The organism is Vibrio sp. M260112, assembly GCF_036533775.1.
GTDB lineage: Bacteria > Pseudomonadota > Gammaproteobacteria > Enterobacterales > Vibrionaceae > Vibrio.
On the sequence record NZ_JATABH010000007.1, the window covers coordinates 1 to 115,343 of the forward strand.

Annotated in this window: 112 protein-coding genes and 4 pseudogenes (1 of these 116 running past the window's edge); 62 read left to right on the plus strand and 54 right to left on the minus strand. The window is 44.0% G+C overall.

The features are described 5' to 3' along the window. Together QTN95_RS04845 and QTN95_RS04850 are read left to right on the plus strand one after the other, a co-directional pair. Positions 1-134, plus strand: a pseudogene (locus QTN95_RS04845) (IS630 family transposase); the annotation flags it as partial. A gap of 1 nt (position 135) precedes the next feature. Next, positions 136-399: pseudogene (locus QTN95_RS04850) on the plus strand (GDP-mannose 4,6-dehydratase); the annotation flags it as partial. On the opposite strand, the gene hipB reads toward QTN95_RS04850, so the two are convergent. The 3 genes from hipB to QTN95_RS04865 all read right to left on the minus strand — a co-directional run bounded on the left by hipB (position 369) and on the right by QTN95_RS04865 (position 2,869). Next, positions 369-557 carry a type II toxin-antitoxin system antitoxin HipB gene (gene hipB / locus QTN95_RS04855; RefSeq protein WP_443088850.1) on the minus strand — a complete coding sequence of 63 codons (189 nt, stop codon included), beginning with the start codon at positions 555-557 and terminating at the stop codon, positions 369-371. The pseudogene QTN95_RS04850 and the gene hipB sit on opposite strands and share 31 nt — an antisense overlap. Positions 558-966: 409 nt before the next feature. Next, positions 967-2,670: an FAD-dependent oxidoreductase gene (locus QTN95_RS04860; protein ID WP_331416551.1), complete on the minus strand. Its 1,704-nt coding sequence runs from the start codon at positions 2,668-2,670 to the stop codon at positions 967-969. A 13-nt stretch (positions 2,671-2,683) separates the two neighbouring features. Beyond that, complete coding sequence (locus QTN95_RS04865) at positions 2,684-2,869, minus strand: YgaP family membrane protein (protein WP_138970963.1); 186 nt, start codon at positions 2,867-2,869, stop codon at positions 2,684-2,686. Positions 2,870-3,034: 165 nt separating this feature from the next. On the opposite strand from QTN95_RS04865, the gene QTN95_RS04870 reads away from it, so the two are divergent. From QTN95_RS04870 to QTN95_RS04890, 5 genes are read left to right on the plus strand one after another with little or no spacing between them, the layout of a single operon-like run. Further along, on the plus strand, positions 3,035-3,343 hold the full coding sequence (locus QTN95_RS04870) for an ArsR/SmtB family transcription factor (RefSeq protein WP_269374852.1): 309 nt from the start codon (positions 3,035-3,037) through the stop codon (positions 3,341-3,343). Positions 3,344-3,359: 16 nt separating this feature from the next. Further along, positions 3,360-3,782 carry a YeeE/YedE family protein gene (locus QTN95_RS04875; RefSeq protein ID WP_138970965.1) on the plus strand — a complete coding sequence of 141 codons (423 nt, stop codon included), beginning with the start codon at positions 3,360-3,362 and terminating at the stop codon, positions 3,780-3,782. 10 nt (positions 3,783-3,792) lie between these two features. After that, positions 3,793-4,251, plus strand: coding sequence for a YeeE/YedE family protein (locus QTN95_RS04880; protein WP_331416552.1), 459 nt, complete (start codon positions 3,793-3,795; stop codon positions 4,249-4,251). Between the two features lie 17 nt (positions 4,252-4,268). After that, positions 4,269-7,577 (plus strand): efflux RND transporter permease subunit, encoded by a 3,309-nt coding sequence (locus tag QTN95_RS04885; protein WP_331416553.1) that lies wholly within the window; start codon positions 4,269-4,271, stop codon positions 7,575-7,577. Further along, positions 7,574-8,620, plus strand: a complete 1,047-nt coding sequence (locus tag QTN95_RS04890) for an efflux RND transporter periplasmic adaptor subunit (RefSeq protein WP_331416554.1) — start codon at positions 7,574-7,576, stop codon at positions 8,618-8,620. The genes QTN95_RS04885 and QTN95_RS04890 overlap by 4 nt, the downstream gene beginning before the upstream one ends. Here the strand turns inward: QTN95_RS04890 and QTN95_RS04895 are convergent, their stop codons facing one another. After that, positions 8,621-9,433, minus strand: a complete 813-nt coding sequence (locus QTN95_RS04895) for an endonuclease/exonuclease/phosphatase family protein (RefSeq protein WP_443088851.1) — start codon at positions 9,431-9,433, stop codon at positions 8,621-8,623. 371 nt (positions 9,434-9,804) lie between these two features. Between QTN95_RS04895 and nrdD the strand changes: the two genes are divergently transcribed. The 5 genes from nrdD to QTN95_RS04920 all read left to right on the plus strand — a co-directional run bounded on the left by nrdD (position 9,805) and on the right by QTN95_RS04920 (position 15,134). Beyond that, positions 9,805-11,925 (plus strand): anaerobic ribonucleoside-triphosphate reductase, encoded by a 2,121-nt coding sequence (nrdD, locus tag QTN95_RS04900; protein WP_331416556.1) that lies wholly within the window; start codon positions 9,805-9,807, stop codon positions 11,923-11,925. 77 nt (positions 11,926-12,002) lie between these two features. Further along, entirely contained in the window at positions 12,003-12,473 is a 471-nt protein-coding gene (gene nrdG / locus QTN95_RS04905) for an anaerobic ribonucleoside-triphosphate reductase-activating protein (RefSeq protein ID WP_138970972.1), read from the plus strand. Positions 12,474-12,630: 157 nt separating this feature from the next. Next, a complete protein-coding gene (locus tag QTN95_RS04910) occupies positions 12,631-13,812 on the plus strand; it encodes an amino acid aminotransferase (RefSeq protein WP_269374844.1) in 1,182 nt (393 codons plus the stop codon). A 61-nt stretch (positions 13,813-13,873) separates the two neighbouring features. Continuing rightward, positions 13,874-14,524 carry a putative ATP-dependent zinc protease gene (locus QTN95_RS04915; protein WP_331416557.1) on the plus strand — a complete coding sequence of 217 codons (651 nt, stop codon included), beginning with the start codon at positions 13,874-13,876 and terminating at the stop codon, positions 14,522-14,524. Between the two features lie 223 nt (positions 14,525-14,747). After that, the gene (locus QTN95_RS04920; RefSeq protein ID WP_138970975.1) at positions 14,748-15,134 is read left to right on the plus strand and encodes an NUDIX hydrolase; all 387 of its coding nucleotides are present in this window, start codon (positions 14,748-14,750) and stop codon (positions 15,132-15,134) included. An 81-nt stretch (positions 15,135-15,215) separates the two neighbouring features. Here the strand turns inward: QTN95_RS04920 and QTN95_RS04925 are convergent, their stop codons facing one another. Continuing rightward, entirely contained in the window at positions 15,216-15,689 is a 474-nt protein-coding gene (locus QTN95_RS04925) for an FKBP-type peptidyl-prolyl cis-trans isomerase (protein ID WP_331416558.1), read from the minus strand. Positions 15,690-15,706: 17 nt separating this feature from the next. After that, the gene (locus QTN95_RS04930; RefSeq protein ID WP_331416559.1) at positions 15,707-16,327 is read right to left on the minus strand and encodes a thiol:disulfide interchange protein DsbA/DsbL; all 621 of its coding nucleotides are present in this window, start codon (positions 16,325-16,327) and stop codon (positions 15,707-15,709) included. A gap of 285 nt (positions 16,328-16,612) precedes the next feature. Here QTN95_RS04930 and QTN95_RS04935 point away from each other — a divergent pair, with 285 nt between their 5' ends. Further along, positions 16,613-17,230: an OmpA family protein gene (locus tag QTN95_RS04935; RefSeq protein WP_331416560.1), complete on the plus strand. Its 618-nt coding sequence runs from the start codon at positions 16,613-16,615 to the stop codon at positions 17,228-17,230. A gap of 238 nt (positions 17,231-17,468) precedes the next feature. Then, positions 17,469-18,620, plus strand: coding sequence for an HD-GYP domain-containing protein (locus QTN95_RS04940; protein WP_331416561.1), 1,152 nt, complete (start codon positions 17,469-17,471; stop codon positions 18,618-18,620). A gap of 93 nt (positions 18,621-18,713) precedes the next feature. On the opposite strand, the gene QTN95_RS04945 is transcribed toward QTN95_RS04940, so the two are convergent. Next, positions 18,714-18,959: a YgjV family protein gene (locus tag QTN95_RS04945; protein ID WP_138970979.1), complete on the minus strand. Its 246-nt coding sequence runs from the start codon at positions 18,957-18,959 to the stop codon at positions 18,714-18,716. Between the two features lie 302 nt (positions 18,960-19,261). Beyond that, positions 19,262-19,579 carry a DUF496 family protein gene (locus QTN95_RS04950; protein WP_138970980.1) on the minus strand — a complete coding sequence of 106 codons (318 nt, stop codon included), beginning with the start codon at positions 19,577-19,579 and terminating at the stop codon, positions 19,262-19,264. 187 nt (positions 19,580-19,766) lie between these two features. On the opposite strand from QTN95_RS04950, the gene QTN95_RS04955 reads away from it, so the two are divergent. The 6 genes from QTN95_RS04955 to luxQ all read left to right on the plus strand — a co-directional run bounded on the left by QTN95_RS04955 (position 19,767) and on the right by luxQ (position 25,991). Beyond that, on the plus strand, positions 19,767-19,961 hold the full coding sequence (locus tag QTN95_RS04955; protein ID WP_138970981.1) for a hypothetical protein: 195 nt from the start codon (positions 19,767-19,769) through the stop codon (positions 19,959-19,961). Between the two features lie 34 nt (positions 19,962-19,995). Then, a complete protein-coding gene (locus QTN95_RS04960; protein ID WP_331416562.1) occupies positions 19,996-20,646 on the plus strand; it encodes a YceH family protein in 651 nt (216 codons plus the stop codon). Beyond that, positions 20,646-20,960, plus strand: coding sequence for a GIY-YIG nuclease family protein (locus tag QTN95_RS04965; RefSeq protein ID WP_138970983.1), 315 nt, complete (start codon positions 20,646-20,648; stop codon positions 20,958-20,960). The genes QTN95_RS04960 and QTN95_RS04965 overlap by 1 nt, the downstream gene beginning before the upstream one ends. Before the next feature lie 75 nt (positions 20,961-21,035). Beyond that, a complete protein-coding gene (locus QTN95_RS04970) occupies positions 21,036-22,193 on the plus strand; it encodes a conjugal transfer protein TraF (RefSeq protein ID WP_331416645.1) in 1,158 nt (385 codons plus the stop codon). A gap of 148 nt (positions 22,194-22,341) precedes the next feature. Continuing rightward, positions 22,342-23,439, plus strand: coding sequence for an autoinducer 2-binding periplasmic protein LuxP (locus QTN95_RS04975; RefSeq protein WP_331416563.1), 1,098 nt, complete (start codon positions 22,342-22,344; stop codon positions 23,437-23,439). Beyond that, positions 23,439-25,991, plus strand: coding sequence for a quorum-sensing autoinducer 2 sensor kinase/phosphatase LuxQ (gene luxQ / locus QTN95_RS04980; protein WP_331416564.1), 2,553 nt, complete (start codon positions 23,439-23,441; stop codon positions 25,989-25,991). The genes QTN95_RS04975 and luxQ overlap by 1 nt, the downstream gene beginning before the upstream one ends. 33 nt (positions 25,992-26,024) lie before the next feature. Here the strand turns inward: luxQ and QTN95_RS04985 are convergent, their stop codons facing one another. The 3 genes from QTN95_RS04985 to yccS form a co-directional block, all read right to left on the minus strand. Next, entirely contained in the window at positions 26,025-27,284 is a 1,260-nt protein-coding gene (locus QTN95_RS04985) for a hydroxymethylglutaryl-CoA reductase (RefSeq protein ID WP_331416565.1), read from the minus strand. Between the two features lie 94 nt (positions 27,285-27,378). Further along, entirely contained in the window at positions 27,379-27,654 is a 276-nt protein-coding gene (locus QTN95_RS04990) for a hypothetical protein (protein ID WP_331416566.1), read from the minus strand. A gap of 205 nt (positions 27,655-27,859) precedes the next feature. Further along, positions 27,860-30,031 (minus strand): YccS family putative transporter, encoded by a 2,172-nt coding sequence (gene yccS / locus QTN95_RS04995; RefSeq protein WP_331416567.1) that lies wholly within the window; start codon positions 30,029-30,031, stop codon positions 27,860-27,862. A 256-nt stretch (positions 30,032-30,287) separates the two neighbouring features. Between yccS and helD the strand changes: the two genes are divergently transcribed. The 12 genes and pseudogenes from helD to QTN95_RS05055 all read left to right on the plus strand — a co-directional run bounded on the left by helD (position 30,288) and on the right by QTN95_RS05055 (position 40,322). After that, a complete protein-coding gene (helD, locus tag QTN95_RS05000) occupies positions 30,288-32,354 on the plus strand; it encodes a DNA helicase IV (protein ID WP_331416568.1) in 2,067 nt (688 codons plus the stop codon). A gap of 11 nt (positions 32,355-32,365) precedes the next feature. Next, positions 32,366-32,593 (plus strand): annotated as a pseudogene (gene cutA / locus QTN95_RS05005) (divalent cation tolerance protein CutA). Positions 32,594-33,196: 603 nt separating this feature from the next. Next, positions 33,197-33,409, plus strand: a complete 213-nt coding sequence (locus QTN95_RS05010; protein ID WP_331416569.1) for an integrase core domain-containing protein — start codon at positions 33,197-33,199, stop codon at positions 33,407-33,409. Between the two features lie 223 nt (positions 33,410-33,632). Beyond that, positions 33,633-34,043, plus strand: a complete 411-nt coding sequence (locus tag QTN95_RS05015; protein ID WP_331416570.1) for a DUF350 domain-containing protein — start codon at positions 33,633-33,635, stop codon at positions 34,041-34,043. An 11-nt stretch (positions 34,044-34,054) separates the two neighbouring features. Then, entirely contained in the window at positions 34,055-34,993 is a 939-nt protein-coding gene (locus tag QTN95_RS05020) for a DUF1190 domain-containing protein (RefSeq protein ID WP_331416571.1), read from the plus strand. Positions 34,994-35,010: 17 nt separating this feature from the next. Next, positions 35,011-36,177 (plus strand): glutathionylspermidine synthase family protein, encoded by a 1,167-nt coding sequence (locus QTN95_RS05025; RefSeq protein ID WP_331416572.1) that lies wholly within the window; start codon positions 35,011-35,013, stop codon positions 36,175-36,177. Between the two features lie 13 nt (positions 36,178-36,190). Then, positions 36,191-36,586: a DUF2170 family protein gene (locus QTN95_RS05030; RefSeq protein ID WP_331416573.1), complete on the plus strand. Its 396-nt coding sequence runs from the start codon at positions 36,191-36,193 to the stop codon at positions 36,584-36,586. Between the two features lie 18 nt (positions 36,587-36,604). Next, the gene (locus QTN95_RS05035) at positions 36,605-37,294 is read left to right on the plus strand and encodes a PspA/IM30 family protein (protein WP_331416574.1); all 690 of its coding nucleotides are present in this window, start codon (positions 36,605-36,607) and stop codon (positions 37,292-37,294) included. A 61-nt stretch (positions 37,295-37,355) separates the two neighbouring features. Continuing rightward, positions 37,356-38,009, plus strand: a complete 654-nt coding sequence (locus tag QTN95_RS05040) for a DUF2491 family protein (protein ID WP_331416575.1) — start codon at positions 37,356-37,358, stop codon at positions 38,007-38,009. 1 nt (position 38,010) lies between these two features. Continuing rightward, complete coding sequence (locus tag QTN95_RS05045) at positions 38,011-39,060, plus strand: ion channel (RefSeq protein WP_331416576.1); 1,050 nt, start codon at positions 38,011-38,013, stop codon at positions 39,058-39,060. Positions 39,061-39,341: 281 nt separating this feature from the next. Beyond that, a pseudogene (locus QTN95_RS05050) lies at positions 39,342-39,572 on the plus strand (isopenicillin N synthase family oxygenase); the annotation flags it as partial. A gap of 132 nt (positions 39,573-39,704) precedes the next feature. Then, on the plus strand, positions 39,705-40,322 hold the full coding sequence (locus QTN95_RS05055) for a DNA-J related domain-containing protein (protein WP_331416577.1): 618 nt from the start codon (positions 39,705-39,707) through the stop codon (positions 40,320-40,322). 5 nt (positions 40,323-40,327) lie between these two features. On the opposite strand, the gene QTN95_RS05060 is transcribed toward QTN95_RS05055, so the two are convergent. The 5 genes from QTN95_RS05060 to tesA all read right to left on the minus strand — a co-directional run bounded on the left by QTN95_RS05060 (position 40,328) and on the right by tesA (position 46,664). Further along, complete coding sequence (locus QTN95_RS05060) at positions 40,328-40,867, minus strand: GNAT family N-acetyltransferase (protein WP_331416578.1); 540 nt, start codon at positions 40,865-40,867, stop codon at positions 40,328-40,330. Positions 40,868-40,926: 59 nt separating this feature from the next. Then, entirely contained in the window at positions 40,927-42,582 is a 1,656-nt protein-coding gene (locus QTN95_RS05065) for an ABC-ATPase domain-containing protein (protein ID WP_331416579.1), read from the minus strand. Between the two features lie 67 nt (positions 42,583-42,649). Further along, entirely contained in the window at positions 42,650-44,572 is a 1,923-nt protein-coding gene (locus QTN95_RS05070) for a sensor domain-containing phosphodiesterase (RefSeq protein WP_331416580.1), read from the minus strand. Between the two features lie 228 nt (positions 44,573-44,800). Next, a complete protein-coding gene (gene fabV, locus QTN95_RS05075; protein WP_331416581.1) occupies positions 44,801-45,988 on the minus strand; it encodes an enoyl-ACP reductase FabV in 1,188 nt (395 codons plus the stop codon). Between the two features lie 76 nt (positions 45,989-46,064). Beyond that, positions 46,065-46,664, minus strand: coding sequence for a multifunctional acyl-CoA thioesterase I/protease I/lysophospholipase L1 (gene tesA, locus QTN95_RS05080; protein WP_331416582.1), 600 nt, complete (start codon positions 46,662-46,664; stop codon positions 46,065-46,067). Between tesA and QTN95_RS05085 the strand changes: the two genes are divergently transcribed. The 3 genes from QTN95_RS05085 (at position 46,663) to QTN95_RS05095 (ending at position 51,503) form a co-directional block, all read left to right on the plus strand. After that, complete coding sequence (locus tag QTN95_RS05085) at positions 46,663-47,334, plus strand: ABC transporter ATP-binding protein (protein ID WP_331416583.1); 672 nt, start codon at positions 46,663-46,665, stop codon at positions 47,332-47,334. The two genes, tesA and QTN95_RS05085, sit on opposite strands and share 2 nt — an antisense overlap. 2 nt (positions 47,335-47,336) lie before the next feature. After that, positions 47,337-49,778, plus strand: coding sequence for an ABC transporter permease (locus QTN95_RS05090; RefSeq protein ID WP_331416584.1), 2,442 nt, complete (start codon positions 47,337-47,339; stop codon positions 49,776-49,778). A gap of 285 nt (positions 49,779-50,063) precedes the next feature. After that, entirely contained in the window at positions 50,064-51,503 is a 1,440-nt protein-coding gene (locus tag QTN95_RS05095) for an FAD-dependent oxidoreductase (protein WP_331416646.1), read from the plus strand. Between the two features lie 22 nt (positions 51,504-51,525). Here QTN95_RS05095 and QTN95_RS05100 read toward each other — a convergent pair whose 3' ends face one another. Genes QTN95_RS05100 through QTN95_RS05110 form a run of 3 tightly spaced genes read right to left on the minus strand, consistent with a single transcriptional unit; the run spans position 51,526 to position 53,914 of the window. After that, positions 51,526-52,458: a biotin-dependent carboxyltransferase family protein gene (locus QTN95_RS05100; protein WP_331416585.1), complete on the minus strand. Its 933-nt coding sequence runs from the start codon at positions 52,456-52,458 to the stop codon at positions 51,526-51,528. Further along, positions 52,455-53,162: a 5-oxoprolinase subunit B family protein gene (locus QTN95_RS05105; RefSeq protein WP_331416586.1), complete on the minus strand. Its 708-nt coding sequence runs from the start codon at positions 53,160-53,162 to the stop codon at positions 52,455-52,457. Before QTN95_RS05105 ends, QTN95_RS05100 begins: the two co-directional genes overlap by 4 nt. Then, a complete protein-coding gene (locus QTN95_RS05110) occupies positions 53,162-53,914 on the minus strand; it encodes a 5-oxoprolinase subunit PxpA (protein WP_138971210.1) in 753 nt (250 codons plus the stop codon). The genes QTN95_RS05105 and QTN95_RS05110 overlap by 1 nt, the downstream gene beginning before the upstream one ends. Positions 53,915-54,086: 172 nt before the next feature. On the opposite strand from QTN95_RS05110, the gene QTN95_RS05115 reads away from it, so the two are divergent. From QTN95_RS05115 to galE, 4 genes are all read left to right on the plus strand, one after another. Then, on the plus strand, positions 54,087-56,120 hold the full coding sequence (locus tag QTN95_RS05115; protein WP_331416587.1) for a TonB-dependent receptor plug domain-containing protein: 2,034 nt from the start codon (positions 54,087-54,089) through the stop codon (positions 56,118-56,120). Then, positions 56,110-56,607 carry a YfiR family protein gene (locus tag QTN95_RS05120; RefSeq protein ID WP_331416588.1) on the plus strand — a complete coding sequence of 166 codons (498 nt, stop codon included), beginning with the start codon at positions 56,110-56,112 and terminating at the stop codon, positions 56,605-56,607. The genes QTN95_RS05115 and QTN95_RS05120 overlap by 11 nt, the downstream gene beginning before the upstream one ends. Next, positions 56,607-58,574: a sensor domain-containing diguanylate cyclase gene (locus QTN95_RS05125; protein ID WP_331416647.1), complete on the plus strand. Its 1,968-nt coding sequence runs from the start codon at positions 56,607-56,609 to the stop codon at positions 58,572-58,574. The genes QTN95_RS05120 and QTN95_RS05125 overlap by 1 nt, the downstream gene beginning before the upstream one ends. Positions 58,575-58,658: 84 nt before the next feature. Then, complete coding sequence (gene galE / locus QTN95_RS05130) at positions 58,659-59,675, plus strand: UDP-glucose 4-epimerase GalE (protein ID WP_331416589.1); 1,017 nt, start codon at positions 58,659-58,661, stop codon at positions 59,673-59,675. 83 nt (positions 59,676-59,758) lie between these two features. Here the strand turns inward: galE and QTN95_RS05135 are convergent, their stop codons facing one another. The 6 genes from QTN95_RS05135 to napF form a co-directional block, all read right to left on the minus strand. Further along, positions 59,759-59,896 carry a TIGR02808 family protein gene (locus QTN95_RS05135; protein ID WP_138971215.1) on the minus strand — a complete coding sequence of 46 codons (138 nt, stop codon included), beginning with the start codon at positions 59,894-59,896 and terminating at the stop codon, positions 59,759-59,761. Between the two features lie 12 nt (positions 59,897-59,908). Then, positions 59,909-60,487 carry a NapC/NirT family cytochrome c gene (locus QTN95_RS05140; RefSeq protein WP_331416590.1) on the minus strand — a complete coding sequence of 193 codons (579 nt, stop codon included), beginning with the start codon at positions 60,485-60,487 and terminating at the stop codon, positions 59,909-59,911. Positions 60,488-60,516: 29 nt separating this feature from the next. Beyond that, the gene (locus QTN95_RS05145) at positions 60,517-60,972 is read right to left on the minus strand and encodes a nitrate reductase cytochrome c-type subunit (protein WP_331416591.1); all 456 of its coding nucleotides are present in this window, start codon (positions 60,970-60,972) and stop codon (positions 60,517-60,519) included. 66 nt (positions 60,973-61,038) lie between these two features. Further along, a complete protein-coding gene (napA, locus tag QTN95_RS05150; protein WP_331416592.1) occupies positions 61,039-63,528 on the minus strand; it encodes a periplasmic nitrate reductase subunit alpha in 2,490 nt (829 codons plus the stop codon). Then, positions 63,525-63,839 (minus strand): chaperone NapD, encoded by a 315-nt coding sequence (locus tag QTN95_RS05155; RefSeq protein ID WP_269374805.1) that lies wholly within the window; start codon positions 63,837-63,839, stop codon positions 63,525-63,527. Before QTN95_RS05155 ends, napA begins: the two co-directional genes overlap by 4 nt. A gap of 12 nt (positions 63,840-63,851) precedes the next feature. Then, entirely contained in the window at positions 63,852-64,334 is a 483-nt protein-coding gene (gene napF, locus QTN95_RS05160; protein WP_331416593.1) for a ferredoxin-type protein NapF, read from the minus strand. 244 nt (positions 64,335-64,578) lie between these two features. Between napF and narQ the strand changes: the two genes are divergently transcribed. Then, a complete protein-coding gene (narQ, locus tag QTN95_RS05165) occupies positions 64,579-66,312 on the plus strand; it encodes a nitrate/nitrite two-component system sensor histidine kinase NarQ (RefSeq protein ID WP_331416594.1) in 1,734 nt (577 codons plus the stop codon). Next, complete coding sequence (locus QTN95_RS05170; protein WP_331416595.1) at positions 66,299-66,931, plus strand: response regulator; 633 nt, start codon at positions 66,299-66,301, stop codon at positions 66,929-66,931. The genes narQ and QTN95_RS05170 overlap by 14 nt, the downstream gene beginning before the upstream one ends. 58 nt (positions 66,932-66,989) lie before the next feature. Here QTN95_RS05170 and dcuC read toward each other — a convergent pair whose 3' ends face one another. The 3 genes from dcuC to QTN95_RS05185 all read right to left on the minus strand — a co-directional run bounded on the left by dcuC (position 66,990) and on the right by QTN95_RS05185 (position 70,458). Next, positions 66,990-68,357, minus strand: coding sequence for an anaerobic C4-dicarboxylate transporter DcuC (gene dcuC / locus QTN95_RS05175; protein ID WP_331416596.1), 1,368 nt, complete (start codon positions 68,355-68,357; stop codon positions 66,990-66,992). A 281-nt stretch (positions 68,358-68,638) separates the two neighbouring features. Continuing rightward, positions 68,639-69,454: an EAL domain-containing protein gene (locus QTN95_RS05180; protein ID WP_331416597.1), complete on the minus strand. Its 816-nt coding sequence runs from the start codon at positions 69,452-69,454 to the stop codon at positions 68,639-68,641. A gap of 368 nt (positions 69,455-69,822) precedes the next feature. Further along, a complete protein-coding gene (locus tag QTN95_RS05185) occupies positions 69,823-70,458 on the minus strand; it encodes a hypothetical protein (RefSeq protein ID WP_331416648.1) in 636 nt (211 codons plus the stop codon). A 103-nt stretch (positions 70,459-70,561) separates the two neighbouring features. On the opposite strand from QTN95_RS05185, the gene QTN95_RS05190 reads away from it, so the two are divergent. The 3 genes from QTN95_RS05190 (at position 70,562) to QTN95_RS05200 (ending at position 72,052) form a co-directional block, all read left to right on the plus strand. Continuing rightward, the gene (locus QTN95_RS05190; RefSeq protein WP_331416598.1) at positions 70,562-70,810 is read left to right on the plus strand and encodes a DUF2164 domain-containing protein; all 249 of its coding nucleotides are present in this window, start codon (positions 70,562-70,564) and stop codon (positions 70,808-70,810) included. A 136-nt stretch (positions 70,811-70,946) separates the two neighbouring features. After that, entirely contained in the window at positions 70,947-71,486 is a 540-nt protein-coding gene (locus tag QTN95_RS05195; RefSeq protein WP_331416599.1) for a cytochrome b, read from the plus strand. After that, the gene (locus QTN95_RS05200) at positions 71,483-72,052 is read left to right on the plus strand and encodes a YceI family protein (protein ID WP_331416600.1); all 570 of its coding nucleotides are present in this window, start codon (positions 71,483-71,485) and stop codon (positions 72,050-72,052) included. The genes QTN95_RS05195 and QTN95_RS05200 overlap by 4 nt, the downstream gene beginning before the upstream one ends. Positions 72,053-72,166: 114 nt before the next feature. Here QTN95_RS05200 and focA read toward each other — a convergent pair whose 3' ends face one another. Then, positions 72,167-73,612 carry a formate transporter FocA gene (focA, locus tag QTN95_RS05205; RefSeq protein ID WP_331416601.1) on the minus strand — a complete coding sequence of 482 codons (1,446 nt, stop codon included), beginning with the start codon at positions 73,610-73,612 and terminating at the stop codon, positions 72,167-72,169. A 253-nt stretch (positions 73,613-73,865) separates the two neighbouring features. Between focA and QTN95_RS05210 the strand changes: the two genes are divergently transcribed. Both QTN95_RS05210 and QTN95_RS05215 read left to right on the plus strand, forming a co-directional pair. Continuing rightward, on the plus strand, positions 73,866-74,771 hold the full coding sequence (locus tag QTN95_RS05210) for a LysR substrate-binding domain-containing protein (RefSeq protein ID WP_331416602.1): 906 nt from the start codon (positions 73,866-73,868) through the stop codon (positions 74,769-74,771). Positions 74,772-74,953: 182 nt separating this feature from the next. After that, on the plus strand, positions 74,954-75,439 hold the full coding sequence (locus QTN95_RS05215) for a DUF1097 domain-containing protein (RefSeq protein ID WP_331416603.1): 486 nt from the start codon (positions 74,954-74,956) through the stop codon (positions 75,437-75,439). 106 nt (positions 75,440-75,545) lie between these two features. Here the strand turns inward: QTN95_RS05215 and QTN95_RS05220 are convergent, their stop codons facing one another. Next, complete coding sequence (locus QTN95_RS05220) at positions 75,546-77,177, minus strand: ATP-dependent endonuclease (RefSeq protein ID WP_331416604.1); 1,632 nt, start codon at positions 77,175-77,177, stop codon at positions 75,546-75,548. 229 nt (positions 77,178-77,406) lie between these two features. On the opposite strand from QTN95_RS05220, the gene QTN95_RS05225 reads away from it, so the two are divergent. The 3 genes from QTN95_RS05225 to QTN95_RS05235 all read left to right on the plus strand — a co-directional run bounded on the left by QTN95_RS05225 (position 77,407) and on the right by QTN95_RS05235 (position 81,066). Next, positions 77,407-79,158, plus strand: coding sequence for a bifunctional metallophosphatase/5'-nucleotidase (locus QTN95_RS05225; protein ID WP_331416605.1), 1,752 nt, complete (start codon positions 77,407-77,409; stop codon positions 79,156-79,158). 470 nt (positions 79,159-79,628) lie between these two features. Next, positions 79,629-80,588: a TerC/Alx family metal homeostasis membrane protein gene (locus QTN95_RS05230; RefSeq protein ID WP_331416606.1), complete on the plus strand. Its 960-nt coding sequence runs from the start codon at positions 79,629-79,631 to the stop codon at positions 80,586-80,588. A gap of 286 nt (positions 80,589-80,874) precedes the next feature. Next, on the plus strand, positions 80,875-81,066 hold the full coding sequence (locus QTN95_RS05235) for a hypothetical protein (RefSeq protein WP_138973567.1): 192 nt from the start codon (positions 80,875-80,877) through the stop codon (positions 81,064-81,066). A gap of 105 nt (positions 81,067-81,171) precedes the next feature. On the opposite strand, the gene QTN95_RS05240 is transcribed toward QTN95_RS05235, so the two are convergent. After that, positions 81,172-81,729: a PhnA domain-containing protein gene (locus QTN95_RS05240; RefSeq protein WP_138973568.1), complete on the minus strand. Its 558-nt coding sequence runs from the start codon at positions 81,727-81,729 to the stop codon at positions 81,172-81,174. A gap of 264 nt (positions 81,730-81,993) precedes the next feature. Between QTN95_RS05240 and QTN95_RS05245 the strand changes: the two genes are divergently transcribed. Then, positions 81,994-83,076: a site-2 protease family protein gene (locus QTN95_RS05245; RefSeq protein WP_331416607.1), complete on the plus strand. Its 1,083-nt coding sequence runs from the start codon at positions 81,994-81,996 to the stop codon at positions 83,074-83,076. Positions 83,077-83,108: 32 nt separating this feature from the next. Here QTN95_RS05245 and QTN95_RS05250 read toward each other — a convergent pair whose 3' ends face one another. Beyond that, positions 83,109-83,897: a M48 family metallopeptidase gene (locus QTN95_RS05250; protein WP_331416608.1), complete on the minus strand. Its 789-nt coding sequence runs from the start codon at positions 83,895-83,897 to the stop codon at positions 83,109-83,111. A 92-nt stretch (positions 83,898-83,989) separates the two neighbouring features. On the opposite strand from QTN95_RS05250, the gene QTN95_RS05255 reads away from it, so the two are divergent. The 6 genes from QTN95_RS05255 to QTN95_RS05280 all read left to right on the plus strand — a co-directional run bounded on the left by QTN95_RS05255 (position 83,990) and on the right by QTN95_RS05280 (position 90,284). Continuing rightward, positions 83,990-84,445, plus strand: a complete 456-nt coding sequence (locus tag QTN95_RS05255) for a hotdog fold thioesterase (RefSeq protein ID WP_138971483.1) — start codon at positions 83,990-83,992, stop codon at positions 84,443-84,445. Beyond that, positions 84,442-84,675 carry a DUF3389 domain-containing protein gene (locus QTN95_RS05260; RefSeq protein WP_138971484.1) on the plus strand — a complete coding sequence of 78 codons (234 nt, stop codon included), beginning with the start codon at positions 84,442-84,444 and terminating at the stop codon, positions 84,673-84,675. The genes QTN95_RS05255 and QTN95_RS05260 overlap by 4 nt, the downstream gene beginning before the upstream one ends. Positions 84,676-84,751: 76 nt before the next feature. Then, positions 84,752-86,464: an SgrR family transcriptional regulator gene (locus tag QTN95_RS05265; RefSeq protein WP_138971485.1), complete on the plus strand. Its 1,713-nt coding sequence runs from the start codon at positions 84,752-84,754 to the stop codon at positions 86,462-86,464. Positions 86,465-86,469: 5 nt separating this feature from the next. Further along, positions 86,470-86,721 carry a hypothetical protein gene (locus QTN95_RS05270; protein ID WP_331416609.1) on the plus strand — a complete coding sequence of 84 codons (252 nt, stop codon included), beginning with the start codon at positions 86,470-86,472 and terminating at the stop codon, positions 86,719-86,721. 502 nt (positions 86,722-87,223) lie between these two features. Continuing rightward, positions 87,224-89,257 (plus strand): TonB-dependent hemoglobin/transferrin/lactoferrin family receptor, encoded by a 2,034-nt coding sequence (locus QTN95_RS05275; protein WP_331416610.1) that lies wholly within the window; start codon positions 87,224-87,226, stop codon positions 89,255-89,257. A gap of 130 nt (positions 89,258-89,387) precedes the next feature. After that, positions 89,388-90,284, plus strand: coding sequence for a LysR family transcriptional regulator (locus QTN95_RS05280; protein WP_331416611.1), 897 nt, complete (start codon positions 89,388-89,390; stop codon positions 90,282-90,284). Between the two features lie 30 nt (positions 90,285-90,314). Here the strand turns inward: QTN95_RS05280 and QTN95_RS05285 are convergent, their stop codons facing one another. Continuing rightward, positions 90,315-92,999, minus strand: coding sequence for a bifunctional acetate--CoA ligase family protein/GNAT family N-acetyltransferase (locus QTN95_RS05285; RefSeq protein ID WP_138971489.1), 2,685 nt, complete (start codon positions 92,997-92,999; stop codon positions 90,315-90,317). A 219-nt stretch (positions 93,000-93,218) separates the two neighbouring features. Here QTN95_RS05285 and QTN95_RS05290 point away from each other — a divergent pair, with 219 nt between their 5' ends. Next, a complete protein-coding gene (locus QTN95_RS05290; RefSeq protein WP_138971490.1) occupies positions 93,219-93,770 on the plus strand; it encodes an SPOR domain-containing protein in 552 nt (183 codons plus the stop codon). A gap of 155 nt (positions 93,771-93,925) precedes the next feature. Then, on the plus strand, positions 93,926-94,918 hold the full coding sequence (locus QTN95_RS05295; protein WP_331416612.1) for a D-alanine--D-alanine ligase: 993 nt from the start codon (positions 93,926-93,928) through the stop codon (positions 94,916-94,918). Here QTN95_RS05295 and QTN95_RS05300 read toward each other — a convergent pair. Beyond that, on the minus strand, positions 94,915-95,871 hold the full coding sequence (locus QTN95_RS05300) for a tyrosine-type recombinase/integrase (protein WP_331416613.1): 957 nt from the start codon (positions 95,869-95,871) through the stop codon (positions 94,915-94,917). The genes QTN95_RS05295 and QTN95_RS05300 overlap by 4 nt on opposite strands. A 99-nt stretch (positions 95,872-95,970) precedes the next feature. Between QTN95_RS05300 and QTN95_RS05305 the strand changes: the two genes are divergently transcribed. Next, entirely contained in the window at positions 95,971-96,348 is a 378-nt protein-coding gene (locus QTN95_RS05305; protein ID WP_331416649.1) for a DUF3319 domain-containing protein, read from the plus strand. A gap of 1 nt (position 96,349) precedes the next feature. Then, positions 96,350-96,661, plus strand: a complete 312-nt coding sequence (gene yciH, locus QTN95_RS05310) for a stress response translation initiation inhibitor YciH (protein WP_331416614.1) — start codon at positions 96,350-96,352, stop codon at positions 96,659-96,661. Between the two features lie 458 nt (positions 96,662-97,119). Here yciH and QTN95_RS05315 read toward each other — a convergent pair whose 3' ends face one another. The 5 genes from QTN95_RS05315 to QTN95_RS05335 form a co-directional block, all read right to left on the minus strand. Further along, positions 97,120-97,389, minus strand: a complete 270-nt coding sequence (locus QTN95_RS05315; protein WP_331416615.1) for a Txe/YoeB family addiction module toxin — start codon at positions 97,387-97,389, stop codon at positions 97,120-97,122. After that, positions 97,382-97,636, minus strand: coding sequence for a type II toxin-antitoxin system Phd/YefM family antitoxin (locus QTN95_RS05320; protein ID WP_138971495.1), 255 nt, complete (start codon positions 97,634-97,636; stop codon positions 97,382-97,384). The genes QTN95_RS05315 and QTN95_RS05320 overlap by 8 nt, the downstream gene beginning before the upstream one ends. Before the next feature lie 215 nt (positions 97,637-97,851). Further along, positions 97,852-98,385, minus strand: a complete 534-nt coding sequence (locus QTN95_RS05325) for a hypothetical protein (protein WP_331416616.1) — start codon at positions 98,383-98,385, stop codon at positions 97,852-97,854. Next, positions 98,351-98,680: a hypothetical protein gene (locus tag QTN95_RS05330; RefSeq protein WP_331416617.1), complete on the minus strand. Its 330-nt coding sequence runs from the start codon at positions 98,678-98,680 to the stop codon at positions 98,351-98,353. Before QTN95_RS05330 ends, QTN95_RS05325 begins: the two co-directional genes overlap by 35 nt. Positions 98,681-98,682: 2 nt before the next feature. Further along, complete coding sequence (locus QTN95_RS05335; protein WP_331416618.1) at positions 98,683-99,201, minus strand: Hcp family type VI secretion system effector; 519 nt, start codon at positions 99,199-99,201, stop codon at positions 98,683-98,685. A gap of 503 nt (positions 99,202-99,704) precedes the next feature. On the opposite strand from QTN95_RS05335, the gene QTN95_RS05340 reads away from it, so the two are divergent. Then, positions 99,705-100,046 (plus strand): hypothetical protein, encoded by a 342-nt coding sequence (locus tag QTN95_RS05340; RefSeq protein ID WP_331416619.1) that lies wholly within the window; start codon positions 99,705-99,707, stop codon positions 100,044-100,046. A gap of 271 nt (positions 100,047-100,317) precedes the next feature. Here QTN95_RS05340 and QTN95_RS05345 read toward each other — a convergent pair whose 3' ends face one another. The 13 genes from QTN95_RS05345 to QTN95_RS05405 form a co-directional block, all read right to left on the minus strand. After that, on the minus strand, positions 100,318-101,205 hold the full coding sequence (locus tag QTN95_RS05345) for a hypothetical protein (RefSeq protein ID WP_331416620.1): 888 nt from the start codon (positions 101,203-101,205) through the stop codon (positions 100,318-100,320). A 350-nt stretch (positions 101,206-101,555) separates the two neighbouring features. Continuing rightward, positions 101,556-101,951, minus strand: coding sequence for a regulator (locus QTN95_RS05350; protein WP_331416621.1), 396 nt, complete (start codon positions 101,949-101,951; stop codon positions 101,556-101,558). Positions 101,952-102,093: 142 nt separating this feature from the next. Further along, a complete protein-coding gene (locus QTN95_RS05355; protein ID WP_331416622.1) occupies positions 102,094-102,558 on the minus strand; it encodes a hypothetical protein in 465 nt (154 codons plus the stop codon). A gap of 97 nt (positions 102,559-102,655) precedes the next feature. Further along, positions 102,656-103,066, minus strand: coding sequence for a hypothetical protein (locus QTN95_RS05360; RefSeq protein WP_331416623.1), 411 nt, complete (start codon positions 103,064-103,066; stop codon positions 102,656-102,658). A 523-nt stretch (positions 103,067-103,589) separates the two neighbouring features. Beyond that, positions 103,590-103,736, minus strand: coding sequence for a YoaH family protein (locus QTN95_RS05365; protein ID WP_006880120.1), 147 nt, complete (start codon positions 103,734-103,736; stop codon positions 103,590-103,592). 81 nt (positions 103,737-103,817) lie between these two features. Next, the gene (locus tag QTN95_RS05370) at positions 103,818-105,026 is read right to left on the minus strand and encodes a conjugal transfer protein TraF (RefSeq protein ID WP_331416624.1); all 1,209 of its coding nucleotides are present in this window, start codon (positions 105,024-105,026) and stop codon (positions 103,818-103,820) included. Between the two features lie 58 nt (positions 105,027-105,084). Further along, the gene (locus QTN95_RS05375) at positions 105,085-105,966 is read right to left on the minus strand and encodes a DUF2861 family protein (protein WP_331416625.1); all 882 of its coding nucleotides are present in this window, start codon (positions 105,964-105,966) and stop codon (positions 105,085-105,087) included. After that, a complete protein-coding gene (gene vxrB / locus QTN95_RS05380) occupies positions 105,966-106,625 on the minus strand; it encodes a response regulator transcription factor VxrB (RefSeq protein WP_138970607.1) in 660 nt (219 codons plus the stop codon). The genes QTN95_RS05375 and vxrB overlap by 1 nt, the downstream gene beginning before the upstream one ends. After that, the gene (gene vxrA / locus QTN95_RS05385) at positions 106,600-108,063 is read right to left on the minus strand and encodes a sensor histidine kinase VxrA (protein ID WP_443088776.1); all 1,464 of its coding nucleotides are present in this window, start codon (positions 108,061-108,063) and stop codon (positions 106,600-106,602) included. Before vxrA ends, vxrB begins: the two co-directional genes overlap by 26 nt. A 126-nt stretch (positions 108,064-108,189) precedes the next feature. Beyond that, the gene (gene pntB, locus QTN95_RS05390) at positions 108,190-109,566 is read right to left on the minus strand and encodes a Re/Si-specific NAD(P)(+) transhydrogenase subunit beta (protein WP_138970609.1); all 1,377 of its coding nucleotides are present in this window, start codon (positions 109,564-109,566) and stop codon (positions 108,190-108,192) included. Between the two features lie 13 nt (positions 109,567-109,579). After that, on the minus strand, positions 109,580-111,130 hold the full coding sequence (locus QTN95_RS05395; RefSeq protein WP_138970610.1) for a Re/Si-specific NAD(P)(+) transhydrogenase subunit alpha: 1,551 nt from the start codon (positions 111,128-111,130) through the stop codon (positions 109,580-109,582). A 301-nt stretch (positions 111,131-111,431) separates the two neighbouring features. Continuing rightward, positions 111,432-111,710, minus strand: a complete 279-nt coding sequence (locus tag QTN95_RS05400; RefSeq protein ID WP_138970611.1) for an HlyU family transcriptional regulator — start codon at positions 111,708-111,710, stop codon at positions 111,432-111,434. 18 nt (positions 111,711-111,728) lie between these two features. Beyond that, positions 111,729-112,094, minus strand: a complete 366-nt coding sequence (locus QTN95_RS05405) for a late competence development ComFB family protein (protein WP_331416627.1) — start codon at positions 112,092-112,094, stop codon at positions 111,729-111,731. Positions 112,095-112,316: 222 nt separating this feature from the next. On the opposite strand from QTN95_RS05405, the gene QTN95_RS05410 reads away from it, so the two are divergent. Beyond that, positions 112,317-113,552, plus strand: a complete 1,236-nt coding sequence (locus tag QTN95_RS05410; protein ID WP_331416628.1) for a GGDEF domain-containing protein — start codon at positions 112,317-112,319, stop codon at positions 113,550-113,552. A gap of 8 nt (positions 113,553-113,560) precedes the next feature. On the opposite strand, the gene QTN95_RS05415 is transcribed toward QTN95_RS05410, so the two are convergent. Then, complete coding sequence (locus QTN95_RS05415; RefSeq protein WP_331416629.1) at positions 113,561-114,550, minus strand: Solitary outer membrane autotransporter beta-barrel domain; 990 nt, start codon at positions 114,548-114,550, stop codon at positions 113,561-113,563. Positions 114,551-114,627: 77 nt separating this feature from the next. Beyond that, a protein-coding gene (locus tag QTN95_RS05420; protein ID WP_331416630.1) for a GGDEF domain-containing response regulator crosses the window boundary here: on the minus strand, positions 114,628-115,343 show its 3' portion. It continues 238 nt past the right edge of the window; the window shows 716 of its 954 coding nt (coding positions 239-954); the start codon falls outside the window, past its right edge; its stop codon occupies positions 114,628-114,630.

Here is a 115,343-nt window from a genome sequence, read left to right on the forward strand (position 1 = left end):
TACATGAAACAGTAACTCGGAATCATCAATGCAAAGCAATGTGGCAACTATTAAAACGGGTTCGAAACTTTATGGATAACATTTCATCGTTTCCCAGCGGTGGTCATGGAGTACAAAAAGTGAAGCATAATTAGGATCAGCTATTTAGTCACAGGTGGGATTGGATATATTGGTAGTCATACCTGCGTTCAAATGATTAATGCTGGAATGCAACCCATCATTATCGATAATTTATGTAACGCTAAGATTGAAGTGTTGACTCGCATTAAATCGATAACAGGTCAGTTACCATATTTTTATCAAGGTGATATTCGTGATGAAGTGTTTCTGGATAACATTTTTAGAAAATATGACATTCAGGCTGTGATTCATTTTGCGGGATTAAAAGCAGTAGGTGAATAGTTACTTTTAAGTTGTGTTGTGTCTGGATGATTTTCAAAATTCGATAGTGTTGATTGCTTTATACCCACTCGTTTAGCCAGTTCAGCTTGAGTGATGCTGTCTCTTGTTCTAATGAGCTTTAACTGATTTGCGAGTTGTGCAGGATTGTAAATCATAGATGACTCCAAAAAACGCTTTTACATCTATCCCTTGGCAGGGATAGATAGCTTATAGTTCCCATTAATAGCAGTTACTGCAAAACTTGAGATGAATTAAGAACCGATGATGCAGAGTCATACATAGGCATAAAACTATGTAGGTGACACAGTAGGTTGAGTAGGAAAATGCATTGATTGAAGGTGTCTACGTCTTGCGTTTAACCATACATACCGTTCCATCTTGCAAATTGATAGCAATACGACTAAATCAGAACGTACGTTACATATTGCAATGCATGAAATTATGTATAGAAACCTGAATATTTTTACACATTTAGTACGTTTGAATGACAGCCAATTAGTGTAAGTTGCTTATAAAAATAGTGCCGAGTGATCAGTGTCTACTGAACACTCGGCGAACCAATTGCTATAATTGTGAGGTAATGTAGGTTTTATAGCCGCCAATTAGATTCTTCGCTTTAAATCCCGCATTAACCAATTGACGGTACGCAACGTTACCTCGTAAACCTACCTGACAGTAAATCACGATCTCTTTATCTTTTGGTAGTTCATCCATACGTTGACGGAGTTGGTCTACTGGAATGTTAATCGCGCCTTCAATAAACCCTACAGACTCCAATTCACCAGGATTACGTACATCAAGCAACACCTGACTTTCCGACAGTTTGTCAATTTCATCAAAATGGATCGGTGTAGCATCGCCTTTGATGATGTTGGTGGCAACGAAAGCCGCTTGGTTAATTACGTCTTTTGCAGAACCATACGGTGGTGCATAAGTCAGCTCAAGGTGTTGAAGCTGTTCAACCGTCATACCTGCACGTTGCGCTACAGCCATTACATCAATGCGTTTGTCGACACCATCTTTGCCTACCGCTTGCGCACCAAAGATCTTGCCTGTTTTTGGATCGAACAACATCTTGAATGAGACAATCTCAGCACCTGGGTAGTAACTTGCATGGCTAGCGGTATGAACGTAGACCTTTTCGTACTCAACACCATCACGTTTAAGTTGTTTCTCGTTTTTGCCCGTTGAAGCAACCGCGAGGTCAAAAATCTTACAGATAGCCGTGCCTTGTGTGCCTTGGTAAGTTTCACTGCGTCCGAGCATGTTGTCGGCAGCCATACGACCTTGACGGTTAGCAGGGCCAGCAAGTGGAACTAGAGTTTGTGCACCCGTGACAAAGTCTTTTTCTTCGACTGCATCACCTACAGCGTAGATGCTAGGATCGCTTGTCTGCATCATTTCATTGGTGTAGATACCACCTAATTGACCAATTTGAAGTCCTGCTTCTTTTGCTAACTTAGTCTCAGGACGCACACCGATAGCCATAATCAAGATATCAGTGGTTAACGAATCACCGTTATTAAGGGTCAGGTTGAGTTCACCTTCGACATGTTGGTGCTCAGTGTCTTCGCCAGAGCTAAAGCTAGCAATATGTTGATTTGGTATATACTCAACCGCTTGAAGCGCAACGCCCAGTTTTAAATCGATGCCTTTTTGACGAATTTCAGCGTGTGCAAAGCCCGCCATTTCACGGTCGACAGGTGTCATCACCTGATCTGCCATCTCAATCAGGGTGGTTTTAATTCCCAATTGGTGGAAGGCTTCCATCATTTCTAGACCGATGAATCCACCACCAACAACGGTTGCGTGCTCTGGCTTGTTCATCTGGATGGTTTGCATGATGCGATCCATATCAGGAATGTTACGCAGCGAGTGCGTCAGCGGGTTATCAATACCAGGGATTGGCGGAACGATAGGGCCTGCGCCTGGGCTAAGGAGCAAGAAGTCGTAGCTTTCCGTATACTCACTACCATCCAGTAGGTTCTTAACCGTAACCTGCTTGTTGTGTCGGTCGATAGATATGACTTCGTTCATAACACGAACATCAACGTTAAATCGAGCTAAAAAGCTTTCTGGAGTTTGCAAGAGAAGCTTACTGCGCTCTTTAATATCGCCGCCAATATGGTAGGGAAGACCACAATTTGCAAATGAAACAAACGGGCCGCGTTCAAACATGATGATTTCGGCCTCTTCACTCAAGCGACGAGCACGAGCTGCCGCAGATGCGCCGCCAGCCACACCGCCGACAATTAAAATCTTAGTCATTAATAAACCTCAGTTAACGAAAGCCAAACTTTTTCAAAATGAAAACCGCTGGGCAGATACCAGTAAAGGCACTTTGAATCAAATTTACGCCGACAAAAACGGTTAACCATACAAAGTGACTACTGACTGTGAAAGTAAGTAGCACCGACAATAAAACCATACTTCCTGCTAGTACGCGAATCGCATTTTCCATTGTCATAATCGAGTTTCCTTGTTACCGATTAAATCGAATTAGGTTCAATATAGATTGTTCAATTAGAAAAGTCTAATGTTAATTTATCTAATTTTATTACTGCTAAATTAGAATTGACTAATTTTAATATTTGCGTAATATCTAGAGATGTAATCAATAAAGAGGCAAATCATGGCTACACAAGCAATGAACATCGCAGACATGCAGGACAACGCAACTCAGGCTGCTGATCTACTTAAAGTGATGGCGCATCCTGAGCGTTTAATGGTGCTTTGCCAATTGATTCAAGGTGAGGTGGGTGTAGGACAGTTGCAGCAAAGTTCTGCTCTAAGTCAATCCGCGTTTTCTCAGCACCTGACTGTGTTACGCAAGCATGACCTGATTCAGGCACGCAAATCCTCACAACAGGTTTTTTATTCACTTGCGGATCCACGTGTGGAACCGTTAATCCTGAGCTTACATAGCGTTTTTTGTAAATAAGAAGGTAATCATTTCGATGTTAGAAGTTGTTCCTTGGCACTCGTTATTTGGTGGAATGTTGCTCGGAGTCTCTGCGACTCTGTTGATGCTTTTTAACGGCAAAGTGGCCGGAATTAGTGGTGTGATAAATGGTTTGATCAGCCCACGAAGCGGTGAATTTTCATGGCGTCTGCTGTTTTTCACCGGCATGGTGTTAGGCGGACTACTGAGTGTAGTTCTGCTTGGCGTTGAAGTCCCAGTAACCGAAGGCATTTCTCTCTCTCTACTGATTTCTGCGGGTTTATTAGTGGGGTTAGGTACACGTATGGCGAATGGCTGTACTAGTGGACACGGTATCTGTGGCATTGGACGCTTATCGAAGCGCTCAATCATTGCCACCTGTGTTTTTATGTTGGTTGCTGGTGTAACCGTGTATTTCCGTTTACATGTTTTCCAATAAAGGCGGTTTGATGAACACTTTGTTATTTCGTTTATCTGCATTGATTAGTGGTCTATTGTTTGGCGTTGGTATGGCGCTGTCGGGAATGATTGAACCGCAAAAGGTGATTGGTTTTCTGGATGTTGCAGGACAATGGGACCCAAGTTTGGCATTTGTGATGGGCGGAGCATTGCTTATTTTTATGCCGTGCTATTTTCTAGTGATCAAACCTCGTAAAGCATCTGTTACCGGATGCGAATATAGTTTGCCTAGAGCAAAAAACGTTGATTCAAAATTGATTTCTGGTTCGGCACTGTTTGGCCTTGGCTGGGGAATCGCGGGCATCTGTCCAGGTCCTGCGGTTGCAAGTCTCGGTCTAGGAAATCTATCTATTGTGATTTTCTTCTGTGCTATGGTCGTTGGCTCGCTGCTGGCGAAAGTCATATTCGACAAGAGCAATAACCAGTCACGTATTGTGAGATCCAGCTAGGATCCATTGGAGGAGACATGGAACGTGCGGCAACCAAGGATGGTGTGATTCATTCTGTAATGAATAGCTTCTTCCCAGCAATATTGATTTTTATGTTATTGGTAGTTGGAGCGGCTGCATTATGGCTGACGCCAAAAGAGGAAGACCCGCAAATTGTTGTTCCGATGGCGGACGTATTGATTTCTGCACCTGGACTCAGCGCCCAGCAGGTTGAAAATCAAGTCACTGAGCCCTTGGAAAAACTCCTAAGTCAGATTGACGGTGTCGAATATGTTTACTCTGCATCAATGGAGGGGGCGGCACAGGTCATCGTTAGGTTTTACGTCGGTGAGCCACGTGAAGCGGCGCTAGTCAAACTGTATAATAAGCTCTATTCAAACCAAGATCGTATTCCCCCTTCGGTAAGCCGCTGGTTAGTCAAGCCGATTGAAATTGATGATGTGCCTATCGTCGTTGCTGCGATCTATTCGACTGATGCAGACAAGGTTGACCGCTATCAACTGCGTCGAATTGCTGACCAAGCGACTCTGGGTATTAAAGCCCTGCCTTTGACCAACAGCGTTGCCGTTATTGGTGGTGAGTCGAGAAAGATTCACATCGAGCTTGATTCACTTGCCATGGCTAACTTTGGTGTCACAGTGAGCGATTTGAACTATGCACTGAGCGTAAGTCATACCAAATCCCAAGCAGGCGCGGTGCAAATAGCAGGGCAGCAGTTCCAACTCGAGTCCGGTCAGTTGTTTAAATCTGCGCAAGATATCCAGGATCTTGTCATTGCAGTCGTCAACAATAAACCTGTCTACTTGCGCGATATTGCCTCTGTCGTTGATGGGGCTTCTGAAGCGGCAACCGACACTTGGTATATCTCTTCAGAAACCGCAACTGAGTATCCAGCGGTGTTTATCTCTGTCGCGAAGCAAAAAGGATCGAATGCGGTCGATGTGGCTCAATCAATAGTTGATAGATTTGACTTGCTTCAAGACGAGCAATTTCCCAGCGAAGTTAAGGTCGATATTATTAGGAACTATGGTCAGACCGCTGACGATAAGGTGTCTAACCTGGTCTCTAGCTTAGGAGTTTCAATCGTTACCGTGGTGGTATTTGTCGGTCTGTTCCTTAACTGGCGTAGTGCACTTGTGGTGGGTATTGCTATCCCTATTAGCTATGGGGCGGCGTTGGGAATGGATTTGCTGTTTGGCTACTCAATTAACCGCGTTACCCTGTTTGCACTGATTTTGGCGTTGGGTTTGATTGTCGACGACCCGATCGCGAGCATTGACAATATTGAACGTTTTTTAAAACGAAAAGACTTGTCTCGTTCCAAGGCCATTGTGGCAGCGATGGCAGAGATTCGCAGTGCACTTTTAATGTCCACGGTCGCGATTGTGATTGTCTTTACCCCGATGTTTTTTATAACCGGAATGATGGGGCCTTACATGGCACCGTTGGCATTCAATGTTCCTATCAGTGTTATATTCAGTACTATCGTCGCGTTCTTTATTACCCCTTGGTTAGCCAAAAAACTTCTTAAAGCGACCAAACAACAAGACCATTACCACATAGAAAATTCCTCGCTATACAAACTTTACGCGAGAGTTTTGACGCCTCTGCTTGCCAGTCGTCAGAAGGCGTGGTTGTTCTTAGGCTTAGTAGCGATCTTGTTTTTTGCCGCGGCAACCTTACCTGCTTTGCGTCTCGTTCCGCTTAAACTTTTGCCTTATGACAATAAGAATGAGTTTCAACTGGTGTTGAACATGCCGGAGTCCGCCAGTTTTGCTGACACTTCAAATGCATTGCGCGTATTCGCAGATTATTTGTTACAAGTACCAGAAGTCGAGTCAGTCTCGGGGTTTGCGGGATTAGCGTCTCCGATGGACTTTAATGGCATGGTTCGTCATTACTTTATGCGTAGTGAACCGTATCAAGGTGAGTTGAGAGTGGTACTGGTAGAAAAACATAGCCGCTCAATGCAATCACACCAAATTGTTACGCGACTCAGGGAGGATTTGGAGTCCATTGCACGAAAACAAGACGCAGAGATACAGTTAGCCGAAGTACCGCCAGGCCCTCCGGTGATAGCGACCATCACGGCGGAAGTGTATGGAAATGAGCAGACAAGCTACCAAGAATTGATTACGCAGGCAGACATTGTTGCGCAGAGACTCAGAAGCGAAGCCTTTGTATCAGAGGTCGACACCAGTGTTCAGAAGCAACTGGAGACTTGGCAGTTTATTGTTGATCAGGAGAAAGCAGCGCTTTCAGGCATTTCAGTCCAAGATATCAACGCCACCATAACGGCGGCCAATAAAGGGCAAATACTCGGTTATCTGGCAAGTGCACAGGAAGTAGCGGCTCTGCCGATAGAAATTCGTCTACCAAGAGGTGAGCGTGATTCTTTAGACAGCTTGTTGCAACTCTATGTTCGTGGGCAAGCAGGGGTGGTGAAAGTGTCCATTCAAGGTACGTTCAGTGATGCACCACAGCCTTTAGTTCAGTTATCGGAGCTGGGTGAGTTTGTAAAAAGAGCGGTGGATAGTCCTATTTATCACAAGAACCTCAAACCTGTGGTGTATGTCTATGCAGAGTCAGTTGGCCGTGTTCCTGGAGAGATCGTTGCTGACGTTATTGCAGATCAAAATAGGCATAGTGAACGTGAGTTTACCGACTGGAGCAATCGTACTTATTTTAGTAACGGTTCAGGCCAAAATTGGCAGTTGGACGATAATATCCATGTGGTCTGGAGCGGAGAAGGGGAATGGAAAATCACGGTTGATGTTTTTCGTGACCTCGGAATCGCATATGGTGCGGCTTTGCTAGGCGTGTTTGTTGTGATGCTAATTCAGACGGGGCTGCCTGCTGTCTCTGGCATTATTATGCTTGCTATACCGTTAACCGTGATTGGTATCATGCCGGGATTTTGGCTATTAAATAGCTTGTCGAGCGGCATAAATGGTTATCCAGACCCGGCACTATTTACGGCAACCGCGATGATCGGAATGATTGCATTGGCGGGTATTGTGGTGCGTAACTCTCTTGTTCTCATTGAGTTTATTCAGCAATCCTTGGCTCGCGGCGAATCGTTAAACAATGCTCTACTTCAATCGGGTGCAGTTAGGATGAGACCGATATTACTAACAGCGGGTACTACGTTACTGGGTAACATCGTTATTACTCTCGATCCAATATTCAATGGATTAGCATGGGCAATTATTTTTGGTATTACCGCTTCAACGATATTTACGCTACTGGTTATTCCAGTGGTCTATAACCTCGCTTATCAGAATAAACAGGGCCATGGACTTCCTGTATTGGAGGATGAACAATGATCAATCGTAAACTTTTATTAGGAACCGTTCTCTTCGCCGGACTTGCATTGGTCTTCCTCTACATGGCAGGCGTGTTCACACCTAAAGTCTCTACTCAAATGCAAACACGCGATGCAGTCAATCAAACACAGCCAGTTGTCACTTTGGTTGCTACCGAAGAACGTGTAATGCGACAGTTTCCGGGAACCGTCGTCGCGGATCAAAAAGCGACGATAGCCGCGAGATTAACGGCAACGGTTGTCGAAGTGCTGGTTGAAGTGGGTCAGCCAGTGCGTAAAGGAGACGTGTTGCTGAGATTAGAAAGTGATGACCTTAATGCGCGAGTCAGGCAGACAGAGCAAAGCTTGTCATCTTCACAAGCGCAGTTAAATGCAGCGCGTAAAGAATATGCGCGAATCAAAGAGCTTCTGAACAAGAAATTGGTACCGCAAGCGCAATTCGATCAGGCTGAGAGTACGTTAAAGACGGCAATAGCGAATTTGGAGCAGGCGCGAGCGGCTGTTTCAGAAGCAGAAACAACGTTTGGTTTCAGCGTAATTACGGCACCTTTTGATGGTGTCATTACCCACAAACCGATTAACTTGGGTGACACAGCAACACCAGGTATGGCGTTGCTGTCGATGTATAATCCAGACTCACTCATCGTTGAAGCGGATGTTGCCGAATCAGTCATGCCTGTTTTGTCGATAGGCGCGACGTTAGCGGTTGAGATCCCGACTTACCAGTTGGTGCTAGATGCAAACATCAATGAAATTGCGCCAGCGGCGGATAGCGGGTCGCGCAGTTACCTAATCAGATTGGGTTTCGACACCGAACATACACTCTATCCAGGCAATTTTGCCCGAGTATCTGTTGTTCTAGGCAGTGAAAAAGTACTTAAAGTCCCGGCTGCTGCTATCTATCAAGTCGGTCAACTAGACTACGTTAAAGTGGTCGAAGAGGGGATAGTTCACACTCGACTTGTCCAATTGGGGGATGACTTCCGAGTGCGAAAAGGGCTTGTTGAAGGGGATGTTGTACTACTTAATCCCCGTGATTTGTAGCTAATGAATTTCAGTGCTCAGAGGGCAATGGTCGCTGAGTTGATGGTTGATCACATCGCTGATCGCAAACACATTTTGCTTGGGTGTCGATGCGGCTAGCGTGTCACTCACAATGATATGATCGATGAGTGAGCGAAATTGGTGGGTCTTATTCGGGTTGTTGCGTGACTTCACTTTACAATCCGCCCGACTGGCTTTTGATGCCAGTGATGCGCGAGTCTGGTCTGAGATACCTTTCCATAACCAATCATTTTGATAACCCATGTTGTGGTTAAAATCCCCAAGGATGATATAGGCTTCTTGTTTGGACTCACGAAGCCTTATCCAGTCATTGAGAGCTTGCCCTTGTCCCTTGAGTGTTTGGCACGCTTGGCTGTTATTAAATCGACCTGAACACCCTGCTTTCAGATGAACGGAAAGCGCATGAAGCGGTTGATTGCTTGTTGGCTCAATGATGATGTAACTAGCGAAACGCAGTTTACTGTTGTTAGCGTTATCAAGACGAAGGTCTTTGGCGTTAGCCACTTTAATTCCTTTTCTAACCGCAAAGCCAGTGTATTGATTGATGCTATCGAATTGGTGACGCTGGTTGCTGTGTTCACTTCGCTCAGAAAAGAACGTTTGATATTTTGAGCCAATGACCTTGGTCAATACTTGCGCATCGCTCACTTCCTGAAACGCGACGACATCACTATTGATGTAGATAAAGTGACGGTTTAGTAGCTGATAGTCCGCGTTGCTTCTCTGCGATGCGGAAAACTCTGGTGATGGCTGGCTGCTTAGCCATTCAAAATTCCATGTTGAAAACGTCATCTGTGGTGCTGACACAGCAGGAAGTGAAAAGACCAACAGGAGTGACGCAAAATTTGACCACGTTTTAGGGGCTATCATAGGATTTAATTCATGAACAGAGTTGCAGCCTTTATCCTATAAGAGGTCATAAAATTGCAAGTAGATTTAGTAGCATTTTTGCAATTTTCATCATTTTATTCGTATCTGAGATCAACCCCACTAAGATCGATTTGATCTTGAGCGAGGCTCTTCTTTTATTGATCAAGATCAATACTTTTGCCTCCCTCATCTCGTTAAATACACCACAATATATAGTGTTAGTCGAACAAGAAATCGCCCTATATAGTGTATTTGTGGATAAGTCTGTGGGTATGCTGGGGTAAGGAGAAAAGGTGAAACCAATCGTAATCAAGCGTGATGGCTCAAGAGCTCCGTTTAGCAGGGATCGCATTCAAGCTGCAGTGGAATCAGCAGCCGAGCACGTAGACCAAGAAATCGCATTATACGCACTGAATGTTGCGTTAGCGGTAGAGCTTCAGCTAAAAGATCACGATGAAGTCCACATCCACGAAATCCAGACCCGAGTAGAAAATGAGTTGATGCAAGGGCCTTATAAGTCTTTGGCACGTTCATACATCGAGTATCGTCATGATCGTGATATCGCACGTGAGAAGCAGAGCACGTTGACGCGTGAAATTGAAGGTCTTATCGAAGAGAGTAACGTTGATCTAATCAACGAAAACGCCAACAAAGACGGTAAGGTCATTCCAACTCAGCGCGACCTATTAGCGGGTATTGTTGCGAAGCATTATGCCAAGACGCACATTTTACCACGTGATATTGTTCAGGCTCATGAGATGGGCGATATTCACTACCATGACTTAGATTACGCGCCGTTTTTCCCGATGTTTAACTGCATGCTGATTGATTTACAAGGCATGCTGACACACGGTTTCAAAATGGGTAATGCTGAGATAGACACACCGAAATCCATTTCGACTGCAACTGCGGTAACGGCGCAGATCATTGCTCAGGTCGCCAGTCATATCTATGGCGGAACAACCATCAACCGCATTGATGAAGTTCTAGAGCCTTATGTGATGACCAGTTATCACAAGCATTTGGAGATCGCCAAAGAGTGGGATATTCCCAATCCTGAAGCGTTTGCCTCCGCTCGTACAGAGAAAGAGTGTTATGACGCGTTCCAATCACTAGAGTATGAAGTTAACACACTCCATACAGCAAACGGCCAAACGCCATTTGTGACCTTTGGCTTCGGTCTGGGTACAAGTTGGGCGTCACGATTAATTCAGCAGTCAATTTTGAAAAATCGTATTGCGGGTCTAGGTAAAAATCGTAAAACGGCTGTGTTTCCAAAGCTAGTGTTTGGCATTAAAGATGGGTTAAACCACAAGTCTGAAGATCCAAACTACGATATCAAGCAGTTGGCGCTGGAGTGTGCTTCGAAACGCATGTATCCAGATATTCTCAACTACGACAAAGTGGTAGAGATTACGGGGTCATTTAAGACGCCTATGGGTTGTCGTAGCTTCTTGGGTACCTACCAAGAGAATGGCGAGTTAGTCCATGAAGGACGCAACAACTTAGGCGTGGTAAGCCTTAACTTGCCGCGAATTGCGATTGCTGCCAACCGTGATGAGCGCCAGTTCTACAAGCTATTGGATGAAAGACTGGATCTGGCTCGTCGCGCGCTAGAGACTCGAATTTCACGTCTAGAAAATGTCAAAGCACGGGTAGCACCGATTCTTTATATGGAAGGGGCTTGTGGTGTGCGACTAAAAGCTGACGAACCGATTGCCAACATCTTCAAAAACGGCCGTGCATCGATTTCTCTCGGTTACATCGGTATTCACGAAACGATCAATGCCTTGTTTGGTGATGAAACACACGTCTATGACGATGCTGAACTGCGTCAGAAAGCGGTGGATATCGTCAAGTATCTAAAAGACAAAGTGAATCAGTGGGCAGAAGAGTCTGGTTATGGCTACAGCCTATACGGTACACCAAGTGAGAACCTGTGCAGCCGTTTCTGTCGTATTGATACTAAAGAGTTTGGTGTTATCAAAGGTGTGACAGATAAAGGTTACTACACCAATAGTTTCCACCTCGATGTGGAGAAAAAGGTTAACCCTTACGACAAGATTGATTTTGAAATGCCTTACCCACAAATCTCGAGTGGTGGTTTCATTTGTTATGGCGAATTCCCGAACATGCAACGCAATATTGAAGCGTTAGAAAACGTCTGGGATTACAGTTACAGCCGCGTACCTTATTACGGAACAAATACGCCAATCGATGAGTGTTATGAGTGTGGCTACAATGGTGAGTTCGACTGTACCAGTAAAGGCTTCACTTGCCCGAGCTGTGGGAACCATGACTCGACTAAGGTATCTGTGACACGTCGTGTGTGCGGCTATCTAGGTAGCCCAGATGCACGTCCGTTTAACTTCGGTAAACAAGAAGAAGTTAAACGTCGCGTCAAGCACCTATAAATCGGGTAGTTGAATTGCAACACTAACAAGTAACATTGAGCCCAAAACTGGGCTCAATTTGTTTGAATGAGTAAAGTATGAATTACCACCAATATTACCCCATAGACGTTGTAAATGGTCCAGGCACGCGTTGTACGCTGTTTGTCTCTGGTTGTGTGCATCAGTGTCGCGGTTGTTACAATCAGTCTACTCAACGTTTGGATTCGGGTATCCTGTTTACTCAGCAGGCAGAAGATCAAATCATTGCTGATCTCAACGATACGCGTATCAAACGCCGTGGGTTATCGTTGTCGGGGGGAGATCCACTTCATCCGGCCAATGTACCTCATATACTCAAACTGGTTAAACGAGTACGAGAGGAGTGTCCAAATAAAGATATCTGGGTATGGACTGGTTACACATTGGCAGAGCTTGATGATGCGCAACGTGAAGTGGTCCAATATATCGACACTCTGATTGATGGTAAGTTTGAACAGGACAAACGCGATCTTAACCTTGAGTGGCGGGGGAGTTCGAATCAGATTATTCACCGCTTTAAAATCGACTAGTAGAATTTGCTGCAAAAAGGGCGAAAGTTAAATAAATGTTAAATGATTCGGATTTTTATCCTGTTTTGCACTTTAGCGCTGAAATTTTATTTCTAGATTTATAAATTAGATGTTAACTTGAAGGCCGTTACTTGAATTTCAAAGGGTTGTGACTTTCATGTTCTCTCATTTACCGACTCCTACATTGGATCCTATTCTTTCTTTATCCGTTGCTTACCGCAACGATCCACGCGCCGAAAAAGTTGATCTTGGCATTGGCGTGTATAAAAACAGTGCTGGTGAAACGCCAGTAATGAAAGCGATTTCTCAGGCACAAGACATTGTTGTCGCCACACAAAAAACGAAATCTTACGTTGGTTTGGCGGGGTGTGAAGAGTTTAACCAGTCAATGATTGACTTGTTACTTAAAGGCACTTCAGCGATGGATCGTGTTGCTGCAATCCAGACTCCGGGTGCAAGCGGTGCACTACGTATGTTGGGTGACCTGATGAGGGTAGCCCAGCCAAATACGACGGTTTGGATTTCCAATCCTAGTTATGTCAACCACCGACCAGTAATGGAAGCGGCAGGTCTTAAAGTTAAGCACTACAGCTATTTTAGTCCTGAAACTAAGCAAGTTGATGTTGCTCGTATGATGGATGATCTTGCACAAGCGGGTCCAGAAGATGTGGTTTTACTTCATGGTTGTTGCCATAACCCAACAGGTGCCGACATCAATTTCGATGCTTGGAAAGCGATTACAGAGTTGTCACAGAAAAATGGATTTATTCCCTTTGTTGATATTGCTTACCAAGGATTTGGTGATGGTCTAGAGCAAGACGCACAAGGTCTTCGCCACATGGCTAACAACGTGGAAGAAATGCTGATTACCACCTCATGTTCGAAGAATTTTGGTCTTTACCGTGAACGTACCGGTGCTGCAATCGTGGTTGGTAAGTCGGTCGAAGATGTCAGTAATGCGAAAGGTAAGCTTCTCACTCTGGCTCGTGCAACTTATACCATGCCACCCGATCACGGTGCAGCATTAGTCAAAACTATCTTGCAAAATCAGGAGCTAACCGCAGTTTGGAAGCAAGAGTTAAGTGAAATGCAGCAACGATTGTTAAACCTTCGTCAGACTTTGTGTCATGAATTGAGAAATAGCCACAATACTTCACAATTCGATTTTATTGAGAGCCACAAAGGCATGTTTACTGTGCTAGGCTTTAGCCAAGACCAAATGATGCAACTCCGTGAACAATATGGAATTTATGGAGTAGGCGATGGTCGGATCAACATCGCAGGTTTAACTGAGAAGGACATTCCTTACGTAGCCGAAGCGATTGTGAACGTTTCATAAGTGTTTTGGGGCGAGTTTGCGCCCCTTTTAACACAGCAGTTTGTCAAAATTAGGTGACCGAATGAATAATACGTGGAAAGCACTAATTCCATTTATGCTAAGTGGCGGTTTAATCGCTTGTTCGACAACGGGACAACCTCCTGTAGAACCCGAGCAAAAACCACAGATTGAAGAACCCAAGGTTGAAAAACCGCAAATCGAAGAGCCGAAGCAAGAAATTGAAAAGCCAGTTGCGCCAGTCGTAAAACCTCAACAACCTGTCGTTGAATTAAAACCGAAAAAAACCTCTGATGGTAAATTGTTGCTGGGCGAAGAAGAGTGGGTCTATGTTCCGGGCTTAGATGCCAATTTCAAAGCGCGCGTAGATACCGGAGCGACAACCTCTTCTATCAGTGCAATCGATATTGTTCCTTTTGAGCGCGATGGTAAAGATTGGGTCAAATTCAAGATCGAGCATGAAGGTATCAAGAGCAAAGAAATTGCTCTGCCTGTTCAACGCTGGGTTAAGATCCGCCAATCAAGTGCCGATGGTAGCCACGAGCGCGCGGTTGTGGAAGCATGGATTCAAGTGGGCGAGTTGAAAGAGAAAACAGAATTTACTCTGGCCGATCGCACCCACTTAACGTTCCCACTATTACTCGGACGTAGCTTTTTTAAAGATGTTGCCGTTGTCGATGTCAGCAAAAAATACATTCAAGATAAGCACAAATAATTTATCTAATGGACCAATATTAAGACCAGCACTAGGATTATGTGCTGGTTTTTTTATCTCTCTAGATCATGTTTTTGTTTAATGAATCAGCATCATAATTAACATTGAGTTAATATCTGGCCGAAAAGTCAGCAGTGTGCTCGCTACTATTGAACCCTTAAAAGAACAACATCTCTGTACGATAGAGCGAAGCATTAAACAAACATTTGAAAGGAGTTGTCATATGAAGCACTTGTCTATGGCTATCGTTATGAAAAATGGCAAAGTGTTGGTTCAGGAAAGATTTAGAACATCAAAAGGCATGGTTTTCGAGTTTCCAGGTGGTGCAGTCAATAAAAATGAATCAGGCACTGACGCTGCAGCTCGTGAACTTTACGAAGAGACAAAAATTGATGGTGTGACTCACACGGCAACTTTCAGTGGCATAAATGATTTTGGTGGACGTATTTACTACGCCATTTTTAGTGCCACGGATGAGCATGAGCCGACGGCTGTCGGCAGCGAGCGTCAACAGACTTTTCACTGGTTATCGCCAAGTGAATTGCCTCTCTCTGATTTCTATTCTGCTGATGTTGACTTTATTCAGCGTCATCTGGTTAATTACGCTTAATTCGGTTGCATTAATAGACGAATTTTGTGCGGATAGCAAAAAGCCAACGGATGTCCGTTGGCTTTGCGTATTTTGACGATTCTATTGAATTTCTAGCAGCTCGACATCGAAAATCAAACTCGCCGCAGGCGGGATAGGACCAGTGCCATTTTTGCCGTAAGCAAGTGGGCTAGGGATGTATAAGCGGAACTTATCGCCTACCGTCATGTAAGTTAGACCTTCCTGCCAGCCTTTGATCACTTGATTCAATTTAAAGCTGATTGGTTCACCGCGGTCAACTGAGCTGTCAAACACCGTACCATCGATAAGCGTGCCATGGTAATGAACTTTCACTGTGTTAGTTACTGTTGGATGTTCAGTGCCTTCGCCTTTATGCAAAACCTCGTATTGCAAACCACTTTCAGTCATGATGATATTATCGCGCTTCGCGTTCTCGAGGAGAAATGCTTGTCCAGCAGCAAAGTTTTCTTCACTCGCTTTGTGGTTTGTCCAAGTGCGGTAGATGAAAAATGCCGCAAGAATGAAAACAACGATAGGGAAGATGATTTTAGACATAGTTTCTTTCCGTAGAATTAAGGTTGTTGAAGCAAGAAGTTAATGGTTTCAGCAATGCTTGCCACATCTTGGTGACCGCTGGTTATAACTTGATATTTACCATTAACAATGAAAGTAGGGACGGCGTTGATCTGACCTTGGGTTGTGATGTCATCAGCGACTTGCATTGCAGCAAACAATTGTTTTTGTTGCTGTTCATCAAAGTCATAAGGACTGGTTAACCCACGGCTATGGAAGACTTGGTCGAGGGCGTTCTTCTTATCTGTAAGTGTTGCACCATCTCCCATTTGAGTTGCAGCAAACATCTCGTTCATCATCTCATGATCGGGTTTTTTGCCTAATTGCATTTCAGCCGCGTAGTAGATCATTGCACCAATTTGTGCGCTCTCATTAAACGTTACGTGAACTTTACCGACCGACTGACCAGTGAGTTTCTCAATGGTTGGCATCTCATTTTCCATCTGGCGGCAATGACCGCAGTTGAGTGAAAATACCTCGGTAACTGGTGGCAAACGAAATGTCGCTAAGTTGACTGGAAGTTGTTCATACTGCTTTCCTTCCACGGGACCAGAATTTTCGCTGCAGCCGACTAGAAGTGCAGAAAGAGCAATAAAAGCAAAGGTTGCGAGTTTTTTCATGATGATATCTCGAATCGTGACGGTGTCGAAATTGATGAGTGACACCAGCGCGATATCTATGTGAGTTAAAAAGTAGGATGATTTTACTGATTCAAATTGAGAAGCGAAACCATTCGATGACAGAATTGGGTGAATAAAGTATTTCTAACGATGAATAATGCGCTCCCTGCATTCAGCTGTTTATATAATTGTAAATATCGAGATAAAAATTGTCTGAAAAGGGCTAAAGATTATTCATTTTTGCCGATACAGATTATGTAGCGTAACGGAACTCACGGTGGACTCATGAAGCAAATTATATTACCCCTTATTCTCCTAGTGTCAGGCTGTAGCAGCATGACGGACGAGATGGCATTTTGGGATGATAACTTGTTGGACAGCGCGCCAAAGTCGGATTTTGATGTTCGCTACCCTGAGTGGGGCTCACAGCCTGTTATGTCAACTTCTGGAGTTCGCGGTCCAATGGGGCAACAACGCACTCAGAGCTATAGTGATTTACAGAACTTCCTGGTCAGCAATGGTATCGATTACGAAATATTGACGGGTAATCATGTTATGGTGCGTCTTAAAGACACGATAAAATTCAATACAGGCTCGTCTCGAGTCGCTTCTGATTCAAAATATTGGCTGGATATGATGGGAAGCTACTTGGCAACACAACCGAGTATCGACATTGTTATTGACGGGCATGCTGATAGCACAGGTGCGCCAAGCTTTAATGAAAGCTTGTCAATGAAGCGAGCAAATGCAGTCAAACAGCAGCTTGTTAGTAACAGGGTCGCGATGGATTCAATTTACACTCGTGGCTATGGTGAATATGTGCCCGCATGTAGTAACAGAACTAAAGAAGGTAAAGCGTGTAATCGCCGTGTTGAAGTGCTGTTTATTGTTTCAACTAACTGATTAAACTTGTTAATTTATCAATGACTTGAAGCGCGTTTTCTACGTGCTTGATAGATATGGGTGTTGTTCTGTATCAACTATTTTGCAATGTAACGGTGTAATAACCATAAACTTTATGATGAATTTCTAACTTTGAGTAGTTTTAGGTTAGCGTAGTGTTAAATGTCTGATAGGTTGACTCTCTAATATGAGATGTTGTTCCAAGAATTTATCAGAAAAATAAAGGCTACTTTGCTGTATGTTCAACTATTCGCTTTTAAATCACATTGCTGCTCAAGATCTTTCCCTCATCCCCAAGCTTGACAGCATCTATGAACACGTACTCGATTCATACTCGCAAATGTCCCGCTTTTCCGTTGCGTTAATGGGTGAAAACAGCGTCTCGAACTACTATGTTAAAGATACTATGGCCGATGTGGGGCGTTATGACTTTGAGCAGCATGAGCTCCGTGATAACTCCTCCTTAACCAGCATTTCTTACACTGCAAATGTAAGAATAATCAGTGATTTACGTAAAATGCTTCAGACGGATCGTATTCGCGAACTGATCCGTTTGGGTCATAGAAGCAGCTACACTTACCCCATTTCGTATCAAGGGAAAACGATCGGTTTTATCTTTTTTAATGCCAAGGAGACGGGATTCTTTGCCCAATGTGATGTCGAACGAGATTTTGCCTACCTTGCTCAAGTAGTGGCAAACCAATTTATACAATTATTCGAAAGCCAGCGACACTTTCAAGCTTCGTTGGAAATTGCGCTGAAAATGGGCCATGCCAGAGATCCCGAAACCAAAGAGCATTTAACCCGTATGGGTATGTATAGTGAGTTACTTGCGCGCTTTTTATCAAAAAGCTTGAGTGAAATTAGCCACCAATTTATTCACCGTATTCGTCTCTACGCGCCTTTTCATGATATTGGCAAATATATGATTCCAGACGATATTCTATACAGCGATAGACGCTTCACACCGGAAGAGCGGGCGGTCATGAATAATCACACTATCTACGGCGAAGAAATCATTGATGAAGTGGTTCAGTTGTCAGGAACTAAGACAGTTTCTGAAGGTGAAATTCAATTCATCAAAAACATCGTCAGACATCACCATGAGTGCTTTAACGGCAAAGGTCTACCTGACGCGTTGAGATCTGACAGCATACCGCTTGAAGCACGTATTGTTACTTTGGCGGATGTGTTTGATGCACTTCTGAGTAAACGAGCTTACAAGCCGGCGTGGGAACTCAGCGAAGTCATTGAATACATTAAGTTTCAAAAAGGGAAGATGTTTGATCCGATGTGCGTCGATGTATTGCTTGCCAATTTGGATCAGTTTATGGAAATCCGTTCTAAGTATTTGGATAAAATTGAGAGTCGAGAGCTGATTGCAAGCTGATGCTAATAGGCACTTATAGCGGCGAAACCTAAGTAAATAAAAAGCCCTTGATGATAAAACATCAAGGGCTTTTTCAAATCTTTCTACAGTCGGCTAGGCTGCGCTTTTAACAGCGTCGCTTTTTTTTTCGCTTTGCATCTTAGCTAGGAAGTAGACGTTAACGCAGGCAATGAAACCGTTTGTTACTACTACTGGCCATGCATCAATCATCAAACCGTATGCAGTGAACAGCGCACAGCCGATGAAATTAAGGACACGAAGGCGCACGATGTCTTTCATTGTTAGTGAAATAGCAACCATGATAGACGCTGCGTAACCTAAAATTTCAACCATATCCATAATTTGACCCTCTTAATTTTTGCCGAACGTTGTCGGTACCAATTCTTCTCTTCTTGAGATAAGTGAGGAAGCTCCATGCCTCGAATGGTCTAAATGATTAACTGAGATGAAATATAACAGGGCTAAATGTGTGATGGAAGCCCCAAAAAAGGGAACGGAGAAGGTTAGCGATTACGCAAACGTTTTACGCATTTTCGTCAAAAGTGATAACCAAAGTTGTTGGTTGATAATGGGAAATACCTTACAAAGAAAAAGCCTGCACAGGGTGTGCAGGCTTGGCTAATTTGGCGACTAGCCGTTGGCTACTTTTTCTTACCTTGAATGATTTTGTCTTCTTCAGTCAGTTCGCGGATACGGCGGCTAATGTCACGACGCTCTTTCGAGATTTCAGCGCTTTTGATGATATGGTCATCAACGCGATCTTCGTAGTCCGCTTTCATGTTCTTAATGATACCAACGATTTCTTCGTTGCTCATATCTGCCTTGATGTAGTCAAGTAGGTTTTCTAGAAGATCGACACGCTTACGGTTGTCACGAACTTTCTTTTCGTTATCAATAAGCTCGCGTTTTAGCTTATTTTTTCGACGTGCTTGAGCTACGATTTCAAATACACCACTCATAGGTCCCTTTCCTAATATTTTGAAAAACTGTCAATGATTAAATCATAACATCTAGTGGGTTAACAGTCCTAAGATCAATCATTACAGTGTGCTGACGGTTTTATCGCCAATCTATCGGCAGACGATTGAGCCTGCTTGTGGTTCGATATATGATTTCCATATTCTGTGGCAAGGTACGATGTAATAAATGCGCACGTCCGAAATTATTATGCCTAGTGAGACAATAGAGCCATCGCCAGGGCGGGCTAGTCGATTAGTCAAAGCATATAAGCATGAACGCACTCGGCAAGAGGTGACAGAGATCGAGCTCAACCGAAGTAAAATAGTGATGATCGATGAGAACGGAAAAATAAGAAAAGTTCCTATCCTCGCTGAGCACTAGAAGAGCGTTTGCAACAACATTGTAAGGAAAAGGTATGAATATAGAGCTATCCCCAGTAGAAACTCGTGTGATCGGATGCCTGATCGAAAAAGAGGTCACAACACCGGACTACTACCCATTGACATTGAACAGCCTGACGACTGCTTGTAACCAAAAAAGCAATCGCGAGCCTGTTATGTCACTGACTGATGTTGAAGTTCAACAAGCTGTGGATGGCCTTATCGCACGCCGTTTAGTCAGTGATGAAAGTGGCTTCAATAGCCGTGCGAGTAAGTTTCAACACCGTTTTTGCAATACAGAATTTGGTGACCTTAAACTGACCAAACAGGAAAAAGGGATTGTATGCTGTATGCTTCTACGCGGTGCACAAACGCCAGGTGAGATCAGAACCCGTACCAACCGTCTTGCAGACTTTGCTGATGTTAAAGAGGTAGAGGCCGTTTTGGATAGTATGGCTGCGCGCGAAGATGGAGCGTTAGTGGTTAAGCTTCCGCGTGAGGCAGGCAAGCGTGAATCACGCTATATGCACCTATTTAGTGGTGAAGTTGACGTTGAGTCATTAGCCGCAACCGCTCAGTCACCAGCCGTGAATAATGATCGAATCAGCCAGCTAGAGTTAGAAGTTCAAGAACTGAGATCAGAAGTCGCAGAGTTGAAGGCTCTGGTTGAACAGCTTTGTGCCTAATGAGCTCATTGCTCACCCCCTCTTTAAAATTACATTCGGATTGGTATGTTTACTTAATCCGAATGTCTAACAATGCCCTTTATTGTGGTATCACAACCGACCTTGAGCGTAGGTTTCGGCAACATTGCAATGGAACCGGAGCAAAAGCACTTAAAGGTAAAGGTCCTCTCAAGCTCGAATGGCACCAATACATAGGCACTTCGAGAAGCGAAGCGTCAAAAATAGAATACCGAATCAAGCAGTTATCTAAAGCGAAAAAAGAACAAATTGTTTCAGGTGAATATGTGATAGAACGATGTATTGATAACGCATAAATTATTCGTTATTCCTACAAAATTCCCCAGATGTATTAATCTTGTTTATGACTAATGAAAAAGGTTGATATGGATATGAATCAATTAGGTAAAATATCTTTGGCAGTGGGCTCAATCATTTGGGCTTGTACCGCTCAAGCGGCAACGGTCTCTCCTGATGGCAGAGGCAATGGTATGGGGAATACAGGGGTGACCAGTGCTGATTATGTGTTGGCTCCGTTCTATAACCCGGCTTTAGCCGCCGTTTACCGCGATAGTGATGACTTTGGTTTACTGGTGCCCGCAATAGGGGCGACAGTGAGAGACACTGAGGAATCATTAGATACGATAGATAGCCTTCAAGATACGATTAAAGCGTTTGAAGCATCGGGGAGTCCAGATGCGACAACATCAGCAAAGTTAAATAGCTATCTTACACAGCTAGCGGATGATAAACCACTTGCGGTAAGCGTGGGGGTGGGTATCGCCGTCGCACTCCCTATCAGCACGCTTTCAGCTAACATCTTTACGCGCGGCTATGCGGAGATCGTCGCGACACCCGAAATCGCGGCCAATAGTGGTGATACCCCAGCAGCAGTAGAAGCGCGTTACAATAACTCCAACGTCGATATGATTGCCTTTGGTTATACTGAGTTTGGTGTTGCTCTGGCGAAACGTATGGCCATCCAAGGTCAGGATGTTGCTTTGGGTATCACGCCAAAGTACCAACAACTGCGTACCTACAAGCAAAGTCTTTCTGTTGAGAGTTTCGATATCAGTGACTATGACAAAAGTGAAACCAACGAGAACTATTTCAACTTAGATCTTGGTGGGGTTTGGTTTTATGACCAATACCGATTTGGTGTGGCGGTGAAAGACCTGTTTTCTAAAGAGATCAATACGTTAGATGTTAGCGGTGTCAGTACTTATAAGCTCAACACACAGGTGACGGTTTCTGGGTCTTATAGCATGGACTATTTTGTTGCGACGGTAGACTGGGATCTAACCAAACAGAAACGTTTCACCGATCTTAACGACGACACCCAATTTTTACGTTTTGGTGTTGAAGGAAATGCATTTGGCTGGGCGCAGCTCCGTGCGGGTTACCAGGTGGATATTCAAGATACTTTGGATAACTCCTTCACTGCGGGGATTGGTTTCAGTCCAGGAGATCTTGTCAGTCTCGACTTTGCTGGTAGCTATGCAGGAGACAACCAATTTGGTCTGTCGGGCAATTTGTCTTTTACGTTCTAGACACTATACGGCATAATGAAAAACCGAGTAAAATTAATGGCTTGAAGGCTAATAATTGAGCTCGGTTTCATTGATAATAATGAATTATAATTGAAATATAACGATTCAAATTATTATGCTCAGCTAGCTAGTCAAAAGAGAAAATGGCATGTGTAAGTATAAACTTCTTTCTTTATTCGCTTTGTATTCAGCAACTTCAATGGCTCACACTACGCAGGTTCTAAACGGCTATTGGCAATACGATGAATATCTCGATTCGCATCCTCTGCAACGACAATTGACGGACGCATTGAGCGAAGAAGTTCGCCGTTATCCCGTTCCTCTCGCAGTCAAGCAAGTAAAGCCAATTTCAATTTCTGTGGTTTATCCCGGGCAGCAGATTTCAGATTACTGGATTCGAAACATCAAAGCGTTTGAAATGCGATTAGAAAACCTGGGCATCAGATACAGTATTAATCAAGTATTTACTCGTCCAAATATCGATGTTAGACAACAGAGCTTGTCGCTGCTTGAAGCAATCCAAAATAAATCCGACTACCTGATTTTTACTCTCGATACCACACGCCATAGAAAGTTTATTGAGCATGTGCTGAGTTCAACAGATACGAAATTGATTCTACAAAATATTACTACTCCGGTAAGAGCTTGGGATCAACAGCAGCCCTTCATGTATGTGGGATTTGACCATATAAAAGGGACTCGCGTGATACAAGAATACTACAAGTCAGTCATCCCGAAAGAGAGTCGTTATTCCGTGCTCTATTTCTCGGAAGGTTACGTGAGTGATGCGCGCGGAGATACTTTCATCGAAGAGATGAGCCATCATGACAGTTACCAATTATCCTCTTCTTTTTATACCAAAGCGACACGAGAGTCTGGGTACCTTGCTGCGAAATCAGCATTAGAGAAAGATAAAAATCTAGATTTCATCTATGCATGTTCGACAGATGTCGCTTTGGGAGCCGCTGATGCGCTTAAAGACTTAAACCGCAATGATATCATGCTGAATGGTTGGGGTGGGGGAACCGCTGAATTGGAAGCCATTGCCAACGGTCAACTTCAAGTGACGGCGATGCGCATGAATGATGATACCGGAGTCGCGATGGCAGAAGCGATTAAGTGGGATCTCGAGGGAAGAAGTGTGCCACATACATATTCCGGTGATTTTGAGCTTGTGACGAGCAATGATAGCCCAAGCAAGATCGAGAAGCTCAAGCAGCGAGCATTTAGGTATTCTGATCAATAATGGCAAGATTATTCGGACAGGCTGGTAAGAGCCGATTAGCCACGTTATTAACCAACTCGATCTTTCTTGTTATTGGTGGGCTAATTGTGGTTATGGTTTTGCAAAACTACCAGGTTAACCGAGATGTTGTATCGCAAGAGGTTGCTCGTACTAAGCAGCAAACGCAGAGCTTGGTTCAGGAAATTTTTAACTTTCGAGTCAAGTCGATTGAGATACAACAAGATAGCTATAGCCGAAATCCGGTCTTGCTAGAAGGTTTGGTAAGTAAAGATGCTCAATCCCTCGATCTATTCTTCAATAGTATGGATCAGCTTTCTCCAGACATTACACCTGACTTTCGCTACATTATGAGTCATGACCAACTTATTTGGGATGACGCGAATTTTGAGTTCTATGGAATTTCAACGCAGCAGTTGCTGCATATTACACAAGATGTGACTACGGGTTTTGATTGGCATATTTCGCAGACCCCTTCAGTGATGGGAATGAGATACCTTATGTTAAGGCGTTCCTCTATTGTCGATTTAGAGTCTGGGGAAGTGGTCGGGAATCTTTTCGTTGGTATTGTTCTTAACAACAATTTCTCGATTGTTTATGCACTTGCTCAAGGCAGTAATGCGGATCAGGTGCTGTTAGCGGTAGGTTCTGAGGTGATTTCGGCGAGTGACAAGGATGGCGACGATAAACAAACTCAATGGTTAGCGCAATCGCCTGACGAGCTTGATTCGAGCGGTTTTACTGTTTCTAGAACGGATCTCACCATTAATAACGTGCCGACTTTTCTCTCAATTTATACGGTTCAGGATAACGAACACATTGTCCATTTTGTTCGGAGTTATTATGTTTGGTTGGCGATCACGGCTGGATTGATCATCTGTATCGCCATCTACACTCGAATCTGGCTCGGTAAAAGAGTCTCAAAAGAGTTACGTTCTTTGATGACCTATACAGATGCTTCGATTCAGGAACAAAAGCTTATCGAATTTGAAGGGTCGTCTATTCAAGAGTTTCATCAAATAGGCCAGTCATTTCAACGTTCATTTAAACGACTTAATGATCAAGAAAAGCAGTTTGCTGATTTGTTTAACTTCTCTTTGTCACCTGTGACGTTATGGAACGTTGAAGGTGAGTTAGAGCGCTTTAACCCGTCGGCTGAAAGGTGTTTTCGTACCCATGGCGCGCAAGATCAACTGATTTCCAGCTTGAAGCCGCACATTATGATGTGTGCTCAAGGTGCAACCCTGACAGGCATCAACACCGCTATTGCCAACAAAACCTTTCGTTGGAACTTATCTCCTATTATGAGAGACAACAGCGTCTCGCAGATCATGGCGCAAGGTCAGGATATCACCAGCTTCATTGAAGCAGAAAAGCAGAGTCAAGCTGCACGTGAAGAAGCAGAAGAGTCAGCGCGCATGAGGGCGGACTTCCTCGCTAAAATGAGCCATGAGTTACGGACACCGCTCAACGGTATTCTTGGTGTATCCCAGTTACTCAAAGATAAAATGGTTGACCAAAGAGACATAGAGCACATTGAAGTTCTATGCAACAGTGGTGAGCACCTATTGGCGGTATTGAACGACATACTCGATTTTTCAAAGATAGAGCAGGGGCAGTTCCATATCGAAAGCGCGCCTTTCCGCTTGGCTGAGCTGACAACAACGGTAGAAAGAATCTTCAAGCCGTTACTGGATAAAAAAGAGGTCGCCTTCGACGTTGTAAATAAGATCCCTCAAGACCGATGGGCACACAGTGATCAGGTACGTCTCAATCAGATTATTTTTAATCTGGTTAGCAACGCAGTCAAGTTTACTCATTATGGCAGTGTCCGAGTCGAGTTAGACTGTGAACAGACTGACTCTGGGTGTTTACTCAAATTAGAGGTATCGGATACTGGGATCGGGATTGATCAACTGCGCATAGCGCATATATTCGAACCTTTTGTACAAGCAGAATCAAACACGACGCGTGAGTATGGTGGCAGCGGCCTAGGTTTGGCGATTGTGCAAAGTCTTGTCACCATTATGGACGGAGATATTCAGCTAGAGAGTGAAGTCGATGTTGGGACGAAGCTTATCGTTAAAATACCGCTAAAAGTCGGTAGCAATGAGTTGATCAATGTAGAGAAAAGCGCCCTTGCTGAAGAACCCTCAACCTTGTTCCCTGAGTCACTGCATGTTTTGCTGGTGGAAGACAACAACACCAACGCTTTTATCGCGAAAGCATTTTGTGAAAAATATGGAATGACGGTTTCATGGGTTAAAGATGGTGTTCATGCAATTGAATTTTTGCGCTCAGATCCCAGTGTGGCTATGGTCCTAATGGACAATCAGCTCCCCAATCTTGGCGGTATCGAAGCGACGGAGATCATTCGTAAGGACTTAAAGCTTACTGTGCCTATTTACGCATGTACGGCCGATGGCATGCAGGAAACCAAGCAAGCCTTTCTAGCGGTTGGGGCAAACTACGTGATAGTTAAACCGATTAAAGAAATCGCGCTAAACAAAGCATTCATTCACTTCAAAGAGAACTACTACGCGAAAGTGAAATAGTATTGGGCAGCGGATAAAACGCTGCCCAGCTGTTTATCGCGCCAGTTTTTGGTGCGCACGAGAAAAATGATCGGCACAAAAAGCGCCAACGATCGAGAGTTCTCCCGCTAAGCAAAGACAGGCCGCGACCTCCGCCAAGGACTTTGCTTTCCCAGCACCATATAGCCCCATTATATCGAGGCACGCTTTCTGTGTTGGTAAGCCAGTACCACCGCCAACAGTACCTACCATCAGATTAGGTAGCGTAACGCTAGCGTGAAGTACTCCATCCTTATTGAGCAACATGCGCGTAATGCCAATCGCCGATTCAGCGACGCACGCGGCGTCCTGCCCGCAAGCAATATAGAGTGCGGCGAGGGCATTTGCATAGTGAGCATTGACGCCAATACCACCACTTAGTGCTGCACCTGTGGTGGTGACTTGTCCGAAGCGGACCATTTTTTCTGGGGTAGTATGAAGGTACTTTTCTACCAACGCTTTATCTAAATGAACCTCAGCGGTCACCTTTTTACCACGAACATGGCGTAGCGTATTGGCGTTAGGCTTCTTGTCTCCAGAGAGATTACCATCCAGAAATGCTTCCGTTGGCGGGACTGGGGAGTGAGTCAAAATGTAGTGATACACTTCGTTCGTTGCAATCGTGACCATGTTTTGGCCAGAAGCATCGCCAGTATGAAACTCAAAAACCAGATAGACTTGGCTTGCTTCGATATTGACATTGATATCGTGAAGCTTACCGTGCGAGGTTGTGGACTCCGCGACGCGTTTGAATTGATCGTATTGTGTCACAACCCATGCGACAAACTGGCCGGCATTGGCAAGTGAATCAAAACAAAATACAGGCGTGCGAGTGACCCCTTCATTGAGTAACATTGCACTTGCACCGCCAGCTGCTGTGATCAATTGAGCGCCTCTATTGTAGGACGCAACTAAAGCCGCTTCCGTGGTCGCAAGTGGGATCAGGAAATCGTCATTCGCATAAAGGCCGTTAACACGAAGTGGCCCAGCAATGCCCACCGGTACTTTAACGGTGCCAATAAAGTGCTCAATGTTTTTATTGTATAGCTCAGCATTAGCTTGGGTCTGCTCGTCAAGTAACACTGATTGTTCAGTAAGGCTAGCGAGTTTGCTCCATCTTTTTTCGAGCGTTTTATCCGAAATATACGGACTGGGTGTCAGTCTTGTTTTTGGACGTTCAAAATGGGGGCTGAGTTTTTGTTCTAATGTGAGGTTATGTTGCTCTGGCTGGAGGAAGTGGTGGTCTTTTAGTCGAGATAAATTCAGTTTGGGCATTGCAAATTAAAACGGGAAATTTGTCTGCATTCTACCCGATAGACTCGGGAACTCAATGGTTGCTTAATGTATTGCTACAATTTACTTCATTTCGTCAGACGTGAATATCAAGCAGAGTACCAATCATCTCTTGGTCACGCTGCAATACGTTGGTGCCTATTCTGCTGTATTGTTCGGCACTAGTGAGTTTGGTGAGAGGTTCAAAATCAGAAGCTGGCGCTTTGAATTCGACTTTGTTGAACTCGTAGCCGTCTTTGTTTGAGATGGATTGTAATTGCTGGTTTTGTTGGATTTCAAGCGTAGCGTCTTCGGCCATCTTCGACGACATATCAATGATTTGATAACCGGCTTGTACAGAAGATACTGGCATAAACACCTCCGCTTAATTAAAGCTTAAGGGATGATTGAAATTACAGCAAGTTGTGCTAAGAAAAAAGGCTCGAAATCAGTGACAGTTCTTCGTCAGTGACTAAGGTTTCGTCACATGAATCCAGTTTGCTATTGATCTCACCTCGCAATGTACGTAATTGCTGAGGTGACAGTGAAGAGCAAGGGCTCTTCATTAAGATGAGGTTTTATGCAGAATGGGCAGGTTGTGCCACACGGACTGCAAATTTACTCGCGAGTGAATGAAGCTCCGGCAACATTCGGTAAATGAGATGGAGTTGTTGCAGAACCATGCGTACTGAACCATCGTCTTCTTCGCGCCATTCGGATAAGCGTTGTTCTAAGGCAGGGTCATCGATATCGCTGGTATCACAGTTATCACAATGCTGATTAAGCTGGGTGAACAGCACCTCCAAATGCTGGTGAATGACTCTATGAGCATCAAGGATCAGTTTATGCGTTTGATCATCGGCAATTTGGGTTCGGTGCGCACCTAATGCAGAGATATAGCTGAGTAGGGCGTGGTTTAGAGTCAAGAAGCGATAGCTCTCATCCACCGCAGCAAGATAGCGACCGGGCTCTGCTAACATAGTGCTGATAGCGGTGGTTAACGTCGCATCTTGATTGTGTGCGTGACGGCGAGAAATGCGATAGTTGAGACTGTCTTTTTTACCAATCCTATATTGGCCGATAATTTGCGCCAGATAATTTTTATTAGCCGCTATCGCCTCTGCCATCACTTTGTGCAGACGTTTCGATTGCCAGTCGGGTAAGATTAATGCCACAGCAGCAACGGCGAGAGCACATCCGATTAACGTATCGGCAAGTCGTGGCAATACTACCGCGTATCCTTCTCCAAGTTGATTAAAGCAGAATAAGACAAGCACAGTGATAAAGCCGGTTGCGTAGCCGTAGTTAGCCAGACGAAATGCGAAGAATGCCACGCCGGATATCACTACGAAGACCAACTGACTTTCTTGTGAAGGGAAGAAGGTCAGCAGCGGTACACCGATGAATAGACCTGCAAACGTACCTAAAACCCTTGCGACAAGCTTTTGTCGTGTTGCGCTGTAGTTTGGCTGACAAACGAATAGGGTAGTCAACAAAATCCAATAACCCCGTTCAATATCGAATAATTGAATGATGCCATAACCAATAGTCAATGAAAGCGACATTCGCACCGCATGGCGAAATAGCATTGAGTCCTGAGTAAAATTGGCACTGATCCGCTGCCACATTGCTTTGAGTGTATGTGCTTCTGTGTCATCAAGAGCATCTTCTTCAAGTCTGTTCGCATCAGGGTTGTTCACATTACTAAGCTGTTTCTCTACCGTGGCAAGGTTATTAAATAGGTAGCCAAGCTGTGAGAGTAAAGAACGCCATTGTGGGTTTTGATGAGACTGCAAATAGCTAAGGGAGTTTTGCAACTCATCAAGTGCCATGACGGACTGGTTATCATGTTGATATTCCTTGCCTAAACGTATTGCGTTGGCAATTTCTCGACATGATTTAGCTTGGGTCTCTAACAAATGTTTAAACCGGAATAAAACGTCAGAACGTTCAAAATGGACAGCCAATTCTTGATAACGGTAGTGTGTTGAACTGATCCGTTCATGGATGTCTTGGGCTAGGAAGTAAATGTTGAGAAATCTATCACTGGTTGCATCCACGTGACCGCGCTTTGAACGGCTTAAAAAAGTCGCTTTGCAAGAGTTGAGCGCATTGACCGTGGCGGCATTCAAACGCGCTTCTTCCAATCGATAAGGTTGTGGCGTTAGATTTGATACCGGATGAAAGAGCTGACTTTTCGAATCAAGGTAATTGGCGAGCTGAATAAACACATTGGCCAAGCTTTGTTGAACGGGCTGAAGTGGCCATAGGGCGTGCCAAATCATAGACATCAGATAGTACCAAGCCGCACCTGAGAGCAGCATAAGTGGCTGGAACCAAATATTCGTACTTTGATGAGCACCTAGCATGGCGTAAATAGCAATCAGTAAAGAGCCAAACGCGATACTGGCGTAACGTGGGCCGATAGCCCCCAAAATAATAAAGCCAAAGGTTGAGGTAAATAGACCAATGGCAAACAACCACGGTGTATTAAACAACAACTCTATAGAAAACGCGGCGACGGCAAAACAAACCAGTGTCAAACTCTGTGATTTGAGACGTCCGGTGAAACTGTCGTCACTTTCGGCTAACGCTGCGGCAATCACACCCAGTATCAATGGGATGATCTGTTCATTGAGCTGCAAGTACCAGGCAGGTACGACCACGCCAAGAAGGGTGACGAGAATGAGCAGGCTATAATTGATGGTTTTATTTGCCCAATAGTGGCGTAGCTGACTAAATAAATTCACTTGCAGAAATCTGTAGGTCATAAGTGCGTTGAGAATAACAAGATCTATATGGTAACGAGCTGATCCAAATAAAGATACTAGATACTTTGGCTAACTTTTGTCCATTATCGATCTTGACTAACTCTGGTTGTTCGAAAACGAACGCTGTACTAGGGTAAAACCAGTGCTGTCACTCACTATTTTTAGCGTAAATCTGTCAAAAGAGAAATCAATTCAGTTATGATGATTGCAATGGAATCAGAAGGCCTACATCGAAATGCAGCTAACCGCTAACAAGACTGCACAGTTTTTTATCCAACGCGAATACTATCAAGTTGAATTAGAATCCGATGCGTTGATCCTCAGTTCAGAAACCAGCGAAGAACACATTCCGTTTAATGTATGGAGTGGTCAGGTTCAAGTCAAAAATGGCCTGTTTTGGGGAGGGCTACTTTTCTTTGCATATAGCAATGAAGGCGAAAGGCAAGCTTGGCTAGTACAGGGTCTACCGCTTGATAAGTGCCGAGACTTCGCGCGCCTTGCCATCGCACGCTACCAAAAATGGCACCAAAATCAGTGCCAACAGCTATTTATACACTTACCCAAATGGGAACAGGCCATTGAGCAGTTTCATCGTCAACCTGCTTTTCTTACCCATTCGTCAGTAAAACAATGGCAGGACTCCGTTAGTGCGGATTTCGCTCAGATGAATATGAATCTTGAAGATGCATTACTGAGAATGCCCGAACGCATGCGTAAGATTGAGCCTTGGATTAGTGATTCCGATCAGAAGCTAAAACACCGTAACGAGCTTTGGATGGAGAATGAGCTAGAAAATTGGCAAGTGCTCTTTTCGCAAATTGAGTCCTCACCATTGAATCTGAGTCAAAAGCGTGCGGTTTTGCTTAACGATAACAATAACCTCATTCTCGCAGGGGCGGGTTCAGGTAAAACCAGCGTACTGACAGCACGTGTTGCCTATCTGTTGCAAAGTCACATTGCTCGTCCTGAAGAAATTCTCTTGCTCGCGTTTGGGGGTGATGCCGCTGATGAAATGAGCCAACGCCTCAATGATAAAGTTGGATTAAGTGCAGAACGTGTCAAGGTCAGTACTTTCCATCAGTTAGGGCTGCATATACTCAATCAAGTCGAGAGCGAGCTTGTCACGATTTCTCCGTTGGCGATCGATGACAATCAACGTAAGAGCTGGTGTATTGATTGGCTCAAAAAACACTGGATGACACCAACCAACTTTAAACGTTGGCAAAAACATCTTTCGAAGTGGCCAATCGCATACTTAGCTGGTGACGATGAACTGGGAAGCCATGTTGAGAATCCGAAGCTTATCGCATGGCTAGAACAGCAGTTGTCTCAGCTCGCATTGATGGAATGTGGAAAGAAAGAACTTCAACAGTTATTGGTTGAGCACCCTGAATACACACGTTTAAACAGTGAGTTATCTTTGGTATGGCCGTGCTACCAAGCCTGGAATCAACAGCTTAAAGAGCAGGGACATATCGACTTTAACCTTATGATCTCCAAAGCGACCCAACATGTCGTCAAAGGCAAGTTTCGATCGCCGTGGCGTTACATTATGATTGATGAGTATCAGGATATTTCTCCTCAGCGTTTAGCACTGATTGAGGCGCTTTGCCAACAAGAAGAGCATAGTGACTGCATACTGTTTGCTGTCGGCGACGACTGGCAATCCATTTATCAATTTGCAGGTTCAGATGTTGATCTTACTACTGGGTTCGCCAAGCGCTTTCCAAACTCAACGATTCATCATCTTGATACTACTTATCGCTTTAATGACAAGATCGGCGAAGTGGCGAATCGATTTGTGCAGCAAAACCCTACCCAGATTCCTAAGGTGCTCAATAGTCATAAAGAGCAAAAATCGAAAGCGGTGACGCTGATTCCTGCCGGAAATGTGGAAAAAGTGCTCGATCAATTGAACAGGAATGCGAAATCGATTCAGAGTGTATTGATATTGGGCCGTAACCATTACCACAAACCTGAGCTATTACGTGATTGGCAGAGAAATTTTGGATTACTCTCAATTGAGTTTATGACTTGTCATGCCAGTAAGGGCAAAGAGGCGGACTTTGTTATAGTTGTGGGGGTCGATGAAGGGCAGTTCCCTGCCCGTGTCAAAGCACTGCACATTAATGGAGCCTTGACCCAGTCTGAAGATAGCTTCCCTTATGCCGAAGAGCGACGTCTGTTTTATGTCGCCTTAACTCGAGCGAAAAAGAAAGTCTGGGTAGCACATACAGGTTCAGGTTCTTGTTTTGTCAAAGAACTCTGTGAGCAAGATTATCCAGTCATCGTACAGAAGTAAGGAAATCACCAGTGAGCGGTCAGTATTGCATTACGTTAACCACAACAGATAGCGATGAAAGCGCGCAATTGATCATTAATTCAGTGTTGAATAAGGGATTGGCAGCGTGCATTCAGACGATGCCAATCCACAGTCATTATGTTTGGAAAGGGGAAGTCTGTTCCGCAAATCGTCCAAATCCCATTTGTAGAGGGCTATAACCCTTATTTGGCTTGGTAGAAGAGAACACACGCTGTTGAAGTAAGGCACTATCCCCTTGAGAGCCTAAGAATGCGATGCCTTCGTCTCCTCCAGCGAAGGCTGATGCGCTAGCAGCTTTTGAAGTACTGGGTCATATTGCAGAGTTTGAAACCCGGATGCTAAGCAAGTCGACATAACTCACTGATAGTTTGACGGAAATTGTGTGCGTTGAGTCATAATCATATCGGAAGCGATATAAATTTCTGAGCTAAAATATCTTTTTATGATATAATTTTGCCCAATTTTTAAACATCGGTATATGTGTTGTTGCAGTGCAATTCTGCCTACCTTATCGTTTCCAGTTCCCCCTCTGGCAGGATTGTTGTCACTGTTAAAATTTAACCAGTTTGGGTGGTAATGAGTGAGTTTTGAATCGCATTCCAACAGAAAGAAAAAAAGCCATATTGAAGAAGCTACTACCTCCTTATTCAATGTCTGTAAGCCAAGTAGCAAAAAGGTATTAGCACAGCAACCTTGTATCATTGGAGGCAGCAACTTAGACACTCTTATCCACGATGCCAAGCAAAGTGGCTGCCGTCTAGAGTACGCTTGCCATGAAGTTCAAATTGATTTGAGAGCGTATAGACGCTGGTATCAGCAAGGTGAAATACAGGCTGACCAAAGACCGACCTGCGTCAGGCCAGAGCCTGCAAGCAAAAGGCTTTAAACAACTGGTTGCTAGTCGCAGTCGGGTTGAGGCGTTCGTACGCTGGTATAACACCGAGCATAAACACAGTAAGTTAAATTACGTCACGCCATCAGAGCGTCACAATGGAAAAGATAGCGAGATTTTAAGACGTCGTTCTGATGTGTAGTCGATAGCAAGAGAACGACACCCTGCGCGTTGGTCAGGCAAAATTAGGAACTGTGAACCCGTTGGTGAGGTTCATCTAAATCCAGAAAGAGAAGCCGCTTAATAAGTAAGCGAATGATGACAACTATCTTGAAAAACGCCGATTATTTGAAAATTAATTTTTTTGCCCCAAGACTATTGTTCTTGGTTCATTCCACACGTCTAAAACAAGAGGAAATGACTACATGGAATATATCAATCTGCCGGCACTAGGTAACTTTGCGGCGTATTTTAGCACAGGACTAGCTTTCTTACTTATCTTTAAGTACATCGTTCTTGCCATCACTCCCTATGACGAGTGGAAACTAATCAAAGAAGAGAAGAATGTCGCAGCTGCGGTTGCATTAGGTGGCTCTTTAATCGGTTTTTGTATCGCTCTGTTCGGTGTGCTGCAAAACGCTGTGAACTACTATGATTTCGCTATCTGGGCTGTGGTAGCTCTTACAACACAAGTTATCTCTATCAAAATTGTCAGATTCGTTTTTATGCCTAAGTTTGTTCAGCGTATCGAAGATAACCAGGTAGGTGCAGCTGTCGTAGCAGCATCAATGTACATTGCTGTTGGTCTTCTAAACGCCGGCGCCATGACATACTAAGAGGTATAGCTGTGAAAAAAACTCAAGGTAAAGTAAATATTCATAGGCACTTGATTGGTGATCGCAAGTCTATCGTCATGTTCCTTGGATTGGGGGCTGTTGCTACGCTAACAGGCTGTGATACTAAAGAAGATCCTTACTACGCTTTTACAAACATGGATACATGCGAAAAGCAACTGCCGGGCCAGTGTGAAGCAGCGTACAAACTTGCTGAAAAAGAAGCAAAGCGTACTGCACTAAAGTTCATGGTTGAGTCGGAATGTAGTCGAGACTTCGGTCGCAATATCTGTCTTCAAGACGATCAGGGCGCTTGGTATCCAAAAATGGCTGGTTTCATCACTCACAAAGATGAAAACGTCGATTTCACGCACCCATTCTTCACAACGTTTAACCATACGCAAAGTTTATATGGGAAAGCATTCATGGCCAACGGTCGAGAAATAACCGACTTACGTGATATGAATGGTCTGAACCTGTCTCTTGAAGGTTCCTACGCAAAACCATTACCAGATTCCAAGCTGGATGTGGCATCTATCTCAGTTGCTCCAACGTCAGGTTCATCAACCGACGTTACTGATGAAACAAAAGGTGGTTCTAATGGTTCAGGTGCTTCAGTAGCTAATAGCCTGATTGCGGGATACTTGTTGTCAGAAGCATTAGATGAAACTGGCGACTATTTGTCCGAGCGTGAGCGAACTAAGCGATATCAGCAATGCTTAAAGTCAGGACGTAACGACTGTAACAGTTACACAGTTACATCGGGTACTGGGCGAATTGGAAATGTGAATAGTAATGCTGCTTACAAGACAAACACCAAACCATCACTACTAAGCACAACCGCCAAAACCAATAACCCTAGTACTACCTACAAGAGTAGCCCAACCAAAACATCAAAGTCATCTGGTGGCTTTGGTAGCTCGGGTCGTTCTTTTGGTGGTTTCGGCGGTTAAATAATTCAGGAATGCTCATGCTGCAACAAGACATTGAACCTCGCGAGGGTTGGGAAAATCGCTTACTTGAGCTCGGTTTTGACTTCTATGAGGTTTCATCAAAGCATCCTTACTGGTGCGAAAATCGATACTTTCAACTAAACCGCGCCCAAATTGATCATATTGATAAGGTTACTGAAGAACTACATGAGTTAGCTATCAAAGCGGTGGCTCACGTTTTTGATAATGACTTATTACATTTGTTCGGGTTACCAGAAAAGCACTATGATTTGCTTCGAAAATCTTGGGCTACTGATAAATCCTATTTGTATGGTCGATTTGACTTCGCTTGGGATGGTAAAGGTGAGCCGAAGATGTTGGAGTACAATGGGCAGACACCAACATCCTTGTTTGAACTGTCTGTTGCGGCATGGGACTGGATGAAGCAATCAGTAGAAGCAGGGAAAATTCCTCGCCATGCTGATCAATTTAACCTACTGGACGAACGTATCATCACTCAGTTTGCTTACCTGCGTGAAGCAAAAGGCGTTGAGTCGATGATCTTACATTTTGCCTGTGATGAGACATCATCAGAAGATAGAAGAACTGTCACCTATTTAGCTCAGTGTGCTCAAGAGGTGGGTTTTGAAACTGTAATTGTTGATATAAATGAGATTCAGTTGTCAGTTGATAACCAATTCTTAGACCAAAACTCAAAACAGATTTTCAATTTATTTTCACTGTACCCATACGAATTTGCACTTCTAGATCCGTATGGGGATTATATAGAAGAAAGTGGCTGTAAGTTTATCGAACCACTTTGGAAAGTGTTACTTAGTTCTAAAGCTTTGCTTCCTATCATGTGGAAACTCAACCCAGGGCATCCTAATTTGTTGGAGTGTTACTTCTCAAATGAAAAGGAAGTTGCATTAATCGAGAACAAAGTAACCAAGCCAATCTACTCTCGAGAAGGAGCGAACATCGAAATTGAGCTCCAAGGTGAGACTGTAGAAGGTACGACAGGGAACTACGGTGCAGAAGGCTTTATTACTCAAGAATTTGCTCCGTTAGCTGAATTTAAGAACGGTCGGGTCGTAATTGGATCTTGGGTAATCGGTAAAACAGGGTGCGGTATTTCTTTCCGTGAATCAGATAAACTAATCACAAACGACGTGGCACGATTTGTACCACATATCATTGTTTAACAAGGATATAGACATGTCTTTACAAAACATCAAAGCGCATTTAGAAGCTTCAGATCATAACTGGACTATTGGTGAAATTGAAGGAGGCTTGACCATTACCAATGGCGACGGTATTCCGGCTCATCTTGTTCTTACAGAAAACCAGATGATCATTGAAACCATTCTTTTTAAAGAGTCAGAAATCAAAGATGTGGCTCAATTCGACGACTTGATGATGCAAGCACAGAAGGGCTTACCACTAACATCGGTTGGTAAGTCAGAGATCGAAGGCACAAAATACTATGTTGCGTTTGGAGCGTTGTCATCTAGCTCAATCCTTGATAATGTAGAACTTGAGCTCGTTATGCTATTCCAGAACGTTACTGAAATTCTCCATTCTTCTAGCGATTTTCTACGAGAAACTAAGTAACCAAAAGGAAGGTAAATAATGAGTATTTTTTCACGATTAGTAGCTGGTTTTGTCGGTAAAGCAGAAGCGAAAGCTGAAGCAGTAGCAGATAAAAATGCAATTCCCGAGCTTGAGCACTATATCCGCCAAGCAGAAGGTGAAATTCAGAAGTTTGACCAAAATATCAATGAAGTGCGCGGACAACGCAAACAACATGAAAAGACGGTCCATGATCTGGAAGCCAAAATTACCGGTTACAAAGCAGATGCGCAGCAATTTGCCAACAATGACAACCAAGAACTTGCTTTGGAAGTGGCTCAAGAAATCCTTAAGCTTCAACCTCAGCTAGAAACTGCTAAGTCACGCGTTGAACAGACTAAGAAGACAGAAGATAACCTGATTTCGACTGTTCAAGGTCTGAAAGAGCGTATTGTTGCAATGAAAGAAGAAATCGATTCGATCCGTTCAACAGAGCAGCTCCAAAAGGCTCAAGCTGCAACGTTGAATGCGACAACTGGCCTTGATTCAAAATCTAAGACAGCTTTAGATGCCTTTGAGCGTATCAAAGCTCGTCAAGAGAAGAATGGTCACATGCTTGATGCAGCACAAGAGCGCGCAGCGGAAGCTAGTGCACCATCAGGTTTGGACGCTCGAATCGCAGCAGAAAAAGCAGGCCCATCTCAAGATGCTCAAGCACTTTTAGATAGCCTGACAAAGAAAGACAGTTAACATAACGTCTACAAGGGCGACTCTTTGGAGTCGCCTTTTTTCTCTGCTACAAGGATTTCATATGTTAAATAGAATAAAAAAACTTTTCGGTGGCGAGCCAACTCCGGTGCCATCGCAACCAGAAAAACCTCAATTGCCTCAAGTCCTAGGCTTACACCTTGGCGGCACATTTACTTTGGATGCACTCAAACTTCGTTCCCTTGAAAGTTCATTGATCATTGAAGGTGCTGCACCAGAGCAAAGGATTGAAGCAATAGGGGTTGTTGATTTGGATGAACGCCGAAAAATCGTTCGCTACTACACTGATGATGATGGGTTCCTTCAGATTCAGTTGGAAGACAATGAAATAATCGAGATTATCCTTTGGTACTTTCACGATACAAAGGGAATTCTTGATGCTGATTGGCAACCACTTCTTCGCGATAAAATAGCAATTGGTCAATACGAACTTGAAGGTCACCAGTTCACTCAGTCGTTTGAAGGTAACAAACCTGAAGTAATCACAGAGAAAACGTACTTCAAGAACGGAACGGAGTCTGAAACTGACCAATTCTTTATGCCATATATTCGTGAGATTGATAGTCATCATGCAAGTGTAGAATTGTTGCTTGTTTGTGCCGAAGAGAAGTACAACAAGGTTTCTGGCAACCTAGAGCATGAGTTAGTAATTTCAACAGGCGTACATCTGAACCCTATCGATATTAAGAACAACTAAAATGCAGAAAAATATCTCAAAGAAGTTAATTGAGCTTTGGGATGAGTACTTCTCAGTAGTTGCAGATGGCCTAGGTAAATTGCATTTAGGCCTGCTAACACTGAGTTTTGTTCTCATTGTCTATTTTGGTTACCTGCTATTAGGCGAAGGTCACTTGATCGAATCACCAATTAGGATGACCTATTATTTAGTAACTGTAGGCTCCACGGTGGGCTTTGGGGATTTGCACCCGCTAACTGAGGTAGGACAGGCATTCACGGCACTTGTTGTGATACCTGGCGCTCTAGGGTTATTCGCATTGGTTGCTGGTAAATTATTGGCAAAAGGAATGTCTCTTTGGTACAGGAAACAAAAAGGTATGCATACAGTTAGAAACAAGTCTGATCATATAGTGTTAGTCGGATATAACCAAAATCGGACCCCCTCACTGGTAAAACAGATTGCTCGAGAAGATAAAAGGGATATTGTGCTCATTTCAGTAGAGCAACATGAAAACCCGTTGCCGGATTTGGTTTCTTTTATCAACGTCCCTTCGTTTACCAATGAAGATGAGTTAGAAAGATCAGCTTTAAGCCGAGCTAGCTGCATCATCATCGATACCGACGCAGATGAAAATACGCTGACGATCGCTCTTTTTGCGAGTTCTCTAAATGGAACTGCTCATTTAGTCGCTCATTTTAATGATCCTGTTAAAGCAAAAATTCTTAAGTTACAATGTCCAAATGCCGAAGCTATCTCCAATCTCAGCACAGAGCTTCTGGCCAAAAGTGTCATAGATATTGGGTCAAGCCTCTTACATAGTGAAATGGTTAGTGCTGAACGCGGTCAGACTCAATATGGGATTGAAGTTAAGTCTGAATGTTCATTTAAAGTATTGGATATTTTCATAGATTTTAAGCAGAAAACTGAATCTACAATTATTGGTATGAGGCGTCGAAATGAGGAAGTTGTCATACTTAACCCTGACCTCGAGATGATTATTCATCCAGGAGATACTCTCTACTACATAAGTGATGAAAGAGTTGATTTTGATGAATGGCCAACTCCATAAAGTGAAGGCGAACCAAGTGTTCGCCTTTGTTGTTTTTAGGCGGATTACAACATAATTTCTAGTTGCTTTTTGTACAGCGATTTAGGATTCTGTTACAATTTATTCTTTCTAGCAAATATCTGATCATTACCTATAAGGTGATTATTCAGTTTTCAGATGGCTAGACTAGGGTAAATGTCAACGAATGAGGTTCTAGTCAGTTAATGAATGCAGAGGTATTTTCAAGTGGTTACAAATCGAGAAGTGTTAATAAGGGAACTGGTGTAAGCGTTTATCGGAACCTGAATACCCCATGTGGCTTCGGTAACTTGATCATCAACATTGGCGATATGCTACAAGAAGCATCGGGTGGATATTTCCCATCGACCACACACCGCGTGATCAACCCTGATGGCTCACGTCAAGAACATTCACGGCTGTTCCTTCATCCAAAACCAGAAGTCGTCTTATCTGAACGCCATACCGCAGATAGTTACTTGATGGAACGCCTAAGAGAGCTTGGTGTCATTTAGTCTGTATTCATTCACCAATTAAGAGTCAGCAAAGGTGGCTCTTTTTTTATGGCTCAGGCGACAAATGTAACAAGCAAGACTCGACAAATAAGTGATTATGTCATTTATTGAATAAAAAAAAGAGAAAGGCTTATGGACGATAAACAACAACTCACTGCCCAGTTTCAGCAGTATATGGAAAACCCGTTGCTTTGGCCGGTATTAGAGGTTCTAAGAAAACACCCAAGTGGCTGGAAAGTCCACACTTTGGCTTCTCATTTGGGCGATCTTGGTTTTATCCCCGTACTAGACCCTTCTCCAGAAAAAGATCTATTTAAGCGTAACTTTCTTATCATGAATGCGCTCTACCAACTTCAGGAAACGCTCTATCCAGAGAAATGGCTGCAAGTTGAAGCGATGAATATTGTTCTGATGCCTGCACATCAAGTCGCAGGTCATAAAGTCGACGTAAACGACCCACTGCGTGATTATTACATCCACTGGAAGAACTATGAAGCGGAAGAGGGCGAAGTGAAACGTTTACTCAATGAGTTCTGGACGCGCTACCGTCATTCTGTTGGAAGCACCAATGGAAAAAACATGGACAGAGCGAAGGCGTTGAGTCTATTTGAACTTCATCATGATGTGAGCCAAACAGAAATTAGAAGAAGATGGCGAAAACTGGCGCTCAAATGGCACCCAGATCGTGAGAAAGGAGACAGTGAACGTTTTCGAGTTCTCTGCGAAGCATGGAACGTACTACGCCATTAACGCGCTCATAAGCGGTTAAATTCTTTTTTGAGTATTGTAAGGATCGTCGTGTTCCACCAGCGTTGTTTAAAATAGCGATTTTCAACCAGAGTCGCTTCAACCCGCATTCCAAGTCGTGAGCATAGTCTGATTGCTGCTCGGTTTTCAGAGATGGTTTCCGCATAGGCTCGATGAATAGACAATTGGTCAAAGCCGTATTGCAATAGGGCTCTCATTGCTTCTTCACTGGCTCCTTTTCCTTGTGTTCCACGCACCAAACCACAGCCGATGGACGCTTGTTGTTCGTTTTCGACGCGCAGAGCGGCAATGCCTAAGTAGCTACCGGTCATCTTATCGGTAATCGCCAAATGGAACTGTTGGCGCGGTTGTTGTTCAGCTTGTGTAATGAACATCTTAACCAGTTGCTCACTCTTGGTTTGTGAGCAATCTTGTTCATTGTAAAAACGTTGATACTTGGGATCTTGGCACTGTTTAACGTAGTGCTGAATGTCCTCTTGAGTAAAATCTCGTAAAATAAGATGTTCGGTTTCCAGTATAAAACTCATGATTCATGATCTAAAAAGCGCCAGTTAAGGCGCTTTATACATCAGTTACGGTTAAAACATCATTTCGATGGTTTAAATTGAGAGCTACGCATTCTATTTAGTGCTGCCATCACATCTAACGGGCGTGGTTTCGCTAGATCGCCTTGGTTTGGCATGAGCGCAGACCAATCACCATACAGCATTTCTTTGATTTCTTTCGCAGGATTATTTACCCAGCCAGGGCGCTGAGCAAGTTGGAACCATAGCCAGCCAATGGCATTGACTTCAGCGCTAGACTCTAGTTGTTCGAGCGCAGTCAGATCGGTGAACTCTTTGCCAAAGCGCAGTGAATCGATGCCTTTGGCTGCGACTCGAAATTTTCCATCGACTAAGATTTTTTGTAGAGCTGAACAGTTCAGTGCTCGTGGACGAAAGGTTTCTAACTCCGCTTCGCTTTCATTGTGACGCTCGGTTGGATGCTGAAGCACAACTTGTTTAGCTTTCGCGGTCACATCGACAGGCTGATAGTTATGCATCTGAATAACGGTATCGGCTACGTCTAGATAATCACCTGAACCACCCATAACGATAATCGTCGATACATCCATTTGATCCCTTAGCTGACCGATGCGATCAACGAGCGGAGTAATAGGTTCATCGCCTTTACTTACCAACGCCTGCATTCGTTCATCACGAATCATAAAGTTGGTCGCTGAGGTGTCTTCATCGATGAGTAAACCACATGCGCCCGCTTCAATAGACTCTTGAAGCCATGCGGCTTGAGACGTTGAACCAGAGGCATCTTGAGTCGAGAAATCTCGAGTATCTTTGCCCATTGGCAGATGGTTAATGTAGTTAGACAGATTGAGATTGTGGACACAACGACCATCTTCAGCTCGGATCTTCATCGCTCCGTCGTTAGTGACTATGGTTTCACGACCGTCGCCAGGAATGTGGTTGTAGATAGAGCGCTCAATTGCTGTTAGCAGCGTCGACTTACCGTGGAATCCACCACCGACGATCAGAGTAATGCCTTTCTTGATACCTAGGCCTGTGATCGCGCCTTGGTTTGGGGTCTCTATTGTCACCTCAAGTGATTGCGGAGCAACAAATGGGATGGCATCTTTCATTGGTAAGTCGCAGTTGCCAGCAACTCGAGGCAGTATCGAACCGTTCCCAACAAACGCGATAAGCCCTAATTTATCAAGTTGGCTACGCAAAGCATATTGGTCTTCAATGACCTCACAATGATGTTTCAAGGCTTCTAAGTCTAGTTCACGCTCAAGAGTGGCTCGACGTATGTACTTAGGCAAATGAAAAGTCAAAAGGTTATCCGCTTTTTTGCCTAACACTGAGCGTCCCTCTGCTGGCAGATTGACGCGAAAACGCAATTCTATGCCTTCATCGGTGAATAGAACTGCCGTGCTGTCGAGTACCGCTTGTCCTGTTAAACTGATACTGAGTAAAGAGTCTTGTTTGGCAAGTTGTGCGAAACTACGCGCAATAAAATCGCGCGCTGCAATCTGGTAGTGTGCAGATTTCTTCAGTAGCCAAGCGAGTCCTGTTAATGACCAAGGGCGAACGGCACGCACACGTGATGCTGAAGCGTATGGGTCACCCTGTACGTATTCAATATGGAATGTGTAGTCACCGAAGTCGTAATCGCCTTTGATTTGCTGGTACGCACGGTAGTTCTGTTTTTCAATTTTCTTTAGCTTTGCAGTTAACTGATCCATCTTGATATCGTCGGTTAGGAACACGAAAGGCGAGGATTATAGGAATCGCTCGCCTAAGAGTAAAGGACTAGTGTGGTTGTGATGAGTAACTATATTTCATCGACGAAGATATCTGATTGTAAAGATTGTTTTCGAATTCATCATAGGGCATTGGTTTACCATAAAGGTAGCCCTGACCGATATCACATCCTTCGGTGATGATAAACGCCTCGTGCTGTTCGTTTTCTATCCCCTCAACGGTAACTTGTAAGCTCAGCTTCTGTGCAATACTGATAATCGAGCGCATGATCTCTTTGTCTTGTTCACTTTCATCAAGTTGATGGACAAAGCTCTTATCGATTTTAATGGCGTCAAACGGAAATTTTTTCAGGTAATTGAATGATGCGTAGCCCGTACCAAAATCATCTAGTGACAGCGTCACTCCCAGCTTGTTTAGCGACTGCAGCGTGTTACGTGCAACGACTTCATCCGCAATCAGACCACTTTCAGTAATCTCAAGCTCTAAGTAGCGTGCAGGTAGTTCGTAGGCAGTGAGCAGATCTTCAATCTGATTGACAAATTGTGGACTTTGCAACTGCACTGCAGAAACATTGACACTGACGCGAAAGTCATCCACCTTGGCAGACCATTCTGCGGCTTTTTGAATCGCAGAACGAAGCACAAAGCTTCCCACTTCAAAGATGAGGCCGTTTTGTTCCGCTAAGTGGATTAGTGTTTCATTGGAAATATCACCGAGAATAGGGTGTCGCCAACGAAGAAGTGCTTCTGCTCCTACCCAACGATGGGTTTCCGGTGACACTTTAGGCTGGAAATAGAGAAGCAGGTCATCGTTACGAACAGCCTGAAGCAGGTAACTTTCAAGTTGGCTGATGTTTTTCTGTGTATCGGAGATGTCCTGAGAGTAAAAGCTGAATTTATGACCGGAATCTTTACAAGATTGCATCGCTTCAGAGGCGCATTTAAGTAGACTTTTAGCACACTGGCTTTCGTCTGAACTGGCGACACCAATATAGCTATGTAGGTGTAGGCTTTCCCCTTCGACAGTAAACTTTGATTGGCTGACATCGACCAACTCCTGACATAGCAGATAAATATCGCTGTCGTAGCTGTTGGTTTCAAAAATAAACACCAAGTCAGTGGAGCTTGGACGTGCGGTTATCACATTCAATGCTGAGTGTTGATGGAGTCGCTGACGAAATTCAATAAGGATGTGTTCCCAAGTTGAGTAGCCATACTTAGATTGAATACGTCGTCCGTTGGTAAAGCCGACGTGCAGTACACCGACTTTTCGGAATTGATTATCCGAGACATTTTGGATCAAACGACTTGCCTCTGACTCGAGTGCTGAACGATTCAAAAAACCAGTCCCCAAATCATGCAACTGCTGATAGCGTACTTGACGCTCGGCGGCGCGGCGCTTGTCGATCTCTTGGTTTAGAGAAAAGTTGAGTTTGACCAGATCTTGTGTTCGAGTTTGAACGCGCGATTCCAACTCGCTGTTGAGTTGTTGAAGGTGGTAGTTTTGAAAAACGGTTTTTAGTTGTGCCTCAATGGAGTCACGAAATGACATCAACAATTGTTGATAGGTTTGATTAAACGGGTTTTCAATATTATCGAGCGCGCAGATGGTTCCGAACATTTTACCGTTAGGCCAACGTAAGGGTAAGCCGCAATACGCTAGCATGCCGAATTTCATGTCAGGATTGTTTTGCCACTGGCTATCCTTGGACGCGTTAGGCACCAAAAGCAGCCGACTTTCGTTGATCACCGTTTCACAGTAAAGACCTTGGCCTAAACCCTCTTTGTCCCCAATGTGATAGGGATGGGCATTGTTATTGTTCACGCTAAACACTTCAATATGCTCTTTGTGCACGCGCATGATTAAAGCGGCTGGTACGGAAATAATCTCAGCTAAAAGGTTAACGATAACTTGCCATCCCGAGCTCATTTCATCAGGAATTACCATGTTGTCTGTATTTAACTTAGACATACAAACTCCCTGTCGTTAATTTTTTATAAGGGCAGTCCTTGCTCTCTGTTTTAAGGATAGTCGTTACGATGCACATACGGGTAAAGAAATGTTTAATAATTAAACGGTGGATGGCACAGGAGTTCAAGGATGCATGATGAAATAGACAAAAAAAAGCCCCAAGGCTCAGCTTTGGGGCAATCAATACACTTTGTCTTATTAATGAGACGTGGTTTTAAAACAATAACTTCATTTTATAAACTTATCAATATTGATGTCGGTTGAATAATCTACACCTTGCAAATCGAATCCGTTTAAATTGAGGAACTCATGCTTGAAGCCAGAGTAATCACCTAACTGCATGAAGTTGCCGCAATCCATTTCACTGATTAACTGCTTAACTTGTGATTGTGTATCCGCATCAAGTTCCCAGTCATCCATTCTAATCAGCCTTTCACCATCAACAGGGACAGGCTCAGAGCCGTAAAGTTTGCAACTAAACAGACGTAGCATTTGTTCGATACATCCCTCATGGGTGCCTTTCTCTTTCATCACTTTATACAGAGCGATAATGTATGGGCTTAGACCTGGTATAAAGACACTCGCTTTGGTCACCAACGCTTTACAGACGGTTGCGTATGCGCCGCCTTCGAAGTTCGCCATTTTCAGATTCAAGGCATGGCTGGTTTGATGCAGGTCTATTTTCGCTCGGCCTAATGTGCCATCAAGGTAGATTGGGTGAGTCAGTTCTGGGCCAATATAAGAAAAGGCGATCGTTTTACAACCATGAGCAAGCGACTCTGAATTGATCAGAGCATCGATCCATGCTTCCCAGTCTTCGCCACCCATGACCTTGCGTGTCGCTTCTGCCTCTTCTTCGCTCGCAGCTTCTAACTTTGAGTTGTACCACTTATCATTTTCAAGCAGTAGCGTAGTCCCTGACACAGGTTGACCAATAGGTTTAATAGCAGAGCGCCAGAACTGTCCTGGTTGTTCTTTTGGTCTCACGCCTGACGCAACACTGTAAATAATCAGGTCAACTTCACCTTCAAAATAGGTTTCGATCGCTTCAATGACGTCATCTTTTATCTGTTTAGAAAAAGCATCGCCATGGATATTTACAGCGATTCGTCCCGCGCGTTTGGCGTGGCGTTTAAAATAGTAATTGTTGTAGAAACCCGCAGACCCTGTCCCTTGTTCAGAAGGTGCTTTTTCAAACGATACGCTAATGGTGTCAGCCTGAGCACCGAATGTCAGAGCAATTCGGGAGGCTAGGCCAAAGCCAGATGAACCACCGATGATTAAGACGCGTTGGGGCCCGTTGGTTATGAGTTGAGAAGACTTTACATATTCAATTTGGTTAAGCACGGCTTGCTCACAGCCTAATGGATGTGCGCTGCGTGCAACAACGCCATCTATTACAGGTTTTATAATCATTTTTTGTCCTTCACCTACTGAGGGTATTCGGAGAAAATTAACGTAAAGCTATGTAAACTTCATTGAGCTAGGGCAACTAGAAGTGATTAATTAACTGATTGGCAACAAAACTTGAAATCCAAGCTTGTGCCTCCGGCTTAGGGTGAAGGCCATCGTCCATCATCCACTCAGGTTTGATAATCACACCTTCAAGGAAAAAGGGCAGTAAGGGGACATCGAGCTTTGCGGCTAATGAAGGATAAACGGCTGAAAAGGCTTCAGTGTAACGCTTGCCATAGTTTGGCAGTACATGGATCTGCATAATAAGTGGTTTGGCATTTGTTTGCCTAATTAATGCCACCATTTGTGATAAGTTGTTTCCAATCAGACCCGGTGGAAAGCCACGCAGTCCATCATTGGCTCCAAGTTCTATTAGGACGTAGTCAGGTTTGTGCTGCTCTAACAGTTTAGGAAGACGTGCTAAACCATTGCCCGTTGTGTCGCCAGAAATGCTAGCATTGATTACGGTAACATGTTGATCCTTATTGGCGAGATCTTGCGTAAGAAGAGATGGCCATGCTTGCTCGATCGGCATTTGGTAGCCAGCGCTAAGGCTATCACCGAGAATCATCAGGGTTTTGCTATACGCAGGATTAATAAAAGTCAGTAAAAGTACAAAGGAAAGTAGTCGAAACATGCAAACATCCGTAATTAAAGCACACTCATTGTCTAAGATAGTCTCTACTAAACAAGAGCAATTAACAATCCTTGAAGACGTCAATCTCGACATCAAGGAAGGAGAAAGTGTCGCTATTGTAGGGACATCTGGTGCTGGAAAATCGACACTGATGACATTGCTGGCAGGTTTGGACATCCCCACCAGTGGTGAAGTGAACCTTCTAGGACAATCGTTACACACGCTTGATGATGAAGCGAGAGCGGCTATTCGCAGTGAATCGGTTGGCTTTGTGTTTCAAAGTTTTTTACTCATCCCGAGCCTTAGCGCGTTAGACAACGTCACTCTCCCTTGTTTGCTGAAAGGTGAAAGCGAAGATAAGCAAAGGGCGACGACGTTACTTGAATCTGTAGGGCTTGGAAATCGTATCCATCACTCTCCAACGCAGTTATCCGGTGGGGAGCAGCAGCGTGTAGCTTTGGCACGTGCTTTTATGATTCAGCCTAAAGTACTGTTTGCCGACGAGCCAACGGGTAATTTAGATGAACAAACGGCGAGCACGATCATTGAGCTACTGTTTGAACTGAATAAAAAGCATGGTACGACACTGGTTTTGGTGACGCATGATCAGAAACTCGCGAAACGTTGCGATAGGGTGTTGACCATGAAAGCAGGCAAGCTGGAGGCTTAGTGATGGGGAAATCAAATCACGGAGCATTTAACAGTCAGATGATACGCTGGAGCATTAGCGAGATCAGACAAGGCCAATTATGGCCAGTCTCGATTGCATTGGTGATGATCATCGCGTGTATATTTGCCCTCACCGCGCTTGCAGAGAGAATGGAACAAGTGGTGGTCAAGCAGGGTAAGCAAGCATTGACCGCAGACACAGTATTTACCTCGTCAAACCCTTTGCCTGCCACGCTCACAAAGCTCGTAGAACAAAGTGGTCTCACTGCTTCACAACAGACACGTTTTGCAACCATGGCATTTAGCGACAATGCGATGAAACTTATCACCGTTAAGTCTGTTGATAGTCGCTACCCGCTGCAAGGGGAGATGCGACTGAGTGATGACAAGCTTGAATATTCAAAAGTGGAACCTGGGCAGCTTTGGCTAGACGAACGGCTATTTGCACAGCTACAAGTTGAAATTGGTGACGCCGTCACAGTTGGCGACGCGGATTTTACCGTCAGTGGGCGAATAGTCGAGGAACCCGGACTGAGTTTTAACCCGTTTCAACAAATGCCATCTGCGTTTATTCATAGTGATGATCTAAGTAAAACAGGTGCGGTGCAAATCGGTAGCAGAGTTCGCTACAGCCTGTTCATTGACGCGAACCAGTCGGAGATTGAACAGCTCAAAGCGAACGTCACATTGACACCTAGTGACCGTTGGCGTGACCAAAATAGTGCTAGCCGAACCAATGAAGTATTTCAGAGAACGGAACAATACCTTTCCCTAACGGTGGCGATCGTGATCATCATGGCAGCGACGACATTGGTGTTAACTTGCCAGCACTACGTAGCAACGAGGAAAAGAACCATTGCGATGCTCAAGAGTTTAGGGGCGAGCAAGCGTTGGTTAACTCGCTGGTTGCTGACTCAGGTATCCATTCTTCTTATTTCTGCTATTGTACTGGGCACGTCTTTAGGCATACTGCTTGAGTTTTTGCTAAGAATACCATTGGTCGATTTATTACCTAATCCACTGCCTAGCTATGGTATCAAACCGGCAATAATAGCAATAACCACCAGTATTCTGATTGCCATTCCTGCGTTAGGAATTCCGCTGCTCAATTTGATTAACGTCAGTGCGGTAAATGTGATGCAAGCTGAGCAACATTCTCTGCAAAGCAAGCAAAGATATCTGTTACTTTTGTTCCCGCTAATCCCCATGTTAGTCGCGTATTACGATAATTTATTGGTGTGGATAGTGTTAGCCGGAATGGGCGTATTGTTCATTGTGTTAGGGCTACTGAGTGTAGTGATTACAAAATCACTCGCTAAGATGCCTTTGTCTCCTCCGCTCAAGTTAGCGTTGAGCAGAATAAATCGTTCTATGTCAGCGACAGGAATTCAGTTCGGTGCTTTAGCTCTCTCTTTGATGTTGCTGTCAACGATGTGGCTAGTACGAACCGATCTGCTATCCGATTGGAGTAGAACCATACCCAAAGATGCCCCCAACGCGTTCGCCCTTAACATTGCACCTTACGAAAAAGAGGGTTACTTGAAAGTTCTGGATGATAACGCTATTGAGCGTTCTCAGGACTATCCAATCATTCGCGGTCGCTTACTTGATATTAACGGGGTTGACGCTAAGTCGCTGGCCAATGGTCCTGAGTCGAGTGATGCGTTGAGAAGAGAGATAAACTTTACGTTTGCTGATGGCATTCCGGCTCACAATCAATTGATCACAGGTCAATGGAGTGAAACCAATGGTGTGTCCGTCGAACAGGATGTGGCCGATGAACTCAATTTATCTATTGGCGATGAGTTAGGTTTTGTCATTAATAGCCAAACCGTGACGGCAACAGTTAACTCGATTCGTTCTGTTGAGTGGCGGGATATGAAGCCTAACTTTTACTTTATCTTTACCAAAGACGTACTAGCCAACATACCGGCTACTTACTTAGTGAGTTTTCGGGTTGAAGATAGTCACAACGAATTGCTCAATGGTTTATCTCGTCAATACCCCACAGTCAGTCTGATGGATATACGAGTGATGGGCGCTAAGATTCAGCAACTGCTTGAACAGATTGTTTGGTCGATAACATTACTGGCAGCAATCGGTGTATTGTCTGGATTATTGTTGATTTTCACCTTGTTGCGTTTGAGCTTAGGGCAGCGACAGGATGAAATTCAACTTTACCGGACGCTAGGAGCGAGTAAAAAGCGTGTAGAACAAACCATTTGGGCTGAATATGGATTGATGTCTTTGATTGCGGCCTTAATCGCATCAATCGGATCAGAAGCTGTCGTTGGGGCTCTGATGGTGTACGGATTTGATCTTAAGCCCAACCTACATCTCGTGCTGTGGATTACACTGCCGTTAGGTACTTTTTTCACATTGGCGCTGGTGGTTAACAGCCTAATAAAAGGCCTACTAACCCCTATAAATAAGGCAGTTAGCTAAATCTATTCGGCCAAGTTGTTCAGTTATCCACAAAAACGGTGGATAAAGTTTGGGATAACTTGGCCTGTAGATAAGTTACAATTTGCCACAAGCCTCTATAGCAAAAGCCCGTCAACGATTTGTTATTCACAGAAGCAATTATTTCTGGTTTCACCATTTTTGAGTCAAGCACTTTTTTCATTTTTTTTCGTCAAAATGTCACTAATTCACCATGCAAAAATTGTGATTTTATTCACTCGTTAATGGCAGTAAAATATCCTGAGAATGAACGAATTAGCCACATTAATGCAATCTGAATCGCAACAAATTCGCACTCCTAGCGTCGCCATTATTGGCGGCGGTATCGCAGGAGCAACGGCCGCTGTCCACATGGCGGAGTTGGGCCTAAACGTACACCTAATCGAGAAAGGATCTGGGCTGGTCAGTGGTCCGCCGATATGCCACCTCCATGCTGGTGGAAATTTGTACAGAGAGATCTCGACTGAACAATGTATCGAGCTACTAAAACAATCTATCGACACCGTTCGCTTGTATCCGCAAACCGTCAATAAACGTCCAACGGTCATCGCGGTGCCATACAGTGATGGAGGCTCGCCTGAAGAGCTGTACGAGCGCCTTATTACGATTCAAGACTGCTATGCTGAACTTGTAAAGCAAGACATAGCCAACAAGGTGCTTGGTGAACCCGCAGACTACTACAAGTTTTATAGTCGTGATGAAATTGAAGCCCTAGCATGCTTAGAGCAACCCCAAAATCCTACTACCATTGATGAATGGCTGATTCCTTTTGCCAAGCATGTGGATTTGGAGGTGTTAAAATTTCCGGTTGTTGCTGTTCAAGAATATGGGTGGAGTGTTTTTCGAATTGCAGCATCAGCGACGTTGGCTCTAGAAAAAATGCCTAACTGCCAACTTAAGGCACAAACTCAAGTGATAGGTGTTGAAGAGTCAGACCAAGGTTGGACAGTGGAGTGTATCGACAGAGAGGGAAACATTGAGTTTCTTCAGGTAGATTACTTGGTCAACGCTTGTGGTTATGAGACAGGATCAATCGATGACTTAGCGCAGAAACCACGTGAACGTCTGGTCGAGTTTAAAGCGGCCTATGTGACACATTGGCCACAATGCGAAGAACTTTGGCCTGAAGTAATTTTCCACGGACCACGTGGCACACCAAACGGAATGGCACAGTTGACACCTTATCCTGATGGTATTTTTCAATTGCATGGCATGACCAAAGACATCACATTATTTGAAGATGGTTTAGTTGCTTCTAGCGCTGATTCATCACAGCCAAGCTTACCACTGCGGTTGAAAACTAAAATCCAGAAAGGCTGGGATGAGGACGTTATTATTCAACGAAGTCGACGTGCAATAGAACATATGGCGCGATTTATCCCTGATTACTCCGTGGCTCATGAGTTCGGTACACCATTGTTTGGTGCACAGCAAATACCCGGCAAGGATGACACATTGCGTGCGGCTGATGTGACGTTTGAAGGCAAGCACTACGCGCGGGTGGAGGTGGTGAAAGGTTCATCAGCCTACGAAGCGGCGGTAAAACTCGTCCAGCAGTGGCAACTGTTTCACTACCAAGACCTGACGATTGAGCAGCTTCATCCGATCACGCTTGCTCTTAGTGAGGCAGAGATTGAGAGCAGAGCGAAAGAACTGGCGCAAGCGAGAACATATCCACAGCAACTCGCTCAATATTATGGTCAATAGCGGTTATTAGGGCCGCGTGGCCCTAATAGCCGAAGAATCGTGCCCATTGACACCATACATCCTGCAAACCCAGTAAATCACCCCGTACAAAGCGGACTTTTTGCCCAGGTTTCGCTTGCGCAAGGCGAGGCAGGTCAATCCTTGCCACACAACCGATTTTTGGATAGCCGCCGATAGTCTGCCTATCATTTAGAAGCACTATGGGTTCACCACTTGGCGGGATCTGAACTGAACCTAGTGCAATTCCTTCGCTTAAATATTCTTTTTCCGGCGCTGCAATCTTATTACCAGAGAGTCGATAACCCATGCGATTGATCAATTGGCTGACATCAAATTCAAGATTGTACAACCCATTAATAGCGTCACGTGAAAAATCACCTACCTGATAACCTTCTATTAGACGTAGTTCGATAGGCAGGTTGTAATCCGGTTTATAGCGGAACGTCATTTGTACTGGTCGACGATGGGGGACATGCGGCGCAAATTTGAGTACATCTCCAAGTGATAGTGGACAGCCTGATGCTAACCCACCCAACTGATCTCGCGTTACGGTCGCGGCACTGCCTAACTGAGGTGGAACGATGAATCCGCCTTTAATCGCTAGGTAACTGCGTAAGCCATTTTTAGGTAGTCCAAATGTAAGACGTTGACCTTTGCTCGCTTTAAACGTTGACCAGTTTTCAAGTGGTTGCTCATCCAGCCGTGCGGCAAGATCACCACCAGCGATGGCCATTTCACAGCTTGAATGAATAAGAAACTCTGCCTGACCTAAGGTTATTTCAAGTGTGGGCATGTTGACCGTGTTGCCCAGCAAATGGTTCGCCCAGCTATAGGCGTAGTCATCAACAGGCCCACCTTGTGTTATACCAAAATGCGCAAGGCCAAATCGACCAAAGTCTTGGATCAAAGTCTGTTGACCCGGTTTAATGACTTCAACGTAGCACTCGTTTATCATTGCCATCCCTCAGTTATTTGCCCGCCTAGACTAATAAATTCATCTAATTCAATGCGTTTTAAACGTACACGTGTACCGATAGTAAAAGGCAGGATAGGGTGACTATTGGGATGGTAAAGGTCGATAGGACAATTGCCTATGATGTTCCACCCTCCAGGACTATCGCTTGGATAAATCGCGGTTTGGTGGTTCGCGATACCGACGCTGCCCTTTGGTAAAGATACCCGAGGAGTGCGTTTTCGTGGCAGTTGAATAGCGGGGTCAACTTGGCTAAGAAAGGCAAATCCTGCTGAAAATCCAATCGCACCTACCGTGTACTCAGCATCGCAGTGGCGTGAAATCACGTCGTCAATGGCTATTCCTTTTTCAGTATAGAGTTCAAGGTCTGGACCCACTGAAACATCATAATAGATAGGCAGCTCTAAGATATCTGGCTGATGGTACTCCGGCATGTGATGTAACGCTTCGGTCACGAGTTTTTCCAAATAGGGGACGAACTCAAAAATTGAAATGCGGTGAGGAAGGTAGTCAATAAGGATTGAATCAAAGGAGGGAGTGACATTCATCACCCAGACCCCAAGCTGGTTGCTGAGATAATGACTGATTTCTCCAATGACCCAAGAAAGGTGGTCGTTAGGATCACTATGAAAACGGATTAAAATTGAACATTCCGCAACGGGATCAATGGACGTGTCAATGTTCATTAGCCCGACCTCTCTTGTTGGATTAACGATCTGATTTTCTCGATGATCTTGATTCCCTGTTCGTTATCACCATGCACGCAAATCGTGTCTGCATCGAGAGCAATAGAGAATCCGTCTATCGTGCGAACTTTCCCATACTGAACAATTTGTTGAACTTGATTGAGAATATCGTCTTCGCTGCTAATAACGGCGTTCGGCATACTGCGGGGCGCAAGTTGTCCATTGGCTTGATAGCGTCGATCAGAAAAAGCTTCAAATAACAGAGGCACATCATATCGATCGGCGATGTCGAGGAGTCGTTGATTATCTGTGATAGCGAGAGTCATTAAAGGTAAGTTAAAGCTAGAGACAGCATCAACCACGGCCTCAAAGATAACCATATCTTTTTGCATGTCGTTATATAGTGCCCCGTGGGGCTTTATGTAACTGAGCTCGCAGTTGTGGCTCTCACATAACCCTTTAATCGCTCCAATTTGGTAGATAAGCATCGCAGTAATTTCTTCTGCTGGCATTGGAATACTGCGTCTGCCGAACCCTTGCAGATCGGGGTAACTGGGATGCGCGCCGACCTTAACGTTATATTTGATCGCAAGTTGAATGGTATCACTCATGATCTTAGGGTCGGAGGCATGAAATCCGCATGCGATGTTCGCCATATCAATATGTGGCATGACTGATCGGTCATTACCCATTGTCCAAGAACCGAAGCTCTCACCCATATCACAATTGAGACTGATTGAACGTTTTATCATCAATGAAAGAATTCCCTAATCAAATCACCTAGTAACATGTTTCAATTGACTAAATTAAACAGTGATCGGTTTCATTTTTTAGCCAACAAACTGAAAAAACTAATTTGTTATGTGTGTAATTAAATATTGATAAGTGGAATAATATAATTTGCTAATATTGTCAGGTTCCTGAATGTATAAAAGATCACTATTCTCCATGGTTCTCCTCACAGCTTCGACGGTTGCTCATAGCGAGAGCGATCTCGATGAATTGGTATCAATGAGTTTAGAAGAGCTTTCCCTACTGCATGTAACTGTCGATTCTGCTTCGAAGTTTTCTCAAGATCTCGCTGATATTCCTGCTGCGGTTTATGTACTGAATGGAGAGCGGATTAAGCGAAGTGGCGCAAGATCGTTGGCTGACGCTCTTAATCTAGTGCCGGGGCTTAGAGTGAGTCACTATTCCGCGGCGGAGCCGATCGTATCTTCACGTGGCTTTCACAGTGGCCTATTTAATAAAATGTTGGTTCTTCAAGACGGACGTAGCCTTTATAGTCCGATATATGGTGGCGTCTATTGGGCGGATGTAGATTATCCGATGGATGACATTGACCGCATTGAAGTGCTTCGTGGGCCTGCTGGGAGTATTTGGGGAGGGAATGCGGAAAACGGTGTGATCAACATTGTGACGAAGTCAGCGACGGAAACGTTAGGCGGGCAAGTCTCCTTCAGTTATCAAAAGTATGGCAGTTATGATCTCTCGGTACGCCAGGGTTTATCGCTATCATCAGACATATATGCTCGTGCCTACTATAAGCATAAGTCTGAAGTCTACCAGCCCATCACGCCAGATACGCGCTGGAACATGCACAGTGCAGGCATTGTTGTCGAGCGGCCTCATCAGTGGATATTACGCCTAGGAGGAGAGAAAAGTAGCGTCATTCAAGATATGTTCACGGTTGACTACGCTAATGGCTTTGCCACTGGGACAAGTTATTCCAATGAAACCATCACTAGCCATTCCTATTACGCACAACTCGATACTCGCCAAACTCTCTCAGACAATACAGAAAGTAATTATCGCTTCTGGCTTCAACAAAACTACGACTCTGCTTATGATGCCCCCGGAAAATATTCAACTTTTGACGCCGAGTTCAACTTCTCGACGCAACTGACTCCGCGTCAGCAGATTATTTATGGCGGTGGTTACCGCTATATCGCTCTCGATCTAATGCATCAGTTCTCAGGCTATGATCTCAACTCAGTGGATTATTATGTACGGTTGTACAATATCGACTCTGCTGCCGACAGTATTGTAAATAGTTATATCCAGCATGAAGGACAATGGACTAACAAGCTAAAAACGGTTGTGGGTGTTAAAGCTGAGTATTTTGAACAGGGAGATAGCTTAGAACTTTCTCCGCAATTAAGAGCCATTTACGATGTTGATTTCATTAGCAGCGTATGGGCTGGAGTAGGCAGGGGTATCGTTGCTCCTTCTTATATGGATACCAACTCCATTTTCATTGCCAATCATCTGTATTGTCCAGCAGGAAGAGATTGTTCAAGTGATTTCCGTCATCTTGAATACTTCTATCAACTGACCCTGCCTTCGGCAGAGCGAGATCTAGAAACTGTCATTACCTACGATATAGGCTATCGCTTAATTACGGAGGATGTCGAGCTTGATGCGTCTGTGTTTTACAGCCATTACGACAATATCGATGGCGTCGAATATCAAGGGCGTTATCCGGGTTATGACCAAATTGACATCTACCAGTTAACTTACAGCTATGTTGTCGACTCTTATGGGGTAGAAATTGCCACTCGTTGGATGATCAACGAGTCTTTGTCCTTGTATGGTAGTTATAGTTATCTCACTCTAGATCATGATTGGCAGCCTTCGTCTACGAGTAACGGAAGTGCAGAAGGAAGCTTATCTATAGATTCTCAACATTTGGCGTCTTTGCAAATGTTATGGCAGGTCACTCAACAAATTCAGTTTGACCTTTTGCTCAAAGGGCAAGAGGTGAATTACGTGAGTAATGCCCATTTGGACAATTACCTCACGCTTGATGTGAGGTTGGCGTGGCAAGCTAACCCTAGTGCGCCGTTAGTTGAACTATTGGTACAAAACCTTGCCGAGAATCAGGGATTCTATGAAGACATAAACAGTTTCTATTTGCGTGAGGAACTCATCGCGTTGAGGCTGAGTTATGAATACTAAGCATTTTCGCTCATTCTGGCTTATTGTTATTGGACTACTACTGGGTAGTAAGCAAGCTTGTGCAGCGCCGTATAGTGAAGATCAAATTAAGGCCGTCTACCTCTATCGCATCGTGAGCTTTATTTATTGGGAAGCGGAGGAGCAGATGGATAGCATCAATATTTGTCTTCCCGACAGTGAAAAAATCCGAAGTCTACTCTCCGAGATTACCCAAGGAAAAATAGTACGAGATAAGCCTATTCGAATTACTAGCGATAATTGTAATCTTGTCTATTTATCGCAAAGAAGCAGTTTGTCGCTGCTCAACTCTTATCCCAAAAGCACGGTTACTGTCAGTGACGTTACGCGTTTTACTGAATACGGCGGCACCGTGGAGCTGGCGACTAAAGCAGGACGAATAAAACCTAAAGTTAACCTCGACAACCTTGGCAGCTATCGAATATCTTCAAATTTATTACGTGTTTCAGACGTTGAGGGGGAGCTATGATGAAATCACTCACCGATCTGTCACTCAAAAGTAAATTGATCATACCGATCATCGTGTTTACTGGACTTGTTTTCCTATTGTCTCAGGGGTATGCGTTTTACCATGCTGTGGATACACAGAGAGATAATCTAATCAACCGAGTCAGTGTGCTGGCCAAAGGTGTGGCGTATAACTTACAAGCGGCCATTCTATTTGATGACAGTTTAGCCGCGAAGGAAGTGTTGGATGCTTTCTCTGCGGATGAAGAAGTGGCGAGGGTTAAACTCTACACTCCTGACGGTCAATTGTTCGCTATGTATGAGAGAGAGGGTCCTGTAGCACCAGTTCCGACAGAAGGACAACGGAATGAGATCAACCGACAAGGGTATTCGATCGGTAAGGATCATATTTTCTTGCTGGTTCCTGTCGAGCTAGAACAAGAAGTGATTGCCAAACTGAGGGTGATTATATCGAAATCCTCCTTCCAAGAACTCTATGATCGCGCGTTGTTCGATAGTCTGATGTTCTTGCTCTTGATGGTGTTAGCTGGCGTTGTATTGTACATGACCGTGCAGAAATACATTGTCGAACCAGTCTACCAGTTAAATATCGGTATGCGTTCGTTTATCGACAGAAAGCAAAATACTCTAAATGTACACCCGACGGCTAATGACGAAATTGGTGCGCTGGTTCGTGCCTTTAACACCATGCTGGATAGATTGAAGCAAAGAGACCAACAAGTTGAATACACATTAGATAGGTTGGAAGAAGAGAAATCGTTCGCCAATGAAGTGGTCGAGGCGGTAAAACATGCGCTCATGGTGGTCAATTCAACCGGTGAAATTATTCATTTTAATGCTTCCGCTTGCCAAGTGTTCCGTTGTACGAGCGCGTTTCTTAAAGGTGCGAATATTCTCGACTTTATTGGTGGGCGAAACTCGGAGAGCATTAAGCAGGCACTCAAACAGCAGCATGAATTTATCGACCAACAGTTTTGGGTAACGGATGTGTTTGAACAGCGTCAGTTACTTCAAGTCAGTTGCGCCAAACTGACCAAGTTAGGTCAGCTTCTGTTTGCGATTCAGGACGTTACGGAAGTTGAACTAGCGCTACAAAGGCAGCGACTAGCTGCTGGCGTGTTTGAACACAGTCAGGACGCGTTGATAGTCACTGATGAAAATGACGTTATTACCATGGTCAACCCTGCATTGACATTGTTGCTTGGCTACCCTCAAGAGTCATTATTAGGAAAAAACACCGATGACATCTTCGAATGGCAGCAATTCCGCTCGCTTATGCCAACAATCAAAGAGGCGGTGATAAGTTATGGGCAATGGCAAGGTGAGGTATGGGAAAAACACATCTACGGACATCAAGTTCCTATGTTTGTAAAGGTTTCGCGTATCGTAAACAATGACGACGAGAATGCATTTGACTATGTCTATATTTTAACCGATTTGTCGAACCTTAAGGAGATGGAAAGGCTAGAACATCTGGCGCACCATGATTCCCTTACCGGTCTAGCGAATCGAGCCAAGCTTTATCGGGTACTGACGGAAGTACTCAAAAGTGAACAAGAAAACAGAACTGGTCTCGCGTTACTCTATCTCGATTTGGATGGGTTCAAAGGTGTGAATGACACCTATGGCCACGACGCGGGGGATGAGGTGCTTAAACAGGTATCAGAACGCCTTTTGTCACAGGTGAGAACCAATGACTTAGTCGCAAGGCTTTCCGGTGATGAATTTGTGGTGTTAATCAACAATACGACCAAGCAATCTATATCTTTATTAGCCGAGCGTCTAATTGCATTGATCCATAAAGACATTGTTTACAAAGGCCGTGTTTTGAACGTAGGTGCTAGTATTGGCGTACACTTTGTAGAGGACTACGACGAGAGTATGGACGAAATGCTTAAAGCAGCGGACATGGCAATGTACCAAGCCAAGGCGAGTGGAAAAGGTCGATTTGTCATCAATCAGGATTGATTGTTCTGCTAAGTGTATCCCTATCCTGTATTTTACCCCGACTTTTGGTTAATATTTGCCTTAATAATTCAGAAGGTTAGTGATATGAATATTTTGGTTACCGGCGGCATGGGTTACATTGGCAGCCACACCTGTATACAGATGATTGAAGCGGGTATGACGCCAGTCATCTTTGACAATTTGTACAACAGCAAAGCATCTGTACTGGATCGTATCCAAGATGTAACGGGCGTTCGACCGATGTTTATCGAGGGCGATATCCGCGATAAGGCGCTGCTCGTTGATGTGCTAAAGAGTAATGACATTCAGGCGGTTATTCATTTTGCTGGGCTTAAAGCGGTCGGTGAGTCGGTCGCGATGCCGCTGGAATACTATGACAATAACGTCAATGGCAGCCTGGTCTTGGTTGCCGCGATGCGCGAGGCCAATGTGAAAACACTCGTTTTTTCGTCTTCTGCAACTGTGTATGGCGATCCGGCGAGTGTGCCAATTACTGAAGACTTCCCGACTAGTGCGACGAACCCTTATGGTCGTAGTAAATTGATGGTTGAAGAGTGTCTATCCGATTTTCAAAAAGCAAACCCTGAGTGGAGTATTACGCTTTTGCGCTACTTCAATCCTGTTGGCTCACATCCATCAGGTGAACTCGGTGAAGATCCGCAAGGCATTCCAAACAACCTTATGCCGTTCGTCTCTCAAGTCGCTGTTGGTCGTCGAGAATTCTTGTCTGTATTTGGCAATGATTATCCAACCAAAGATGGTACGGGTGTTCGAGATTACATTCATGTGATGGATCTATCAGATGGTCACGTTGCCGCGTTAGACAAGGTCGGTCAAAAATCGGGTCTACATATCTATAACTTGGGGACAGGCAATGGCTACAGTGTGATTGAAATGGTAAAAGCTTTTGAACTTGCCTCTGGTAAAAATGTGCCTTACCAGATTGTCGCGCGTCGCCCCGGTGATATTGCAGAGTGTTGGGCCGATCCAAGTAAAGCCAGCAAAGAGCTTGGTTGGCAGGCGAAGCGAACTCTTGAAGAAATGACGAGTGACACATGGCGATGGCAGTCGAACAATCCACAGGGTTACCCAAATAAATAGCAAAAAAAACCACCGCAAATGCGGTGGTTTTTTTTACGCTTGATACAAAATAGGCAAAATTGTGTCAGCGCGGAGGGGAAACGTTATTCCACCTCTTTATCTTTACCTAGCGATAGTATCCATAGAGAGATTGCAGCGACTACCGCAAAGCCAGATAAAATGATAAAAGGCATGGCACCATAGCCGAGGATATGCCAGATAACGGATTCTAAAGTACTCATTTTCTGTGCTCCTTATTGCCAGCCTTCAACACCGTTCATGTCAGGCAGTTTGTGTGCAATACCTTTGTGACAGTCTACACACGTTTTCTCACCAGAGGCTAGGGCAGTAGAGTGCTGTTTTGCACTACGCTGACCTTGCTCAGAGAAATCCATATACTCAAATTCGTGACAGTTACGACATTCAAGTGAGTCATTCTTCTTCAAGCGAGACCATTCTCGTTCAGCTAAGTACGCTCGACGCTCCTCGAATTTCTCAGGTGTGTCGATGGTATTTGTTACAAAATGCGCAAACAACTCTTTCGATGCTTGAACCTTACGAACAATCTTATCTGTCCACTCGTGTGGTACGTGACAGTCTGAACAGACTGCACGTACACCAGAGCGGTTAGAGTAGTGGATTGTTTCTTGAATTTCCTCGACGATAGGTGCGTGACAGCCAGAACAGAATTCCTCTGTATTGGTTGCCTCCATCCCCGTGTTAAATGCGCCCCAGAATAGAAGACCACCAGCGAAACCCATAAATAGAACTACACCGACCGCAGCTTTACTTGGGGTTGCCAATCGTTTCCAAAACGCTTTCAATAATTTCATAGATAACCTCTTATTTACTCACGTGCTGCTTATTTAAGCGCATCAACACTCTTGAACTCATTTTCAACAAGCGGTTTTGCATTGGCTTGAGGAACGTGACATTGAAGACAGAAGTAACGGCGAGGTGATACATCTGCCAGTACTGCGTCTTCGCGGTTAACGTAGTGCGTTACACTGATCTTAGTTGCGCCCATCTCTTTTGCATTCTTCCAGCTGTGACATGCGAGACATTTGTTCGCATTCAGAGATACCTCATAGCTACGAATGTTGTGAGGGATCAACGGTGGCTGGTAAACAAAGCTACTGTCGAGTACTTGTTCGCGTGGGTATTTTTTAAACTCATCAGCAGAGCGAGTTGCTTCTAATTCACTCACACCACGTAATGACTCTAAGCCACCGATACCACCAGGATTCTCAAGCTCAGCTACAGCCGTACCACTCATTAAAGCACCAACAGATAACAGTGCAATTAGGAATTTTTTCATTATTCATTCTCCGCCTATCGGCTAAATTCTTATCCCTGACTGACGAATCAGTCAGGGCATGCAAACTTACGCAATCTTAGTGATCTTGACTGGACACTTCTTGAAGTCAGTCTGTTTAGACAGAGGATCAGTCGCGTCTAGGATCAGTTTGTTAATCAGAATGCGTGCATCAAAGAACGGTACAAAGACCAAGCCTTCTGGTGGACGGTTACGGCCGCGAGTTTCAACACGTACACGTACTTCACCACGTTTGTTCGCAATCAGAACTTCATCGCCACGACGGATACCGCGTGTTTTTGCATCCGCAGGGTGCATGTAACATACGGCGTCTGGAACCGCTTTATACAGTTCAGGAACACGACGTGTCATGGTACCTGTGTGCCAGTGTTCTAGAACACGGCCAGTACATAGCCACATGTCGTATTCAGCATCAGGCGACTCTGGTGGCGCTTCGTAAGGCGCAGAAATAATCAGTGCTTTACCATCTGGCTTACCGTAGAAGTCCCATCCTGAACCTGCCTTCGCATATGGATCTGAGCCTTCTTTGTAACGCCATAGTGTTTCTTTGCCATCGACAACAGGCCAGCGTAGACCGCGAGTTTGTTGGTATACATCGTATGGGGCTAAGTCGTGTGCTTTACCACGGCCAAAGATCGCATATTCTTCGAAAAGACCTTTTTGAACGTAGTAACCGAAGTGGTGAGCATCGTCATTTAGCTCACGTGCTTCTTCAATTGGGAACTTGTTGATAACGCCGTTGGCGAACAACATGTCATACATAGTCTTACCGCGGTATTGAGGTGCTTTCGCAAGTTGTTCTTCTGTCCAAACTTCTTCCATCTTGAAGCGTTTAGAGAACTCCATCACCTGCCATAAATCAGATTTAGCTTCGCCAACCGTACCGACTTGTTGGTACCAAGCTTGTGTACGACGTTCTGCGTTACCATAAGCGCCTTCTTTTTCGATCCACATTGCTGTAGGTAGAACAAGATCCGCTGCTTGTGCTGTTGCTGTTGGGTATGGATCAGAACATACGATAAAGTTTTCTGGATTGCGGTAACCTGGAAGACGTTCGCCGTTGATGTTTGGGCCCGCTTGCATATTGTTGTTACACATAACCCAGTAAGCATTCAACTTACCATCTTTAAGCATACGGTCTTGCAATACAGCGTGGTAACCCGGTTTAGGTGGGATAACGCCATCTGGAATGTTCCAAATACCTTCTGCGATCTTACGGTGTTTCGGATTTGCTACGACCATATCTGCTGGTAGACGGTGAGCAAATGTACCAACTTCACGCGCAGTACCACATGCTGATGGCTGACCCGTTAGTGAGAATGGGCTGTTACCCGGAGTCGCAATCTTACCAGTTAGAAGGTGTAGATTATAAATCAAGCTGTTTACCCACACACCGCGAGTGTGTTGGTTAGTTCCCATGGTCCAAAGAGACATAACTTTCGTGTTTGGATCAGCATACTGCTTAGCGAGTTCGACTAATTGCTCTTCGGAAAGACCTGAAATTTCAGTTGTTTTAGCCGCGGTATAAGGAGCTACAGACTTTTTATATTCCTCAAATGAGATAGAAGACATTTTACCCGAGTTAGGGTTAGCTGCTGCTTTTTGTAGCGGATCATCGTCACGTAGGCCGTAACCGATATCAGTATCTGCTTGCTTAAAGTTGGTGTGTTTGTTTACAAAGTCCCAGTTTACCGCGTTATTTTGGATGATGTAGTTAGCGATGAAGTTTGCAATTGCTAGGTCAGACTGAGGTTCAAAGATGTAACCTTGGTCAGCCAATTCGAATGAACGGTGGTAGTAAGTTGATAGCACGTTGACTTTAACGTGTGGGTGACTTAGACGACGGTCAGTGATGCGAGTCCAAAGAACTGGGTGCATCTCTGCCATGTTTGAACCCCAAAGAACGAAAGAGTCCGCGTTTTCAAAGTCATCGTAACATCCCATTGGTTCATCAATACCGAAGGTACGCATGAATGCGACTACAGCGGAAGCCATACAGTGACGAGCATTAGGGTCGATGTTGTTAGAGCGGAAGCCAGCTTTCATCATTTTAGCGGCTGCGTAACCTTCCATCACAGTCCATTGGCCTGAACCAAACATACCTATGCCAGAAGGACCTTGCTTTTTAAGTGCTTCTTTCCACTTTTCAGCCATGGTGTCAAATGCAACATCCCAAGAGACAGGAGTGAATTCACCCTCTTTGTCATATTGGCCATTTTTCATGCGTAGCAGAGGCTGTGTAAGACGGTCTTGACCATACATGATTTTTGAAAGGAAGTAGCCTTTGATACAGTTTAGCCCCTTGTTAACAGGCGCTTCTGGATCACCTTGGGTAGCCACTACTTTGCCGTTTTGTGTCCCTACAAGAACAGAACAGCCAGTACCACAGAAACGACAAGGCGCTTTGTCCCAGGTAATTTTTGTTTGGTCTGAGCTAGCGATCAGGTTGGTTGCAGACGCTGGTAGAGTGATACCTGCGACTGCCGCTGCTGATGCTGCTGCGTTTGCTTTCACAAACGCTCGTCTTGTCATCTTCATACTTCACCCTCGATTTGGGAATGTTGAGTTCCAGTGTTATTGTCGTTTAATTCGTTGTCATCGAGACTACTTTCAATTTGGTGGTAAACCAACGCAGTGCTCAATACATTCGGTAAATTGTTTATTGCTTCGATTGTGTCGGTGATAAAACCTTGGTTTTCTGTTTCTAAAACCACGACTATTTTCCCTTCAGGGCTATCACCATAAATCTCTGCATTATCGTTTTGCTCAATCTGTTGCTTAACTTCGTTAAGATGTTCAGGAGAGCAGTGGACGACTAAGCTAGAAATATGCACTTCGTTAAGTGACATGATGGATTCCGTTTAAACTAAATTGCTCACATTGATTGACGAAGTAGGGCATACAGAAACACATGCGCCACATCCGCTACATTCATCAAACTCTATTTTCGGTTGTGCGACTTTGCCGATTTGTAATTTGAATTTGATTGCCATGGTTTCGCACATATCGCCACAGCTTCGGCATTCGACATTATTAGTCGCCAAACAGCTTTCGCTGATTGACGCTTTTGCATTCCAAGGTTGTTGTGATTGAGGCAAAAATAAGGGTTCAGGGCACGCTTGGGCACACTGATAGCAAAATGTGCATTCATCAATCGAAAAATCGACAGTTGGAAAACCACCGTCACCTTTTACAATGATGTTCGTTTCGCAATTTTCGGCACATTTTCCGCAACGGGTACATAAATCTGTAAAAACACCAGAATTTGCCAACCAAGGGAGCCTGATTGAGGTATCATCGATTTTGTTACGAGAAAAAAAGCTGCGCTTTGCTAGATCGACCACTGAAATCCTTAATATCACGATTATTATGAACTAAGCATAGCTCACAATTGTCATTAACAAACTGTCATTTAAGTTCATACAAATTGTAGTTTTTGACATATTTGTATAAATACCCCTTAGGGGTTAATTAGCAGGGGTTCTTGTTTTAGATCAATTAATTCCGACGGCTTTGATCACATATTGTGCGTGTCGCACAAACTAGGTAGAACAAATATCAGCGATAGATTCAACAAGTGGTGAGACAGTGTTAAAAAGTGTGAAAAACTCCGTTACTAGAACCATTGCCAAAGCGATGGGTCTTATCCTTGCACTCTCGGTGGCGACAACGAGTTTTGCCATCATCACTTTGGCTTCCAGTCTTAATGATGCTGAGGCAGTCAACGTAGCAGGATCGATGCGTATGCAGAGCTATCGACTTGCTCATGATATCCAGTCTGAATCTGTCGATTATGAAGCGCACATTACCATGTTTGAACGTTCTGTTTATGCTCCGTCAATGAAGGCATTGAAAGGCTGGACGGTACCTGACGATATTACCCATGATTACTACCGCCTGATTGTACGTTGGCACGAACTCAAGCAGGTGTTAAAGAGCCATGACAGGGATCGTTATTTGCTCCTCGTTGCTGGATTTGTAAATCAAATTGATGCTTTTGTGTTCAAATTACAAAACTTCTCGGAGCAGAAACTGATCAAGCTCGCATGGGTTGGGGGATTAGGTCTTGGTGGGATTCTTATAGTCGGCATCTTTGTGGTTCATTACACACGACGTGAAATCGTAAGACCTTTGAACGCATTGGTTTATGCCAGTGAACAAATTCAATCGCGTTCATTTGACGTTGAGCTCAATGTTTCGAGCGACAATGAGATGGGAATTTTAACCCGTACTTTCAACAATATGGCCGCGGAACTTGGTAAGCTGTATCGAGGGCTTGAAAAAGCGGTTAATGAGAAAACGCAGAGGCTTCAGCATGCCAACAACTCGCTGAAAGTACTATATAAATCATCGCAGGAACTCACTGCTTCCAGGATTGGTCAGGATAACTTTCAAGCCATCTTAGCTCACATTGCAAGCTTAGAAGGCATCGCGGCGGTTAAATTAGAAATCACTGCCGAGGGTGAACGCCCACTAATACTGACACAAGGTGACGAATGTGCCGGATGCGATTCGAACTGCCAGAGCCAGCCGTTGTCATTAGATGGCGTGGAGTTAGGGACGCTTTACTGGAAAGTATCATTGCCGTGTCCGGATCAAGCTCTGATCGATAACTTTGTCCAAATACTCTCGCGGGCAGTCTATTACAATCAGACGCAAAGACAGGCTGAGCAGCTGCTTCTGATGGAAGAGCGTGCGACCATTGCCCGTGAGTTACATGACTCATTAGCGCAGTCGTTATCGTATCTCAAGATTCAAGTCTCTTTGCTTAAAAGAGGAATTGCTAAACTACCTAATAGCAAAGAGCTTGATAAAACGACGCCAATTCTTGCTGAACTTGATACCGGGTTGTCGGCGGCTTACACCCAGCTAAGGGAACTTTTGACAACCTTTAGATTGACGATCAAAGAGGGCAGTTTTGGAAACGCACTGAGTGAAATGACATCTCAATTGGCAGAGCAGACTGATGCAAAAATCATTTTAAGCAATGAATTATCATCCATTGAACTAGATGCAAATCAACAAGTACATCTACTTCAATTGATAAGAGAAGCAACCATAAATGCTATAAAGCACGCAAATGCACAACACATTTGTATTCAATGTCATGAAACCGATACACACGTCCTAGTCTCGGTCAGTGATGATGGTGTAGGGTTTGATCAATCAATTGAAAAGCTCAACCATTACGGATTAAGCATTATGAAAGAGCGCGCCTCTCGATTAAGTGGAAATCTTGTCGTTAACAGTCGTGACAATAAAGGTTGTGAAGTACTATTAGAGTATCCCAAGATTAAGGAAACGAACATTGACCGTATGTAGAGTATTACTAGTGGATGATCATCCACTGATGAGACGTGGTATTCAGCAGCTTTTGAGCTTTGAAGACGATTTTGATGTGGTGGCGGAAGCAAGCAATGGCGCTGATGCCGTTGCCAAAAACCATGAGCATATACCTGATCTCGTGTTACTCGACCTCAATATGAAGGGGATGTCTGGACTTGATACGCTCGGGGCACTTCGTGCAGATGGTTGCGATGCAGCAATTGTTATCCTAACAGTATCAGACAGCCCGGCAGATATCGAAGCGATCGTCAAAGCAGGCGCTGACGGTTATTTACTTAAAGATACGGAACCTGACGAGCTGGTGGAGCTACTGCGTTTATCGTTACGCGGTAACAAAGCATACAGCCGAGAAGTAGCCAAATATCTTAGCGAACGTGAGAACAGCACGGACGTCTTTGATGAACTCACAGACCGTGAGTTACAAATCTTAAAAGAAGTGGCAAAAGGCTTTCGTAACAAACAGATTGCAGACACACTTTTTATCTCTGAATCGACGGTGAAAGTGCACATGAAGAGCCTACTTAAGAAGCTCAAGGTTCCATCTCGCACAGCAGCAACCGTGTTATACCTAGAACGATACGGTGATAATAAGTAACTGTCACCAATACAAAAAAGGGCGCTGATAGCGCCCTTTTTAGTGCCTAGTCGGCGAACTACGCGTTCATTGGAACCAGTACTATCGTACTAATGATGACCGTTGCCAAACCACACAGTACAGGAACCGAAGTACGTTTCACGACTTCGAACGGACTGATGTTTGCCATGCCTGAAGTTGCTACGATAACACCTGATACTGGCGAAATAGTACGACCTAGGTTAGACGCCTGTAGCATCGGAATGATTAGGAATGCTGGGTTGAGGCCCATTTTAGCGGCTAATGAAGGAGCAAGCTCTACGAATGCGTAAAAAGGCGCATTACCTGAACCCGTCGCAATGGCCGCGGCAACTGTTAGACCAGTCAAGATCAGCATCAATGCAATACCGCCTGCGCCCGCTGTTTCTGCTAAGTGCAGTAGGTTATCAATAGCGCCGACAGACATAAGACCTTGAGCGAACACACCTGCTGCGACCAATAGCATTACAACACCTTTAAACGCGTCAGCCATACCTTGGTAACAAGACTCTAGGTCTTCAAGGGTTTTTTGTCCGTCAAAACGCTTAACAACATAATCAATCAAAGCGCCGATGAAAATGGAAAGCACTACAATGGTGTAGATGTCTAGTTTGAGGCCTGGGATAGTACGACCGTTAAACAGGAACACACCAATAATCGGTAAGAATGGTAACACGGCATAAAATGCTGGCGCGTTTACTTCAATCTCAGAAACATCGACTCGCTCCATTGGAGAGTTTTGCTTTTGATCGAGGTATTTGTTCCAAAAGAAAGCGGCTACTGCCATCACGATGATCGCACAGATTGAGACTGGAAGTACGGTTTGGACGGCGAATACATCCAAATCTAATCCTGACTTCTCAGCTGCAATGACCACATCTCCAGACGTTGGTGAAAGAATGATCGCAGCAGGGGACGCACAAACAGCAACCGCAGCTGGACGAGAAATGCCCATAGCCGTCATCATTGGGAATAGTGTTGCCATTAATAAAACACCAAGACCTGTTGCAGAACTTACGGCTAATGACATGAGACATGCGACAATATAGGCCGCAACGAGCAGTACGTATGGAGACTTAATGACAGAGAGTGGTTTTGAAAACTGTTTTACTACAACATTGTTAGCACCAATATGAGTCATATAAGCAGCAAAGCCACATAACAGCATGATTTGCATACCTAAACCGCCACCACGGTACTGAAGCATGTATTTGACGTACTCTAGTGCGTCAGTGACCATGTTTCCTGTTGATGTAATCTTTGCGGGCAATACGGTGTGGCCGATAATCCCCGTAACAATCAACAGAAAAACACCGGCAGTGAGTAGGACACCAGCGGGTTTGTAGCCTTTGACAATGAAATAGCCAACGGTGATCGTCACAACGAGGCCAATCAAGAGTTCCAGCATAGAAATCTCCTCAAGATATGAAAAATATAAAGAAACTGTTTCAAACTATGTCAAAGAATGTACAGAATTCTATCTTGTGGCACGAGGGCAATTTGCCGTTCTAATGATCTGGAACAATAATTCGATAAAGCTTTTGCAATTAGAGATATGTTTTGTGTATGTGGTTTCTTGGATGTTAAAATTACAGCCAATGAGTGATGAAGCATATACAAAATGGGGAGGAGGTATTGTTCTCAGCGAGAGTTTCAGGACAACTTATTTAAATCGCCGTTTGTCACATTTTACTTACTCAATACCTCAAAGTTGTGTGTTGCGAGCTGATGGATGGCCTCTAGTGGAGCCGGCATTGCGAGAAAATACCCTTGGAACATATCGATCTCTAACTGACGCATTGCATCAAGCTGCTGTTGGGTCTCAATACCCTCAATTACCGTTTTTGCATTGAGTTTTTTTGCAAGGTTAATGCTAGACAGCAAGCCGCTTTTATCGCCGTCCATGCACGATAGCATCAATGTGCGATCAATTTTAATTATTCCGGGTCTTAACGCTTCAACACGCTTTTGGTTTGAGGCATTTATACCATAGTCATCTACCGCGATTGTGAACTTATTCTCAGCAAGTTTGCCCATCGCTCGGCGCAGGTTCTCTTCACTCGATGCAGCGAGTTCAATGACTTCCATGACAATTTGCGAGCTACTCAGCTCAAGAGCTTTGAGACGCTGATTTAGCAAGCAAGAATCAATACTTTCGATGGCTAGATATTCCCCAGCGGATGGAAGGACATTAAGGAAGAGTTGAAGATGACGGTATTTTGAACGCGCAAAGTTTCGGATGTGAATGACTCGACTTAAACGCTCTACATTGATCTTGTCATCAAAGTCAGTCTGGTCAGAATGGAAAAAGAGATCAGGGCGGACGCAACCATGTCCTTCACGGTGAATCCTTACCAAAGCTTCAACACCGATAACTTGGTCCTGGCGGTCGAAAATCGGTTGGAATACACTATTGAGTTCTAGGTCTTTATAAGTGCCGACGTACTGCGAATTTTCATTGATGGAAAGGCAATCCACAAATTGCTGCTTAGTGGATAGAATCATACCTACAATAGACCTCGATAATCGACAAAGTTAACCACAGTGGGTTGTTCTCAACATTGCGACATAATATTGACATGGCCGTAAATCTGTCAATCAAACTTTGGACTAAAGACTCGAATTTTGAAGGCATATCCAACTATTGGCTAATTAATCGTTTACTAGCAGATAGATTAACTGAATGTTTTGTCATTAGTGGCTAAGTAGTAAATATGGTTTGATGCGTTTTTGTCCACGCTAGAGGGGAAATTAACGGGCGATACTATCGTTCGTACTGGTAGCGTTTAAGAGCTTTCACTTCAACCTCTTTATCTCGACAAAGAGGGAGTAGTATTGTTGGAGAACGTGACCTTACGATGACATGACGGCGTTTAACTAAGTTGTATGACTGAATAGAGCTGAATGTATTTACGTACCAGCTGTTTATCCGCAGCGCGCTTTAATGGATGGGTAAACTTTACGAAATAAGGGCTAAGGCTAAAATGCTGTTCTAGAGATTGAGCCAGTAGAGATTCACTTTCATACAGAGTGATCCCCTGAACACGGTATTCATCTATCTCGTCTGGTAATTGACCTGTCCACCAATACAGTAACTCTCGACTCTGTTTGCTACGTGTTATCCAATGGTCAGTAAGTAATAATAATAGATCGTTCGGTTGGACGGCGTATCCATATTCTTCTTGCCAATGGGCTATGGTTTTAAACAGCTTCTTACGACATGAAGGCCCAGCGCTAACAAGGTGAGAAGTCAAAATCCACACCGTGCCTATTTCTGAACTGACTCGATAGTGATGGGGAAGATCGCTGTTGTTTACCGTATCAAGAGACTTATAGTCGTAGTCATGACCAAACTCATTCAGCGTGCGTGAAAGACGACGCGCAAAGGCTAAGCCCAAATGATGCTCGTTCATCCCCTTATTGTGAATTGTTGGGTAGTGCTTTTCACATAACGCCATGCAGTCAGCCTGAAATTCGTTGACGCTCTGTACTAATACATCCAATAACAAGATCAATCTCTCCATAATAAGCGCTAAGCGTAACTAGACTAACATGCTGCGATAAAGTTTCGTTACACTTAATCGATTAAAACTTGAGGAGCTTTAGGGGTTTATGTCTAAGATTGAATTTACATCACAACAAAAGCAGGCGATGGCGCAGCGGCTTCAGAACTACTTAGAAGACGAACTTGATATTGAAATCGAGCAATTCGATAGTGAGTTTCTGCTTGAGTTTATTACCAAGAATTTTGGTGGCGCTTTTTACAACAAAGGCCTATCTGATGCACAAGCGATAATGGAAAGAAAAATGTTAGATATTGGTGATGAAATCTATCAAGCCGAGCAATTGAGTGATTATTAAGTTCCTTCAAATTTTTTGAACGACTTAATCAACACCAACGGATGTCGTGAAAGTAAAGAATAGTAAATAATCTGTTGCAAGAAATGAAATGTAGTCTAAAGCGTACAAAAATAACGCTAAGGTATAGGGCTGTTGAATGAAATCAGATGTAAAAAATTACAACCCAGTAGCAAGAGCAATCCATTGGTTGTCAGCGATTGTGGTTATCGCCATGTTCGGTGTCGGACTGTGGATGGTCGATCTATCCTATTACAGTCAGTGGTATAAGACCGCACCGCACTGGCACAAATCAGTTGGATTATTGCTAGCAGGGTTAACCATCTTTAGATTTGTATGGAAATTAGTGACGCCGTCACCACGAACTGAAGGCAGTCCGCTAGAAATCATTGGCGCTAAATTGGCTCATATGGCGATGTACGTTTTGTTTATCGTGCTGTTTGTCTCAGGATATTTGATTTCGACGGAAGATGGCCGAGCGATTGACGTTTTCAACTGGTTTAGTGTACCCGCGCTAGGTGCTCTGTTTGAAAATCAGGCTGATATCTCCGGTCAGGTTCATTTCTATACCGCTTGGGCGCTCATTATTCTTGCTGCTGTTCATGCAATTGCAGCTTTAAAACACCACTTTATTAATAAAGACAACACGCTACGTAAGATGATAGGAGCTTCACAATGAAAAAAACAATTTTTGCTGCAGGACTGGCTATGGTTATGGCATTGCCTTTTGGTGCTAGCGCAGCAGATTACATGATCGATACCAAAGGTGCTCACGCTTCAGTTAACTTTAAAGTAAGCCACCTAGGTTACAGTTTTATCAAAGGTCGTTTTAACAAGTTCGATGGTGAGTTTTCTTATGATCCTTCTAACGTAGCCGCATCAAAAGTAATGGTAAATGTTGATACGACAAGTTTAGACTCGAACCATGCAGAGCGTGATAAACATATTCGTAGTTCAGACTTTATTGACGCTTCTAAGTACTCTACAGCAACCTTTACCAGTAGCAGTGTTGTTGATAAAGGCGACGGCAAACTGGCTGTAAATGGTGAACTGAATCTTCACGGTGTGACTAAGCCAATTACAATTGATGCTGAGTTCATTGGTGCAGGTCAAGATCCTTGGGGTAGTGAGCGTGCTGGCTTCTACGGCACAACGCGTCTTGAGCTTGCAGATTTCAATATCGCAGTGATGGGTGCATCAAGTTATGTAGACATGGAACTGCACGTTGAAGGTGTTAAGAAATAACGCCAGCAGCGGAAGTGACAAAAAAGCCCCTTAGCCTGAGCTAAGGGGCTTTTTTTGGTCAAGCGACTTATTTCCCGACCAAAACTTCTAGCCAACGTGTTGTTATTCTGTCTTTTACGCTGTTTCTAGATGGCGTTGTTCAACGATGCTCACTCGTTCACCGTAAATAGGGCGCAGTGCGGCAAGAACAGTTTCTCGTGAGACCACACCGACCAATTTACCTTGCTCAAGAACAGGCAGTACATGCGGTTGGTTTACTTTCATCGATTTCGCACGCTCTTCTAAAGAGAGTGTGGTGAAGCGAGTCGCCATCCCCATGCTCGTTGTTGGGTATAGCTGTTCTTTGTCGATACAAAGGAATTCAGCGATATCAACCAGTTTGTCTTTGCTATCGATAGCGATAACTTCGCGTGACATTAAATCAACCACTTTTTGATCGCTCGTTGGAATGTAATCCTGACACCATAGGTCGACCATCACGTCATGTGCAGAGAAGAAACCCACTAAACGACCTTCGATATCACAAACGGGTGCACTGGCAAGATGGTTGTCTAAAAGAGTGTCGATCGCTGTTGGAGTTGGCATGTCTGCGCGTAGTACGACCGGCGCGCTATTCATAATGTCTTTAGCCGTTAGGTTGTTGTTCATAGTTAGTTCCTTAACCGTATTTAACTGAGTTGTTGTAATGGCCGATACACTGGCTGCTTTTAGGTGTGGTGTGCGATAAATTCCCCAGTTCGCAAGTCCCACCAAAACTGCTCCCCCAACAATGTTTCCAAGTGTCACTGGAATCAGGTTGGCGAAGACAAATTGCTTAACGTTTAGGTCTGCATAGTGTGTCGCTGATACGCCGACTTGCTGCCAAAAACTATCGGGAGCAAAGTTCTGGATAACGATCCCCAAAGGCACCATAAACATGTTGGCTACGCAGTGTTCGAATCCGCTTGAGACGAACATGGCAACAGGCATAATTGTCATTGCTGCCTTTGTCATTGCGTTTGCACTGCTAAACGTTAACCATATTGCTAGACAAACCAACAAGTTACACAACACACCTAATGCGAATGCCTGGATGGTGGTGTGGTGTAGTTTATGCTGAGCAATATTGAGCGCATTCAATCCCCATTGACCTTGATCCAATTGATACATGCCAGCGGCACTGACGATGATCAACAGCAGCATTGCACCAATAAAGTTACCGAAGTAGACCTTGCCCCAGATAGAGATCATCTTGGTAAAGCTAATCTGTTTATTGGCCCAAGAGATGCTCGATAACACTGAACTGGTAAACAGTTCTCCACCACATATGACGATGAGAATGAGCCCCATACTGAAGGCCAAGCCTCCAGCCAATCGGCTTAACCCCCAACCACTGTCAGCACTGCCTGTTGTGACTGTTATGTAAAACAGAAATGCCAGACCGATAAACGCGCCAGCCATAATCGCTAGGCTTAACGTCATGCCGCTGCTCTTTTTGGCTTTGCTTAACGCAAATTTTTCAGCTTCGGCCATCATTTCGATGGGCGAAAAGTACTGATTATTGACTTGAGTTGATGACATAACCGCTCCTCAACGTGTACTGCATAAATCTACTCCTGTGTGTATGCAGCGAATAACTCACCACTGCCCAACCAGATTAGGGTCAGGAGCACTAGAGGTAAAATTGATAATTTTTAAAAACCACATCAAAAATATTGATATGCCGTGGCAGGAGCGTAAAATGAAACGGTTTGCGTATATGTCGGGTCAATCTGACATTTGAACGTAGTAATGTGTGTAGAAAACACCATCAATAGCAAAGGATTGGATCGCTATGCGATATTCATTAAAACAGCTTGCAGTATTTGATTCAGTTGCCGATAGCGGCAGTGTCAGTTTGGCTGCTGATAAACTCGCATTAACTCAGTCTGCAACAAGCATGTCTTTGGCTCAATTGGAGAAGATGCTCGGCCGTCCGCTCTTTGAACGCCAAGGAAAGCAGATGGCTCTGACCCACTGGGGAATGTGGCTTCGCCCAAAAGCAAAACGCCTCTTGCAAGATGCACAACAGATTGAAATGGGCTTCTACGAACAGCATTTGCTTAGTGGCCACGTTAAGCTTGGCGCAAGCCAAACACCAGCAGAACATTTGGTGCCTGACCTTATCAGTATTATTGATAACTCTTTTCCTGAAATGCGTATTTCACTTAACGTCAAAAGTACCGACAGTGTTATCGAGGGTCTACTCGACTACAAATATGACCTGGGTATCATCGAAGGACGTTGTGATGACAACCGCTTGCATCAGGAGGTTTGGTGCCGGGATCATCTAACGGTGGTTGCTGCTGCTCATCATCCTTTCGCACGCCATGAAACAGTGAGCTTGGCGCAGCTTGAGCAGGCTCGTTGGGTATTGCGAGAGCACGGCAGCGGGACACGAATGATTTTTGACAGTTCGATACACCATTTGATTCAAAATCTCGATGTATGGCGTGAATACGAACACGTTCCAGTGCTTCGCAGTATGGTTGAAAACGGTCAATATCTTACTTGTTTGCCCTATCTTGATGTTGAGCGATTCATTGAAAGTGGTCAGCTTGTTGCTCTGAATGTCCCAGAACTCTGTATGGAGCGGACTCTCTCTTTTATATGGCGAGCCGACATGATTGAAAACCCGCTTGTCGAGTGCATTAAGCGAGAAGGGGCACGAATGATGAAAGGCAAGCCGTCAGTGTTGTAGCCAACGACCCTGCACCTTATTAACTAAAACTGTTGAAATATCGATTACGTCACAAGTTTAATTATTTACAATGCAATTTCATTATTGATTGTGTGATCTACGTTGTGTGTTATTGGCGGGGAATTGCCTAGTATGCTTACTTGAACTTTTGATGTGTGGTTAAACACACCGAGCGAGGCGTAATGAGCACTCTAGTCGCAATTTCACTTACAACAGGCATTTTATCCGGACTTTGGGGGTGGGTAGCTATCTCTCTAGGGCTGTTTTCATGGGCAGGTTTCTTGGGCTGTACTAGCTATTTTGCGTCGCCAAACGACAGACTAAAAGGGTTATCAGTTAGTTTAATAACTAATATGAGTGGCGTTTTTTGGGCAATGGTGATCATTTACGCATCTCAATTCGCTTCACTGGAAATCCTTGGCTACGTGATTACAGCCCTTGTTGCATTTTTGATGTGTGTGCAGGCGAAACAAGCTTGGCTCCGTTATATCCCTGGCACCTTTATTGGTTCATGCGCAACCTTTGCAGCCGATGGTAACTGGAAGCTAGTGATTCCTTCCCTGATTTTAGGTGGCATTTTTGGTTACCTAATGAAAGCGAGCGGCATGTGGCTTCATCAGAAGTCGAACCAATCTCAGGCTAATAACCGCTTACAAGCGCGTTCTTAGCTTTAGATAACCATCCTGACTGCTATACCGAAGCTGTTCAGGAACCCCCTATTGATTTGTATCAGTATTTTTTGATACGCGGCATCTAGTTATAGATGCCGCTTTTTTATGTGTTGCCATTTGCCATTGTGACGACACGCTTCAATGTCCAGCGCAATAAGATTGGAATGCATTCGTTACCTTTGGTTTCGCAGTGGGAAACGATGGCGAGCGCGAGATCCGGTTTGGCGTATTTTTTCAGCACTCGTGTGACGACTTTTTTCGCGGGAATAGGGTGATCTAGTGGAATCTTGACCATATTTTTAAAAAACGGCTCGAATCCATTGTTATACAAGAAGTGCTCTATATCTCGATCCGGTAGTTCGGTGAGTCTGTGTCGCTCTTGGTCATGACCCAACTGAGCTTTAACGGTTGCTGCGTACTTTTTACCGGCGGCATCGCCATCTGTTACAACATGCCAGTCAATTCCAAATGCTTTGGCAACTTTGATCAGCGACTTTAGACCTGACTGAGCAAACTCGATGATTTGCACGCCTTCCGCGGCGAGGTTGTAACCGCACTGGTTAGCCAATTCGTTAAATAGCCACACCTCAGTCTCGCCCTCAACCAATAGCCAACACCGAGCAAACAGCGCACCTGAGCGATGGAAACGAATATGGAATCCGATGCGGCGCAAATCGTCGCGGCCAAATCCTTGCTCAGACAAATAAGTGGTAATGGTACGATCCGACTGTCTAACTAAGCGTCTAATGCTGGATAATGGAACCTGACCAAGTAACTCGCCACTATTGGTTGTTAATATTTTTTGCATAGGTAAAAGTTGCAGTAAACCCCATGCGCGCGCGAGGTGAGTAGGGTGCAAACGGCCTTCTGGATCTTCAATGATCAACAGTGGGCGAGCGCAACGTCTTAGTGTTGTTGGGCCTTTCGCTTGAAGATAGGCATTTAACAGCCCCATAAACAGCAAGCGAGTTTGTTTGTCTTTTGTTTCCTCAACTACCTGAGAAATACTTTTGGTACCTTGAGGCGCATTAAAGAAAATACCATCACGCTGTTTGCGTGGATTCTTGCGTGAATTGGATTTAAAAGAAAAGTAGTGTTCGACTAAGGCATTCATTGAATTCAGGCTACTACGCATTTCACCTTTGTTGACGTGGCCGGGAATCGCCATTAAACGGCGGCAAGTATTGTCTATCCGTTTCTCTACACGGGAACTGACACTGTTTCCGTTGTGAATAGGGCGTTCAAAACGACGTGAATCCTTGAGTCGAATAACAGGATGGAGACTCATCAGTTCTTGTGCCAGCTTTTCGGAGTGATGCAACGGCAATGGGTTTCCTTCGATATCGAGAAAACTGTACTTAGTCTCGATATCATACGCCACACGTGATGCACTCAATCGATAGATAATACGATGAACCCCTTGTTCGTCCTCAACCCAAACGGGTTTGATCTTTCGATAGCGACCTGCGTGAATTTCGTTTTTATCAGTAGAAACCAAACTTAGTACGATTTGTAGGTGCTGAGTCTGGGGATGGGCGATGGAATAATCGACGTGGAAGTCTGTCATTTCGAAACTATACGGAGTGCCCTCTGGTGGGAGTGAAACAGAAAGCGCGTCTAGGAGTGATGATTTACCCCAAGTATTTTCACCAATTAGGGTGGTGAGTTCATCGAATGCGATTGAAAGACGTTTGATTCCACGAAACCCGGAAATCTCAATTCGCTCTAGCTTCATAGAGTGACCTCAATGACTGTTGTTATGATAAGCATAATAGAAAAATGCTGGCATAGCAGACATTTAGCTCACAAAGTCTTAACCTGACATCAATCTCAACTCGTTTTATAACTATGACCGTCATCATACATTCAGATGTATATGGCATATCGTTCTTAATATAAATGTGAAATATAATGAATCTGTCATGTTGGATAAGGTAGGATGTAGCGGAAAAGAGAGAAAAGATATGACAGATAAAAAAAATAAAACAACACGGCTGCGGATAGCTCACATCAATGATACACATTCCTATTTTGAACCTACATCTCTTCAGTTATCTATCAATGTCGATGGACACTCGTTAGCGCCCTATGTCAGTGCAGGGGGCTTTGCTCGTATCGCCACGCGAGTAAAACAGTTGCGTGAAGAGGCACAATCTCAAGACCAAGAATTTGTTTTTCTTCATGCGGGAGATTGCTTTCAAGGGACCTTGTACTTCTCTTTGTTTAAGGGAGAAGCAAACGCCACCATGCTTAACGGCTTAGATATTGATGCGATGGCGTTAGGCAATCATGAATTAGACATGGGTAATGAACCCGTCGCTCAGTTTGCAACTCAGATTAATTTCCCGCTGCTTGCTGGCAATTGGGATCTAAGTAACGAATCCCTCAATAAGGCACATAGGCTGTCAATCAATCCAAAGGTGGTGAGCTATAACGCCGTCACTCATAGCGCTGGTTGGATAGAGAAACCGTTTGGTGACGATAAGATTGCTATTTTTTCTTTAGCGCTCGACAAGATGGCCGACATCTCCAATCCAGACTGGGACACGCCCTTTATTAACGCGATTGAAACGGCAAAAAATACGGTAGCACAGATGCACCTCGCAGGAATCAACAAGATTATCTTGCTCAGTCATATGGGATACGAAGCCGATTTAGATCTCGCCAACCATGTCGATGGAATCAGTGTGATTGTTGGCGGACATAGTCATCGCTTGCAGGGGGATTTCAGTGATTTAGGTTTAACCAAAGACGATGATTATGGCGTAAAAGTCAATCAAACCTACGTAGTACAAGCGGGCTATCATGCCTTGAGCCTTGGTCATTGCGACTTGGAGTTTGCGGCCAATGGTGAACTGATCTCATTCAACGGTCAAAATGAGCTACTCCTTGGTCGACGACTGTTTATTGATGCCAGCATGAGCGAAACTCATGACGACACACCATATCAACAAGCACGTGAGTTTATTAACGTACATCCAAATGTTGTTGTGTGTAAAAAAGATCCTGCACTCCAGACGGTGTTGCAAGAGAAGTATCGTAATCAGGTGGTGGCTTTACAAGGTAAGATCATTGCGACAGCCGATAGAAAATTGCGTCACATCCGCGTCCCAGATGAGCAAGGCCCAAGTCAACTCGCCCCTTTGGTAGCACAGTCATTCCATTACAAGATGACCCAGATGGGGTACGACGTAGATTTTGCGCTCCATAATGCCGGAGGAGTGAGGAACTCACTTAATGCGGGAAACGTATCTGTTGCGGATGTGGCAGGTAAGCTACTGCCATTTGCCGTACCGATCGGTATCTACAAAATTAAAGGTCAATACTTGCCGCTCATTTTAGAAGGGGCAATTAATAACGCGCTAAACAATGGTGTTGAAGGGACAGGGGATGGCTCATTTCCTTACACACATAACCTGCGCTTTACTTATCTGTCTGAGGCGGAAATCGGTAAGCGTATACAGGATTTAATGATTTTAGATTCGAGTGGCAACTGGCAGCCAGTTGACCACCAGCGTATATATCACGGTTCTTCATCGGCATATACGATGAAAGGTAAAGAAGGTTACGACGCGATTTTGAATATGGAAGATGAAGGGGTTATAACCTCAGTCTCGATGGCCGACTGCTTCATTCGACTGCTGGAAGATAAGCCGCAAACGCTCAATCGTCTACAGCCCAATATCAGTTCTATTCAATGGCACAAAGGTTGCTAGTTACTCCTTGGGTTCATGCTATGTATCAATAATACTCAAGGGGGTATTATGTGGAGTAAAGATTGGATAGACGTTGCAGTGGTCATTAGCTGGATTAGCGTATGGTCTGCATTAGTTTACTTTATTCCTGTGGGTGGCGTTTAACCGTCACAACGAACACCACAGGGCACCAAACAAAAGGAGCAAGTAAATTTGCTCCTTTTCGAATTTAGCTATGGACGAATGCCTGATTGAGGCATAGAATCCGCCTTGTTTGGGGAGTAGTCGCCTCTGGTTTACTTATCGTCATCTCGTTAGATTCTATCTTTCCGGTAAGTATAAGTAATTCTGATGGAATCCATCGGGATTATTTCGACGAGACCAACGTAATCAAATGGCACTTAACATAAAAAAGTTAGGTGAATTGTTTGCTTGCGGTTGGGATCGTTACATTTCATGACTCTGTTGATCCCTCCGCATTTGGAGGACATATGACCCCTATTACTTACATCTGCTTCGGCATTCTGATCCTTTCACTGGTTGCCCTTGATATCTGGCAAACTCGTGGTGGGAAAATTACCATCAAAAAAGCCGCAATCTGGAGCATCTTCTGGTTTGCATTTGCTTTTCTTTTTGCTGCGTCTATCTACTTGTTCTGGGATCTCTATGCGCCTAGCAGTCTATACACGCCGGAAAAAGCAACCGTCTCATTCATCACCGGTTACTTGTTAGAGAAGTCTCTGAGTGTTGATAATCTGTTTGTGTTTGCAATCATATTCCATCAATACATGGTCCCTGAGCATCTTCGTCCACGTGCGCTTCTATGGGGTGTGATTGGGGCGTTGATCTTACGTGCAATTATGATCGCAGTAGGGGCTCAACTGCTCGCTCAATATCACTGGATACTGTATGTATTTGCTCTATTCTTGATTTGGACCGGTATCCAATTGGCGCGTGATAAAGGCGATGAGGAAATTAACTCATTACCAGAGCGCATTATCCGCAAATTCGTCCCAGTCAGTGACCAGTTTGCTGGTAATGCTTTAACTGTTGTAGAGCAAGGTAAGCGCATTGCAACGCCGATGTTTATCGTTATCGCGGTTATCGCTTTTATGGATGTTATGTTTGCTCTCGATTCCATCCCAGCCATCTTCGCAGTCACGCAAGAGCCTTTCCTTGTATTAGCCGCAAATGTATTTGCACTTCTTGGGTTACGCTCGCTTTACTTTGTATTGCAGGGCATGATGGATAAGTTTATCTATCTCAAGCCTGCGCTGTCCTTCATCATGGTGTTTATCGGCATTAAGATGATGTTAGTAGGTTCGGCATGGGAAATACCAACAGCGGTCTCGTTGTGCGTATTGTTGGTTACGATGACGGTAGCTGTGGTGGCTTCGATCATGAAACAGAGAAATGACCCAGAACAAATCATTGTGACTACCAATAAATAAACTAATTAGTTTTCGAGTAACATCCCGTTTTGAAATGCGAAATGTTGTAAAATATTTGTGATACCAAAACGGGATACACCACTGTGACTGACTAAGTATTCATTATAAGTGGCAAATTACGGTTTTTTATTTACTTAATCTGGATTAAATAAAATACAGGGTGTTAATGGGTTGTTTTATTAAAAAATCTAATGTGAACATCCAAAAATTGTCATTTTTTGCGCGAAAAAATATTGCCTATCATTAGCGCAACAAAACGAATTAAGCAGTTTATAGAGAGGCAATCATGGCACAAGCAATGCAAATGGGTACTATCGAAGCACCTATCTCTATGGATAAAAAAACCTACTCGGTTTCTTTCAAAGGATTGATTGCACACCTACTAGATATTCTATTTACAGATAACAGCGAACCAAGTACGCAATACGCGACTGATTTGTCTGGTCATATGCAAAAAGATATCGGTCTATACCGCTAATAGAAATATTAGAAGAAATGCTAGCCATGTTGCTGGCATTTTTTTTATCTGTACATAGAAATAAAAAAAGCGTTCATTTGAACGCTTTTTTCGTACTCGGGGGAATTACTTCTTACGGCAGTATTCTGCGATAACGTACATAGATTGACCACCGTTCGCTTTACCAGAAACAAGCTTAGGATCATCGCCAATGCTAATGCCACGGATAACCGTGCCTTGCTTAATGACTTGGTTAGTGCCTTTAACTGGCAGGTCTTTGATAACTGTTACGTCGTCACCTTTTTTAAGTTCAACGCCGTTGCAATCAAGAGGTTTGTCATCAGCCGACATACCTGTCATTGCCCAGTTCATTTGATCTTCTTCCATGTACATCATGTCTAGCGCGTCTTGTGCCCAGCTTTCTGAGTTCAAACGAGTTAGTTGACGCCAAGCCGTTACCTGAACAGCCGGTACCTGGCTCCACATGCTGTCGTTTAGACAACGCCAGTGGTTAATGTCTTTTGGCTCATCGATTTCACCCAGACATTTGTCACAGACCATGATGCCGTAATCTACTGTCACGTGGCTGTGCGGTGGAACAGCGTATGCCGTTAATGGTGCATCAGCAGCACATAGTTCACATTTAGATTGGCAGCGTTCTAGCATAGTAGCTTCAGAAGACATAATGGACTCACATATATTAGGTGTTAATAACGCGGCTATTATGCACTTTATCCATCGAAATGAAAGGGCTATTGGGAATAGCAAAGGTTTTCCCGCTGTAAAATTGCCAAATACTGACTTTTGTAATCAATCGAGTAACAAAATGCATCGTGTCAATAGCTTACGTTGTGTGACAATGTCACATTGTTAGCATTTTCTTTACCTCTTTAGTATCAATAGGCATAATCAAGCGCGTCTTTATTTCAAATTAATAGGTCACGGAAGTTGGAATTACTATCCATTGATTTCTTAGGCAAGCCCCTTCGTCTTGAAGGTTCTATGGCTGGCTGGCAACAATTGTTTTGGAACAATCAGCTTGTCTCTCAGCTCGATGCGGATTGTGAACGTGGAAGGGATACGGAGCATATGTTCACGTTAATGAATGGTGAACAAACGCTTGAATGCCGATTAAAAGCGACCTTGGTGTGGCAACCTTTCACTTTGGACTTCCAAGCCAGTGCAAATGGGGAAGTTATCGCTAAGGGCAGTCGGAACACCAAGGACATCGAGCAACAAGTCCCGTATACGCCACCGCCGCAAGAAAAGCGTTTTAGCCTTATAGGATTAATCTCGCTAGGCATGAAAGCGATCAAGAGCGCTAAGTTGATTAAAGTTGTTCTTGCCTCTGCTAGCCTTGCAGCTTACTCCTGGTTGTTCTCTTTTCAATTTGCGCTCGCTTTGATTGCTTGTCTGGTTTTTCATGAGTATGGGCATGTTAAAGCGATGAAATACTTCGGTATGAAAACCAAGGGTATCTACCTAGTGCCATTTCTCGGTGGATTGGCTCTGAGTGATGAGAAAATAAACACCCGTTGGCAGGACGTCGTTATCTCGATAATGGGGCCTATGTTTGGATTGATTTTGTCTGTCGTACTGTTAGTGATTTATTTGATCACAGGCGAAATGTTCTTTGCGGGTCTAGCGGTGTTCAATGCATTCCTAAATCTATTTAACTTGTTGCCGATTTTGCCTCTCGACGGCGGGCACGTGTTAAAAAGCATCAGCTTTTCGATGAACAGCGTTGCGGGTATTGTTTTATGTACCGCGGCTGCCGCTGGTGGCGTGGTACTAAGTTACTCACTTGGCCTAACGCTATTTGGTTTTTTACTCATCATGGGCATGTTAGAGATCGTATTTGAGTGGCGTGGTCGTCACCATAGTCACTTATTGCCGCTCGATCGTTATGGTCAGATTGTATCCGCAGTTTGGTATGTCGGCTTAGTGGCAAGTTTGATTGGAATTATTTGGTTCTTTGCTTCAACGGGTGACCAACTGCTTCAACTACCGCTACTCATTCTTGGTACATAGTAGAGAAAAGGGAGCCAATAGCTCCCTTATTGTTATGAGCAGTTGACGCGAGCAACGGAATAGTTTGGCAAGCTGTTGATCTTGGCCGTCAAATCTTGAATACGCGTACTGTGAGAAGGGTGAGTAGAAAGAAGCTCTGGTGGTTGACTCCCGCCTGATGCTTTGGCCATATTTTTCCATAGTTCGATGCTCTGGTTAGGATCAAACCCAGATTTAGCCATCAACTCTAAACCAACCAAATCTGCTTCGGACTCTTGGGTACGACCATAAGGCATCAAGACCCCGTACTGAACGCCTAGTCCGAGCGCAGCCATTGTTGCTTGTCGATATTGTGCGTAATCTGACGAACCAAGAGCGATGCTTGTAATCTGTAAGCCGGCATTGGCTATTTGGGATTGGGATAGACGTTCATTACTATGATCCGCCAATACGTGAGCAATCTCATGACCGATAACCGTTGCCAACTGATCCTGATTAACTGCGACATTTAGTAACCCAGTGTAAACGCCTATTTTCCCCCCAGGTAGAGCAAAGGCATTGACTTGGTCACTATCAAAGACCACCACTTCCCAATCAGTAAACCCCGGTTGCTTTGGGACATGCTGAGTGATTGCCTTGGTTACACACTGAACGTAGGCGTTGGTCTTAGAATCTTTACTCACCGTTTGCTGTTGTTTCATTTGTTCAAATGATTGCGCCCCTAATGAGCTCATATCCTGATCGGAAAACAGCAATAGCTGATTGCGTCCTGTAGGAGATGAAGTACAGGCAATCGCGGTCAATGCCGCAGCAATCGTTGAAATTTTTAACCACGTTCTCATCGAATTCTCCATTTCAAACGCAATATTACAATTGGTAAATCATAACATTAGGGTACAATCCTTGTTAACCATAGTTAAAAGTAGATTTAATCATGAGTATTTGGAAACAGCCGATTAATTTAGAGCTTCTTAACCACACATCAAAAAATACTTTGATAGAGCACCTCAATATTGTTTATACCGATTTTGGTGATGATTTTATTTGTGCGACTATGCCGGTATGTTCCTTTACTCATCAACCTTTGGGCATGCTGCATGGAGGAGCATCGGTTGTTCTTGCGGAAACACTCGGGTCTGTTGCTGCAAATTTCTGTGTACCAAAAGGAAGCTATTGTGTTGGTTTAGATATCAATGCTAACCATGTACGTTCAATGCGAAGCGGGCACGTGATTGGAACGGCGAAACCCATTCATTTGGGCGTTTCTACTCAAGTATGGCAGATTAACATTACCGACGAACGAGAAAGACTGGTCTGTACTAGCCGACTGACGATCGCCGTAAAATCAAAGCGTAAGACATCGGTTGACACTGAAGGTGCCAGCAAATGATGATCCCGTTTAGTGGCGGTAAGATCATCGCTACGGCATTTGAAGTGGTCATTAGGCTCGACGGGGTACACATGGTGAGCTTGCAAGCACAGAACGATGCTGTGACTTTAATTGGTAGAGGTGCGAATGTAATTTCAGCCAATGGTAGTGAGACCAAGTGGTCGGTTAAATTGGATAGTGAACAACAATTAATCGAGTTGTCTCAGCAAATAGGCTGTGAGATACAATAATTGATTTATCGCTTGATCCATTGCTACTAAATGGGGAAACTCGTTGTTAGATTAACAATAACGAGTTTTCCTCTTTATGAGCAGCCCAAGACTAAGAGTCCAATTTGAAACCCTGTTTGAACATTACAAAGGTCAAGACTGTGGTGTACAGCTCGAAGAAATCACAGAGATCTTATTCTGCACCCGACGCAATGCCCGTATCGTTCTCAACAAAATGGAAGAAGAAGGCTGGTTAGAGTGGCATCCAGCTCCTGGAAGAGGAAAACTTTCGCAACTGATATTCAAGCGCAGCCGAGCCGATGTTAGTGAGAATCTTGCTCGACGATACTTGGAAGAGGGGAAAATTGGTCAAGCACTAAAAGTACTAGACCATGATAGTGCTAAACTGGCCCAAGTGGTGGAGAGTTATCTCGGCATCGTCCATCAAGAGGGTCAACAGGTTGTTCGTCTCCCTTATTACCGCCCATTGACGACGCTTAACCCAAGCGTACCGATGCGACGTTCTGAACTTCATATTACTCAGCAAATCTTCAGTGGTTTGACTCAGATCGATGAATCTGAGCAGCTAAAACCCGACCTTGCCCATACATGGGAAATGCTCACTCCAACCCATTGGCGTTTCTATATCCGACCGAGTGTACGTTTTCACAATGGTGATCTACTCACCATGCAAAACATTGTTGATTGCCTTTCGTCTCTAAAAAGTAAAAATCTTTATTCCCATTTTTCACGAGTAGAATCTCCAGCACAGCAAATAATCGATATTCACCTAACACAAAACGATTTCCATCTGCCGCTACTGCTCTCCGAGTCCTGCGCAAAAATCATGCTACCAAGTGAGAGCAGGGCTGACAATTTCGATCTGTTTCCGATCGGAACTGGTCCTTATAAAGTGGTGCAAAATGATAATAAACGATTGGTATTGCAAGCATTTGATGGCTATTTCGGCTTTAGACCTTTACTTGACAGAGTGGAAGTGTGGGTAATTGACGAAGCGCATTCATCTATGGTGTTTCCAAGCCTAGCAAAGCCGATTAAGCCGGACGTTGCAAACTATGGAGATGAAGTAGAACTTGATCCTGGATGCACACTGTTACTGCTCAATCGTAAAAATGGGCTGGCGGTGAGTGATGAATGGGCGAGTTATTTTAGCCATCGATTAAGTACACTCAACTTGTTCCAGCAGCTACCACAGGAAAAAATCGTTGAGCTAGGTGTTCTGCCTGCGCATGGGCTAAAGCCAGGCTGGTACCATCATACAAAACAGGGTTACACCTCTCCACCATCTTACCGAACTGTTACGATTGCTTACCACGCTCAACACCCAATGTTTCCAACGTTAGTGAAGTGTATTGAAGCGATACTCAAGCACGATGGATTGAGCGTGAATCTGATTAAGTATGAGTTGACAGTTGACGATACCGCGGAAGTGGATATTTGGATAAAACCGATGGGAATTGCAACCAATCGAGATGACGCGCTAGCAGGTTGGTTGCTCAATTACAGTGATATCGAAGCCTTAAGCATGAGTAAAGATTTCGAATATTGGACAAAAGTAGTAAAACAGTGGCAAGCAACAGAAAATGCTAGTTTTCCAGCGAAAGAGCTCGGGAAATCTCTGGCTGAAAAGATGCAACTTATCCCAATGTTTCATTGTTGGCTAGGAGTTAGCAAAGACCAGTGTGGGGCGTTACAAAACGCTAAATGTAACGCTTTAGGCTGGTTCGACTTTAGTAAAGTATGGGTAAAACCAGCCTTGGATCTCACTTTTGAACAAAAAGAAGAGTAGTTATTTTGGCCAAACCCAATAAAAAACAGCCCTCTAAGACCATAGACGTATTGTGTACGAAATGTAAGTGTCACCTGTTTAAATACCGAAAAGGAGGCAAGGGGGCTTTAGTTAAATGTTTTAAAGAGCGAATAGTTGAAGATCACACGGATAACCCATGTTTTTGTCCGAGTTGTGGTATCGAATTCGCGAGGGATACATTAGTTCGAGGCACGCCAGCATTCAAGATTATTGGCGGAAAAGTCACTATGAAGTAACCGATATTCAGAATATTCTTTTGTGACATTTTCTCCAATCATGAATAGCGATAATTGTTTAAAACACGCTTGAGAGTGCGAATTTTGATCTGAGTCGATAAAAAACGTAAAAATCTCGTTAATAGGTATCATTGTTTTGTAAAGGTGTTAGAATAGCCGCAGTTTCGTTTCGGTTTTTCCAACTTTACATTAAGGGTTTACAATGGAGCTAGGTCTCATCATCGCTTTCATCGTTGCAGCAGCTGTAATGGTTAAGAAAGAGATGGCAAGCGCAAAATAATCGGTTTATTCATACCAATTTTCTTTTCCTTTTTTGAATAAACTCCAAAAAGCTCCTTAATAGGGGCTTTTTTAGTTTCTGGCTTCGCTATCAACCATTTTGTTATCCGCATAGCTTTCTCGTACTAGGTAGTAAAATTACTTAATAAAAGTGATAGTAATTATCATTTGTATTTGTATAATGAGCGCGAGAACTATAACTTAACATGAGAAATTACGGATAATGAAAGCCAACTTCAGCCTTATAGCATCAGCAGTGGTGCTTGCTCTCAGCGCAACTAATGTCCATGCTCAGGACACCACCACATTTGATGAATTCGTTGTCACAGCTTCTTTAGCTGATAAAACAAATCAAGATAAAAGTCGTTCTTTGAGTCGTATAGATGGTCAACAACTTGAAGAAATGCAACCCAATTCTGTTGCAGAAACCATTAAGTATGAACCTAACTTAACTGCCGTTGGCGCGAATGTGGCTGGGAACCAGTCCATCAACATCCGCGGCTTAAGTGGTAATAAAGTTCTACAAGTCATTGATGGAACGCGACAAAATATTCAATATGAACATCGTCCAAGCTACTTTTTAGATCCTGCTCTACTGGGTAGTTTAGAAGTGGTCAAGGGGCCGACAAGCTCACTATATGGTTCAGGCGCGATTGGCGGTGTTGTCATTCAAAATACGCTGACTGCTGATGATTTGATTGAAGATCAGGGGCTTGGTGGACGAGTAAAACTCGGTTACCAAGACAATGGCGATGTATGGACAAATTCTGCTGCAATTGCAGCGAAGCAAGATGAAGTAGACTGGATTCTGGCCGGCAGTTACAGTGATTCTGGCGATATGCAGCAAGGTAACGGCGACACCCTTTATGGAACCAAGTCAGAAAGTCTAACTGGTCTTGCGAAATTAAACTGGCAAGTAAACCAAGCCCATAAATTGGGAGTAAGCCTCAGATACGCTGATCTCGATGGGCGTCCACCAGTCGTGGGCGATTCTAGTGGTCAGATTAATGATCCAGATAAGCTGATATCGCGAAAAGTGAAAGATTCATCTATCGCACTAAAATACGCCTATAACCCAGACTCGGAACTTATCAACTTAGAATCGTCTTTGTATAAAAACAGTTCCAAGATCTCTGAGCGTGACCCGAGCTACACGTCTGATGATATTTCAGAGATTAACACAATAGGGTTGAACCTAAATAACCAGTCTGAGCTAGGGAAGTGGAAAGTCCTTACTGGTCTGGACGCCTATCGTGATCAGCTTGATGCAACTCGTGCTGCGTCTGTGTCAGGTCGACCAGATCTTCCTCAGGACGCTGAGACAACGAATCTCGGTGCGTTTGCCTATATTAACTACGATATTTTACCTACGCTTATGCTAGATGCGGGTATGAGATACGACCGCTTTGAATCTGAAGCTAAGGGCTATGACAACAATACCAAAGATTCTTTATCACCTTCAGTAGGATTGGCATGGCAAGCTCAGAAGTGGATGCTATGGTCGTTACGTTACGATGAAGCATTCCGAGCGGCGAATACATCAGAACTGTTTATGTCTGGTACCCACTTCTCTATGGGGCCAGCATCCAATGACTTCGTACCTAACCCTGAGCTAAATCCTGAAAAATCTCATAACATTGAACTTAAAGGTCAGTTCGACTTTGAAAATGTTTTTGTCGAGGACAAACTGTCATTCACTGCGGCAGCATTTAGAAACAAAGTGGAAGATTTGATCAATCTTGATGTAACGGTACCTGACCGTGCGAGCATGATCTCATGTATCATGGCGTCAGGCACTTCGTGTGGTGGCACAAGTACGCAGAAAAACATCGAAAATGCTCGTATTGAAGGCTTTGAGTTAATGGCCAGCTATGCCGTATCAAATCTTGAATTGGGACTTTCTTATGGACAGACTCGTGGTAAAGACAGCGATACTCAAGAGTGGCTATCTTCGATGCCAGCAGATAAATGGGTTGCGAGTGCTGAATACGGACTGTGGGACTATGACACCAAACTTGGCACGAAAGTCACCTTGGTCGCCGATCAAGAGCGCCTACCTAACGATGATACGACAGGGCCTTACCAAGATTACACCTTAGTTGACCTCTATGCGTCTTGGGAGCCAAGTGAGCGACTTACGGGACTAAAGGTTGATTTCGCTGTGATTAACGCAACAGATGAAAACTACCGACAAGCTTGGACACAAGTGTATCAACCAGGTCGTTCATTGCGAATTTCCGGTCAATACAATTTCTAGTGAAACGAATGACATACCAGCCACCTCTTGAGGTGGCTTTTTTAATCTAAATGCGCATACTAGAGCCATAACGTGCTAACGTATCAGACAATCTTTGTCGGTAACAAGTTTAAAGGCGACTCACAACAACATGCAAAGTCCAATCACACTTGAAGCATTGCATATACTAGATGCTATCGAACGACGAGGCAGTTTTGCAGCTGCCGCCAACGAGCTAGACCGCGCCCCGTCATCGCTGAGCTACCAGATCCAAAAGTTGGAACAAGATCTCGACATTATGATCTTTGACCGTTCTGGTCATAAAGCGAACTTCACCGAAGCAGGTAAACTGATCCTTGAACGCGGCCGTACGATACTTGCGGCGACAGAAAAACTTGTCAATGATGCTAGCGTGCTTGCAAACGGCTGGGAGCTCGATATCACTCTCGCCTATGATGGCATTATTCCGGTTAATAACTTTTTCCAAATGGTCAACGACCTTGGCAACGTAAGCTCCACTCGTATCAAGTTGCAAGAGGAGATCCTTGCGGGCTGTTGGGAGGCTCTCAATACAGGTCGTGCCGATCTGCTCGTTTGCCCAAAGATGGATACCTTGCCTCAGGATGTTAAAGCAGAAGTGATTGGGAGTATGGAAATGGTTTGGGTTGCTGCGACGGATCATTACGTCCACAAGCGTAGTGGCCATTTTGATGACAAAGCGCGTGAAAAATATCGCGTCATCGCCATCGCTGATACGGCTCGAGAACAACCGGCGATCAGTGTGAATATTATCCAGAGACAGCCCCGTTTGACGGTGACCAATTTCGCCGCCAAGGTTGACGCGCTCAAAGCTGGCTTAGGCATAGGTACTTTACCTAAAGCCCTTGCGACAGCGATGATTGAACGCGGTGAACTCAAGGCAATTACCGATGTTGAATCACAGCCGATCGAGATTATCCTCGCATGGAAACGCAATAAGATAGGCGAAGCAAAATCTTGGTGTATTCAATACTTAATGAAACACTGGAAAGCAAACGCAAAGATGTAAAACAAAGGGAGCTGAATCGCTCCCTTGATATTAATCATTGAGTGGTAACACCATGTCGGCGATGCCGTCCTCAAACTGAACATCGAGTTTAAAGCCGAGTTTTTGTGCCAGCATTAGCATTCCGCGGTTGGTTGGCATTGTCATCCCAGACATCTGCTTGGTGCCTTTGTTACGGCAGTACTCTATCACTTTGGTCATCAGTACTTTGCCCAAACCATTTCCTTTAAGATCTGAGCGAATCAAAATAGCGAACTCAGCATCTGTATTTTCTGGGTTAATCAGTGCTCGAGAAACACCGATAATAGGGCAACCTTCACGAGACTGACTGACTGCTACAAATGCCATCTCTCTGTCGTAATCGATTTGAGTTAAGTTTGCTAATGCCTCGTGATTAAACTCTCCGACGTCACTGAAAAATCGCTTGTAGAGATCTTCTTTAGAGACGTTGTGAATAAAATCGGCATGATAGGGCTCATCTTCAGGAAGTATTGGTCGTAGTAATACTTCTTCGCCATCTTTAAGGGTGATGAGTTCTTCCGACTCGACAGGATAAGGACGGATAGCGAGTCTCTCTTGAGCATCACCTTCATAGCGCTCTAGTATCAGGTCTGCATCTAAGATGGTAAAATTGGAACCGTTTGCCAGTACTGGATGTATATCCAGCTCATGAACTTGCGGGCAATCGACCACCATTTGAGAGATTCTTACCAATAACTCCGACAATCCATGAATATCCATTGGCTCTGGAAGTTTCTGAGGTCGAATCTTGCCATTTTTGATCGCTCGGATGATCAAGTAGCGAGCGAGTGCCATGTTGAGCGGAGGAAGGGCACTGGCTGCGTCTATCGACTCATCCCATTCAGAACCGCCTTGACCAATTAAAATGACCGGACCAAAGGTTTCGTCTGTTTTGACTTTAATTCGAATCTCTTCTCCGCCGGCCAGTTTAGCCATCCCCTGTACTAACAGACCATGGATATTAGCAGAAGGGTACGAGAGCTTCGTCCGATCGAGTATGGCTTCAGCCGCACTGGCTACCTCGGCACTGTTACGCAAATTGAGCATTACCCCCTGAACGTCAGACTTATGTGCAATATCAGGAGAACGAAGCTTGACCGCAACTGGGTAACCAATTTGCTCGGCGACATGGACGGCTTCACTTGAATCTGACGCTATCCAAGTCGGCAGGACGTTAAAATTAAAGTGGCGTAAAAATGGCCCAATTTGGTGTGTATCTAGAGACACTGTGTTTTTGTCCAGTAACTTTTCTTCAATCCACTTTTTCGCTTCATTTATCTCGGTCACGTGCACTGGCTCGGCAGTTGTGGGAGTTTCCATCAACTGTTTTTGGTTGCGCCTGTATTCCACAAGGTGCATGAATGCAACCACCGCGCTTTCAGGAGTGCGATATGTAGGAATGCCCGCCTGAGTAAAAATATCTCTTGCGGGTTTTGCGGTGAGTTCGCCTGACCAATTAGTGAGGAAGTTAAAGCGTTTATGCCTTGGATGGGATTTAATCGCCTCAACTAAAGCGAGGGCGGTTTGCTCAGATTGGGCGACAGCGGACGGACTGTGCATGATTAAGATCGCATCGGCACAGTCGGTATCCATCAGCGCATTAAGAGTATCAACGTAGCGGGTATGATCGGAATCACCGACCATATCAATTGGGTTGTTATGGCTCCAACTGGCTGGCAAGATCGTGCTGAGTTTCTCTATGGTTTCCTCAGACAGCTCAGCAAGTTGGCCGCCACGCTCTAGTAATGTATCGACCGCCATGATAGCGGGGCCACCACCATTAGTGATAATGGCCAGACGTTCACCCCGTAGCGGTACAGAGTGAGTTAGAGTTTCAACCGCTGCGAATAACTCGTGCGAATTGTTAACTCGCAGCATACCAGTACGTCTTATGGCTGAGTCATAAATAATATCGAGCGTATCGTCGCCACCAGTATGCGCCCTTGCAGCGATACGTCCGGCTAACGTTTTTCCTCCTTTTAGCACCAAGATCCTGCGGTTGCGTGATGCGGCACGAGCGGCAGACATAAAACGTCGAGCATCTTTAATGGTATCGACATAAAGCAAGATTGCTTCTGTATGCGTGTCGGTACTCAAATGATCGAGTAAGGCTGCAAAATCAATATCAAGCGCATTACCAAGTGAAATGAACGCTGAAAATCCGATGTTTTTGTCATTAGCCCAGTCGAGTATTGTTGTGCACATAGCCGCAGACTGAGAAATAAAAGCGATTTTGCCTTGTTTGGCAGTTACGGGCGAAAAGGAAGCATTAAAATTGGCCCAAGGTAAGATTAGTCCAAGGCTGTTAGGGCCTAGGATTCGCATGCCACTCTGTTTTGCTATTTCCAAACAGGCATCTTGGATGCTCACACCCTCGTCGTTGGCAAAATGCATATCGGCCGAGAGAACAATGACCATTTTTACCTTTTTGTGCGCCATTTGCTCAAAAAGCCGCTGATTATAGCGCGCATGGGTACATAGAATCGCAACATCAGGAACGATTGGCAGATCATCTATCGTGGGGTAGGCGAGTACACCACAAACCGATGAGTATTTCGGTGTGACAGGCATGATTGCACCTTCAAATCCACCATGTAATAGATTTTTCATCACGATATTGCCAGCGCGCATCGGCTTAATTGACGCGCCGATAACGGCAACAGAACGAGGTTTCAAAAGATGATTCAAGTGACTCATTACGGATGCTCCAAAGCGGGCGATGAAGAATATCCTATCTAACCTTGGCTGTGATTGCTTGGAAGATTTGATGTTGTTTTAATCAGATCACTTGGGTTCCAGCTCAGTTTGTGCCTTATGTCACAGAGTATTGATATATAATTAGAATGTTGGGTTGATTCTCAGCGTATCTAACGGCATGATTTACAGTAATTTCTAGTTAAGGCATTTGAAAATTTCATGAAAAAAATTGCGATTGTTGGCTTATCAATGGTGCTTTCTGCATGTGTGTCGAACAAATACGTTACTGACGTCAGTTCAGAAAGCTATCGTGAAGAATACAAAGCAGCGAAGGTTGAACAGCCTGTTGTGACACAGCAAGGAGCGACTGCAGACATTACTGAGAGCAATGTCGTGGCTATGGAGAAGCCAGTGGTTCAAACTAAACCACAAACTAAGCCAGCCGTAGCAATTATCCCGCCGACATCAAAACAACAAGCAATGAACCCACGCTATGGTTTCACGATTCAGGTCGTTGCGGTAGGTTCCCAAACAAAAGTGGATCACTTTGCGCGCAAACTTCCTCGCGATAATCAGCCGATTTGGGAAAACTATAAGGTGGTCAACGGTACCAAATGGTATACTGTGCTCTACGGTGATTACGCAACGCGTACCGATGCTAAAGCGGCAATAGCTGAACTACCTGAAGAATTCCGCACGCTTCAGCCTTTTGTTAAGAGCATTGACGAAATCAAGAACTCGCAATATCCAACACTGAACAAGCTAAATTAATCAAGAAGGGGCATCTAGCCCCTTTTTTCATGCTTAATTAATGGTCATTCAAACGGTATTGTTGCTTTTTACGGCCTAAAACCGTGTAAGTTAGCGTACTTTTTATTATCATGGCTAAACTAATCCCTCTGTTGTATCACGGAAAGATCTACTAAATGACTAATACGACAATTCTACTTCTTTGTGGCGGTGGCTCATCAGAGCACGAAGTGTCACTCGTTTCCGCTAACTTTATTCAATCTCAGCTCGAGCTTACACCAGAGTTCAAGGTTATTCGTGTCGAGATGAAAACAGATGGATGGTATACCGAGAGCGGTCAACTTGCGTATCTAGACACTAACTCAGGAACGATTAATACGGATAACGATTCGGTTAAGCTTGATTTCATTGTTCCGTGCATCCACGGCTTTCCTGGAGAGACTGGCGATATCCAATCTATGTTAGAGTTGGCTGGCATTCCGTATTTAGGTTGCGGCCCTGAAGCAAGTTCGAACAGCTTTAATAAAATCACGTCAAAACTATGGTACGACGCGCTAGGCATCCCAAACACACCTTACATCTTTTTATCAGATAATAATGAACAAGCATTCCAAGCGAGTAAGGAAGCATTTGAAAAGTGGGGCAGCGTATTTGTTAAAGCGGCTCGCCAAGGATCTTCGGTTGGTTGTTACAAGGTAACTAATATCGAACAGTTACCGCAGGCGCTTAACGACGCGTTTAGTTATTCTGATCAAGTGTTGGTCGAACAAGCAGTTAAGCCTCGTGAACTTGAAGTCGCAGCGTATGAATATCAAGGTAAGCTTTATATTTCTAAACCAGGCGAAGTCATTGCACCGGAAGATGCTTTCTACACCTACGAAGAGAAGTACAGCGCTTCAAGCCATTCAAAAACAGAAGTTGAAGCATCCAACTTAACTTCACAACAGCTCGAGATGATTCGCTCTAGCTCAGAAAAAGTATTTACTCAGATGCGACTAAGACATTTATCACGTATCGACTTTTTCCTCACTCCGGAAGGTAATATCTACTTAAATGAGGTTAATACTTTCCCGGGAATGACGCCTATTTCGATGTTCCCTAAAATGCTTGAAAACAATGGCCATAAGTTCGCTAATTTCTTAGCCGATTGTGTGCGTCGTTCACTTTAATTCCAAGGTTTGAAGCTTTTAAAAGCTAACCGTTCAGCAGCTGCTTGTGTCCTGTTGCCAAGATATTGATAGGGCATAGCAGCACTTTGCCATCGACCAAAGTGTTGAATTTCTTTTACTTTAACACCTTGATCGGCCATTTCTGCCACAGCGCCCACCCGAAGCGACTGCCCCGAAAACTGTAGATCCAATCCCAGCTTATCGCTGGCAGCCCTCAGTATGCGATAGATTGAAGAGTCATCGAGTGATGAGCTGTTTAAATTGCCGTGTTTATCAATCGCGCTGAATAGTGCACCTTGATGAAGGCCTCGGTATGTCAGCCACTTATTCATATACAGAGTTGCTTGAGATGATAACGGATACCGGTTTTGACCCAAGATCACGCCTATATTTTCTTCCGCGCAATCTAAATCTTGGAAATTGAGCTTCTTTAACTCTGAACGCTTTAACATGCACTCAAACATCACAAAATAGATAGCGAGATTACGAATATGGCTTAGCTGAGTAGAGTGGGCTAACTTCTCTGCAAGATCGTCTAGATGCCAGCGTGTAAAAGGTGTCGTAGATTTAGCGTCTTGCTTCTTATTGATACGAAGTTGCGATAGTACCGTTCTAACGGCGACGCTAGAGGTTGGGTCACTGTCTGCAAGAATTCGGTGAATAAGGCTTATTGTTACACTGTAGCGTTTTATCGTTGCTAGTTTTCGGTGTGTTGATTCTTTCTCCAGGAATAACCTGACCGCAGTGGCAGAAGCAGGTAGAGGAGATACATGCTTATTTACACAGAATGCAACAAACAAGTTCCAGTCTTTGCGCATAGCTAACAGTGAGTTACGTGCGTAGTTACCTTCTGTTAACTCATCGACATCGTCTACACTAATGCATGAAGAGAACTTTAAAACAAGGTTCTTTTTTAATGCTTCATCTGTGATGACACGAACAGTTTTCCTCATAATCACGCACTATAACCAATAAATGTGTACTAAATATACTTGAAAATGAGCAATTTACAATTATTATTAAACTTACTGTATAAGAAGATAATAATGATTATGGCTGCTGCAAATTATCGAGGCTTTACCCTCAAAACTGCTGGAAACTCTACAGAAATTTGGCAAGTTCAAATTAAAAATCATCTGCTGACAGGAAGCATGGCGGCGGTGAAGAAAAGTATTGATTGGTTTTGCGACACTGCAACAATCATTGATCCAAAAGAGTTTAGTTCTCTTGCCAATAAAAAGGCAGGATCAGGTAAACCATCCCAAGAAAATTTCCACGGTTTTACAATCAAGAATGATACTGGTGAACCCAATTCATGGTACTGCTTCTTCAATGGCCGCCTAATCAAAGGCGGAAAGCTTGCTATTCAAAAGCATATAGAGGCATACTTGCTGGCCAAACAGAAAGCGGAACAGCTACAGAAGAAATAATATGACTCTTGTATATAGTACTGACGTTGGTCGTATCAAACCAGAAGTTCAAAAGCCCGAAAGAGAAAAGGGTGATGGTATCGTTCGAATCGAGCGCCAAACTAAAGGTCGCAAAGGAAAAGGGGTTTCAATCGTAACAGGTCTAGATCTAGACGATGCTCCGTTAAAACTGCTCGCTGCCGAGCTAAAAAAAGTTTGTGGCTGTGGTGGTTCCATTAAGGATGGAAAAATTGAAATTCAAGGCGACGCTCGCGAAAAAATCAAAGTGTTCCTCGAAAAAAGAGGCTACACCGTAAAGTTAGCGGGTGGTTAATTCGCCTCAATTCCTCCTTCTGTAGGGCAGCTTGGCTGCTCTACTTACTTTCATGAATCATCCTTCCTTTCATTAGTTACCCGTTTTTATCGTCAGTTTTACTCAAATCAATATGCATTAGCCGCGAATCAAAATGATGGCACGCTGGTAACGTATAAACGACAGATAAGTAATGATCCTAATAATCAGTAATTCAATCTTTGATTATCTTACTGATTATTAGGTATTTTATGGTAAATCAATTATGTTGAATAACTTAGGCGATAAACGCAGTAGAGTAAGTCAAACGGGGCAATGGCTTAGCTGTATCATGTATATCATTTAACATAATATACATAATACGCACTAATGTGTAATGGTTCTGGGTGTGACAACGGCCAACACGCTCTGTGTGAAATCTGTGTCTTTTGAACAGTAACTCCCCCGACCCCATATATAAAAAACAGCATATCCGGCTTTTAATAATGGTAACGGCACGAAATAATCGTTATGGCTTGTTCATCGACGGCATAAACCAGTCGGTTGGTATCATCAATTCTGCGTGACCAGAATCCAGATAAGTTCTCTTTTAACGGCTCTGGTTTACCAATACCTTCAAACGGAGAGCGTTTCACATCGGTAATGAGCTTGTTGATGCGCTTGAGGGTTTTCTTGTCTTGGCCTTGCCAATACACATAATCCCCCCAGGCTTCATCGGTCCACGCCAATAAACGGCGCTCACTACTCATCGATCAGATCTCGCTGGGTTGTTTTCCCCGCTCGATACTGTGCGATAGAACGATTCAAATGCTCTGCATTTTGCGGTGAACGCAGCAAATGCACGGTTTCCATCAGACTGTTGTAATAGTCTAAAGACATCACAACGGCATCTTCAGCATCACGACGCGTGATGACCGTGGTGTCAGCGTCGTTCACGACACCATCCAGCACGGCTTTAAGACCATTTCTAGCCTCAGTAAAAGAGACAACTCTCATAGCACCTCCACATGTACAGTTAACAGAACAAGTATAAACCTACACGTTAGACATGTACACTTTAAAGTACATCTAGAAGTTAACAGTATGCTTAAAACCCCATAAGTCTAAAGTAACTATCCCACTCCCCAGAAAACATCAATTTGTAAGTATTTTCAGTTGTAATGTGCGTTGAATGTGACGCACAAAAAAGCCCACGTATGTGGGCTCGTCGTTTAGTCATGCCTGAACTTGAAGAGTAATTCTCCCATACCTATGCCGTTAAAAGGTAAATAGTGTTGCTCAGTAAGTTGAGTCAGTGCTTTCTTATCGTCTTCGGTCAATTCAATCAACGCTTTATCTTGTTTGCTTGTGGCTAGCTCTCCGTAAACAGGGATATTCAACCAACCTTCTTTTTTCAACATAGTTAAAGCGTGTTGTTCATTTTCGCTTTCAAGAGTATCGATAAGCTTATCTCGTTCAGAATCCAGGCATCTAGACTCTGCCAAGCTATATAAATAAACCACAACACTAGCTTGTTTTTCTCGTGGTAGAGAAAGCAGCCAATCATTGACCGGATATGGGTTATTCGTGCGGTTTTCTTTGTCCCCACACTCATCAAACTTTTGCATAAAGCTTGTATATGCTTCTATTGCAGTAGCGGATTTAAGTCCCAAATGTGCTGGAATTTCAATTTGAGCATAAGTCAAAGAACATCCTATGAGAGCAAAAACACTACATAGCTTGATACACACACTTCCAAAACTCATGCTCTGCTCCTTGAGATTTTAACCATTGATTATACGCAATTTTTTCAATTTGTTTTCTGTGAACCTTGCTAATAGAAGTCATTACTCTAGCAAATCCCTCCCAATCATACGTTGCAACGTTCGTCAGCTTTTCATGAGGTTGACCTTTTAGAAAAATATCAAAAAACGGGATCACGGCGATCACTTTCGCTAACAGGTTCGCGCTTTCTATCGTATCGATAATCTCTTCTACCGCTTTAATACCCGATACAGATAAACGGTCTGGATCCATTTCACACTGTGCAATATTTATCATGATCAAGCCTCTACAGGGTTCCGCCAATCGTCTGTGCCATAAGTACTCGCCATATGGTGCGCCCACTCTATTTTGCGGTAGTTGAAAAACAGGTTTACGAATTGGTTGATATTGCTTGCTTTATCCTCTCTGGAATCAGGCAAAAGCACTTGAATTTCACTAAGACGAGCGTTTGTTAATGATGTCGTGAAAAAACGTTCCTGTCTCCCACTCAATGACATTCGATACCAGTCTAAGGAGACCGATTCTATGGTCTCACCTTGGCATAATGCATTGTACAGCAGTGGTAAAGCGCTCGTGATTTCACAAGTCACTTTTAATGGACCATGAACACGCTGTCCACTAGGTTGACCACTTTGTCGGTCTGTGGGGGTAAGAATCAGATGTCCAATACTTTGAACTAATATTTCGTGTTGGTGAGTTTCGACCGCCCCATCGCCTACAGAATCGTGTGAACCAGCGTTTCGGGTAATTAACCCTTGATTGGTTCCTATTATGGTTAAGTAACAAGGTTGTGGCATCGTTAAATATCCAAACGGTTGTATACGTCCATCGAGCCTATCAAATCGCTTGTATTCACTTCAAGTCAGGGCTTGGTGTTAATGAACGCATATCACTGTGGGACAATATCTCACTCGCTGATGCCACAAAAACGCCTCAGCACTGCTAGAATCCAGCCTCGCAGAGACTAACCGCACCAGTGGCGATCAATGCCACTGCAACCCAGAGAAGCCAAACATGCTATGCGCAGTCGCGAAGACTGAGCAGCGAGCATAGCAGTGTTGGCGTTCCTATCGCTTGCAGAGAATCAATCGAGAGTCGAGATTGATTACCCTTCCCTACGTTCCGCAAACGCAGTGCGCCAGTGTTTGAGCGTTAGCGAGTCAACCCCGTATAGTAATACGGGGTGAAAGTCTGGATTCCAGACGAATGGATAGCTCTTTCAAAATAAATGCAACCAGTGGCATTGCGCGCGGTTTGGTGTATTTTGTTTCTGCTTAAAAACAGTTACTTAGGAGAGAAAATGAAATTAGAAGTTACGGAAATTAAAAATTGCGGTACTTTAAACCAAGAATACGTAAAAATCTCAGTTACATCGGATTGTAATCTTTCTTACTATCTTTTAACCGATACAACTTATACGTCAAGCGACACAATTTCCAATAAACTACGCCATGTCTACTGGTTTAGAAACAAAGAGGTGAAGAAAGGCGATACGATTTACCTCTATAGTTGCAAAGGATCCGATTCGTCTAACTCCGGTACACACAAGTTTTATTGGAATTTAGGTAAGTCAGTTTGGAACAATGATGGTGATGCAGCAGTGTTGTTCAAAATCAGCACATGGAAAACCACAAAGGCTTGATTCTTCTCTCGGAGCCTTATTTATTGTAGCTACGTACGCAATCGCCCTAGCAAACTTCAATAGTTTGGAACTAATCTTGAGTTCAAGCTCCGACTTGATTTGAAGTGTAGCATGCAAGTCTACATTGGAAGAGAGCATCGAATTTACTTTTTGCGATTAACTGTCAAAACCAGGGCAAAAAAAACCTCACTTTTTGCAAGTGAGGTTTTGACAGTTTATAACTCTAGATAGTTCTAGATAACTTCTGTAGATTGTAAAGCCATTTTACCTCCTACTCCTTAGGAACTAAGAACAGTATATAGCCTTGCCCCGGCAGTAGCAAGTGATCGGAATCTGCAAGATTCCACCGTTCATAGCCCTCACCAGTGTCTTCAATATAGTGATTTTCTGGCAAATCACCTAACCCAAAACGCTCAAAGATAACTTTATAACCTTTGTCACTTTTTACTTCTATTGTGGCTCCTTTAATATATGTACTGATGTAGGCCTTGATGTACGGCTCTGTTTTTAAGTCTTGCGTCCAAGAAAGGACTCTTTCAAATTTGACTGTTTTTTGGTCGCTACATCTTCTGTGTTTCGCGTAATCGTTTAACTTAATTTCACATACTCGTAGTGTAGGATCTGATTCATGTTCTACAAATGCATCATTTGTATAAGAAACGCCATTTAATCTCAAAGCAGATAGCTTGACATCCCCAGCTTCTGTTTTTAACGTTTGTTTTAGCTTGGGCTCATCTACGTATGGTGATACCACTACTTTGTAATTTGAGGTACAAAAAACACTCAAAGTATTATCAGTCACTACAAGCTTATACTTAGAAACGAAATCTTCAATATGGTAATCCATTGACTTTGAAAAAAATTGTTGTTCAATCTTTTCAACTACCTCTTCGTGGTTACTAGGTAGAATTTTGGAGATTAAAGCGTTGGAAATTACCTTCCATTTTTGAATGACGGGTATACCATTCTCGATATTGCTTGGTTCGTAAAACACATCATAAATATGTTTTTGAAATACTTGCGTGAACTGAGAGGATTTCATTATTGCAGCAAAAACACCGGCTCCAAGAATTGCACTACCAACCTTAAGTACAGCTTCACCTGCACCACCTGCGATAAGCTGATCAATTTCGGCACTTAAAACCGAGCCAATAAACATGAAAAAGAGTCCTGCGATAAACATTATTAACGTGAGATTTTTTGTTACAGGACTTAGTATTGAGTTCCTAAAAAAGGACTTCGCGGTATCAAACATATGTTAAGCCTTAATTATCTAACCGACATTATTAGTTTTATATACAAGGTGCGAACTTTATATCTACTAGAAAAAAAAACAAGCTACATTTTCAGTGTTTTTCTTGCACTAACGTAACCAAATATTTTGATGCGTGTTTTTCATTCCACTTCGGTGCCTTTTCTATTAGCACGGTTCCTACAAATACCTTATGAGAAGTTAGTCATCATAAGCCTCAACAGGCTTTCAGAACATCATAACCTTTGTCCAATAATTCAACTGTTTCGCATTTTTAAATTAAAGTTTACTTTAGTATTGCTGATTGCCCTCGCAAGCTTTATGAGCCTAGTGGCCGTTTTAATTTCCAGATCGGAGTTTATTTCTAGCAATCCAATCCCCGCAAGTATCTGTTGAGGAGATACTTGTTGTCCTGTAGGGAGTTCTAACCTTCCCCTGTTCATTCTGAAACCTTGCCACTCTTCATTGTGCGAGAGTTCCAATCGACTCTGGTTACGCATAAGCCTCTTACATTCTTTGGGAATATCGTAACCCCTGTCCCATTGCTTGACTGTCCTCACACTTTTAAAACAAAGTTCCGCTGTCTCTTCGACTGTTAAGCCGCATTCAAATTCACGAAAAAAGTAGTTTTTGGTCATTTCGTGATACTTCATGATTTACTCTCGCTAAAGTGCAAGAGTTATAAATTAATGTGATACCAGCTCCATTGAGCATAAGGGCACGCAATACGCATTGAGCTTGTGTGTGTGCAATTTGTGTTACGCACAAAAAAGCCCACGTATGTGGGCTAGTCGTTTAGTCATGCCTGAACTTGAAGAGTAATTCTCCCATACCTATGCCGTTAAAAGGCAAATAGTGTTGCTCAGTAAGTTGAGTCAGTGCTTTCTTATCGTCTTCGGTTAATTCAATTATCGCTTTATCTTGTTTGCTTGTGGCTAGTTCTCCGTAAACAGGGATATTCAACCAACCTTCTTTTTTCAACATAGTTAAAGCGTGTTGTTCATTTTCACTTTCAAGAGTATCGATAAGCTTATCTCGTTCAGAATCCAGACATCTAGACTCTGCCATGCTATATAAATAAACCACAACACTAGCTTGTTTTTCTCGTGGTAGAGAAAGCAGCCAATCATTGACCGGATATGGGTTATTCGTGCGGTTTTCTTTTCCCTGAGACTCTAACCATTGTTCAAAAGCTATGTCAGCAATCACCTTTCTCTGTATGTCATTTAGATTATGATGTGCGCTAGCCTTACTATGCATGGTTACACCGTAACGCCAATATTGCGCCCGATGGATTAGGGACTAACCAGAAAAGGCAATTAACCCCTAATACCCCATCAAATTTGTTACAGTGTCACTATTTTAGAGCTTGCTTAACCGGTTCTAATTGCCAATCGTTGTAAGCATATGAGCGCGCGCCGGCCATATAACGTAGGTTTAAATTGCGATTTGAAAGCAGTATTTCAACGAATAGATCGTTCTCGCTACGGCTAACAGGCGTAAACCTCAGAATATCGCCATGACAAGTTCTTGCAAACTCCAGGGGCGTTCCATTCGCAAGAATACTAACACTCTCATTATCGACGAAATACTCACTGCTGCCGCACTCTACTCCTCGAAGGGTCAAAGAAAGTTGCTTTTGCTTCGCCACCTCTAGCGTGGGCAAAGCAATAGACTCTGCGATAACGTCTTGTTGTTTCGCGATTACTGGCGAGGCAGTTATAGCCAAAAAAACAGCGGCTAGGCTGAATTTAGTTCGTAGGTTCATTATGTGTTCCTGTGATTCACTATATTTCTAAGCCTATCAGAGACATCACAAAATGGAATCCAATTCATCAACTAGTGTGAAGTTTTTTCAGTACTTTCAAACCACAACACCAAACTTCTGTAAACAAACAGCATATCGATGCCATGAGATTACGATTCGGGAATCGTTACGCCGCAACCCCACAGAACAATACACTGGGTGACAGTAAGCGCTTGCACACAGCACTTTCATTTATGTAACTTAATTACAAACCATGTTTATTGGTAATCGCCAATAGCACAAAATACCACGCTAAGTTATTGAAATAATTAAACAAACGATAATCACTAGCCATTACCGAGCAGACTTTCAGCAACTTACAGAATCGATGATTTTTAGTTGATTGAGCTACGTACGTCGGAGTGGAGGATTTTCGTTATTGTTTGTTGGTATGAAGATTTAGTTATAGTGCGCCTTGGTCTAACAGGTATAAAAAAAGAGCAGTTCCCTGCTCTCTTTATAATGTTTAGTATTTTCTCGTCGATTACTGTTTGGCAGCTTTTTCTCGAATCTGTTCAGCGACAACTTTAATCGCTTGTGCTGTGCTCATGCCCTCTGCCATTAGTTTTTGAATTTCTTCGACTGCTTTTTGTTGTTGTTCGTGTGTCAGTGGTGGCAAATCGTCAAACATAAAAAAAGGCTCCTGATATTTTAGGAGCCGACTATAGTACGAATTACAGAGAAAGGCTAGTGACCTACCCTAACGATTTAGTTAGTAGCTTGTCAGGAAGTTAATGTAGGCTCCCATTGAATTTTCGTTGGTGTAACTCGCACCTATATCAAGTTGGAATAGGTTCAATGGAGACAAGCCGATACCAGCAGTAACCGTGTCATCTAGATTGTCGTAAGCCAGATTGCGATTCCAACCTGCACGCAGTTTTAACTGGCGCATGATGTCAATCTCACCACCTACTCTTAACATCTGAGTGTTGTCGTTAAAATTGGTGTAGCGCTCTTCTTCATTTAAATCGTAGTCAACACTAATCGTTGCGTAATCTGCAACCAATCCAACACCCACGGTATAAAGTGGTCTCATCTGGTATGAGTAACTAACAGGATCAAATGTACGGCTTTGCGTGGCATCGATTTTAGAAGTCACGGAAGAACCAGCCAACTCCTGAGTATTAATGTCACGAGAGACTAAGTTTGTTGCAGCAAAACCAACTCTGAGCGGGCCATAAAACCAAAGAAAACCAGCGTCCATATTGAACATGGTTTCACCAGTGCCGTTATCGCGAATGTCTTTAATGTCGTAGTTGTTCAAGTTAGCTGAATATACATAAGTGTAGATCCGCTGAAGCTTTGGTGTAATACCGAATGAAATGTGTTGGCCTAAGAATGTCTGATATTTAGCTAATGAAATACCCACTTCCGTCACCCCGACACCAACAGCATTTACTGCACTTAGTTCTGCATTTATGGCAGGATTAAGTGCTGGGTCGATACCACTGTTAGCACCTTTGTAGATATCTGTTTGCGCAAATGACTCTGCATAGGCTTTGCCGAACACATTCGCTGCTACATATCGGTTTGGTATTGCAAATGCAACGACACCACCAAATTCAAGTTTTGCAATGTCACCTTCTAGAGCGTTTAAGGTCGTTCCTAGTTCTGATATGTTTGAATAGTCACCACCAATCGCTTTGTCGATTAAGCCTGCGGCCTTGTCGAGGTCATCAACCATCATATGTTCATCGCTATACGATAAACCAAAACTTGGTGTGATCATGCCAACGTCATCATTACGACGATAGATTGCAGTGAGTGCTGGGTTGTAGAAAGGAGCAGTTAGAAAATTTGCCGAGACAACGCCAACGCCACCCATTGCATCTCCGCGAGCTTCAATCGCGTAGTTAGCTGCCAAAGCCGTTCCCGAAGCCAAAGCGATAGACAACGATAAGAGTGTTAGTTGTTTTTTCATATCGGTATAAACTTTTTATTCCATGTGTTTATAGCGACCTATTGTCTATCAACTTTAATTATTCCTCTACTGAAACATCATACGTTTTGCTAATTATTTGTGATTGTTCAACAATTATCGGCCCTTGCCAACGTTGATGGCTAATTGCGACCGCTAAAACATAGCGTCCTGGTTCGATTCCAATGTTGCCGAGTGAAGTTGGATAATCTGCATCAACGGTTTGTCCCCAAACACGAACATAATTGCCATCGACATAGTCATAGACCGATGTATCCAGCTTAGGCAGTGGGCAATGTGGATTGAGTAAAGCGTTACGCTCTACTTTCCATTGGGCTTTGGCATTCCAGCGCACTGAGACTGACGCTTTCGGTTCCCCAAGAATTAGCCACGAACTCCAAGATGTCTGATCTGCGGCTGTGACATCAATTCGATATAATCCCATGGTGACGCGACTATTTAGATTGTATCGTTTGGTGTAAACCTTAGTTCCGACTTCGTTGTCTTTTGGGGTTGCTTCCGTAAAAGTATTGTCTGTCGAAATTGGCTTAGACACCCAACGCGTTAAAGAAATGTCTTTGATCTCTTTGCTGGCTTCGACCTCTACGATAGCACGGTATGCATCACGGCCAGGACTTTGAATATCTGTCCGACGTACGATGACATTATTGACCCATTGAGGTAACGATTTATTGTCGAGTGTTTTACCACAATCTATTTCTAGTGACTGAAGTAAAAGGTCATTTAGATGAGGTGTGATAGAGCGATTCTGTTCCAGTTGCCAAACTTCTACTAGAGACGAAAACATAGACGGAAGATCGTCATTAAGCAGATGCTTATGCGCCTGCGTTAATGGTGAATTGCTTTCGAACCAAGGTACTTGTAGGGCTGAAAGCGGTGCACTGACCAATAGTGCACCGAGTAATAGGCTTGGTTTAACCATTAGGCTTTCATTTTGTATCCAACGCCACGAAGCGTTTCAATCTCTAAACCTGGTAACTTTTGGCGCAGCTGCAACACGTGTGTGTCTACAGTACGAGTTGTTGGGAAATGATTGTATCCCCAAACATGGTCTAGTAGTTCGTCACGGGTAAACACTCGGCCTAGATTGCTTGCCAAAAAGAGCAGCAAATCGAACTCAGTACGCGTTAACGTAATCGATTCGTCTCGGTAGAAAACTTCACGAGTTGCCTTATCGATGATCAGATGCTCTGTAACCACTTTAGTGTCGTCGAAAGAATCCCCTTCAGGTGCACGCAGTTGCGCTCGAATACGGGCAAATAATTCCGCTTCGGCAAAAGGTTTGGTCAAATAATCGTTCGCACCTGCGTCTAAACCCATCACTTTGTCTTTAACCGTCACTAGTGCAGTCAGTAGGATAACGGGTACATCTTTCAGCTTTTTCCATTCTACAAGGTGGTCAACTGAGTCACCATCAGGTAACTGACGATCAAGGATGACAAGATCCGCTTTTTCCCAGTACTGAGTGACGTCAGCAATTGTTTCTGAGTGGAAACATTCGTATCCCGCTTGTTCAAGGCTGACTAGCAGGCCATCAGCTAAGTTTTTGTCATCTTCAACGAGAAGCAGTGTCTGTTTCACAAGGTATCTCCAAAATAAACGTTGTTGGTGGACCAACTAGCGACATTTTTCCGCCCATCCTTCCAACCATAGATTCTACAATGGTTAAGCCTAATCCTAGGCCACTTTTACTTACAAACGGCTTTCGAAGTTGACGCCAATCTTTAGCAGACAACTCGCCCTGATCCATCACTTTAACCGTAATTTTTTGTTTCGCTGTTGTCACATCGACAACAACGGGTGCAACACCATACTTAACCGCATTGCGTATTAAATTGTCTATACAGGTTCCTAACCAATATACATTGAGTTTGGCCGCCACGTCTTGGTTTATGACAAATTTGACGTTGCTATTAAACTCTTCTTCAACTTTAAATTCTAACCACTCTCCAACCGATGGTACCCAGTCTGTTGCAAGAGGTTTGTTATCAGATTGCAAGTAATCTTTACTCGCTTCAGCAAGCTGACGTAAACGTCGTGAATCTTCACATAAACGGCGAAACTCGTCGTAGACAGTTTCGGGTAGCTTTTCAAATTCACGGCGAAAGCCTTCGACCGTTAACGACAAACTGGCGATCGGTGTACGCAGCTCATGAGTCAGAATTTGCAAAATGAGCATTCTGCTCTTCATCTCTTGTCGTTTTGTATTCCAGCGATAAACAGACCAGCCCATCACCAACAAAATGTTGGCAATGACTAAAACCACCATACTAATGCGTAAAACATCAGAGTGATCTTCAACTTCCCAACACAAATTACCGCGTTGAACAAAACAACTTGCGCTCGAGTCTCTTAAATTAAATGTAACCCCTGCCGTTTCGATGTTCTTTCGCCATACGCTCTCCGGAAACACGAGATAATTATCATTTTGGCGTAACCATAGCTCATTACGCTCAACGAACATGCTCGAACCAGAAATCAAAGCAAGGACGGCATCTTCGTTCATTCGCTGTAAACGCCCCAGTAAGGTCGTATCCGGAGCGAGTTCGCGCTCCTGAATATGCATGTACTGTTGCAAATTCTCCAACTGGTCAGGATGCCCCAACACATAACGACTAGCATATGTGCCGCCGCCCGGATGAATCAACGCACTGCGAGCAAACCATTTTTCGCTCAACTGAGTTCCCTTACACATCGCTCTCGTAAACACCAGTGGTTCGGTGATTAAAGGGCTAAGTGGAAGTTTACCTGTACAGTTTTGTGCAAGGTTATAGAGACGTTGAACATCTCGCAGTGGATACGTGGCGGTCTGAGGCAGCATAGATTCAGGCGTGAGCAAACGTGTGGGATAGTCAGACTGCAAACTACGAATATCGTAAGACACCGTCGCCTGCGACTCATCAAATAGATCCACAAATCTGTCAATGCGCTCTGGCAGCGACTCAGCGTATACACCACCCGACTGTAATAACAGGCCAATTATCGCTGCTTTTAGTATCGTCTTTATCAATGCAAAAATTTAATAAATCAGTAGGTTAGATTTAGAGTAAAACATTATGACAAAAATACAAAATCGAAATGTGATATCCATGTCATAAATAACAAAAGCCAGCATATTGCTGGCTTTTATATTGAAGTGTTTAGCTTATAGTGCTTTAGAGATTGCGTCTACGCTCTCTTTCGCATCACCAAACAACATCTGGGTATTTTCTTTGAAGAACAGTGGGTTTTGAACGCCTGCATAACCTGTGTTCATAGAGCGTTTGAATACGATAACATTTTGCGCATTCCACACTTCCAGTACAGGCATGCCTGCAATCGGGCTGTTTGGATCTTCAAGCGCAGCAGGGTTAACCGTATCGTTTGCACCAATCACCAATACTGTATCGGTTTGAGGGAAGTCGTCATTGATTTCGTCCATCTCTAACACGATGTCGTAAGGTACTTTAGCTTCGGCAAGTAACACGTTCATATGACCAGGCAGACGACCTGCAACTGGGTGGATACCAAAGCGAACTTCAACGCCTTGCGCACGTAGCTTCTCAGTGATTTCATGCACTGGGTACTGCGCTTGTGCTACCGCCATACCATACCCTGGAGTGATAATAACTGACTTCGAGTTCTTCAGCATATCCGCCACTTCTTCAGCCGACGTTTCACGGTGTTCGCCCTGCTCTTCATCGGAAGAGATAACCACTTCTTGACCGAAGCCACCAGCAATAACGCTGATAAATGAACGGTTCATTGCTTTACACATGATGTAAGACAGAATGGCACCCGAAGAGCCGACAAGCGCACCTGTTACGATCAAAAGGTCGTTCGCTAACATAAAGCCCGCTGCCGCTGCTGCCCAACCTGAGTAAGAGTTCAGCATTGAAACAACAACTGGCATATCGGCACCACCGATTGAAGCGACCAAGTGATAACCAAATGCAAACGCAATTAGAGTCATCACGATAAGCGCAAACATACTGCCATCAGCATTAACGAAATGAACCAAAAGCAACGTTGAAACAACAATCGCTGCAAGATTCATTTTGTGTTTATGCGGTAGATTTAGTGGCGAAGATGAGATAATGCCACGTAGCTTACCAAACGCAACCACCGAACCTGTAAAGGTAACCGCACCAATGAACACACCTAGGAAAACTTCCACAAGGTGAATGACATGCTCTGCGTGAGTTGCTGACTCCGGTGCATCAAGATAGCTGTTAAAACCAACAAGAACCGCCGCCATACCGACAAAGCTATGTAGAATCGCAACCAATTCTGGCATCTCGGTCATTTCTACTTTCTTCGCGAAATGGATACCAATGCCACCACCAATTACCATAGCGATGATGATCCAAACTAGACCTTGAGAGTCTGGACCAAAGATCGTCGCGATCAACGCGATCGTCATACCTGCGATACCATAGTAGTTCCCTGATCTCGCAGACTCCTGCTTAGACAATCCGGCTAAGCTCAAAATAAAGAATAATGCAGCAACAATATAAGCTGCTTGTACTAATCCTGCAGACATTCCCTGTTACTCCTTAATCTTTACGGAACATTTCAAGCATGCGCTTGGTAACGGTGAATCCACCGAAGATGTTGATACTCGCTATCAGTACTGCGATAAACGACAGGAATGATACGACACCATTGCCCTGACCGATTTGCAGTAATGCGCCAACAACGATAATACCGGAAATCGCATTCGTTACTGACATAAGCGGAGTGTGGAGTGCATGGGTAACATTCCATACCACGTAGTAACCTACTACGCACGCAAGCACGAACACGGTAAAGTGAGATAGAAACGCCGCTGGAGCGACAGACGCGATCCAAGCAAATGCACCTACCGCAGCAACCAAGCCTGCCATTTTCTTAACTGGTGAAACTGGCTCTTCGACTTTAGGTTGTGGTTTCGCTTTCGGTTGCGCTGCTTTTTGCTCAGGTTGCGCTGAAACTTGAATGGGTGGTGCAGGCCAAGTAACTTCACCTTCCTTAATAACGGTGACACCACGAAGTACAACATCTTCAAAATCGATGTTAATGTTGCCATCTTTTTCTTTAGCCAGCAGTTTAAGCAGGTTTACGATGTTCGTAGCGTAAAGTTGCGAAGACTGGGTAGGAAGACGACCGACCATATCGGTGTAGCCTACGACCTTAACGCCATTTGCTGTTGTGATGACTTTGTCTGCAACTGTGTATTCACAGTTACCACCGTTAGCTGCTGCTAAGTCCACGATCACGCTACCTGCTTTCATGCTATCTACCATCTCTTTGGTAATTAGCTTAGGTGCAGGACGACCAGGAATTAACGCTGTAGTAATGATGATATCAACATCTTTCGCCTGTTCAGCGTAAAGTTCAGCCGCTTTCTTGTTGAACTCATCCGACATTTCTTTGGCGTAACCATCGCCAGATCCCGAGTCCTCTTTAAAGTCGACTTCTAGGAACTCAGCACCCATTGATTGGACTTGCTCTTTAACTTCAGGACGAACATCAAAAGCGCGTACAATCGCACCGAGACTGCCAGCCGCACCGATAGCCGCAAGACCGGCAACACCCGCCCCCGCAACGAGTACTTTCGCTGGTGGAACCTTACCTGCGGCAGTAATCTGACCGGTAAAGAATCGACCAAACTCATGCGCAGCTTCAACGACCGCGCGATAACCAGCAATGTTCGCCATGGAAGACAGCGCATCAAGGGCTTGTGCTCTTGAGATACGCGGCACAGCGTCCATCGCCATTACGTTAATGTTTTTGCTTGAAAGCTTTTCCATTAACTCTGGGTTCTGTGCTGGCCAGATAAAACTGATTAAGCTTGCACCATCTTTTAGCAGTGCAATTTCATCATTCTTTTCATCTGCAAGAGGCGCATTGACCTTTAAGATCAAATCCGACTCCCAAACCTGCTCGGTAGAAACGATTTTCGCTCCCGCCGCTTCAAAAGAAGCGTCATCGAAACTCGCGAGTTCACCTGCCCCAGCCTCTACGTTAACTTCGAAGCCTAATTTTAATAACTGCTCGACCGATTTCGGCGAGGCAGCCACTCGCGTTTCACCCGCGAGTATTTCTTTTGGCACACCAATTTGCATTAGCTATTCCTTGACTATCAGCAACAATGATTGTTCTGTTTTTATCCAACGAATTTAGATACTTCAAGCATTTTGTAACAAAAACACAAAATATCATTACATATAACCGTTGGAAATGAATAAACTAGCTGGTTAGATCGTTCAGTAATATGCCACAGATCAGGTCAGAAAAAGCCTAACCAGTTGGGAAAAATTACCGTTAAAACAACCGATTATCTAGCATCTAAATACTAAAAAGAGCCATCAGCATAACGACTAATGACTCTCAAGTTTATGATGCTTATCAATTTGCGATAGGATCTTATTGGAAAATGTTGTCGCCCATTTGATCAATGAACATTTGTGCTTTCTTCAACATAAATTCGTTGGCATCGTTCGCAGTTGGCAAAACGTCCGAGCGAATAAAACGGTGTGATTTTATCTCTTCACCAAACTGTTTGGTAATTCGCCCTGCTATCCGGTATTGACCACCCTCTGACTGTGCTTCTTGATAGATCAAATAACCCTTATATTCAACAGGTTCTACGGCAACTTCTGGTTGCGCTTTCTGGCCCCCAAACAAGCGAGAAAAAAGTCCCACACACTACTCCTTGGTTAATTACTTAGCCTTGTGCAAAAGTGGTTTTTCGAACCACTCAAGTTCAATGTCATCATCAAATACCTGCTTACTGAATATGACAGGCACTTCATCTTTCCTATTTTTACGTCGGTCGTCAACAATCATTGTCTTGGCGCCTTCAACCGCCACCGTCGCATATTGCTTTAACGTCACTAAACGTTCTTCAGCCAACGCCGACAAAAAATCGATGTCATGGCGAATATAGACTGGCCTCAATTGACTCAATGCTAAGCAAGCTAGATCAGCCAACTGCTCATGATCAAAGTTTTCAATATATTCTGGCTGGGCTAAGACTTGCCCGACCAAGGTTTCCATATAGTTATGTACGTCAACACTAATCTGCATATAACTCAACTCCCTTTAAGAGTTACCTATCCTAACATTGCTTACTTCATCGCGGCGCGTGGTTTTCATAGTGATGCGTAATCAAACACCATTTTTTGAACACAATTCATACACGCCTTAGGTTTTCATAGATAAGTTTAGTAAAAAGCTTGGAAATTCATCAAATAAAAGTATTCTTAACGAGTTATTAATCAACAATTGTTTCTATTCAGGCTAGGTTTCATGTCGTTTTCCGTCGTCACTACAAATTGGTTCCGAATTGCGTTACCTCTGCTATTGCTGACGTTTATCGCCTTCGGTATGGACAATGTAGTGAGACTCACTCAAGCGAACCTTGGTTTCGTCACCAAAATGCCTTTTGTTTTGTTCGCAACGGCTATTTTGCTTGCCAATCCATTTAAACAAAGTCGCATCGCGATGACAGCGAGCGCCCTTGCAGTGGCTTACTGGTTGATCCAAAACCGTTTACAGTCACCTCTGTCTTCTGGCACCACAATCTTAGAGCTTTCGCTGCTGGCTGCATTGCTACCTATCGCATTAGTTTTAGTGTTTAGTTACAAGGACAGCAATCTGTTTTCACACTCTTTTGCCATCTACTTGGTTAAGCTTGGCCTTTTTGTACTGTGGTGTTATCTCATTCTGACGCATTTCTATGACGGCGGCTTCGACGACATTAATGAAACTTTTTTGTTTGTGATCCCAACCGTTTCAAAGCTGCCGTTTATTCTCGTAGTCTATCTACTGGCTATGGTGCTGATATTTGCCATCTGTGTGCTGAGTCAAAATCGGATAATCGATGTCGTGCTCTATTCGTCAGCTTTGCTCGCGTCGACCACATTTGTTTTTTTCCATATTCCGCATATCTCGAGCACCATGTTCTCTATCGCTGGCATCTTGCTATTGGTTTACTTGTTGTCTGCCAGTTACGAATTGGCGTTTAAAGATACATTGACCGATATTCCTGGTCGCCTAGCGCTTGAGTCTGATTTACGCCATCTGGGCAGGCGTTACACCATTGCCATGCTGGACATCGACCATTTTAAGTCATTCAATGATACCTACGGGCACGATACAGGCGATGATGTACTTAAACTTGTTGCGAGTCGCTTACAGCTCGTTGGTGGACGTGCTAAGGTGTATCGCTATGGAGGTGAAGAGTTCACTGTCCTCTTCAAAGGAAAGCTGGCTGACGAAGCAAAAGATCATCTTGAACTGCTTAGAGCCTCAATTGAGTCTTACGAAATGACCCTGCGCAATCAGGATTCTCGTCCAAAGAGTGACAAATTAGGTTCTAAAAAACGTGGGCCGAAAAAGAACGAAGAGAGCGTTAATGTGACCATCAGTATTGGTGTTGCAGACAGCAGCGAAGGCAAGGACGTCTACACGGTTATGAAGAGTGCAGACGAGGCTTTATACAAGGCCAAAAAGTCTGGACGAAATCAGGTCTGTCTCGCCTAGCGTAGCCGTCAATCTGCCTGATTAAAGAACAGTACAATGCTGCCCCCTTTGAGGTTACTCCCGTAATTGATATTCAGGCCGATTCCAACATTATCAATCCAATCCGATTCAAACGGTGGCGTCATTAACCAACCGACAGATCCTTCGTAATAGAATGAGGTACCAAGTGGTTTGCTGGTATCGCCACCAATATCTATTCGTCGAAAACTACTGTACATAGATTGAACTGAGCGCCCGAAACGGCTGACGTTGTAATAGGCTGCAATACCATTCGCGCTATACCACCCTTCAGGATTGCCGACTTCTCCAAAGTTAGCCTCTCCCCAACCTTGTCCATAAAAATAGTGGAAAGATGACGACAAATTCCAACTTCCCCATGTGGTGGGTTTGTTGTACTTAAATTCAACATGTGGCTCAACCGATAGCGCCCATGCATCAGTGTTAAAAATGACATTATCCAATGCGGGTTTTACCACATTATTCGAGAAATCACTGCGGTAATCGTGATTATTTCTAAAATATTGAAGATGTACGCCAACGCCTGGGGTCACTGTCCAAAAGTCTGTCAGCTGGTATTTATATCGGTAGGCAGTAAACGCACCTAACACAAACTCGTGCTGATAATCATCTCTATCCTGTTCCCGGATTTCGTAGTCTTGTCTCGAAGCCAGTACTGAGAACCGTGTAAAGATTTGGTGTTTATGAACCGCTTCATCGTCGCTAAGATCAAAGGTATATGGTAGCGCCGAAACCGCAATTTGCTGACGCAAAAGAACCGACTCCTGTGAGCCGATATCTTCGTTGTCGAGATTGAACCACTCGTTTGGATCAAAATCGTGGACACCGAAGGTAAAAACGTCACTATCAGTTAGCACGATAGCCGCTGAAAAAGCTTGTTCCAGATAGGCCTGATACGCTTGGCTTCCCTTCGTACACGCGAACGGTGACACAAGCACTAAAGGCAGGGATACATAGCGAGATAGCCGTGAACCAGACATCGAGACCCGAACTCAATTAGATCAATAATAAGAATAAGTTAACGTCAAAGTTCCGGTTAGGCAATACGAACATTTGACTATTTTGAACACTTAAATTGATTACGCCCTGACACCTTAGCTTGGTAGAGTAACTTGTCGACGGAGTCGTAAAATTCGTCGATACTTTCACGACCGGTTGGAACTTTGCTGAACACACCCTGTGACACCGTCACGTAATTGGCAATATCACTGTATTCATGCGCTATTTGGGCATTCTCCAATGCATCTTTTATTCGTTGAGCATCGGTGTGCGCTTTGTTTTCATCGCTATGGCCGAGAATAACAACAAATTCCTCACCACCATAACGACCTACGACTTCACCACTTCTTTCGAACAAACCGTTAAGGATCGAAGCAATAGTGACTAAGCAACGATCCCCTTCCAAGTGACCGTAGTTATCGTTGTAAAGCTTAAAGCGATCAACATCGAGTAATATCAAGCTCAATGGCAGTTCATGGCGTCCATGTAACATGATCATCTCTTGAAGCTCTGAATCGATACAGCGACGATTTTTAACTTTGGTCAAACCATCTTCTTGAACGAGTTGAGCGAGTTCTTGGTTGGCTTTGGCGAGCGCTGCGGTTTTCTGTTTCAGTTCACGACGCATAAAGGCAATGCGTTGCATCGCAACAAGCTTAGAATTTAGGACAATTTTATCAACGGGCTTAACGAGATAGTCATCACCACCAGCCTCAATGGCATTTGCGACCATGCTTGGCTCATCATGCCCACTAAGAAAGATGATGGGAACCC

What these genes read in the sequence shown, in the direction of transcription:
- QTN95_RS05280 (WP_331416611.1), top strand. Translation starts at nt 89,388, where the DNA reads ATGCAAAGTCCAATCACACTTGAAGCATTGCATATACTAGATGCTATC.
- QTN95_RS05365 (WP_006880120.1), bottom strand. Translation starts at nt 103,736, where the DNA reads ATGTTTGACGATTTGCCACCACTGACACACGAACAACAACAAAAAGCA.
- nrdG (WP_138970972.1), top strand. Translation starts at nt 12,003, where the DNA reads ATGAATTACCACCAATATTACCCCATAGACGTTGTAAATGGTCCAGGC.
- QTN95_RS04915 (WP_331416557.1), top strand. Translation starts at nt 13,874, where the DNA reads ATGAATAATACGTGGAAAGCACTAATTCCATTTATGCTAAGTGGCGGT.
- QTN95_RS05265 (WP_138971485.1), top strand. Translation starts at nt 84,752, where the DNA reads ATGAGCAGCCCAAGACTAAGAGTCCAATTTGAAACCCTGTTTGAACAT.
- QTN95_RS05195 (WP_331416599.1), top strand. Translation starts at nt 70,947, where the DNA reads ATGAAATCAGATGTAAAAAATTACAACCCAGTAGCAAGAGCAATCCAT.
- QTN95_RS05145 (WP_331416591.1), bottom strand. Translation starts at nt 60,972, where the DNA reads ATGAAAAAATTCCTAATTGCACTGTTATCTGTTGGTGCTTTAATGAGT.
- QTN95_RS05060 (WP_331416578.1), bottom strand. Translation starts at nt 40,867, where the DNA reads ATGAGTTTTATACTGGAAACCGAACATCTTATTTTACGAGATTTTACT.
- QTN95_RS05300 (WP_331416613.1), bottom strand. Translation starts at nt 95,871, where the DNA reads ATGAGGAAAACTGTTCGTGTCATCACAGATGAAGCATTAAAAAAGAAC.
- QTN95_RS05320 (WP_138971495.1), bottom strand. Translation starts at nt 97,636, where the DNA reads ATGAGAGTTGTCTCTTTTACTGAGGCTAGAAATGGTCTTAAAGCCGTG.
- QTN95_RS05200 (WP_331416600.1), top strand. Translation starts at nt 71,483, where the DNA reads ATGAAAAAAACAATTTTTGCTGCAGGACTGGCTATGGTTATGGCATTG.
- QTN95_RS05230 (WP_331416606.1), top strand. Translation starts at nt 79,629, where the DNA reads ATGACCCCTATTACTTACATCTGCTTCGGCATTCTGATCCTTTCACTG.
- QTN95_RS05015 (WP_331416570.1), top strand. Translation starts at nt 33,633, where the DNA reads ATGGAATATATCAATCTGCCGGCACTAGGTAACTTTGCGGCGTATTTT.
- QTN95_RS05180 (WP_331416597.1), bottom strand. Translation starts at nt 69,454, where the DNA reads ATGATTCTATCCACTAAGCAGCAATTTGTGGATTGCCTTTCCATCAAT.
- QTN95_RS04925 (WP_331416558.1), bottom strand. Translation starts at nt 15,689, where the DNA reads ATGTCTAAAATCATCTTCCCTATCGTTGTTTTCATTCTTGCGGCATTT.
- QTN95_RS04990 (WP_331416566.1), bottom strand. Translation starts at nt 27,654, where the DNA reads ATGCCAGTATCTTCTGTACAAGCCGGTTATCAAATCATTGATATGTCG.
- QTN95_RS05235 (WP_138973567.1), top strand. Translation starts at nt 80,875, where the DNA reads ATGGCACAAGCAATGCAAATGGGTACTATCGAAGCACCTATCTCTATG.
- QTN95_RS05275 (WP_331416610.1), top strand. Translation starts at nt 87,224, where the DNA reads ATGAAAGCCAACTTCAGCCTTATAGCATCAGCAGTGGTGCTTGCTCTC.
- QTN95_RS04960 (WP_331416562.1), top strand. Translation starts at nt 19,996, where the DNA reads ATGAATATAGAGCTATCCCCAGTAGAAACTCGTGTGATCGGATGCCTG.
- QTN95_RS04870 (WP_269374852.1), top strand. Translation starts at nt 3,035, where the DNA reads ATGGCTACACAAGCAATGAACATCGCAGACATGCAGGACAACGCAACT.
- QTN95_RS05045 (WP_331416576.1), top strand. Translation starts at nt 38,011, where the DNA reads ATGCAGAAAAATATCTCAAAGAAGTTAATTGAGCTTTGGGATGAGTAC.
- QTN95_RS04955 (WP_138970981.1), top strand. Translation starts at nt 19,767, where the DNA reads ATGCGCACGTCCGAAATTATTATGCCTAGTGAGACAATAGAGCCATCG.
- QTN95_RS05220 (WP_331416604.1), bottom strand. Translation starts at nt 77,177, where the DNA reads ATGAAGCTAGAGCGAATTGAGATTTCCGGGTTTCGTGGAATCAAACGT.
- QTN95_RS05355 (WP_331416622.1), bottom strand. Translation starts at nt 102,558, where the DNA reads ATGCATAGTAAGGCTAGCGCACATCATAATCTAAATGACATACAGAGA.
- QTN95_RS05360 (WP_331416623.1), bottom strand. Translation starts at nt 103,066, where the DNA reads ATGAACCTACGAACTAAATTCAGCCTAGCCGCTGTTTTTTTGGCTATA.
- QTN95_RS05285 (WP_138971489.1), bottom strand. Translation starts at nt 92,999, where the DNA reads ATGAGTCACTTGAATCATCTTTTGAAACCTCGTTCTGTTGCCGTTATC.
- QTN95_RS05025 (WP_331416572.1), top strand. Translation starts at nt 35,011, where the DNA reads ATGCTGCAACAAGACATTGAACCTCGCGAGGGTTGGGAAAATCGCTTA.
- dcuC (WP_331416596.1), bottom strand. Translation starts at nt 68,357, where the DNA reads ATGCTGGAACTCTTGATTGGCCTCGTTGTGACGATCACCGTTGGCTAT.
- QTN95_RS05155 (WP_269374805.1), bottom strand. Translation starts at nt 63,839, where the DNA reads ATGTCACTTAACGAAGTGCATATTTCTAGCTTAGTCGTCCACTGCTCT.
- QTN95_RS05225 (WP_331416605.1), top strand. Translation starts at nt 77,407, where the DNA reads ATGACAGATAAAAAAAATAAAACAACACGGCTGCGGATAGCTCACATC.
- QTN95_RS05375 (WP_331416625.1), bottom strand. Translation starts at nt 105,966, where the DNA reads ATGGTTAAACCAAGCCTATTACTCGGTGCACTATTGGTCAGTGCACCG.
- QTN95_RS05135 (WP_138971215.1), bottom strand. Translation starts at nt 59,896, where the DNA reads ATGAGTACTTTAGAATCCGTTATCTGGCATATCCTCGGCTATGGTGCC.
- QTN95_RS05255 (WP_138971483.1), top strand. Translation starts at nt 83,990, where the DNA reads ATGAGTATTTGGAAACAGCCGATTAATTTAGAGCTTCTTAACCACACA.
- QTN95_RS05305 (WP_331416649.1), top strand. Translation starts at nt 95,971, where the DNA reads ATGGCTGCTGCAAATTATCGAGGCTTTACCCTCAAAACTGCTGGAAAC.
- QTN95_RS05405 (WP_331416627.1), bottom strand. Translation starts at nt 112,094, where the DNA reads ATGCAGATTAGTGTTGACGTACATAACTATATGGAAACCTTGGTCGGG.
- QTN95_RS04940 (WP_331416561.1), top strand. Translation starts at nt 17,469, where the DNA reads ATGTTCAACTATTCGCTTTTAAATCACATTGCTGCTCAAGATCTTTCC.
- pntB (WP_138970609.1), bottom strand. Translation starts at nt 109,566, where the DNA reads ATGTCTGCAGGATTAGTACAAGCAGCTTATATTGTTGCTGCATTATTC.
- galE (WP_331416589.1), top strand. Translation starts at nt 58,659, where the DNA reads ATGAATATTTTGGTTACCGGCGGCATGGGTTACATTGGCAGCCACACC.
- QTN95_RS05295 (WP_331416612.1), top strand. Translation starts at nt 93,926, where the DNA reads ATGACTAATACGACAATTCTACTTCTTTGTGGCGGTGGCTCATCAGAG.
- QTN95_RS05110 (WP_138971210.1), bottom strand. Translation starts at nt 53,914, where the DNA reads ATGATAAAACGTTCAATCAGTCTCAATTGTGATATGGGTGAGAGCTTC.
- QTN95_RS05240 (WP_138973568.1), bottom strand. Translation starts at nt 81,729, where the DNA reads ATGTCTTCTGAAGCTACTATGCTAGAACGCTGCCAATCTAAATGTGAA.
- QTN95_RS05260 (WP_138971484.1), top strand. Translation starts at nt 84,442, where the DNA reads ATGATGATCCCGTTTAGTGGCGGTAAGATCATCGCTACGGCATTTGAA.
- QTN95_RS04920 (WP_138970975.1), top strand. Translation starts at nt 14,748, where the DNA reads ATGAAGCACTTGTCTATGGCTATCGTTATGAAAAATGGCAAAGTGTTG.
- QTN95_RS05190 (WP_331416598.1), top strand. Translation starts at nt 70,562, where the DNA reads ATGTCTAAGATTGAATTTACATCACAACAAAAGCAGGCGATGGCGCAG.
- QTN95_RS05335 (WP_331416618.1), bottom strand. Translation starts at nt 99,201, where the DNA reads ATGCCACAACCTTGTTACTTAACCATAATAGGAACCAATCAAGGGTTA.
- QTN95_RS05395 (WP_138970610.1), bottom strand. Translation starts at nt 111,130, where the DNA reads ATGCAAATTGGTGTGCCAAAAGAAATACTCGCGGGTGAAACGCGAGTG.
- QTN95_RS05215 (WP_331416603.1), top strand. Translation starts at nt 74,954, where the DNA reads ATGAGCACTCTAGTCGCAATTTCACTTACAACAGGCATTTTATCCGGA.
- QTN95_RS04970 (WP_331416645.1), top strand. Translation starts at nt 21,036, where the DNA reads ATGAATCAATTAGGTAAAATATCTTTGGCAGTGGGCTCAATCATTTGG.
- QTN95_RS04875 (WP_138970965.1), top strand. Translation starts at nt 3,360, where the DNA reads ATGTTAGAAGTTGTTCCTTGGCACTCGTTATTTGGTGGAATGTTGCTC.
- QTN95_RS05120 (WP_331416588.1), top strand. Translation starts at nt 56,110, where the DNA reads ATGAATACTAAGCATTTTCGCTCATTCTGGCTTATTGTTATTGGACTA.
- QTN95_RS05040 (WP_331416575.1), top strand. Translation starts at nt 37,356, where the DNA reads ATGTTAAATAGAATAAAAAAACTTTTCGGTGGCGAGCCAACTCCGGTG.
- QTN95_RS05035 (WP_331416574.1), top strand. Translation starts at nt 36,605, where the DNA reads ATGAGTATTTTTTCACGATTAGTAGCTGGTTTTGTCGGTAAAGCAGAA.
- QTN95_RS04935 (WP_331416560.1), top strand. Translation starts at nt 16,613, where the DNA reads ATGAAGCAAATTATATTACCCCTTATTCTCCTAGTGTCAGGCTGTAGC.
- QTN95_RS04930 (WP_331416559.1), bottom strand. Translation starts at nt 16,327, where the DNA reads ATGAAAAAACTCGCAACCTTTGCTTTTATTGCTCTTTCTGCACTTCTA.
- QTN95_RS05100 (WP_331416585.1), bottom strand. Translation starts at nt 52,458, where the DNA reads ATGATAAACGAGTGCTACGTTGAAGTCATTAAACCGGGTCAACAGACT.
- QTN95_RS05345 (WP_331416620.1), bottom strand. Translation starts at nt 101,205, where the DNA reads ATGTTTATTGGCTCGGTTTTAAGTGCCGAAATTGATCAGCTTATCGCA.
- QTN95_RS05340 (WP_331416619.1), top strand. Translation starts at nt 99,705, where the DNA reads ATGAAATTAGAAGTTACGGAAATTAAAAATTGCGGTACTTTAAACCAA.
- QTN95_RS04945 (WP_138970979.1), bottom strand. Translation starts at nt 18,959, where the DNA reads ATGGATATGGTTGAAATTTTAGGTTACGCAGCGTCTATCATGGTTGCT.
- QTN95_RS05325 (WP_331416616.1), bottom strand. Translation starts at nt 98,385, where the DNA reads ATGAGTTTTGGAAGTGTGTGTATCAAGCTATGTAGTGTTTTTGCTCTC.
- QTN95_RS05030 (WP_331416573.1), top strand. Translation starts at nt 36,191, where the DNA reads ATGTCTTTACAAAACATCAAAGCGCATTTAGAAGCTTCAGATCATAAC.
- QTN95_RS05090 (WP_331416584.1), top strand. Translation starts at nt 47,337, where the DNA reads ATGGGGAAATCAAATCACGGAGCATTTAACAGTCAGATGATACGCTGG.
- napA (WP_331416592.1), bottom strand. Translation starts at nt 63,528, where the DNA reads ATGAAGATGACAAGACGAGCGTTTGTGAAAGCAAACGCAGCAGCATCA.
- QTN95_RS05070 (WP_331416580.1), bottom strand. Translation starts at nt 44,572, where the DNA reads ATGTCTAAGTTAAATACAGACAACATGGTAATTCCTGATGAAATGAGC.
- QTN95_RS05370 (WP_331416624.1), bottom strand. Translation starts at nt 105,026, where the DNA reads ATGAAAAAACAACTAACACTCTTATCGTTGTCTATCGCTTTGGCTTCG.
- QTN95_RS05210 (WP_331416602.1), top strand. Translation starts at nt 73,866, where the DNA reads ATGCGATATTCATTAAAACAGCTTGCAGTATTTGATTCAGTTGCCGAT.
- QTN95_RS04985 (WP_331416565.1), bottom strand. Translation starts at nt 27,284, where the DNA reads ATGCCCAAACTGAATTTATCTCGACTAAAAGACCACCACTTCCTCCAG.
- QTN95_RS04860 (WP_331416551.1), bottom strand. Translation starts at nt 2,670, where the DNA reads ATGACTAAGATTTTAATTGTCGGCGGTGTGGCTGGCGGCGCATCTGCG.
- QTN95_RS05085 (WP_331416583.1), top strand. Translation starts at nt 46,663, where the DNA reads ATGCAAACATCCGTAATTAAAGCACACTCATTGTCTAAGATAGTCTCT.
- QTN95_RS04880 (WP_331416552.1), top strand. Translation starts at nt 3,793, where the DNA reads ATGAACACTTTGTTATTTCGTTTATCTGCATTGATTAGTGGTCTATTG.
- QTN95_RS05250 (WP_331416608.1), bottom strand. Translation starts at nt 83,897, where the DNA reads ATGAGAACGTGGTTAAAAATTTCAACGATTGCTGCGGCATTGACCGCG.
- QTN95_RS04885 (WP_331416553.1), top strand. Translation starts at nt 4,269, where the DNA reads ATGGAACGTGCGGCAACCAAGGATGGTGTGATTCATTCTGTAATGAAT.
- QTN95_RS05095 (WP_331416646.1), top strand. Translation starts at nt 50,064, where the DNA reads ATGCAATCTGAATCGCAACAAATTCGCACTCCTAGCGTCGCCATTATT.
- QTN95_RS04910 (WP_269374844.1), top strand. Translation starts at nt 12,631, where the DNA reads ATGTTCTCTCATTTACCGACTCCTACATTGGATCCTATTCTTTCTTTA.
- yciH (WP_331416614.1), top strand. Translation starts at nt 96,350, where the DNA reads ATGACTCTTGTATATAGTACTGACGTTGGTCGTATCAAACCAGAAGTT.
- tesA (WP_331416582.1), bottom strand. Translation starts at nt 46,664, where the DNA reads ATGTTTCGACTACTTTCCTTTGTACTTTTACTGACTTTTATTAATCCT.
- focA (WP_331416601.1), bottom strand. Translation starts at nt 73,612, where the DNA reads ATGTCATCAACTCAAGTCAATAATCAGTACTTTTCGCCCATCGAAATG.
- QTN95_RS05330 (WP_331416617.1), bottom strand. Translation starts at nt 98,680, where the DNA reads ATGATAAATATTGCACAGTGTGAAATGGATCCAGACCGTTTATCTGTA.
- QTN95_RS05350 (WP_331416621.1), bottom strand. Translation starts at nt 101,951, where the DNA reads ATGAAGTATCACGAAATGACCAAAAACTACTTTTTTCGTGAATTTGAA.
- QTN95_RS05055 (WP_331416577.1), top strand. Translation starts at nt 39,705, where the DNA reads ATGGACGATAAACAACAACTCACTGCCCAGTTTCAGCAGTATATGGAA.
- QTN95_RS05065 (WP_331416579.1), bottom strand. Translation starts at nt 42,582, where the DNA reads ATGGATCAGTTAACTGCAAAGCTAAAGAAAATTGAAAAACAGAACTAC.
- QTN95_RS05290 (WP_138971490.1), top strand. Translation starts at nt 93,219, where the DNA reads ATGAAAAAAATTGCGATTGTTGGCTTATCAATGGTGCTTTCTGCATGT.
- QTN95_RS04895 (WP_443088851.1), bottom strand. Translation starts at nt 9,433, where the DNA reads ATGACGTTTTCAACATGGAATTTTGAATGGCTAAGCAGCCAGCCATCA.
- QTN95_RS05105 (WP_331416586.1), bottom strand. Translation starts at nt 53,162, where the DNA reads ATGAACATTGACACGTCCATTGATCCCGTTGCGGAATGTTCAATTTTA.
- QTN95_RS05410 (WP_331416628.1), top strand. Translation starts at nt 112,317, where the DNA reads ATGTCGTTTTCCGTCGTCACTACAAATTGGTTCCGAATTGCGTTACCT.
- QTN95_RS05125 (WP_331416647.1), top strand. Translation starts at nt 56,607, where the DNA reads ATGAAATCACTCACCGATCTGTCACTCAAAAGTAAATTGATCATACCG.
- QTN95_RS04865 (WP_138970963.1), bottom strand. Translation starts at nt 2,869, where the DNA reads ATGACAATGGAAAATGCGATTCGCGTACTAGCAGGAAGTATGGTTTTA.
- QTN95_RS05415 (WP_331416629.1), bottom strand. Translation starts at nt 114,550, where the DNA reads ATGTCTGGTTCACGGCTATCTCGCTATGTATCCCTGCCTTTAGTGCTT.
- luxQ (WP_331416564.1), top strand. Translation starts at nt 23,439, where the DNA reads ATGGCAAGATTATTCGGACAGGCTGGTAAGAGCCGATTAGCCACGTTA.
- QTN95_RS05140 (WP_331416590.1), bottom strand. Translation starts at nt 60,487, where the DNA reads ATGAAATTATTGAAAGCGTTTTGGAAACGATTGGCAACCCCAAGTAAA.
- helD (WP_331416568.1), top strand. Translation starts at nt 30,288, where the DNA reads ATGCAGCTAACCGCTAACAAGACTGCACAGTTTTTTATCCAACGCGAA.
- QTN95_RS05115 (WP_331416587.1), top strand. Translation starts at nt 54,087, where the DNA reads ATGTATAAAAGATCACTATTCTCCATGGTTCTCCTCACAGCTTCGACG.
- QTN95_RS05315 (WP_331416615.1), bottom strand. Translation starts at nt 97,389, where the DNA reads ATGAGTAGTGAGCGCCGTTTATTGGCGTGGACCGATGAAGCCTGGGGG.
- hipB (WP_443088850.1), bottom strand. Translation starts at nt 557, where the DNA reads ATGATTTACAATCCTGCACAACTCGCAAATCAGTTAAAGCTCATTAGA.
- QTN95_RS04965 (WP_138970983.1), top strand. Translation starts at nt 20,646, where the DNA reads ATGAGCTCATTGCTCACCCCCTCTTTAAAATTACATTCGGATTGGTAT.
- QTN95_RS04890 (WP_331416554.1), top strand. Translation starts at nt 7,574, where the DNA reads ATGATCAATCGTAAACTTTTATTAGGAACCGTTCTCTTCGCCGGACTT.
- QTN95_RS04950 (WP_138970980.1), bottom strand. Translation starts at nt 19,579, where the DNA reads ATGAGTGGTGTATTTGAAATCGTAGCTCAAGCACGTCGAAAAAATAAG.
- fabV (WP_331416581.1), bottom strand. Translation starts at nt 45,988, where the DNA reads ATGATTATAAAACCTGTAATAGATGGCGTTGTTGCACGCAGCGCACAT.
- QTN95_RS04975 (WP_331416563.1), top strand. Translation starts at nt 22,342, where the DNA reads ATGTGTAAGTATAAACTTCTTTCTTTATTCGCTTTGTATTCAGCAACT.